The organism is Streptomyces sp. SID13726 (assembly GCF_010548375.1).
Classification (GTDB): Bacteria; Actinomycetota; Actinomycetes; order Streptomycetales; family Streptomycetaceae; genus Streptomyces.
The window spans coordinates 1-112603 of sequence record NZ_JAAGLY010000015.1 but is presented as its reverse complement, the minus strand read 5'-3'; the positions used below and the strand labels follow the sequence as shown (position 1 = coordinate 112603).

The 112603-nt window shown below is 71.8% G+C and carries 102 protein-coding genes, 3 pseudogenes and 1 riboswitch (1 of these 106 cut by a window edge); of the genes and pseudogenes, 57 read left to right on the top strand and 48 right to left on the bottom strand.

Annotated features, from left to right (window positions below; genetic code table 11):
- A protein-coding gene (locus G3I78_RS32015; RefSeq protein WP_164431006.1) for a peptidoglycan-binding domain-containing protein crosses the window boundary here: on the top strand, positions 1 to 27 show its end. 426 nt of this gene lie to the left of the window's left edge; only the last 27 of its 453 coding nucleotides appear in the window; its start codon lies off the left edge, out of view; the stop codon is at positions 25 to 27.
- Positions 28 to 112: 85 nt separating this feature from the next.
- Here G3I78_RS32015 and G3I78_RS52275 read toward each other — a convergent pair whose 3' ends face one another.
- A complete protein-coding gene (locus G3I78_RS52275) occupies positions 113 to 355 on the bottom strand; it encodes a DUF5133 domain-containing protein (RefSeq protein ID WP_164431004.1) in 243 nt (80 codons plus the stop codon).
- Between the two features lie 174 nt (positions 356 to 529).
- Here G3I78_RS52275 and G3I78_RS32005 point away from each other — a divergent pair, with 174 nt between their 5' ends.
- The gene (locus tag G3I78_RS32005; RefSeq protein WP_164431002.1) at positions 530 to 865 is read left to right on the top strand and encodes a hypothetical protein; all 336 of its coding nucleotides are present in this window, start codon (positions 530 to 532) and stop codon (positions 863 to 865) included.
- Between the two features lie 12 nt (positions 866 to 877).
- On the opposite strand, the gene G3I78_RS32000 is transcribed toward G3I78_RS32005, so the two are convergent.
- The 3 genes from G3I78_RS32000 to G3I78_RS31990 all read right to left on the bottom strand — a co-directional run bounded on the left by G3I78_RS32000 (position 878) and on the right by G3I78_RS31990 (position 4168).
- The gene (locus G3I78_RS32000) at positions 878 to 2644 is read right to left on the bottom strand and encodes an ABC transporter ATP-binding protein (protein WP_164431000.1); all 1767 of its coding nucleotides are present in this window, start codon (positions 2642 to 2644) and stop codon (positions 878 to 880) included.
- A gap of 381 nt (positions 2645 to 3025) precedes the next feature.
- Positions 3026 to 3568 carry a hypothetical protein gene (locus G3I78_RS31995; protein WP_164431242.1) on the bottom strand — a complete coding sequence of 181 codons (543 nt, stop codon included), beginning with the start codon at positions 3566 to 3568 and terminating at the stop codon, positions 3026 to 3028.
- A gap of 39 nt (positions 3569 to 3607) precedes the next feature.
- Positions 3608 to 4168, bottom strand: a complete 561-nt coding sequence (locus G3I78_RS31990) for an ATP-binding protein (protein WP_164430998.1) — start codon at positions 4166 to 4168, stop codon at positions 3608 to 3610.
- A 211-nt stretch (positions 4169 to 4379) separates the two neighbouring features.
- On the opposite strand from G3I78_RS31990, the gene G3I78_RS31985 reads away from it, so the two are divergent.
- Entirely contained in the window at positions 4380 to 4607 is a 228-nt protein-coding gene (locus tag G3I78_RS31985; RefSeq protein WP_343243900.1) for a DUF397 domain-containing protein, read from the top strand.
- 156 nt (positions 4608 to 4763) lie between these two features.
- Positions 4764 to 5681, top strand: a complete 918-nt coding sequence (locus G3I78_RS31980) for a helix-turn-helix transcriptional regulator (protein WP_164430996.1) — start codon at positions 4764 to 4766, stop codon at positions 5679 to 5681.
- A gap of 67 nt (positions 5682 to 5748) precedes the next feature.
- Here G3I78_RS31980 and G3I78_RS31975 read toward each other — a convergent pair whose 3' ends face one another.
- On the bottom strand, positions 5749 to 6567 hold the full coding sequence (locus tag G3I78_RS31975; RefSeq protein ID WP_164430994.1) for an SAM-dependent methyltransferase: 819 nt from the start codon (positions 6565 to 6567) through the stop codon (positions 5749 to 5751).
- A gap of 167 nt (positions 6568 to 6734) precedes the next feature.
- Complete coding sequence (locus tag G3I78_RS31970; protein ID WP_164430992.1) at positions 6735 to 7592, bottom strand: aldo/keto reductase; 858 nt, start codon at positions 7590 to 7592, stop codon at positions 6735 to 6737.
- A gap of 327 nt (positions 7593 to 7919) precedes the next feature.
- On the opposite strand from G3I78_RS31970, the gene G3I78_RS31965 reads away from it, so the two are divergent.
- Entirely contained in the window at positions 7920 to 8819 is a 900-nt protein-coding gene (locus tag G3I78_RS31965) for a Gfo/Idh/MocA family oxidoreductase (protein ID WP_164430990.1), read from the top strand.
- Between the two features lie 81 nt (positions 8820 to 8900).
- On the opposite strand, the gene G3I78_RS31960 is transcribed toward G3I78_RS31965, so the two are convergent.
- Together G3I78_RS31960 and G3I78_RS31955 are read right to left on the bottom strand one after the other, a co-directional pair.
- Positions 8901 to 9251, bottom strand: coding sequence for a hypothetical protein (locus G3I78_RS31960; RefSeq protein WP_164430988.1), 351 nt, complete (start codon positions 9249 to 9251; stop codon positions 8901 to 8903).
- 96 nt (positions 9252 to 9347) lie between these two features.
- Positions 9348 to 10241, bottom strand: a complete 894-nt coding sequence (locus G3I78_RS31955) for a GNAT family N-acetyltransferase (protein ID WP_164430986.1) — start codon at positions 10239 to 10241, stop codon at positions 9348 to 9350.
- 337 nt (positions 10242 to 10578) lie between these two features.
- Between G3I78_RS31955 and G3I78_RS31950 the strand changes: the two genes are divergently transcribed.
- A complete protein-coding gene (locus tag G3I78_RS31950) occupies positions 10579 to 11769 on the top strand; it encodes a glycoside hydrolase family 64 protein (protein WP_164430984.1) in 1191 nt (396 codons plus the stop codon).
- Positions 11770 to 11836: 67 nt separating this feature from the next.
- Positions 11837 to 12955 carry a PP2C family protein-serine/threonine phosphatase gene (locus G3I78_RS31945; protein WP_164431238.1) on the top strand — a complete coding sequence of 373 codons (1119 nt, stop codon included), beginning with the start codon at positions 11837 to 11839 and terminating at the stop codon, positions 12953 to 12955.
- Here G3I78_RS31945 and G3I78_RS31940 read toward each other — a convergent pair.
- Positions 12912 to 15161: an MMPL family transporter gene (locus G3I78_RS31940; protein WP_164430982.1), complete on the bottom strand. Its 2250-nt coding sequence runs from the start codon at positions 15159 to 15161 to the stop codon at positions 12912 to 12914. The genes G3I78_RS31945 and G3I78_RS31940 overlap by 44 nt on opposite strands.
- Positions 15162 to 15369: 208 nt before the next feature.
- Here G3I78_RS31940 and G3I78_RS31935 point away from each other — a divergent pair, with 208 nt between their 5' ends.
- Positions 15370 to 15576, top strand: a complete 207-nt coding sequence (locus G3I78_RS31935; protein WP_164430980.1) for a hypothetical protein — start codon at positions 15370 to 15372, stop codon at positions 15574 to 15576.
- A 72-nt stretch (positions 15577 to 15648) separates the two neighbouring features.
- On the opposite strand, the gene G3I78_RS31930 is transcribed toward G3I78_RS31935, so the two are convergent.
- The gene (locus G3I78_RS31930) at positions 15649 to 16788 is read right to left on the bottom strand and encodes a sulfite oxidase (protein WP_164430978.1); all 1140 of its coding nucleotides are present in this window, start codon (positions 16786 to 16788) and stop codon (positions 15649 to 15651) included.
- Between the two features lie 156 nt (positions 16789 to 16944).
- On the opposite strand from G3I78_RS31930, the gene sthA reads away from it, so the two are divergent.
- On the top strand, positions 16945 to 18348 hold the full coding sequence (gene sthA, locus G3I78_RS31925; RefSeq protein WP_164430976.1) for a Si-specific NAD(P)(+) transhydrogenase: 1404 nt from the start codon (positions 16945 to 16947) through the stop codon (positions 18346 to 18348).
- 495 nt (positions 18349 to 18843) lie between these two features.
- Here the strand turns inward: sthA and G3I78_RS31920 are convergent, their stop codons facing one another.
- Positions 18844 to 19533, bottom strand: coding sequence for a GAF and ANTAR domain-containing protein (locus G3I78_RS31920; RefSeq protein ID WP_239158171.1), 690 nt, complete (start codon positions 19531 to 19533; stop codon positions 18844 to 18846).
- 612 nt (positions 19534 to 20145) lie between these two features.
- Between G3I78_RS31920 and G3I78_RS31915 the strand changes: the two genes are divergently transcribed.
- Complete coding sequence (locus G3I78_RS31915; protein ID WP_164430974.1) at positions 20146 to 21618, top strand: APC family permease; 1473 nt, start codon at positions 20146 to 20148, stop codon at positions 21616 to 21618.
- A gap of 11 nt (positions 21619 to 21629) precedes the next feature.
- A complete protein-coding gene (locus G3I78_RS31910) occupies positions 21630 to 22589 on the top strand; it encodes a hypothetical protein (protein WP_164430972.1) in 960 nt (319 codons plus the stop codon).
- 316 nt (positions 22590 to 22905) lie between these two features.
- On the opposite strand, the gene prcB is transcribed toward G3I78_RS31910, so the two are convergent.
- The 6 genes and pseudogenes from prcB to G3I78_RS31880 all read right to left on the bottom strand — a co-directional run bounded on the left by prcB (position 22906) and on the right by G3I78_RS31880 (position 28583).
- A complete protein-coding gene (gene prcB / locus G3I78_RS31905; RefSeq protein WP_164430970.1) occupies positions 22906 to 23760 on the bottom strand; it encodes a proteasome subunit beta in 855 nt (284 codons plus the stop codon).
- Positions 23761 to 23833: 73 nt separating this feature from the next.
- The gene (locus G3I78_RS31900; RefSeq protein ID WP_164430959.1) at positions 23834 to 24775 is read right to left on the bottom strand and encodes a lysylphosphatidylglycerol synthase domain-containing protein; all 942 of its coding nucleotides are present in this window, start codon (positions 24773 to 24775) and stop codon (positions 23834 to 23836) included.
- The gene (locus G3I78_RS31895) at positions 24772 to 24936 is read right to left on the bottom strand and encodes a hypothetical protein (RefSeq protein ID WP_164430957.1); all 165 of its coding nucleotides are present in this window, start codon (positions 24934 to 24936) and stop codon (positions 24772 to 24774) included. The genes G3I78_RS31900 and G3I78_RS31895 overlap by 4 nt, the downstream gene beginning before the upstream one ends.
- Before the next feature lie 74 nt (positions 24937 to 25010).
- Positions 25011 to 27365, bottom strand: a pseudogene (locus G3I78_RS31890) (glycosyl hydrolase family 65 protein).
- Positions 27362 to 28099 carry a beta-phosphoglucomutase family hydrolase gene (locus G3I78_RS31885; RefSeq protein WP_164430955.1) on the bottom strand — a complete coding sequence of 246 codons (738 nt, stop codon included), beginning with the start codon at positions 28097 to 28099 and terminating at the stop codon, positions 27362 to 27364. The pseudogene G3I78_RS31890 and the gene G3I78_RS31885 overlap by 4 nt, the downstream one beginning before the upstream one ends.
- Before the next feature lie 43 nt (positions 28100 to 28142).
- Positions 28143 to 28583 (bottom strand): SgcJ/EcaC family oxidoreductase, encoded by a 441-nt coding sequence (locus tag G3I78_RS31880; protein WP_203615798.1) that lies wholly within the window; start codon positions 28581 to 28583, stop codon positions 28143 to 28145.
- Between the two features lie 47 nt (positions 28584 to 28630).
- Between G3I78_RS31880 and G3I78_RS31875 the strand changes: the two genes are divergently transcribed.
- Positions 28631 to 29260, top strand: a complete 630-nt coding sequence (locus G3I78_RS31875; RefSeq protein ID WP_164430946.1) for a nucleoside/nucleotide kinase family protein — start codon at positions 28631 to 28633, stop codon at positions 29258 to 29260.
- A 4-nt stretch (positions 29261 to 29264) separates the two neighbouring features.
- On the opposite strand, the gene G3I78_RS31870 is transcribed toward G3I78_RS31875, so the two are convergent.
- The 7 genes from G3I78_RS31870 to G3I78_RS31840 all read right to left on the bottom strand — a co-directional run bounded on the left by G3I78_RS31870 (position 29265) and on the right by G3I78_RS31840 (position 37905).
- On the bottom strand, positions 29265 to 31100 hold the full coding sequence (locus G3I78_RS31870) for a hypothetical protein (RefSeq protein WP_164431233.1): 1836 nt from the start codon (positions 31098 to 31100) through the stop codon (positions 29265 to 29267).
- A 47-nt stretch (positions 31101 to 31147) separates the two neighbouring features.
- Positions 31148 to 31507, bottom strand: a complete 360-nt coding sequence (locus tag G3I78_RS31865; RefSeq protein WP_164430944.1) for a hypothetical protein — start codon at positions 31505 to 31507, stop codon at positions 31148 to 31150.
- Positions 31504 to 33222, bottom strand: a complete 1719-nt coding sequence (locus G3I78_RS31860; RefSeq protein ID WP_164430942.1) for a hypothetical protein — start codon at positions 33220 to 33222, stop codon at positions 31504 to 31506. Before G3I78_RS31860 ends, G3I78_RS31865 begins: the two co-directional genes overlap by 4 nt.
- Positions 33223 to 33232: 10 nt before the next feature.
- Positions 33233 to 34135 (bottom strand): carbohydrate ABC transporter permease, encoded by a 903-nt coding sequence (locus tag G3I78_RS31855; protein WP_164430939.1) that lies wholly within the window; start codon positions 34133 to 34135, stop codon positions 33233 to 33235.
- On the bottom strand, positions 34132 to 35052 hold the full coding sequence (locus G3I78_RS31850) for a sugar ABC transporter permease (RefSeq protein ID WP_164430937.1): 921 nt from the start codon (positions 35050 to 35052) through the stop codon (positions 34132 to 34134). The genes G3I78_RS31855 and G3I78_RS31850 overlap by 4 nt, the downstream gene beginning before the upstream one ends.
- 123 nt (positions 35053 to 35175) lie before the next feature.
- Positions 35176 to 36498 carry an extracellular solute-binding protein gene (locus G3I78_RS31845; RefSeq protein ID WP_164430936.1) on the bottom strand — a complete coding sequence of 441 codons (1323 nt, stop codon included), beginning with the start codon at positions 36496 to 36498 and terminating at the stop codon, positions 35176 to 35178.
- Positions 36499 to 36774: 276 nt separating this feature from the next.
- Complete coding sequence (locus G3I78_RS31840; RefSeq protein ID WP_343243899.1) at positions 36775 to 37905, bottom strand: ROK family protein; 1131 nt, start codon at positions 37903 to 37905, stop codon at positions 36775 to 36777.
- 310 nt (positions 37906 to 38215) lie between these two features.
- Between G3I78_RS31840 and G3I78_RS31835 the strand changes: the two genes are divergently transcribed.
- The 3 genes from G3I78_RS31835 (at position 38216) to G3I78_RS31825 (ending at position 43004) form a co-directional block, all read left to right on the top strand.
- Complete coding sequence (locus tag G3I78_RS31835; RefSeq protein WP_164430932.1) at positions 38216 to 39130, top strand: BadF/BadG/BcrA/BcrD ATPase family protein; 915 nt, start codon at positions 38216 to 38218, stop codon at positions 39128 to 39130.
- 170 nt (positions 39131 to 39300) lie between these two features.
- Positions 39301 to 41232, top strand: a complete 1932-nt coding sequence (locus G3I78_RS31830; protein ID WP_164430930.1) for a phosphatase PAP2 family protein — start codon at positions 39301 to 39303, stop codon at positions 41230 to 41232.
- Positions 41233 to 41456: 224 nt separating this feature from the next.
- Entirely contained in the window at positions 41457 to 43004 is a 1548-nt protein-coding gene (locus G3I78_RS31825) for a phospholipid carrier-dependent glycosyltransferase (protein WP_239158181.1), read from the top strand.
- Here G3I78_RS31825 and G3I78_RS31820 read toward each other — a convergent pair.
- Entirely contained in the window at positions 42992 to 43435 is a 444-nt protein-coding gene (locus G3I78_RS31820; protein WP_164430928.1) for a DUF3662 domain-containing protein, read from the bottom strand. The two genes, G3I78_RS31825 and G3I78_RS31820, sit on opposite strands and share 13 nt — an antisense overlap.
- A gap of 236 nt (positions 43436 to 43671) precedes the next feature.
- On the opposite strand from G3I78_RS31820, the gene G3I78_RS31815 reads away from it, so the two are divergent.
- From G3I78_RS31815 to G3I78_RS31800, 4 genes are all read left to right on the top strand, one after another.
- Positions 43672 to 44595 (top strand): MurR/RpiR family transcriptional regulator, encoded by a 924-nt coding sequence (locus G3I78_RS31815; protein WP_164430926.1) that lies wholly within the window; start codon positions 43672 to 43674, stop codon positions 44593 to 44595.
- A 358-nt stretch (positions 44596 to 44953) separates the two neighbouring features.
- Positions 44954 to 45346: a hypothetical protein gene (locus G3I78_RS31810; protein ID WP_164430924.1), complete on the top strand. Its 393-nt coding sequence runs from the start codon at positions 44954 to 44956 to the stop codon at positions 45344 to 45346.
- Positions 45347 to 45394: 48 nt separating this feature from the next.
- Positions 45395 to 45961, top strand: a complete 567-nt coding sequence (locus tag G3I78_RS31805; protein WP_164430922.1) for an antibiotic biosynthesis monooxygenase — start codon at positions 45395 to 45397, stop codon at positions 45959 to 45961.
- Between the two features lie 176 nt (positions 45962 to 46137).
- Entirely contained in the window at positions 46138 to 48519 is a 2382-nt protein-coding gene (locus G3I78_RS31800; RefSeq protein WP_164431220.1) for a SpoIIE family protein phosphatase, read from the top strand.
- A gap of 67 nt (positions 48520 to 48586) precedes the next feature.
- Here G3I78_RS31800 and G3I78_RS31795 read toward each other — a convergent pair whose 3' ends face one another.
- Positions 48587 to 49075 carry a flavin reductase family protein gene (locus G3I78_RS31795; protein WP_164430920.1) on the bottom strand — a complete coding sequence of 163 codons (489 nt, stop codon included), beginning with the start codon at positions 49073 to 49075 and terminating at the stop codon, positions 48587 to 48589.
- A gap of 9 nt (positions 49076 to 49084) precedes the next feature.
- Complete coding sequence (locus G3I78_RS31790) at positions 49085 to 49747, bottom strand: peptidoglycan-binding protein (protein WP_164430918.1); 663 nt, start codon at positions 49745 to 49747, stop codon at positions 49085 to 49087.
- 205 nt (positions 49748 to 49952) lie between these two features.
- Between G3I78_RS31790 and G3I78_RS31785 the strand changes: the two genes are divergently transcribed.
- Together G3I78_RS31785 and G3I78_RS31780 are read left to right on the top strand one after the other, a co-directional pair.
- Positions 49953 to 50621, top strand: a complete 669-nt coding sequence (locus G3I78_RS31785) for a TetR family transcriptional regulator (protein ID WP_164431218.1) — start codon at positions 49953 to 49955, stop codon at positions 50619 to 50621.
- Positions 50622 to 50808: 187 nt separating this feature from the next.
- Positions 50809 to 51222: an OB-fold domain-containing protein gene (locus tag G3I78_RS31780; RefSeq protein WP_343243907.1), complete on the top strand. Its 414-nt coding sequence runs from the start codon at positions 50809 to 50811 to the stop codon at positions 51220 to 51222.
- Between the two features lie 55 nt (positions 51223 to 51277).
- On the opposite strand, the gene G3I78_RS31775 is transcribed toward G3I78_RS31780, so the two are convergent.
- Complete coding sequence (locus G3I78_RS31775; RefSeq protein WP_164430914.1) at positions 51278 to 52630, bottom strand: Gfo/Idh/MocA family oxidoreductase; 1353 nt, start codon at positions 52628 to 52630, stop codon at positions 51278 to 51280.
- Positions 52631 to 52816: 186 nt separating this feature from the next.
- Between G3I78_RS31775 and G3I78_RS31770 the strand changes: the two genes are divergently transcribed.
- The gene (locus G3I78_RS31770) at positions 52817 to 55594 is read left to right on the top strand and encodes a hypothetical protein (protein ID WP_164430912.1); all 2778 of its coding nucleotides are present in this window, start codon (positions 52817 to 52819) and stop codon (positions 55592 to 55594) included.
- A gap of 34 nt (positions 55595 to 55628) precedes the next feature.
- Here G3I78_RS31770 and G3I78_RS31765 read toward each other — a convergent pair whose 3' ends face one another.
- Positions 55629 to 56009, bottom strand: coding sequence for a PPOX class F420-dependent oxidoreductase (locus G3I78_RS31765; protein WP_164430910.1), 381 nt, complete (start codon positions 56007 to 56009; stop codon positions 55629 to 55631).
- Positions 56010 to 56189: 180 nt separating this feature from the next.
- Here G3I78_RS31765 and G3I78_RS31760 point away from each other — a divergent pair, with 180 nt between their 5' ends.
- Entirely contained in the window at positions 56190 to 57557 is a 1368-nt protein-coding gene (locus tag G3I78_RS31760) for a S1 family peptidase (RefSeq protein WP_164430908.1), read from the top strand.
- 24 nt (positions 57558 to 57581) lie between these two features.
- Here the strand turns inward: G3I78_RS31760 and G3I78_RS31755 are convergent, their stop codons facing one another.
- The 3 genes from G3I78_RS31755 to G3I78_RS31745 form a co-directional block, all read right to left on the bottom strand.
- Positions 57582 to 58403 carry an EamA family transporter gene (locus tag G3I78_RS31755; protein ID WP_164430906.1) on the bottom strand — a complete coding sequence of 274 codons (822 nt, stop codon included), beginning with the start codon at positions 58401 to 58403 and terminating at the stop codon, positions 57582 to 57584.
- Positions 58404 to 58458: 55 nt separating this feature from the next.
- On the bottom strand, positions 58459 to 58644 hold the full coding sequence (locus G3I78_RS31750; protein WP_125195550.1) for a hypothetical protein: 186 nt from the start codon (positions 58642 to 58644) through the stop codon (positions 58459 to 58461).
- Positions 58645 to 58744: 100 nt separating this feature from the next.
- Positions 58745 to 59905: an ROK family transcriptional regulator gene (locus tag G3I78_RS31745; RefSeq protein WP_164430904.1), complete on the bottom strand. Its 1161-nt coding sequence runs from the start codon at positions 59903 to 59905 to the stop codon at positions 58745 to 58747.
- Positions 59906 to 60072: 167 nt separating this feature from the next.
- On the opposite strand from G3I78_RS31745, the gene G3I78_RS31740 reads away from it, so the two are divergent.
- From G3I78_RS31740 to G3I78_RS31725, 4 genes are read left to right on the top strand one after another with little or no spacing between them, the layout of a single operon-like run.
- The gene (locus G3I78_RS31740) at positions 60073 to 61038 is read left to right on the top strand and encodes a sugar ABC transporter permease (protein WP_164430902.1); all 966 of its coding nucleotides are present in this window, start codon (positions 60073 to 60075) and stop codon (positions 61036 to 61038) included.
- 16 nt (positions 61039 to 61054) lie between these two features.
- Positions 61055 to 61972: a carbohydrate ABC transporter permease gene (locus G3I78_RS31735; RefSeq protein WP_164430900.1), complete on the top strand. Its 918-nt coding sequence runs from the start codon at positions 61055 to 61057 to the stop codon at positions 61970 to 61972.
- A gap of 10 nt (positions 61973 to 61982) precedes the next feature.
- A complete protein-coding gene (locus G3I78_RS31730; protein WP_164430898.1) occupies positions 61983 to 63323 on the top strand; it encodes an extracellular solute-binding protein in 1341 nt (446 codons plus the stop codon).
- A gap of 14 nt (positions 63324 to 63337) precedes the next feature.
- Positions 63338 to 64537, top strand: a complete 1200-nt coding sequence (locus tag G3I78_RS31725; RefSeq protein ID WP_164430896.1) for a Gfo/Idh/MocA family oxidoreductase — start codon at positions 63338 to 63340, stop codon at positions 64535 to 64537.
- A 28-nt stretch (positions 64538 to 64565) separates the two neighbouring features.
- Here G3I78_RS31725 and G3I78_RS31720 read toward each other — a convergent pair whose 3' ends face one another.
- The gene (locus G3I78_RS31720) at positions 64566 to 65264 is read right to left on the bottom strand and encodes a L,D-transpeptidase family protein (protein WP_164430894.1); all 699 of its coding nucleotides are present in this window, start codon (positions 65262 to 65264) and stop codon (positions 64566 to 64568) included.
- A gap of 196 nt (positions 65265 to 65460) precedes the next feature.
- On the opposite strand from G3I78_RS31720, the gene G3I78_RS31715 reads away from it, so the two are divergent.
- Positions 65461 to 66855, top strand: a complete 1395-nt coding sequence (locus G3I78_RS31715; RefSeq protein WP_164430892.1) for a pyridoxal-dependent decarboxylase — start codon at positions 65461 to 65463, stop codon at positions 66853 to 66855.
- A gap of 18 nt (positions 66856 to 66873) precedes the next feature.
- Here G3I78_RS31715 and add read toward each other — a convergent pair whose 3' ends face one another.
- Positions 66874 to 67860, bottom strand: coding sequence for an adenosine deaminase (add, locus tag G3I78_RS31710; protein WP_164430890.1), 987 nt, complete (start codon positions 67858 to 67860; stop codon positions 66874 to 66876).
- Between the two features lie 2 nt (positions 67861 to 67862).
- Positions 67863 to 68660: an SDR family NAD(P)-dependent oxidoreductase gene (locus tag G3I78_RS31705; protein WP_164430888.1), complete on the bottom strand. Its 798-nt coding sequence runs from the start codon at positions 68658 to 68660 to the stop codon at positions 67863 to 67865.
- Between the two features lie 49 nt (positions 68661 to 68709).
- On the opposite strand from G3I78_RS31705, the gene G3I78_RS31700 reads away from it, so the two are divergent.
- Positions 68710 to 69261: a hypothetical protein gene (locus G3I78_RS31700; protein ID WP_164430886.1), complete on the top strand. Its 552-nt coding sequence runs from the start codon at positions 68710 to 68712 to the stop codon at positions 69259 to 69261.
- On the opposite strand, the gene G3I78_RS31695 is transcribed toward G3I78_RS31700, so the two are convergent.
- The 4 genes from G3I78_RS31695 to G3I78_RS31680 form a co-directional block, all read right to left on the bottom strand.
- Positions 69252 to 70166, bottom strand: a complete 915-nt coding sequence (locus G3I78_RS31695) for an SDR family oxidoreductase (RefSeq protein ID WP_164430884.1) — start codon at positions 70164 to 70166, stop codon at positions 69252 to 69254. The genes G3I78_RS31700 and G3I78_RS31695 overlap by 10 nt on opposite strands.
- 80 nt (positions 70167 to 70246) lie before the next feature.
- Positions 70247 to 70621 (bottom strand): DUF4180 domain-containing protein, encoded by a 375-nt coding sequence (locus tag G3I78_RS31690; RefSeq protein ID WP_164430881.1) that lies wholly within the window; start codon positions 70619 to 70621, stop codon positions 70247 to 70249.
- Positions 70611 to 71240: an MBL fold metallo-hydrolase gene (locus G3I78_RS31685; protein WP_164430879.1), complete on the bottom strand. Its 630-nt coding sequence runs from the start codon at positions 71238 to 71240 to the stop codon at positions 70611 to 70613. The genes G3I78_RS31690 and G3I78_RS31685 overlap by 11 nt, the downstream gene beginning before the upstream one ends.
- The gene (locus tag G3I78_RS31680) at positions 71240 to 72325 is read right to left on the bottom strand and encodes an S-(hydroxymethyl)mycothiol dehydrogenase (RefSeq protein ID WP_164430877.1); all 1086 of its coding nucleotides are present in this window, start codon (positions 72323 to 72325) and stop codon (positions 71240 to 71242) included. Before G3I78_RS31680 ends, G3I78_RS31685 begins: the two co-directional genes overlap by 1 nt.
- Before the next feature lie 173 nt (positions 72326 to 72498).
- Here G3I78_RS31680 and G3I78_RS31675 point away from each other — a divergent pair.
- The 3 genes and pseudogenes from G3I78_RS31675 to G3I78_RS31670 all read left to right on the top strand — a co-directional run.
- Positions 72499 to 73848: pseudogene (locus G3I78_RS31675) on the top strand (MBL fold metallo-hydrolase); the annotation flags it as partial.
- The gene (locus G3I78_RS52270; RefSeq protein ID WP_239158180.1) at positions 73846 to 74277 is read left to right on the top strand and encodes a rhodanese-like domain-containing protein; all 432 of its coding nucleotides are present in this window, start codon (positions 73846 to 73848) and stop codon (positions 74275 to 74277) included. The pseudogene G3I78_RS31675 and the gene G3I78_RS52270, both read left to right, overlap by 3 nt.
- Complete coding sequence (locus G3I78_RS31670) at positions 74274 to 75023, top strand: sulfite exporter TauE/SafE family protein (protein ID WP_164430873.1); 750 nt, start codon at positions 74274 to 74276, stop codon at positions 75021 to 75023. The genes G3I78_RS52270 and G3I78_RS31670 overlap by 4 nt, the downstream gene beginning before the upstream one ends.
- A gap of 3 nt (positions 75024 to 75026) precedes the next feature.
- Here G3I78_RS31670 and G3I78_RS31665 read toward each other — a convergent pair whose 3' ends face one another.
- Complete coding sequence (locus tag G3I78_RS31665; RefSeq protein WP_164431215.1) at positions 75027 to 75311, bottom strand: metal-sensitive transcriptional regulator; 285 nt, start codon at positions 75309 to 75311, stop codon at positions 75027 to 75029.
- A gap of 90 nt (positions 75312 to 75401) precedes the next feature.
- On the opposite strand from G3I78_RS31665, the gene G3I78_RS31660 reads away from it, so the two are divergent.
- On the top strand, positions 75402 to 75965 hold the full coding sequence (locus tag G3I78_RS31660; protein WP_164430871.1) for a rhodanese-like domain-containing protein: 564 nt from the start codon (positions 75402 to 75404) through the stop codon (positions 75963 to 75965).
- 81 nt (positions 75966 to 76046) lie between these two features.
- Here the strand turns inward: G3I78_RS31660 and G3I78_RS31655 are convergent, their stop codons facing one another.
- Complete coding sequence (locus tag G3I78_RS31655; RefSeq protein WP_164430869.1) at positions 76047 to 76625, bottom strand: transketolase; 579 nt, start codon at positions 76623 to 76625, stop codon at positions 76047 to 76049.
- Between the two features lie 255 nt (positions 76626 to 76880).
- On the opposite strand from G3I78_RS31655, the gene G3I78_RS31650 reads away from it, so the two are divergent.
- From G3I78_RS31650 to G3I78_RS31635, 4 genes are read left to right on the top strand one after another with little or no spacing between them, the layout of a single operon-like run.
- The gene (locus G3I78_RS31650; protein WP_164430867.1) at positions 76881 to 77639 is read left to right on the top strand and encodes an isopentenyl transferase family protein; all 759 of its coding nucleotides are present in this window, start codon (positions 76881 to 76883) and stop codon (positions 77637 to 77639) included.
- The gene (locus G3I78_RS31645) at positions 77636 to 78982 is read left to right on the top strand and encodes an FAD-binding protein (RefSeq protein ID WP_164430865.1); all 1347 of its coding nucleotides are present in this window, start codon (positions 77636 to 77638) and stop codon (positions 78980 to 78982) included. The genes G3I78_RS31650 and G3I78_RS31645 overlap by 4 nt, the downstream gene beginning before the upstream one ends.
- Positions 78979 to 80484 carry a TIGR00730 family Rossman fold protein gene (locus G3I78_RS31640; protein WP_343243898.1) on the top strand — a complete coding sequence of 502 codons (1506 nt, stop codon included), beginning with the start codon at positions 78979 to 78981 and terminating at the stop codon, positions 80482 to 80484. Before G3I78_RS31645 ends, G3I78_RS31640 begins: the two co-directional genes overlap by 4 nt.
- Before the next feature lie 34 nt (positions 80485 to 80518).
- A complete protein-coding gene (locus G3I78_RS31635) occupies positions 80519 to 82273 on the top strand; it encodes an ABC transporter ATP-binding protein (RefSeq protein WP_164430861.1) in 1755 nt (584 codons plus the stop codon).
- A 3-nt stretch (positions 82274 to 82276) separates the two neighbouring features.
- On the opposite strand, the gene G3I78_RS31630 is transcribed toward G3I78_RS31635, so the two are convergent.
- On the bottom strand, positions 82277 to 83110 hold the full coding sequence (locus G3I78_RS31630) for a (2Fe-2S)-binding protein (RefSeq protein WP_164430859.1): 834 nt from the start codon (positions 83108 to 83110) through the stop codon (positions 82277 to 82279).
- Between the two features lie 188 nt (positions 83111 to 83298).
- Between G3I78_RS31630 and G3I78_RS31625 the strand changes: the two genes are divergently transcribed.
- From G3I78_RS31625 to G3I78_RS31585, 9 genes are all read left to right on the top strand, one after another.
- Entirely contained in the window at positions 83299 to 84291 is a 993-nt protein-coding gene (locus tag G3I78_RS31625; protein WP_164431213.1) for an iron chelate uptake ABC transporter family permease subunit, read from the top strand.
- Positions 84288 to 85286, top strand: coding sequence for an iron ABC transporter permease (locus tag G3I78_RS31620; RefSeq protein WP_164430857.1), 999 nt, complete (start codon positions 84288 to 84290; stop codon positions 85284 to 85286). The genes G3I78_RS31625 and G3I78_RS31620 overlap by 4 nt, the downstream gene beginning before the upstream one ends.
- Before the next feature lie 35 nt (positions 85287 to 85321).
- The gene (locus tag G3I78_RS31615; RefSeq protein ID WP_164430855.1) at positions 85322 to 86167 is read left to right on the top strand and encodes an ABC transporter ATP-binding protein; all 846 of its coding nucleotides are present in this window, start codon (positions 85322 to 85324) and stop codon (positions 86165 to 86167) included.
- 30 nt (positions 86168 to 86197) lie between these two features.
- Positions 86198 to 87217 carry an iron-siderophore ABC transporter substrate-binding protein gene (locus tag G3I78_RS31610; protein WP_164430853.1) on the top strand — a complete coding sequence of 340 codons (1020 nt, stop codon included), beginning with the start codon at positions 86198 to 86200 and terminating at the stop codon, positions 87215 to 87217.
- 83 nt (positions 87218 to 87300) lie between these two features.
- A complete protein-coding gene (locus G3I78_RS31605) occupies positions 87301 to 88488 on the top strand; it encodes an ATP-grasp domain-containing protein (protein WP_164430851.1) in 1188 nt (395 codons plus the stop codon).
- Positions 88489 to 88514: 26 nt separating this feature from the next.
- Positions 88515 to 90272, top strand: a complete 1758-nt coding sequence (locus G3I78_RS31600) for an IucA/IucC family protein (RefSeq protein WP_164431211.1) — start codon at positions 88515 to 88517, stop codon at positions 90270 to 90272.
- On the top strand, positions 90269 to 91471 hold the full coding sequence (locus G3I78_RS31595) for an MFS transporter (protein ID WP_164430849.1): 1203 nt from the start codon (positions 90269 to 90271) through the stop codon (positions 91469 to 91471). The genes G3I78_RS31600 and G3I78_RS31595 overlap by 4 nt, the downstream gene beginning before the upstream one ends.
- Positions 91471 to 93204, top strand: a complete 1734-nt coding sequence (locus G3I78_RS31590) for an IucA/IucC family protein (RefSeq protein WP_164430847.1) — start codon at positions 91471 to 91473, stop codon at positions 93202 to 93204. Before G3I78_RS31595 ends, G3I78_RS31590 begins: the two co-directional genes overlap by 1 nt.
- The gene (locus G3I78_RS31585) at positions 93201 to 94382 is read left to right on the top strand and encodes a type III PLP-dependent enzyme (protein ID WP_164430845.1); all 1182 of its coding nucleotides are present in this window, start codon (positions 93201 to 93203) and stop codon (positions 94380 to 94382) included. The genes G3I78_RS31590 and G3I78_RS31585 overlap by 4 nt, the downstream gene beginning before the upstream one ends.
- Before the next feature lie 62 nt (positions 94383 to 94444).
- Here the strand turns inward: G3I78_RS31585 and G3I78_RS31580 are convergent, their stop codons facing one another.
- On the bottom strand, positions 94445 to 94741 hold the full coding sequence (locus G3I78_RS31580; RefSeq protein ID WP_164430843.1) for a hypothetical protein: 297 nt from the start codon (positions 94739 to 94741) through the stop codon (positions 94445 to 94447).
- Between the two features lie 173 nt (positions 94742 to 94914).
- Between G3I78_RS31580 and G3I78_RS31575 the strand changes: the two genes are divergently transcribed.
- A complete protein-coding gene (locus G3I78_RS31575; RefSeq protein ID WP_164430841.1) occupies positions 94915 to 95280 on the top strand; it encodes a nuclear transport factor 2 family protein in 366 nt (121 codons plus the stop codon).
- Positions 95281 to 95298: 18 nt separating this feature from the next.
- Positions 95299 to 95381, top strand: a riboswitch (ZMP/ZTP riboswitch).
- 22 nt (positions 95382 to 95403) lie between these two features.
- Positions 95404 to 96246 (top strand): bifunctional 5,10-methylenetetrahydrofolate dehydrogenase/5,10-methenyltetrahydrofolate cyclohydrolase, encoded by an 843-nt coding sequence (locus tag G3I78_RS31570; RefSeq protein WP_164430839.1) that lies wholly within the window; start codon positions 95404 to 95406, stop codon positions 96244 to 96246.
- Position 96247: 1 nt separating this feature from the next.
- On the opposite strand, the gene G3I78_RS31565 is transcribed toward G3I78_RS31570, so the two are convergent.
- Positions 96248 to 98215 carry a ricin-type beta-trefoil lectin domain protein gene (locus G3I78_RS31565; protein WP_164430837.1) on the bottom strand — a complete coding sequence of 656 codons (1968 nt, stop codon included), beginning with the start codon at positions 98213 to 98215 and terminating at the stop codon, positions 96248 to 96250.
- A 207-nt stretch (positions 98216 to 98422) separates the two neighbouring features.
- Between G3I78_RS31565 and G3I78_RS31560 the strand changes: the two genes are divergently transcribed.
- The gene (locus G3I78_RS31560; protein ID WP_164431209.1) at positions 98423 to 99649 is read left to right on the top strand and encodes a glycosyltransferase; all 1227 of its coding nucleotides are present in this window, start codon (positions 98423 to 98425) and stop codon (positions 99647 to 99649) included.
- A 15-nt stretch (positions 99650 to 99664) separates the two neighbouring features.
- On the opposite strand, the gene G3I78_RS31555 is transcribed toward G3I78_RS31560, so the two are convergent.
- Entirely contained in the window at positions 99665 to 100327 is a 663-nt protein-coding gene (locus G3I78_RS31555) for a TetR/AcrR family transcriptional regulator (RefSeq protein ID WP_164430835.1), read from the bottom strand.
- Positions 100328 to 100534: 207 nt separating this feature from the next.
- Between G3I78_RS31555 and G3I78_RS31550 the strand changes: the two genes are divergently transcribed.
- Positions 100535 to 101779, top strand: a complete 1245-nt coding sequence (locus G3I78_RS31550; RefSeq protein WP_164430833.1) for a YncE family protein — start codon at positions 100535 to 100537, stop codon at positions 101777 to 101779.
- 86 nt (positions 101780 to 101865) lie between these two features.
- Here G3I78_RS31550 and G3I78_RS31545 read toward each other — a convergent pair whose 3' ends face one another.
- Positions 101866 to 102234 (bottom strand): hypothetical protein, encoded by a 369-nt coding sequence (locus G3I78_RS31545; protein ID WP_164430831.1) that lies wholly within the window; start codon positions 102232 to 102234, stop codon positions 101866 to 101868.
- A gap of 61 nt (positions 102235 to 102295) precedes the next feature.
- On the bottom strand, positions 102296 to 104155 hold the full coding sequence (locus tag G3I78_RS31540) for a cellulase family glycosylhydrolase (protein WP_164430829.1): 1860 nt from the start codon (positions 104153 to 104155) through the stop codon (positions 102296 to 102298).
- 270 nt (positions 104156 to 104425) lie between these two features.
- On the opposite strand from G3I78_RS31540, the gene G3I78_RS31535 reads away from it, so the two are divergent.
- Together G3I78_RS31535 and G3I78_RS31530 are read left to right on the top strand one after the other, a co-directional pair.
- Positions 104426 to 105130 (top strand): hypothetical protein, encoded by a 705-nt coding sequence (locus tag G3I78_RS31535; protein WP_164430827.1) that lies wholly within the window; start codon positions 104426 to 104428, stop codon positions 105128 to 105130.
- 416 nt (positions 105131 to 105546) lie between these two features.
- Entirely contained in the window at positions 105547 to 106191 is a 645-nt protein-coding gene (locus G3I78_RS31530; protein ID WP_164430825.1) for a hypothetical protein, read from the top strand.
- Between the two features lie 408 nt (positions 106192 to 106599).
- Here the strand turns inward: G3I78_RS31530 and G3I78_RS31525 are convergent, their stop codons facing one another.
- A complete protein-coding gene (locus G3I78_RS31525; RefSeq protein ID WP_164430823.1) occupies positions 106600 to 107313 on the bottom strand; it encodes a hypothetical protein in 714 nt (237 codons plus the stop codon).
- 254 nt (positions 107314 to 107567) lie between these two features.
- On the opposite strand from G3I78_RS31525, the gene G3I78_RS31520 reads away from it, so the two are divergent.
- The 5 genes and pseudogenes from G3I78_RS31520 to G3I78_RS31500 all read left to right on the top strand — a co-directional run.
- Entirely contained in the window at positions 107568 to 108047 is a 480-nt protein-coding gene (locus G3I78_RS31520) for a (2Fe-2S)-binding protein (RefSeq protein ID WP_164430821.1), read from the top strand.
- Entirely contained in the window at positions 108044 to 110389 is a 2346-nt protein-coding gene (locus G3I78_RS31515; protein WP_164430819.1) for a molybdopterin cofactor-binding domain-containing protein, read from the top strand. The genes G3I78_RS31520 and G3I78_RS31515 overlap by 4 nt, the downstream gene beginning before the upstream one ends.
- Entirely contained in the window at positions 110386 to 111240 is an 855-nt protein-coding gene (locus tag G3I78_RS31510; protein WP_164430810.1) for a xanthine dehydrogenase family protein subunit M, read from the top strand. The genes G3I78_RS31515 and G3I78_RS31510 overlap by 4 nt, the downstream gene beginning before the upstream one ends.
- Positions 111237 to 112130, top strand: coding sequence for a MoxR family ATPase (locus G3I78_RS31505; RefSeq protein WP_343243897.1), 894 nt, complete (start codon positions 111237 to 111239; stop codon positions 112128 to 112130). Before G3I78_RS31510 ends, G3I78_RS31505 begins: the two co-directional genes overlap by 4 nt.
- 5 nt (positions 112131 to 112135) lie before the next feature.
- Positions 112136 to 112603 (top strand): annotated as a pseudogene (locus G3I78_RS31500) (hypothetical protein); the annotation flags it as partial.

Below are 112603 nucleotides of genomic sequence, written 5' to 3'. Positions count from 1 at the left end.
TGGAATTACAACGCCACGGGCTGCTGATCCGAACGCACTGATCGCGTCGGGCCGGCCGGGCGGTGAACACACCGCCCGGCCGGCCCGCAACGCGAGCGGGACCGGGTGAGCGTCACACGGCCAGCGGCAGGCCGCTCTCCCCCTCGGGGTCCGTCTCCGCAGCGGCCGGCAGCAGGGCGTCCGCCCTGGCGACCGCTTCCCGTACGTCGGTGGTGCCCATCATCACGCACAGCGTGTAGCTCACGTCGGCCAGTTCACGAGCCGTCGTCGGCCGCTCCCTCGCGGCCTGCGCGATCCGCAGCGACGCGTACCGGGTCAGCAGCTTTCTGACGGCCTTCGGGTCCGGAACGAGCACGTAGCGCCCCTCTCTCGAATTTTTCGCTCCGTATGCCCCCTCAGGGGGGCACCAACCCCATTCACCGCCCCTCGCTACGCAATTGGCGCAATACCGTGCGAGCGGACCCGCTTCCCCGAGCCTCGCGAACCGTTGAACAAAGGGCATCGCTCGCACCACGAACGGTAAACGCCCATGAACCGCTCCGCCGGACTCCTCTGCGCCCTCTACCTCGCCACGAGCACCGGACTCGCCTGGACCGCGGTCCGCGAACTGCGGCACGGCCCCGTCTGGGCCGCGTGTCTGTTCGCCGCCGCGAGCCTGGTCCCGGTCATCGCCGTCGTACGCGAGAGCGTGCTCGGCGACCACCGGCGGGCCCTGGCCGAAAGGGAGCTGCGGGCGGCGGGTCCTGCCGACGACGTGGTCCGCGCAGAGCTCGACACCGCGTGCTGCGAACGCTGGTGGACGAGCTGCGGCACCGACCACGACTCGACGTGCCCCCGCCGGGTGCCCCGGAGCAGCGCGGCCTGAGGTGTCACAGGCTCAGGCGAGCTGTCCGGCGTGCAGGGCGGTGTAGGCGCCGCCGCGGCGCAGGAGTTCCTCGTGCGTGCCGGTCTCCAGGATCCGGCCCTCCCCCATCACCACGATCCGGTCCGCGCCCCGCACGGTCGACAGCCGGTGCGCCACCACGAACGTCGTGCGCCCGCGCAGCAGCCGGGCGAGCGCGTCCTGGACGAGCGCCTCGGAGCGGGTGTCGAGCGCCGAGGTCGCCTCGTCGAGGACCAGGACCCGCGGGTCGCGGATCAGGGCCCGCGCGATGGCCAGGCGCTGGCGCTGCCCGCCGGAGAGCCGGGCGCCGCGTTCGCCGACCAGGGTGTCCAGGCCCTTCGGGAGCCGGTCGACGAACTCCAGCGCGTTGGCGTCACGCAGCGCGGCCCGGACCGTCTCCTCGTCGGCGTCGTCCATGCCGTAGGCGACGTTGTCCCGGACCGTGCCGTCGAACAGGATGGACTCCTGCGGCACGACCGACACGAAGCGGCGGTAGGTGCGCAGGTCGAGGGAGTTCATGTCGGTCCCGTCCAGCAGCAGCCGGCCCGAGGTGGGCCGGATGAAGCCGATGACGAGGTTGAGGACGGTGGACTTGCCCGCGCCGGACGCGCCGACCAGGGCGACCGTCTCGCCGGGGGTGACGGACAGGGTGAAGTCGCGCACGGCGTCGCTGCCGCCGTCGTACACATGGCCCACACCGCGGAACTCGACCTCGCCGCGCACCGAGTCCACCGCGGACTTGCCCTCGTTGTCCTCCAGTTCGGGCTCCTGGAGCACCTCGCCGACCGAGCGCACGGACTCCAGGCCCTTGGTGATGATCGGGGCGAGGCCCGCCAGGGTGGTGGTGGAGTTGGTGAGGGTGGTCAGGAAGGCGCTGAGCATCACGACGTCACCGGCGGTCACACCCCAGACGCCGTAGTACGACACCAGCGCGGCGCCGGCGAGGACGAGCACGCCGACCACGTTGAGGACGACCCAGGCCAGCGAGCCGAAGCGGCCGTTGACGAGGTCCAGGCGCATCCCGGAGGTCAGCAGGCGGCGCAGGGTGCCGTCCATGCGGCGCAGCGCCTTGCCCTCCAGTCCGTGGGCGCGGGTGACCGGGATGAGGCGGGTCATCTCCGTGACCCGGGAGGACAGGGTCTCGACCTCGTGCCGGAAGTGTTCGTTGTGGGTGCGCAGCCGGGCCCTGAGGCGGGCCACCACCAGGGCGGCGGCGGGGACGACGACGAGGAAGACGGGCACGAACTCCGGTGTCCGTACGGCGATGATGACCAGTCCGCCGACCAGGACCGTGGTCGCGCCGAGGCCGGTCTCCGCGGTCTGCTGGACCATCTGCTCGACGGTCTCGACGTCCCGCACGACCTTGGCCTGGAGCACGCCCGCGCTGACGCGGGAGTGGTAGCCGATGGACAGCTGCTGCATGCGGGTGCACAGGGCGGAGCGCAGGGTGGTCCCCATGCGGCGCACGCTGCCGTACAGGAGACGGACGTAGAGGATGTGCAGGGGGTAGTTGATCAGGAGGATGAACAGGATGACGCCGACGCTGGTCCAGAGCCGGGAGATCGGCTGGTGCTGGACGACGGTGTCGATGATGGACGCGGTGATCAGGGGCAGCAGCCAGATCGGGCTGTGCTTGACGGTGAACACCGCGACGGCCAGGGCCAGTCGGCGGCGGTCGGCGCGGAACAGGTAGGCGAGTGTGCGTATCGGGTGTTCGCCCCGGTAGCGATGGTCCAGCGGTTGCGCCGGCGACGATGCCATCGTCGGTGGTCCTCCCCAGTAGCCGATGCGAGGGCAAGCGCTTCCTCCCCCTCGTCGACAAGGACTACACCAATCGGCGCGGATGCCTTGTACTCGTCCGGAGTGCGGGCCGTGCGTCTGCTTTCACTCGTCCGGGGTGCGGGCGAGCTGCGTGTGTCTGCCTTCACTCGTCCGGAGTGCGAGCGAGCTCTGTGCGGATGCCGTGCACCCGTCCGAAGCGCGGGCGAGGGCCGTGCGGACGTCGTGGACCCGTCCGGAGTTCGGGCGAACTCTGTACCGGATGCCGTGGACCCCTCCGAAGCGCCGGCGAACTCCGTGCCGACGCCGTGGACCCCTCCGAAGTGCGGGCGAGGGCCCCTGCGGATGCCGACCGGTCGCGGACTACTCGTCCAGGGCGCGGGCGAGTTCCGTCGTGGCGTCGGCGATCTCGCTGTCGTCGTCGGCCATCAGCCGGCTGAGGGCACCGCTCCTGGCACGGACGGCCTGGCGGGCCTGGCGCTCCCACACCACCGGGTTCTCACGGTGGTTGAGCAGCTTGGGGTAGATGGCCGCGGTGCTCTCCCACTGGCGGGCGCCGGCGATGCTCCTGAGCAGCTGGATGATCTCCGCCCGGCAGGTCACCTGGGGCAGCTGGGCCAGTTCCCAGAGGAAGGGGACCGTGGCGGCGGTGGCCTGTTCGACGACGAAGCCGTACTGGCAGATGCGTTTCCGCAGGTCCCCGAGGGCGGTGCTCGCGGTCTCGGCGTCTCCCCACGCCACGCTGTTGAGCAGCAGGGGGATGGCCGCCGCAGAGCCGGTGGAGTCCTGGATCTCGCTCCACGGCACCCGGCTCAGCGCCGCGAGGGGGGCGGTCCGCGCCGCTCCGGGCGGGGGCACGGGGCGACTGGTGCGCTCGTTGCTCGGCTGGTCCGGAGCGGTGCGCATGGCGTGAGGCCTTTCCGCGTCGGTCATGTCTCGGTCATGTCAGGGAGGAGGGGCGGTCGACAACTTGGCCCACACGGTCTTGCCGGCGGGGGGACGCAGGGTCCAGCCCCACTCCTCCGCGAGGGCGTCGACGATGTACAGCCCCCGGCCGTGCTCCGGCAGCGCGGAGACGTCGGCGGGGGTGTAGGCGGGCGGCGCGTCGGCGGGGTCGGAGACGCTGACCAGCAGATGCGCCGGGTCCAGGGCCAGGCCCAGCCACACCTCCGCCGCGCCGCCCGCTCCGGCCCGGGGCATCGCGTGGGCCACGGCGTTGGCGGCGAGCTCGGTGATCACGAGGGTCGCGTCGTCGCTGCGGTGGTCGAGGGACCAGCTGCACAGGGTGTCGCGGGCGAAGGCACGGGCCCGGGCGAACCCCTCTCCGCTGCAACTGACGAGCAGTGCGGCCGAGCCGCCGGGTCCGCTCGCCGGATGCTGCCGGCGCGGGCCGGAGGGACCGGACGGGACGGGGCGACGCGCGGCCTCACCGGCCGTGTCCGCACCACCCGCCCCGGGCACGGCCTGGCCCGGCAGTCGGAGCGCGTGGTTCGCAGGTGACGACACGGCATCTCCCTGATGCGACGTCAGGACGGGGGCGCAACCGAAGGGGTTGACGCCGGAGCTATTATCCACGCTGAAGGCGCCCGCGTGCAATTGCACGAGAAATTGCGCGTTCGGCGGGTGGGGCGGCAGGGGCCGTGGAGGCGTACGCCGTCCCTGCCCGGACGGCCGGGCACAGCGCCCGGCGGGGAACGTGAACAGCAAGGAGACTGCAGTGCCAGTGCAGAACGGAGTGCGGGCGAGTTCGCTCGACGCCCGCTGGGTCAAGAGCCGTCACAGCAACGCCGAGGGCAACTGCGTCGAAGTCGCCCCCCTGGTCGACGGGGACATCGCGATGCGCAACTCCCGTGACCCCGACGGCCCCGCGCTGGTCTACACACCCGCCGAGGTCGCCGCGTTCGTCGCCGGCGCGAAGGACGGGGAGTTCGACCACCTGCTGTGAGGCCGTGGCCCGAGACGAATTCCGGTGGGATCCGGGGACCTGTGGCGGTACGGGCCCAACTCCCGTGCCGACACAGGGTTGTACGGATAGATGCGGTGCGGCCACTCTGAGTGCGATAGTGTGAGTCGTCTCTGTGCCGGTTTACTGGGAGTCAGGATGTCTGCCGCGTCCCACCGCATCTCCCGTCTGGAACCGTATCTGGACCGGCCCGAACCGGCTCCCACGCTGTTGAAGATGCTGGTCGGGGTCCAGTTGGCGGGCTTCCGCGAGGATGCCAAGCTCGCCCAGGACCAGGCGGCGCGCGCCCTGGGGTTCAGCCCCGCGAAGCTGTCCCGCATCGAGTCCGGCAAGGGCCGCAGGCCCCCGTCGGAGAGCGATGTACGCGCTCTGCTGGAGTTGTACGGCACCGAGGGCTACGAGGCCTCGGTGCTGGTCAAGCTGTTGCAGCGGGCCGGTGAGCCCGGCTGGTGGCAGCGGTACGACAAGCGGCTGATGCCCGAGTGGTTCGACCGCCTCGTGGGGTTGCAGGAGGCGGCCGCCGCCATCCGTACCTTCGAGATCCAGTACGTCCCCGGTCTGCTCCAGACCCCGGACTACACCCGTGCGGTGGTGGAGCGCGGTCTGCCGACGGCCCCCGCGAGCGAGGTCGGGCGCCGGGTGGAACTGCGCACCCGGCGTGCGGAGTTGCTGCTGCGCGCGGACGCCCCGCAGCTGTGGGCGGTGATCGACGAGTCGGTGCTGCTGCGGGTCCTCGGCAGCCGCGAGGTCATGCGGGAGCAGCTCGCCCATCTCGTGGCGATGGCCCAGCGTCCCAATGTGACGGTGCAGGTCATCCCGCTGGACGTGACGAACGCGTCCGCGCCCGCCATCCCGATCACCTATCTGCGGTTCGGCGGGCTCGATCTGCCGGACGTGGTCTATCTGGAGCACATCAAGAGCGCCAACTTCCTGGAGGACCGGGACGAGACCGAGGAGTACCGGCTCGCCCTGGACCGGCTGGCCGACGACGCCCTCGAACCCCGGGCCTCGCTGCGGCTGTTGCGCGAGACCATGCAGCAGCGCTACGGCGGCTGACCGGCCGGGCATGACGGTGGCGGGACCCCTTCCGGGTCCCGCCACCGTCTTCTGTGTCCGGGTCAGGTCACGGCAGTCGGGCGACGCCGCCGAACTCGATCCACTCGTGGGTGAGCTGACGGGGTGCCACCTCGGAGTCCGGGCGCCAGGTGGAGACCTCCACGAGACCCGGTTCGAGGATCTCCAGGCCCTCGAACCACGCCTCGACGTCCTTCGGCTCCCGTACCCGGCCCCAGTGACCCTGGGTCGCCTTGTCCATGAAGTCGGTGACGAAGGCGCGGACCTCGGGGTCCTCGCTGACCAGCTGGCACATCACCATGAAGCTGCCGGGCGCCAGCTTCTCGCGGACCCGGGCGGCCAGGGCGGGCGGGCCGTCCGTCTCGCTGTCGGGGATGCAGTGCATGACCGAGTTGAACAGCACGGCGACGGGCTGGTCGAAGTCGATCAGCCGCCGCGTGTCCTCGTGGGCGAGGATCGCGTCGGTCTCCCGCATGTCCGCGTGGATGACTGCGGTGCGCTCGTCCTGCTCCAGCAGGGCGCGGCCGTGGACCAGGACCATGGGGTCGTTGTCGACGTACACCACGTGCGAGGTGGGGTCGATCGACTGGGCGACCTGGTGGACGTTGTCCTGGGTGGGCAGGCCTGAGCCGTGGTCCAGGAACTGCCGGATGCCGTGCTCCGCCGCGAGGGTCCTGACGACCCGCTGGAGGAACCGCCGGTTGTTCACGGCGAGCCGGCGGGTGCTGGGGACGACCTTGTCGAGTTCCTCGCAGGCCGCGCGGTCGGCCGCGTAGTTGTCCTTGCCGCCCAGGTAGTGGTCGTACATGCGCGCGGCCGTGGGTACGGAGGCGTCGATCGACGTGGACAGATTCTTACCGGTGCTCATCTTTCCCCCAGCTTGTGCCGCCAACTGGCCTGGCAGGGCAGGGAGTCCATCCTAGAGACACCACGATCTCCGGTGCCAGTCCGCACCCCGTCGGACCACGGACGGGCCGTGTGGCGGACAGGTCGGACGGCACCGGAGACCGAGGGCCAGGACCGGTGGAGTTGGGCTCAGGCGGCGTCCAACTCCGCGAGTTCGTCCGCGTCGAGCACCAGGTCGGTGGCGGCGAGCGAGTCGCGGATGGTCTCCGGGCGGCTCGCGCCGGGGATCGGGACGACGACCGGCGACTTGGCGAGCATCCAGGCCAGGCAGACGCGCTGCGGGCTCACCCCGTGCTTCTCGGCGATCCGCGCGAACGGGGCGTGCGCGGAGCCCAGTTCGCCCGCGCGGGAGATGCCGCCGAGGGGGCTCCAGGGCAGGAAGGCGATGCCGAGCTCGTCGCACAGGCGCAGTTCGGGCTCGCTGGAGCGGAAGGCCGGGGAGAACTGGTTCTGCACGGAGACCAGCCGGCCGCCGAGGATGTCGTTCGCGAGCCTGATCTGCTCGGGGTTCGCGTTGGAGATGCCCGCCCGGAGGATCTTGCCCTCGTCGAGGAGGTCCCGTACGGCGCCGACGGACTCCTCGTAGGGGACCTTCGGGTCGGGGCGGTGGAACTGGTAGAGCCCGATGGCCTCCACGCCCAGCCGGCTCAGGGAGGCCTCGCAGGCCTCCTTGAGGTGCCGGGGGCTGCCGTCGAGGGTCCAGCTGCCGTCGCCGGGGCGCAGATGGCCGCCCTTCGTGGCGACGAGGACGTCACCGCCCCGCTCGTGGGAGGCGAGGGCCTTGGCTATCAGGGTCTCGTTGTGACCGACCTCGTCGGCGTCGCGGTGGTAGGCGTCGGCGGTGTCGATGAGGGTGACGCCCGCGTCGAGCGCGGCGTGGACGGTGGCGAGGGAACGTGCCTCGTCCGGGCGTCCCTCGATGGACATGGGCATGGCGCCCAGACCGATCGCGCTGACTTCGACATCACCGATGCGGCGGGTGTGCATGGGAGGTGGACCTCTTTCGGCTGTCACGCGGAACCGACGGAGCGCGGTGCCGCCACGGAGGTGGGCGGCGGCGCCGGGCTCCCACCAGCCTGGCCGCCCGGTGCGCTCAAGGTCCAATAGAAGAATGAGAACGCATTCAGCGACGGGACCACTGAATCGCGGTCCTCGGTGGTCAGGGGCGGCCCGGCTGCCGAGACGGGGGTTGCGGGGAGCCGGTGCGGATGTGGCACGCTCACCTCGACCGGTCGGTGATCCGCTGAGGTGAGCCGAGGGAGCGATCCCCTGCCGGTCGTCCTGGGTTTCGGCAGTGAGGCGAGAGGCGACGGCATGCGTATCGGACTGCTCGGCACCGGTCCCTGGGCCAGGATGGCCCACGCCCCGGCGCTCGTCGCGCATCCGGAGCTGGAGTTCGCCGGAGTGTGGGGCCGCCGTCCCGACGCGGCCGAGGAGTTGGCCGACGAGCACGGCGTCCGGGCCTACGACGACGTCGACGCGCTGCTGGCCGACGTGGACGCCGTGGCGATCGCCCTGCCGCCGGCCGTGCAGGCCGACCTCGCTGCGCGGGCCGCACGGGCCGGACGCCATCTGCTCCTGGACAAGCCGCTCGCCCTCACCGTCGAGCAGGGCCGGGCGGTGGTGGAGGCCACCCGGGAGACCGGGGCGGCCTCGGTGGTGTTCTTCACCTCGCGCTTCCTGTCCGAGACAGAGGCGTGGATCGGTGAACAGGCGGGCGTGGAGGGCTGGTTCACGGCGCGGGCCGAGTGGCTGGGGTCGGTGTTCACCAGCGACAGCCCGTTCGCCGACTCGCCGTGGCGGCGCGAGAAGGGTGCCCTGTGGGACGTGGGCCCGCACGCGCTGTCGGTCCTGCTGCCGGTGCTGGGCGACGTCCGTGACGTGGCGGCGGCGGTGCGGGGTCCCGGCGACACCGTCCACCTGGTCCTCAGGCACACCGGCGGGGCGTCGAGCACCCTGACGCTGAGCCTCACCGCGCCGCCGGCGGCAGCGGGCGCCGGAGTCGAACTGCGGGGCGCGGGCGGGGTGACCCGGCTCCCCGAGTCGACCGAAGGCGTGGTGCCCGCCGTGCTCCGCGCCGCCGACGGACTGCTCGCCGCCGCCCGCACCGGACAGCCGCACCCGTGCGACGCCGCGTTCGCCCTGCGGGTCACCGAGATCCTGACGACGGCGGAGGCGCTGCTGGACGGCGGGAGCGCCGGGCCCACGGCGTAGGAAGGGGCACGACGGGCCTCACCGGAAGGGCCCGGAAGAGCCACGACGGGGAGCACCGAGCCCTCCGCGTGGCTCACCCGCTCACGCTCCCGCCCCGCCCTCGAACGGCTCGTCGTTCCACCGGAACCAGGCCCGGTCGCCCTCGATGTGCAGCAGGAACTCGGGGACCGGGCCGCCCGGCGCGACCAGGGTCACTCGCCGCTCGATCTCGTCGTAGGCGGCCTCCCACCTCCGCCAGCCCTCCTCGTCGTCCTGTGTCATGAGCGGTTCCATCAGGGCGAGTTCGCGCACGAACAGCTCGCGTACGCTTTCGTATCCCGGGCCCGCCGTGAAACGGCCCGACAGCCAGGGGAAGTCGGCGTCATCGATCAGGATCTCCCCGACCGGTCCGTCACCGCCGCGCACCTGCCACACCTCGCCCAAGAACCCCATGCCGCTCCCCGGTCCGCCGAAGATCCAACCCTCCGGCCAGCATGGCACCCGGCACTGACAACCGCCCTTGAGCGGCTGCCGGTGCCGGGCCGTGCCTCAGGTGCTCGCGGGCCGGAAGTGCAGGCGCTCACGGACGACGGGGTAGCCCGCCTTGGTGAAGTTCGCCGCCATGGGGAAGTTGCCCTGGTCCGTCGCGGCGGCGATGAAGTCGGCGCCCTGCTCGACCAGGAAGCGGGTGCACTCGGTGAGGAGGTCGTAGGCGTAGCCGTGTCCCCGGTGTTCCGGTACGACCCCGATGAAGCCGACGCAGGGGCCTGACGGGTTGTGTGCCGGGATGTGGATGCCGACCGGGTCGCCCTGCGGGGTGTGGGCGATCTGCCACCACTCGCGGGGCGAGGGGCACCAGTGGAAGAAGTCGAGCTCCGACTGGGCGGCCCGGTCGAGTCCGCCCTCCTCGATGTCCTTGAGGGTGTGCGCGTCGAGGGTGACGGAATGGATGCGGCGCAGCAGGTCGAAGAAGACGGCGTCGTCGTCCTCGGTCCGGAACTCCAGGCGTCCGGGCCGTTCGGGCAGTCCGTGCTCGGGCGTCCACCGGTACAGGTAGCGCTCGACGAACAGCTCGTAGCCGGCCTTCCGGGCGGCGGTGAAGCGGGCTTCCGCGGCGGCGCTCGACTCGGGCTCCGCGCGCCATCCGGCGGGCAGGCTCATCTCGATCTCGACCTGCCAGGGCGCAGTGCGCAGGAGTTCTGCGCCCGCCTCCTCCTCCCCGAGGAGCACGTCGAACCAGTTGATGTTCAGGGGCGCGGTGTCATCGGGGCCGCCCCACCAGGCGCCGCGGGCGACGACCTCGCCGTCGCGCAGGGCGACGCGCTTCCAGTCGGGGCGGTGGCGGGTGCGCCGGTGTCCCTCGGCGGTGCCGAGGGGGTCGGGAAAGACGTCGAAGAGAGTGGTGTCGCGCTCGTCGAGCGCGCGGATGACCAGATCGGTCATGGGTGGATTCCTCCGGGATGCGTACTGCGTGGAGCGCTCCCGGTCGGTCAGACGACGCACGCCGGGACAGCGAAGAGGGAGCGCTGGATGGTGGTGGACTGCACGGCACTCGCCTCCTTCCGCAGGTCTCGGGGCGTGACGGCAGACGTTACGGGATCCCGGCCGGGCGCGTCCATCGGTTTTCGACGCCGACCGCTCGGGGCCCCGCACCGCTTAAACGGCCCTTAAGGCGGCATTAAACGCCGTCCGCTCTGTATGCCGGGGCCCGCGCCGTCCGTAGCATCGGGCCCCGGCAACGAACTGAGAGCGCTCTCAACCAATCGAGGAGACCCCCCACATGACACCTCGTCATCAGCGCGGTCCCGGCCGCCGCACCGTCCTCTCCGCCCTCGGCGGTGCCATGGCCGCCGTACCCGCCGCGGCGGCGCTGGCCCCCCACGCCCTCGCCGACACCGCCCGTACCGCGGCGGCCGGTGCGCTGCCGCTGACCGTCGTCAACGACACCGGCGCCTTCGGCAACGCCGATGTGCACGTCTACATCGTGGGCAACCTGGACGGGCGGCAGGTCCGGGTCACCCCCGACGGCACGGTCGCGCCGGTCGCCCTCTCCGACAACGGCGCCGACGGCTACACCGACTACGCGATCGGCCTGGCCGGCAGCGGCGAGACCCGGCTGACGCTCCCCTATCTGTCCGGCCGGATCTATGTGTCCCTGGGCGCCAAGCTGAAGTTCAAGGTCGTCACGGACGGCAACGGCGCCCCGGCCCTCCAGTACCCGGCGGGCTGGGTGACCTCCGACCCCAACTACCCGGTGCTGCACGACTGCGCCGAGTTCACGCACAACGCGGCGGGCATGTTCTGCAACACGACCATGGTGGACATGTTCAGCGTGCCACTGAGCATCCGGCTGACCGGCGCCCGGGACCAGACGACGGGCACACTGCGTTCCTCCGGGCGGGCCGCCGCGTTCGCCGCCGTACGGCAGGTCGAGGAGTTCGCGCCGCTGGTCGTGGACGACACCCGGGTCATCGCGCCCGGACACGGCCTGGACTCCGGGCTGTTCGCGGCGGACTACCTCGCGCCGTACATCGACGAGGTGTGGAGCACCTACTCCGGCAAGGACCTGACGGTCACCACGAACGCGGGCACGTTCACCGGCCGGGTGCGCGGCGGGCGGTTCGTGTTCGACGGGCCCGCGCAGGTGTCGTTCGCCCGGCCGTCGACGCGGGACGTGCTCTTCTGCGACGGTGCCCTCGCCGCTCCCAACGACGGCACCACGGGGCCGGTCGCCGCCGTGCTCGGCGCCGGGTTCAACCGGTCGACGCTGGTGAGCACCGCCGCCCAGCCGACCACCGACCCCGCGTCCTTCTACCGGACCGCGCTCACCAACCACTACGCGAAGGCCATGCACGCGGCCACCGTGGACGGCAAGGCGTACGGCTTCGCCTTCGACGACGTGGCCGACTTCGCCTCGTACGTCCAGGACACGGCCCCCACGGCGATCCGGGTGACGCTGACGCCGTTCTAGCGGGGCGTCCCGGGCGGTTCGGGGTGCGGCGCCCGGTGGGTCGTAGCAGCGTAGTGGTGTGAGCGGAGTGCGCGGCCGGTCGTCGCGCCGCGACCGGGACCGGCGGACCTGGCTGCGGGGCGCGCCGCCGCCCGGCTGGGTGCGGGTGCTGCCCGCCGCGCTGCTGGCCGGGGTGTGCGTGGCGACGCTCACGAGCCCCGATCCGCTGGACATCGGGTTCCTGCTGGGCGCGATCCCGCCGCTGGCCGTGCTGTCGTACGGGCCGGCGGCCACCGCGGTGCTCGGCGGGCTGGTGCTGGTCGTGCTGAACGTTCCGGCGTTCCGGCTCAACGATCCGGGCACCACGGATGTGCTGACCGTGGGCTTCGTCGCCGCGCTCAGTGTGATCGTGTCGTTCGTCAGGAGCCGGCGCGACGCCCAGCTGGTGACCGAACGCGCGGTCGCGGAGGTCGCGCAGCGGGCCGTGGTGCCGCTGCTGCCGGAGCGGGTGGGCCCGGTGCGGTGCGCGGGGCTGTACCGGGCGGCGCAGCGGGGGACGCTGGTCGGCGGTGACTTCTTCGACGTGCGGGAGGGGCCCGGCGGGGTGCGGGCGGTGATGGGCGACGTGCAGGGGCACGGGCTGTCGGCCGTGGCCACCGTCGCCTCGCTGCTGGGGGCCTTCCGGGAGGCGGTGCTGGACCAGCCGGACCCCGAGTCGGTGGCCGCGCGCCTCGACCGCAGGCTGGTGGTCGACTCGGCGGACGTACGCCATTCGGAGCTGTTCGCCACGGCGGTGCTGCTGGAGTTCGGCGCCGACGCGGGGGCGGTGCGGATCGTGGCGTGCGGCCAGTCGGGGCCGGTGCTGCTGCGGGACGGGCGGGCCGTGGAGATCGACGTGCCCGTGGGCACCCCGCTCGGGCTGGGCCTGGCGGACGCGTCGCCGCCGGCCGGGATCACCGTGCCGCTGCTGCCGGGTGACCGGCTCTTCCTGGCCTCGGACGGTGTCTGGGAGGCACGGGACGCGAAAGGCGCCTTCTATCCGCTGCTGGAACGGCTCGTCGAGTTCTCGGCCGACGCTCCCGGGGCGCCCGGCCCCGTCTCCGTCCTCGCCGAGCGGGTCTGGTCGGACCTGGTGCGCCACGCCCCGGCGCTCCAGGACGACGTCACGATGCTCGTTCTCGCGCCGGACGCTCCCCGGCCGCACTGACCTCCGCCTGCGCCTCGTGGTCCCCCTCGGCGTCGATGTGCGGGAGGATCCGGTCCAGCCACCGGGGTGTCCACCAGGCGTGCCGGCCCAGCAGGGTCATGACGGCGGGGACCATCAGCAGCCGTACGACGGTGGCGTCGATCAGCACGCTCACCGCGAGGCCCAGTCCGAGCATCTTGACCACGATGTTGTCGCTCAGGATGAACGCGGCGAACACGCTCACCATGATCAGCGCCGCGCAGGTGATCACACGGGCGGTGATCTCCAGGGCGTGGGCGACGGAGGCCTTGGCGTCCCCGGTGCGCAGCCATGCCTCGTGGACCCGGGAGAGCAGGAAGATCTCGTAGTCCATGCTCAGTCCGAAGATGATCGCGAACATCATCATCGGCACATAGCTCTCGATGGGCACCTTGCCCGAGACGCCGAGCGCGGGTCCGCCCCAGCCCCACTGGAAGACGGCGACGACGACGCCGTAGGAGGCGGCGATGGACAGGACGTTGAGGACGGCCGCCTTGATCGCGACGAGCAGTCCGCGGAAGACGGCCAGGATGATCAGGAAGGCGAGGGCGACGACCACGCCGATGATGAGGGGCAGCCGGCTGGAGACGATGTCGCGGAAGTCGACCTGGGCGGCGGTCGTGCCGGTGACGTATCCCCGGGCGTCGGTGCCGGTGACCGCGGCGGGCAGGGTGGTGTCGACGAGCCGGTTGGTGAGGTCGGTGGTGGTGGCGCTCTGCGGGGACTGCTTCGAGTAGACGGTGGCGAGCAGGACGTCCCCGTCCTTGGTGGGCGTCAGCGGGGTGACCGCGGCGGCGCCGGACACCCCGTCGAGGGTCTTCTGCGCCTGGGTGGAGAGGGTGGAGCGCTGGGAGGAGGGTACGGAGGTCTGGTCGATGACGACGGTCAGGGGGCCGTTGGAGCCGGGCCCGAAGGCGTCGGTCATCAGGTCATAGGCGCGCCGGTCGGTGAAGGAGGTGGGGTCCGCGCCGTCGCCGATGTGGCCGAGCTGGAGGGAGAGGACGGGGATGGCGAGGATCACGACGGTCGTCACGCCCGCGGCGAGATAGCGCCACGGCCGCCGTTCGACCCGCTGGGCGTAGCGGTGCCAGGTGCCGTGCGGTGTCTCGCCCTCGGCGGCGTCGGTCTCGGCCACCGGGCGGCGCACCCGGTAGCGGTCGATGCGGGTGCCGATCAGGCCGAGCAGGGCCGGGACCAGGGTCAGCGCGCCGAGGACGGCGGAGACGACCGTGACGGCGGCGGCGAGTCCGAGTTTCCCGATGAACGACACCCCGGACGCGGACAGTCCGGCCAGGGCGATGATCACCGTGCAGCCGGAGACGAGCACGGCGCGTCCGCTGGTGGCGGTGGCCGCGCCCGCCGCGTGCACCGGGTCCTTGCCGTTCATGAGGCTCTGCCGGTGCCGGGTGATCAGGAAGAGCGCGTAGTCGATCCCGACGCCGAGTCCGATCATCGTGGCCAGGGTGGGCGAGACGGTCGCGAAGGTGAACGCGGCGGCCAGCAGGCCGAGACAGGCGAGCCCGCCGATCGCGCTGATCAGAGCGGTCACGAGGGGGATGCCGGCGGCGATCACGCTGCCGAAGCCGACCAGCAGGACGACGATCGCCACGGCGAAGCCGATCAGCTCGCTGACCTTGTCGTCGGCGGCGGGCCTGGCGAGTTCGCCGAGCGGCCCGCCGTACTCGACGTCGGCCCCGGCCGCCCGCAGCGGCTGTACGGCGTTGTCGACCCCGTGGAGGTAGCCGTCGCCGAGGGTCGAGGGCTGCACGTCGAAGCGGACCGTGATGTAGGCCGTCTTCCCGTCCGAGGACAGCGGGCCGACCTTGGAGGCGGGCGCGGTCAGCGGGTTCTGGACCGACAGCACGTGCGGCAGCTTCTGGAGGTCGGCGACCGTGGTGGAGAACTGCGAGCCGAGCGAGGTGAGCTGCTTGTCGCCGTCGTGCAGGACGATCTGGCTGCCGTAGCCGCCGGCCGCGGGGTCGTGCCGTTTCAGGACGTCGAGGCCCTTCTGCGACTGGACTCCGGGCAGGGAGAAGTTGTCGGAGTACTCACCGCCGAACGACCGGTTCAGGGTCTGGAGGGCGACCAGGGCCACGAGCCAGGCCACCATGACGATCACGAAGTGCCGGGCGCACCACTCCCCCAGCCTGCGCAGAACGCCCTTCGAACGCGGTGTGGTCTTGGCCATGGCGTCGTCTTCCCTGCCGACCCCGAGAGATCAATACCCCCATTACACGCCTGTCCGTTCGCCCGGGCATCCCGGGCGAAGGCCACCCCGGCGGGGTCCGTCGCGGGCGGTTCCGGATGCAGGGTCGGCCCGGGCGATGAATGGTGATAGCGGGACCCGTTGACTCCACCGGGGCCGCTCAGCGATCCGGATCCGAGGAGCAGAGATCATGCCGACGTCACAGCCCGACGCGTCCGGGCCGTCCGAGGACCGTGCGACCCCGGACGACCTGCTCCACACCCGTACCGGCACCGAGGTGTCGCCGGAGGACCTCGTCCTCGCCTCGGGCAAGGACATCACCCCGACCAATCTCGAATGGGCCCGCCGCAAACTGGCGGCCGAGGGACCTGCGGCACTGGAGAAGCTCCTGCCGTAGCGACGGCCGCCCGCGCGGGCTCTCGCGGTCCTACGGCGACGGCGGCGCCGTGGGACCGCGCCGGACCCGGCTTCAGCCGCCCGGCCTCCCGGACTCCTCGTCCAGGCACAGCACTTGGACCCGCTGCACGAGGTTGTTGACGAACCCGCCCCGGTTCCAGGGCTGTTCGAGGGGCTGGGTGTGGCCCTCGGCGTCGGTGGCGCGGGCGCTGAGGACGAACTCCCCCGGCCGCGCCGCCCAGTCGAGGCGCCAGCGCCGCCAGGCCCACCGGTGACCGGTGTCCGGTTCGAGTTCCGCCTCGTGCCAGGAGTGCCCCGCGTCCGTGCTCACCTCGGCCCTGGTCACCGGCGCGCGTCCGGACCAGGCGCGCCCTTCCAGGGTGACCGTGCCGGGCCGCACCACGCGGGTCCGGGACATGAAGTCCGGGAAGCCGGGCGGGACGAGCAGGGCGCGGGGTGCGATCCGGGTGACGGGTTCGCCCTCGTCGCCGGGCTCCTGCCGGATCCGGTAGGCGACGGTCTGCTGGAAGCCCGTGAAGGGCGTGTCGGTGACGGTGATCCGGCGCAGCCACTTCACATGGGCCATGCCGTACCAGCCGGGCACGACGAGCCGCAGCGGCAGGCCGTGCTGCGGGGGCAGCGGGGCGCCGTTCATCGTGTGCGCGACCATGACCTCGGGCTCGGTGCCCGTGGCCACCCGGACCGGGAGCGAGCGCTGGTAGTCCTGTTCGACACCGCGCTCCACCCCGTGGTCGGCGCCGGTGCACACCACGTCGACGGCGTCGTCCTCGACACCGGCCTCGGCGAGGAGCAGCCGCAGCGGTACGCCCGTCCACTCGGCGGTGCCGACGGCCTCGACCAGCCAGGGCTGGCTGACCGGGCGGGGGGTGAGCAGGGCCCGGCCGTTGCCCGCGCACTCCAGGGTGACCCGGGTGGTGACCTGCGGGAAGGCGCGCAGGTCGGACGGGGTCAGGGTGAGCGGGCGGTGGACGCGGCCGTCGAGGGTGAGCTGCCAGGGGGTGCCCTCGGGGACGTACGGGATGTCGTAGTGGGTGAGGACGTAGTGCAGGCCCGGCGGGCTGAGGTCGTGGCGCATCGCTTCGAGGGGCAGGCCGTGGTTGCGGGTGGCGAGCGCCAGTTCGTCCCGGCCGATGCCCTCGTCCTGGGCGGCCAGCCGGGCCGGGGTGCTCGCGTCGGCGAGTCGGTGACCCATGGCCGTATTGTCCCGCCGTCCGCCTCGCCTGTCGCGGTCCGCGGAACTCCCCGGCGGCCCCGGGACTGCGTGCGCGCGCACCGGGTCGTGCCACGGGCCGGTCCGTTTACTGCTCACCCTTTCGAAAGGGGCCCCGCGGCTGACAGACTTCCGAGGGTGCCCGACTTCGACATGCTCGTCATCGGATCCGGTCCGGGTGGCCAGAAGGCCGCCATCGCCGCGGCCAAGCTGGGCCGCCGGGTCGCCGTCGTCGACCTCCCCGACATGGTCGGCGGGGTCTCCATCCACACCGGCACCATCCCCTCCAAGACCCTGCGCGAGGCGGTGCTGTATCTGACCGGCCTCACCCAGCGCGACCTGTACGGACAGAGCTACCGGCTCAAGGAGGACATCACCGTCTCCGATCTGACCGCGCGCACCCAGCACGTGGTCAGCCGTGAGGTCGACGTGATCCGCAGTCAGCTCTCCCGCAACCACGTCTCCCTCTTCGCCGGCACCGGTCGTTTCGTCGACGACCACACGATCGCGCTGCGCGAGGTGACCGGCGACGAACGCACGCTCAGCGCCGAGCACATCGTGATCGCCACCGGCACCCGGCCGGCGCGGCCGGACAGCGTCGAGTTCGACGGCCGGACGATCATGGACTCGGACAACGTCCTCGATCTGCAACGGGTTCCGCGTTCCATGGTGATCGTCGGGGCCGGTGTGATCGGCATGGAGTACGCGTCGATGTTCGCCGCGCTCGGCAGCAAGGTCACGGTGGTCGAGAAGCGCGCCGGGATGCTCGACATGTGCGACGTCGAGGTGATCGAGTCGCTCAAGTACCACCTGCGGGATCTCGCGGTGACGTTCCGGTTCGGGGAGACCGTGGCCGCGGTGGAGCGCCATCCCCGGGGCACGCTGACCCTGCTGGAGAGCGGCAAGAAGATCCCGGCGGACGCGGTGATGTACTCGGCGGGCCGGCAGGGGCTCACCGACGACCTCGACCTCGACAAGGCGGGTCTGTCGGCGGACCGGCGGGGCCGGATCTCGGTCGACGAGCACTACCGCACCGAGGTGCCGCACATCTACGCGGTCGGCGACGTGATCGGTTTCCCGGCGCTGGCGGCGACCTCGATGGAGCAGGGCCGGGCGGCGGCCTACCACGCCTTCGGGGAGCCGGTCGGGCAGATGCACCACCTCCAGCCGATCGGTATCTACACCATCCCGGAGATCAGCTTCGTGGGCCGTACGGAGGATCAGCTCACCGAGGACCGGGTGCCGTTCGAGGTGGGTATCTCCCGCTACCGGGAGCTGGCCCGCGGGCAGATCATCGGCGACTCGCACGGCATGCTGAAGCTGCTGGTCTCCGCCGAGGACCGCACCCTGCTCGGTGTGCACTGCTTCGGTTCAGGAGCCACCGAGCTGATCCACATCGGGCAGTCCGTGATGGGCTGCGGCGGCACCGTCGACTATCTGGTGGACGCGGTGTTCAACTATCCGACGCTCGCGGAGTCCTACAAGGTCGCGGCGCTGGACGCCACGAACAAGCTCCGCCAGATCGACCGGATCGGGGACTGAGTCAGCGGTTTCGGGCAGCAGGGTCGGGGGCGGCGTCCCACGTGGCCACCGCCCCCGGCCCGCTCCGGCGTCGCCGTGTCCCGCGGAACCAGGTCGCAAGGACGAGTGGGCAGGCGAGGTGGCGGTGCGGGGTGAGGGATGTGGTGAGAGTCGGCAGCAGGGCGAACACCGCGCGTGGGGTCCGGTGTGCGGTCGTACCGGTGCTTGGCCTGCCCGGGCGGTGGCGAGGGGCCGGGGCGGCATCGGCGTACTCCTGAGAGAACGGTGCCGGCCTCGGTCTCGCGCCGGAGCGGGGGCGGCCACCTCGGCCGAACGGCGGGGCGGCCGTTCTGCCGTCGTCGGGCCGGGCCCGTCGGCGTCCCGGTCCGCCGGGCAGGAGTAGGGCGGTCACGAGGGGGGACTTGATGGGCAGCCGGGTGCGGCGGCGTACCCATGGGAGCCGGTCCGGCGAGGCTTCTCCGGTTGAGCCATCGAGCCGGGGAGGCCGCGCGGCGCTCAGTCGAGGCCGCCCTTCTCGCAGACCTGGCGGGCGACCTCGCGGAGTTTGACGTTGTTCTCCTGCGAGTAGCGCCGCAGCACGTCGAAGGCCTGGTCCTCGGTGAGGTGGTGGCTGCCCATGAGGATGCCCATCGCCTCGCCGATCGCATGGCGGGTGGACACGGCCTGTTCCATCTGGGCGTGGGTGCGGGCGGCGGACAGGGCGACGGCCGCGTGGGAGGCGAGCAGCCAGCCGGCCAGCTCACTGGCCTCGGTGAAGGCGCCCGGCTCGCGGGAGTAGAGGTTCAGCGCGCCGAGGTCGTCGTCCTCGGTGAACAGCAGGAAGCCCATCATGCTGCCCACGCCGAGCTTGTGGGCCTGTGGCGCGAACACGGGCCAGCGCCTGCTCTCGGCGGTGAGGTCGGCGATACGGTAGACCCGCTCGCCCCGCGAGGTGCGGGCGGCGTCGAAGCAGGGTCCCTGCTCCAGCCGCGCCTGGAGCCGGTCGCTGTCCACGACCAGCTGGTGGGTGGCGGCCAGGGTCTCCACCCTGCGCTCGTGCAGCACCAGGATTCCGGCGGCCGTGCAGCCCTCCACCAGTTCGGTGGCCGAGGCGCCGATCCGGTCGAGCGTGCTGCCCACCGAGTCCTGCGCCAGAAGATCCCGGGCCATCGCCGCCATCTGCTGGGCGAAACGACTCCAGTCCAAGACGTCCTCCACAAGCTCCGACAGGAGAACTCCTACCCGGCCTGGCGCGGACTTCACAACGGGATCAGCAAAAGGGGCGTCCGGGGCAGGGACCGAGACCCGCCGATCGCTCCGGATGCCCGCGCGGGACGCGCCGACCACCGGCCCGGCGGCGGCGCCCCCACCTCCGCTCAGTCCTCGTCGCCGGCCGGCACCGGTGGTTCGGGGACCTCCCGGGCGAGGCGTCCGTCGAGGATGCCGCCGTAGGTCCGGTCGGTGCCCATGGGGTGCCACCCTCGCGCGTCGGGTGCGGTGCGGTGTCCTGATCCGCGTTTCCCGGGACGCGCTCCCCGACCTCAAAAGACCGTGCGGGCACGGCAGTCGGCGGTTCGGAAGGTTACCCCCCAGTTAATCTTGAAGGGTCAAGGAATAGGGCTATCATCACTCGCACACACGGAGTGACCGGTCGTCCACGCAGCGGCCGTACGGTCCCCCGCACCCCTTGGATCCTTCCTTCGCCGCCCCTGCCCGAGGCCATCCCTCTCCGGTCCGGGGCGGAGCCACCCCTCACTCTTTTTGCGCCGTACGGGCCCGTCCGTCCGTGCGTCGTGTCCTACGGAAAGCAGCGCAACCATGAGCATCAACAGGGGCAGAGGGCTCCAGGCCAATGCCCTCGGTACGTTCGACACCGTGGTGATGGCCGTCGCCGGCAGCGCGCCGGCGTACTCGATCGCCGCGACCACCGCGGTTCTGGTCGGTGCGGTGGGTCTGGCCAGTCCGGCGGCTCTGCTGTACTGCGCGATACCCATGCTGGGCATCGCGCTCGCGTTCAGCTACCTGAGCCGGATCGACGTGAACGCGGGGGCGAGTTACTCCTGGGTGGGACGAACTCTCCATCCCTTTCTGGGCTTTGTCAGCGGCTGGGCGCTGGTCATCTCGGCGACCATCTTCATGGTCGCCGGGTCGCTGCCCGCCGGTTCGATGACGCTCGCCCTCTTCGACGAGGGCCTCGCGGACAACACCGCCCTGTCGACCGTCGTCGGCGCGGCCTGGTTCGTGCTGATGCTGCTGGTGGTGCTCGGCGGCGCCCGGCTCACGGTACGGGCCCAGTTGATCATGTCCGGTGTGGAGCTGGCGATACTGGCGCTCTTCGCGGTGCTCGCCTTCTTCCACACCGGCAACGCCCGCTCGTTCGAGTGGTCCTGGCTCGGTTTCGGTCATTTCGACGGCATGGCGGGCTTCGCCTCGGGCGCGCTGATCGCCGCGTTCTACTACTGGGGCTGGGACGTCACCAGCAACCTCAGCGAGGAGACCCGCAACAGCCGCCGTACGACGGGCCTCGCGGGCCTCATCGGGGTCGGCATCGTCTTCCTGCTCTTCGAGGTCTTCACCATCGCGGTGAACGTCATCCTCACCTCGAAGCAGATCGAGGACAACGACGCCAACGTCCTTGCCGTGCTGGGCGAGGAGATCTGGCCGGGCTGGGGCGGCAAGCTGCTGATCGTCGCCGTGATGCTGTCGACCATCGCCACGCTGGAGACCACGCTGATCCAGGTCACCCGCTCGCTGTTCGCGATGGGCCGGGACCGTACGATGCCGGCCGCGCTGGGCAAGGTGCACCGGCGCTGGAACACCCCGTGGGTGGCGATCGTGGTGGTCGGTGCGGTGGCGCTGATGATGTTCATCGCCTCCAACTCCTTGGGCTCGGTGGGCGACATCCTCTCCGACGCGATCTCGGCGATCGGCCTCCAGATCGCCGTCTACTACGGCCTCACCGGCCTCGCGGTGGTCGTCGCCTACCGCAAGATGCTGCTGAAGTCCCCGACCGACTTCCTGCTCGGCGGGCTGTGGCCGCTGCTGGGCGCCCTGTTCATGTTCTGGGTCTTCGTCGAGTCGCTGGGCGAGCTGAGCACCGCGGCGATCACGATCGGGGTCGGCGGGCTCGCCGTGGGCCTGATCCCGATGCTCTGGTACTGGAAGCGGGGCAGCGACTACTACCGGCCCGCGCGGCTTGACGCGAGCCGTACCGTCGAGGCGGACTACGTTCCCGACGGCCAGGAGGCCGGGCCCTCGCTCGTCCACGAGGGTCTCCCCACCGACTTCTGAGGGGCTGTGCGATGGCGAGAGACCGTTTCGCCCCCGAGTTCGACCCCGACCACGGAGACGTCCCCCTCACCACCGCCCGGCAGGACATCGTCATCGGCCGCTGGCAGGGCCTGCGCGAACTGCTGCGGGCCACCGGCCCCGACTGGCTCGCACGCGGTCACCGGGTACGGACGCTCGCCCAGGCCTGCGCGGGCAGTTCGACGGTGGAGTCGTGGCTGGCGGCCGAACCGCACAGCGGTGACGCGCTGGTGCTGCGGGCGGCCACGGAGACGGCCAGGGCGTTCAACCTGGCCATCTCCGCGGGCCGGGGCGTGCCGATCGACCAGCGCCGCATCGACGCCGCGGTGATGGCCTGTCTCCAGGCGGCGGACGCGTTCATGGACGACCCGACGCCGTGGATCTCCCTGATCTCGGTGGCCCGGCTGTACCCGGCCGGGGTGCGGCGGCAGGAACTGGGCCGCTGGTGGGACGAGTTGCACGGCCGGGACCCGTACAGCGTCGAGGGGCACCTCCAGGTGCTGCACTACTACTCGGCCCGCTGGCACGGTTCCAACGGCCTGATGTACGACTTCGCCCGCGACGCGGCCGGGGTGGCGCCGCCGGGCTCCGCGCTGCCGGTGCTGGTGCAGTACGCGCGGGTCGAGGAGTTCCGGGCCGCGTCGGACGCGGCCGAGGACCGGGCGGCGTCCGTGGCGCTCGGGCAGCACTGGAAGCACGACGGGGCCGTGAGCGACGTACGGCGCACCTGGCAGCGCTGGATCATGGGCCGGACCGAGCACACGGTCGTCCCCGGTGAGCTGCGTGACCTCAACTACCTGACGCACGCGGCCTGTCACGCGGGCCTGCCGGAGGTGGGCGTACCGCTGCTGCGGATGCTGGACCGCCAGGGCACCCGGGCCCCGTGGTCGTACACCGGGGATCCGGAGCATCAGTTCACCAAGTGGCGCAAGGAGTTCAGGGTGCGGGCCTGAGAAGTGGCGGGCCGCGGGGGACGGACGCCGGCGTGGGCGGACGTCGTCGATGGCGAGCGCCGGTGGTGCCGTCCGCCCTGCTCCGCTCCTGCCGCGTCACGGAGCCACGGACGCGGTGCCGGGCCGAGCCCCTCGCGGGGGCGGTGTGGCGGGGAGGAGGGGCGGAACGGAGTCAGGGACGGCCGGCGTCGTGCGGAGATCCCCCGTCCTGGAGTACCGCCGCGATCAGCAGCCTTGTGCCCTCGCCCGGTACCTGCAAGCCGTGTGCGGGAAAAGGCGGGGGCAGGTCTTTCCCACGACTGGGGAAAGTTCCCTGTCAGGGCGTCGCGTTCGGCCCGTCCGGCCGGCTGTGGCGCTGCTCGACCATCTCCCGGCTGAGTTCCTCGGTCTCCGGTCCCGACAGCCGCTCGAAGCCGTCCTCGGTGATGACGGAGACGATGGGGAAGATCCGGCGGCCGATGTCGGGCCCACCGGTCGCGGAGTCGTCGTCGGCCGCGTCGTAGAGCGCCTGGAGGGCGGCAAGGGCGGCGTCGCGGCGGTCCATGCCCCGGTGGAACAGCTTCTTCAGGGCGCCTCTCGCGTACGGCGATCCCGAGCCCTCGGCGTGGAAGTCGGTCTTCTCGTAGAGCCCGCCGGCGACGTCGAAGCTGAAGATGCGGCCCCGCGCTCCCTCGGGGGCCGAGGGGTCGTAGCCCGTGAGGAGGGGGACGACGGCGAGGCCCTGCATGGCCTGGCCGAGGTTCTGCCGGATCATGCCGGCCAGGCGGCGCGCCTTGCCGTCGAGGGTCATGGCGACGCCTTCGATCTTCTCGAAGTGCGTCAGTTCGACCTGGTAGAGCTTGACCATGTCCAGGGCGAGTCCGACGGTGCCGGCGAAGGCGACCGCCGTGTGGTCGTCGGCGGGGTGCACCTTCTCCAGGTCGCGTTGGGCGATGAGGTTGCCCATGGTGGCCCTGCGGTCGCCGGCGATGAGGACGCCGTCGCGGAAGGTGAGCGCCAGCACGGTGGTGCCGTGCGGCACCTGGTCCGGTGCGGCGCGCACCCCGTCGGGCAGGACACGGCGGGTGCTGAGCAGTTCGGGACGGTGGGCCGCCAGGAACTCGGTGAAGGACGAGGAGCCCGGAGTGAAGAACTCCTCCCCCAGCCGTCCGCCGTTCTCGTTCCCCGTCATGGCTCTCCCCTCGCCGTCGACCCGACATCCCGAGTCCTACCAGAAGCACGGGGTGCAGAAACGCCGGTCGTGCTCACAACGCCTTGCGGCGGACGAGGAGCGCGAGGACCAGCAGACCGGGGAGCAGCGGCAGCCACACCGTCAGCAGCCGGTAGCCGAGCACCGCGGAGGCGGCCGCCACTCCGGGCGCTCCCCCGGCGGTGAGGGCGAAGGCGAGCGCCGCGTCGAGGGAGCCGAGGCCGCCCGGGGTGGGCAGCAGGGCCGCCGCGCTGCTCGCCGCGAGGTAGAGCAGGGCCACCAGGGGCGGGGCCAGCGGCAGCGACACGGCCCGGGTGACGGCGATCAGGACGAGGGCGTGCAGCACCGCGAAGCCCACCGAGCCGCCCCACAGGGCCGCCGCCCGGCGCGGTCGCGCGTGCACGGCCCTGATGTCGGCCAGCACCAGGGCCAGGGCCGCGCGGCACCGCGGCCACAGCACGGCGGTCAGGAGCACGGCCAGGACAGCCGCCGCGGCGGCCAGGGCCAGCCATCCGGCGGTCGGCCGCGGGAGCCCGAGGACACCGGGACAGACCGTCGCGAGTACGGCGATGAGGGCGGCCCGCACCAGACCGCCCGCGGTGGCCTTCACGCCGAGCGCGGTCGCCGAGCGTCCGGCCGACAGCCCGCAGCGCATCAGGAAGCGGAGGTTGACGGCACCCGTGCCGAGCCCGGCGGGCAACAGCTGGTTCGCGGCCGAGGCGGCGAACTGCGCGGCCACCAGCCGCCTCGACGGCAGCGGCCGTAGCACCGCGCCCTGCTGGGCGAGCGCCGAGAACCCCCAGGTCGCGGCGGCGGCAGCGGCGGCCACGAGGAGCCAGCCCTGGTCGGCGACGGCGAGCCGCAGGGCTCCCGTCTCCAGCAGGGGCCAGTGCCGCCGGGCCAGACAGCCGGCCGCCACGAGCGCGCCCAGCGCGAGGGCGAGCTGCCAGCAGGCGCGTCGGCGGGCCGGGGCGACGGTGATCCGTTCGGACGTCATACGGCCCCGCCCGCGCACGGCACCGGGAGCCCGCTCCCGCTCGCGGCCCCCGCGACCGGTGCCGCCGACGGCGTACGTCCGCGCGCACCACCGAGCAGGGCGCCGTCGCCGTGGGCCATCGTCCACCCCTCACCCGCGCGGGCCGCGCGGACACCGTCCAAGCCAGGGAAACATGAACAAAGTAACGCGGACCGGTCAGGGGTGCGGGGTGGAGTTGGGCCGAGCGGAGTGGGGGTCAGCGGGCGTTGGGGCGGCGGTGCGGGGGCTGGCTCGGGGCCGGGCGGCTCGTCGGCGGCGGTACGGCGCGCACCACGGAGCCGTCGCCGTTCACCGTGACCGGGCTGTCGAAGTGGCGGATCGTCAGCGGGTCGCCGGCGACCAGGGTGTACGTCGCCTTGTCCGGGCCGATCTCCACCCGCAGACACCGGCCCAGGAGCTGGAGGTTGAAGGCGAGGCGGCTGAACCGCTCCGGCAGCCGGGGTGCGAAGCGCAGGGAGTCGCCGTCGCGGCGCAGTCCGCCGAAACCGGCGACGAGGGCGGTCCAGGTGCCGGCGAGGGAGGCGATGTGGAGTCCGTCGCGGGTGTTGTCCTCCAGGTCGGCGAGGTCCATCAGCGCGGCCTCGACCGTGTAGTCGTAGGCGAGCGACGGGTGTCCGGCGCGGGCGGCGACGACCGCCTGGACGCAGGCCGACAGGGAGGAGTCCCGTACGGTCAGTGGCTCGTAGTAGGCGAAGTTGCGGGCGATCTGCTCCTCGTCGTGGAACTCCTCGAACCAGCCGCTGCACAGGTACATCGCCAGCACCAGGTCGGCCTGTTTGATCACCTGCTTGCGGTAGAGGTCGAAGTAGGGGAAGTGCAGCATCAGCGGGTACTGGTCGGCGCGGGTGCCGTCGAAGTCCCAGTGCTGGTAGCGGGTGAAGCCCGCGTGCTGCTCGTGCACGCCGAGGTCGGTGTTGTAGGGGATGTGCACGGCCTCGGCGGCGTCCCGCCAGGCGGCGCTCTCCTCGTCGTCGACGCCGAGCGCGGCGGCCTGTTCGGGGTGGCGGGCGCAGGCGTCGGCGGCGGCGAGGAGGTTCGCGCGGGCCATGAGGTTGGTGTACGTGTTGTCGTCGGCGACCGCGCTGTACTCGTCGGGTCCGGTGACGCCGTCGATGTGGAAGACGCCGTGGTGGTCGTGGTGGCCGAGCGAGCGCCACAGGCGGGCCGTCTCCACGAGGAGTTCGACGCCGGTGTCGCGTTCGAAGTCCGTGTCGCCGGTGGCCGCCGTGTAGCGGACCACGGCGTCGGCGATGGCCGCGTTGACGTGGAAGGCGGCGGTGCCGGCGGGCCAGTAGGCGGAGCCTTCGGAGCCCTCGATGGTCCGCCAGGGGAACGCGGCGCCGTTCAGGCCGAGCTGGGCGGCGCGTTCGCGGGCGGCGGTCAGTGTGGACTGGCGCCAGCGCAGGGCCTCGGCGACGGCGGTGGGCTCGGTGTAGGTGAGCAGGGGCAGCACGAAGGTCTCGGTGTCCCAGAAGGCGTGTCCGTCGTAGCCGGAGCCGGTCAGGCCCTTGGCGGGGATGGCCCGTTGCTCCGCGCGGGCGCCCGCCTGAAGGACGTGGAAGAGGGCGAAGCGGACGGCCTGCTGGATCTCCTCGTCGCCGTCGACCTCGACGTCGGCGCGGGCCCAGAAGTCGTCGAGATAGCCGCGCTGTTCGTCCAGGAGGCCGTCCCAGCCGCTGTGGGCGGCGGCCGCGAGGGCCGCGTCGACCTGGTCGCTCATCGCGGGCCGGGAGCGGACGCCGGACCAGCCGTGGGAGACCAGCTTCGCCACCCGCAGCCGCTGTCCGGGCTCCAGGACGGAGGTGACGGTCAGCCGGGCGAGGTCGACCATCTCCTCGCTGCTCGTGGTGGTGCGCTCGGGTCCCTCGATCACATGGTCGGCGGCCACGGCGACCCTGAGGCCGCTCTGCCTGGTGCGGTGCACGAGCCGCAGCCGGGTGCCGTCGGCGAAGCCCTCCTCGTGCTCCAGGGGTGACTTGAGGGCCTTGGCTGCGCGCGGGTCGCCGTTGGGGGCGGGCAGGCTCTCGTTGGTGACGAGCTCGGACTGGATGACCACGCGGGTCCGGCTGTCGACGGGCTCCACCTCGTAGGCCACGGCGGCGACGGCCCGCTAGGTGAGCGAGACCAGCCGGGTCGAACGCACCCTGATCCGCGATCCCGCGGGCGAGATCCACTCGCAGGTCCGCTCCAGGACGCCCCGGCGCAGGTCGAGGATGCGTTCGTGGCCGACGAGACGGCCGTAGCGCAGGTCGAAGGGCTCGTCGTCGACCAGCAGCCGGACGATCTTGCCGTTGGTGACGTCGATGACGGTCTGGCCGGACTCCGGATAGCCGTAGCCCGCCTCGGCGTACGGCAGCGGGTGCAGTTCGTGGACGCCGTTGAGGTAGGAGCCGGGCAGGCCGTGCGGCTCGCCCTCGTCGAGGTTGCCGCGCCAGCCGACATGGCCGTTGGAGAGGGCGAACACGGACTCGCTCTGGGCCAGGACGTCGAGGTTGAGGGAGGTCTCGCGGACCGCCCAGGGCTCGACGGTGTAGGAGCGCTGGGTGATCACGCGGGTCCTCCGAGTTCGGCGAGGCCTTTCACGACGATGTCCGCGCCGTGCTCGTACAGGGCGTCGGCCTGTCCGACGCGGTCGAGGCCCACGACGTATCCGAAGCCGCCCGCGCGGCCGGCGTCCATGCCGGCGAGGGCGTCCTCGAAGACGGCGGAGCGGGGTGCGTCCAGGCCCAGGTCGTGGGCGGCGGCGAGGAAGGTGTCGGGGTGCGGCTTGCCCGGCAGGTGCCGTTCGGCGGCGACCACTCCGTCCACGCGTACGTCGAAGAGGTCCTCGGCGTCGATGGCGCGCAGCACGTCACGGCAGTTGGCGCTGGAGGAGACGATCGCGGTGCGCAGGCCCCGGGCGCGGGCGGCGCGGATGTAGGCCAGCGTGTCGTCGTAGGGCTCGACGCCGTCGGTGCGGATCTTCTCCAGGACGAGGGCGTTCTTGCGGTTGCCGAGGCCGTGGACGGTCTCGGCGCCCGGTGGGTCGTCGGCGTCTCCCTCGGGCAGGTCGATGCCGCGGGAGGCGAGGAAGGCGCGGACGCCGTCGGCGCGTGGCAGGCCGTCGACGTACTCGTCGTAGTCGTGGTCAGTGAAGGGCCGGAAGCGTTCGCCCTCCCGCTCGCGCAGGAAGGCGTCGAACATCTCCTTCCAGGCCGCCGCGTGCACGACGGCCGTCCTGGTGACGACCCCGTCGAGGTCGAAGAGGCAGGCCTTGATGTCTTCGGGCAGACCGAGCTCCGTCATACAGGACACGGTTCCCAGCCTTTCGCGTCGTCAACGGGTGGATTCAGTCGTGCGGGAACGAGTGGTGCTCGTGCGCCACCAGCCAGTGGCCGCGCTCCTTGCGCAGACCGAAGGTGAGTCTGAGCCGGAAGTCGGGGTGGGCGGCGAGCTCCTCCGGGGTGGCGCAGCGCAGCAGGGCGTGGGCGTAGGCGACGTCGGTGCCGGCGGTGATGTGGAGGGTCTCGATGTCGAAGCAGGCGCCCTGGGCCTGCCAGGCGAAGAAGGGCGGCCAGGCCGCGCGGTAGGCGGCGAGGCCCCGGATGCCGTGGTGGGGCGGCGGCACGTCGAACATCACGATGTCCTGGGCGTGGCCGGCGATCACACCGGCGAGGTCACCGCGGTGGACGGCGGCGGCCCACGCCGTGATGAGGGCGCGGATCTGCGCCTCGTCGGACGCGTCGGAGTCGTGGGACACGGCGTGCCCTCCTTTCTCCCCCTTCCGCATCCAGGGTGCCTGGCCGACCTGAAGTCCACGAATGACACACTCGGCGTGTGCCGCTGACCTTCGACGACCTCGTGACCCGCGCGCGCTCGCTCGCCGCGCCCGACGGGCGGGCCGTGCTCGGTCTCGCCGGCTCCCCCGGGGCGGGCAAGACGACCCTCGCGGAGCGGCTGGTACGGGCGCTGAACGGCCCGGGCGAACCCTGGGTGGCGCACGTCCCCATGGACGGCTTCCACCTGGCCGACGTGGAGCTGGACCGGCTCGGTCTGCGCGACCGCAAGGGGGCGCCGGAGACCTTCGACGCGGCCGGGTACGCGGCGCTGCTGAAGCGGCTGCGCGAGGAGACGGACGACGTCGTGTACGCGCCGGGCTTCGAACGGGTCCTGGAACAGCCCGTCGCCGGGGCGGTCCCGGTGCTCCCGACCGCCCGTCTCGTCGTCACCGAGGGGAACTACCTGCTGCTGTGGCCCCGGGTCCGGTCGCAGCTGGACGAGGTGTGGTTCTGCGCGCCGGACGAGGACGAACGGCTGCGTCGGCTGATCGCCCGGCACGAGGAGTTCGGCAAGTCCCACGAGGACGCCGTGGCCTGGGTGCTGCGCTCGGACCAGGCCAACGCGGAGCTGGTCGCGGCGACCCGGGACCGGGCGGATCTCGTGGTGCCGGCGACCGTCCTCGTGTGAACCCTCAGCAGGCCGACAGCGTCAGTTCCGGCTCGCCGTGCGCGTCGCCCGCCGGGTCGCCGAGCCTCGCCGTGAACGCCTCGGTGCGGACCGTCAGTCCGGCGCCGTCGCGTACGAAGGACGCCGTGAGAGGGGCTCCGCCGGGGCCGTAGCGGACGGCGAAGGCGTGCAGGTCGTCCGGGGCGTCCGGGGCGGGGTCCGCCTCCAGGGCCGTGGAACCGACCAGGTGGCGCCAGCCCTCGTCGGGGTTGCCGTAGCCGCGCGGGTCGGCGGCCAGCGCGAAGGCGGCCAGCTCCTGGGTGGTCTCCGAACGGGCGTCGAAGTGGTCGGCGCCCGTCGCCTCGGGGTGCGTGAGCCGCAGGGCGCCCACGGAGGTCACCTCGCCCTCGGCCGTGCGGCGCACCCGGTCGCCGTCGTCCTCGGCGTACGGCAGCCCGGCCAGCAGGTAGGGCGTGCCGGGGAGGCGTTCCACGCTCACGGTGGTCCACAGGGTCGTGCCGTCGGTGACGTACAGGAACTGGAGGTGGCGCAGGACGTGGTCGCGGCCGACGACCGGCTTGGTGACGAGCTTGGCGGTGAGGCCGTCGGCGCGTACGTCCCGGACCCGGACCTCGCCCATGGGGCGGCACAGCAGGAAGCCGTCGACGACGGGGCCGAAGCCGTGCTGGCGGTTGACGGCGGCGGGCAGGTAGTAGGTGCCGCCCGCCTCGACGACCGCCGGGGTCAGCCGGGAGTCGAAGGCCACCGAGACCGTGCCCGCGCGCAGTTGGTGGCGTGCGGTGGCCGCGGACGGCTCCCGGTGCCAGGGCGTGGTGTCCTGGATCTGCCAGACCAGCATCCAGGCGAAGTGGCCGTCCACTCCCCCGTCCGCCTTGACCGCGTGCCGGCCCCAGTTGGTGTCGCCCCGGTAGCGGCCGAGGTCGGCGCCGATCCGGGCGCCGAAGTAGCGCAGTCCGAGGACCGACTCGAAGGCGGAGTGCTGCTCGCTGTAGCGGGGGCCGCCGTTGTCGAAGCCGCCGTTGGTGAGGCGGGCGTCGATGTAGCGGGCCAGGGTGTCGCCGTCCTCGGCGAAGATCTCCGCGCCGCTGATCCGGTGCGCCTGGGCGAGGAAGGACAGGGAGATCGGGCCGTAGTTGTTGTCGTAGGCGCCGCCGTGCTCGGGCGGCAGGGCCGCGCCGCGGTCGGTGACCCGGTGGGCACGGATCTTCTCTTTGTACAGCTGGATCGCCCGCGCGCGGACCGGTTCCGCCTCCGGGCCCGGCAGATGGGCAGCCAGCATCAGTCCGCCGACCACGCAGCCGATGGCCTGGTTGCCGGCCTCCTGCGGGTTGAAGAAGGTCGCCTCGGTCAGCCAGCGCCAGTATCCGCGGGCCACGTCGAGGAGTTCGGCGCGCTGCCCGTCCTCGACCAGACCGTCCGCGGTGTCGAGGATGTTCACCGCCTGGAGCAGCGCCCACACCGTGCTCGGCCAGTCCCCGATGGGGTGCGCGCCCGCCGCCAGGGTGTAACGGGCGTACGGCAGACCGGAGTCGCGCGCCGTGAGGTTCGGGTAGCCCGGGTTGTCGTCGGTGTACACCCGCTCGCGCAGATGGAAGGCGAGGCTGCGGGCGACGGCCTCGGGCAGCCGCGGGTCCTTGCTCCGCTGCCAGGCGAAGGCCAGCAGGGAGGTGATGCCGAGGGAGGTGTCGCCGATGTCGTCGACACAGTCGGGGTGTTCGAGGCTCCCCTCGGGCGTCAGCCGGGCGAGGGCCTGCTCGGTGACGTCGGCGAGGACGGCGTCGTAGGCCTCCGGAGTGTCGGGCAGGTCGTGCAGCGGGCGGAGCTGGCGCGGGAGATGCACGGGGTCGGGCGTGTGGTGCACGGACGGGGTGGGGTGGTGCACGGGGATCAACCCTTCATGCCTGGGGTGGCCATGGCGTGGTTCTTCGGGGTCACTCGACGGGCGCGGGCGCGGGGTGGGTCGAGGTCGCGCGGCTGGTGGGGGCCGGTGGGCACGCGGTGCGTCGGGGTCGCGGGCTGGTGGGCACGCGGCGCGCCGAGGTCGTAGGGCTGGTGCCAGCCGTGGGCACACGGCGCGCCGAGGCCGCACAGCTGGTGCAGGCCGGAGGGCACGCGGTGCGTCGAGGCCGCGGGCTGGTGGGCACACGGCGCGTCGAGGTCGTAGGGCTGGTGCCAGCCGAGGGCACACGGCGCGCCGAGGCCGCGCGGCTGGTGCGGGCCGGAGGGCCCACGGCGTGTCGGGGTCACGTCGCTGCCGCGGTCCGTCGGGCTCGCAGGGCGACGGTCAGGGTCTGCGGGCCCTGGCCGGCGAGGTAGACGCGGTTGCCGGTGGTCGCGTCGGTGCCGCCCGCCACGGTGTAGTCCTGGCCCGGGTCGTACCGCAGTACGTCGCTACGGTCCGGCCCGGCGAGGGGTTCGCCCGCCTCCACGACGGCCTCGACCCGGATCTCGTCGTCGCCGACGCGGTAGGTCACCGGCCCGGCCGTCAGGCACCAGCGTCCGTCGCCGAGCGGTTCGGCGCCCTGTGTCACCCCGCCCGGTCTGAAGGTGAGTTCGAGCGCCCAGGGCACGCGTGGTCCACTGATGTCGATGCGCAGGTCGGCGCCGTCGTCCCGGAGGTCCACCTCGACGTGGGTGGTGTGCGAGACCTCGTCGCGCGGGCGTTCCGCGAAGGCCATCGCGGCCGAGAAGCGGCCCTCGTCCGCGAGCCGGTAGGCGCCGTCGCCGCGTCGGCGGTCCGGCGGGAGCGGCTGGTAGTAGGCGGCCGTGAGGGTTTCGGTGAGCCGGTAGCGGCTGTCGGCGAGCCGGTGGGTCTCGGCGGCACGGAAGGGGCCCAGGTCGAAGAAGTCCCGGGAGAGGCGGACCGCGTCGAGGACGGCGTCGCCCGCGAACAGGCGCAGGAAAGTGGGGTTGCAGGCGAGACCCGAGCGGATGCGCCGGTGTTCGGGCACGTCGGAGCCGCCGTACACGACCGTGTGCGTGGTGGCCGAGGCCCGCGAGGCGAGGCGCGCGGTGCCGAAGTACCGGTCCCGGGGCAGTGTCTCCTCGTCCGGTGCGGGCAGTTCGCGGCACAGGTCCGGGGTGAGGAGGGTCTCGGCGAGCAGGTCGGCGTCGTCGATGCCACCGGCTGCCGCGAGCCGGGCGGCGCGGCTGAGGTCGCCCCGGCCGGTGCGGATCGCGAGCAGCCGGTAGTGCGGCAGGTAGGGCGCCAGCGGGAACGGGTGCCGCTGGTCCTGGCGTCGTGAGTGGACGGTTTCCACCGTGCCGTCCGGCCTGATCAGGTCCAGGGTGGCGGTGAGGTTGCGTTCGACGGCGTCCCGCAGGTCGGGGCGGCCGAGCACATCGGCCAGCAGGAGCAGCGAGGGGTTGGACACGTGGGACGCGTAGACGGCGCTGCGCTCCGAGTACAGGCCCTCCGCGTCGATGTCGACGCCCTCGGAGAGCCACTCCTCGACGCGGTCGAGCAGTCGGCCGTCGGGGAAGGAGCGGTGCAGGCGGGCCAGGGCCGCGGACAGCTCCCAGCGGTGGTTCGGGGTGTGGATCCCACCGGTCAGGAGAGCGCCGGAGGCGGCGCCCGCGATCTCCGCGAGCGCCGCCGTGACGTCCCGCAGTTCCGGTCCCGCGCCCGCCGCGAGGACGTGCGCGTCGCACACGTCGTTGACGGTGAACCCGGAGTCCGGCGGCGACTGGACGTTGTCGCCGCCGGCGAAGAGCCCGGTGGAGGTCTGCGCGGCCCGCAGGGCACGGACGTGACTCGTCGCGGCGGCGACGGCCCGTTCACTGCCGTGCAGGACCGAGTCCGGGGACCGGTACGCGGCGACCAGTGTCTTCACCCGCCGTGCCAGAACGCGGTGGGTCACACCGGCGGGGTCCGTGTCCGGGCCGTCCGCCAGCGGGACGGCCGTCCGGTCGGCGGCACGGGCCACCGACCGGACGAACTCGTGGTCGAGCGGGGTGGACAAGGTCGGTCCCTCAGTCCTTCAGTCCGGCGTTGATGTCGGCGTTCATGACGTAACGCTGGAACACCAGGAAGACGGCGATCAGCGGGATCATGGAGATGACCGAACCGCCCAGCAGCACCGACCAGTTGATGTTCTGCGCGCCGACCAGGCTCTGGATGCCGATCTGCACGGTGAACTTGTTGGGGTCGTTGAGCATCAGCAGCGGCCAGATGTAGTCGTTCCAGCGCCACTGGAACGACAGGATGGCGAGGGTCAGCATGATGGGCCGGGAGATCGGCACCATGATCCGCAGGAAGATCGACAGTTCGCGGGCGCCGTCGATGCGTGCGGCCTCGATGAGTTCGTCGGGGACCGTCAGGAAGAACTGGCGGAACATGAAGCATCCGGTCGCGGTGAGCACGGCCGGGAGGATGATGCCGGCGAAGGAGTTGTAGAGGCCGAGGTTGCGGACCACCAGGAACTCCGGGGCCAGCATGACCTCGGACGGCAGCATCGTGGTGGCCAGGATGCACATGAAGAACACCTTGAGCCACTTGTTGTCGTACTTGGCCAGCGCGTACCCGGTGCAGCAGCTGACGCCCACCGTGAGGAACGTCGTGATCACGCACACGATGGCCGTGTTGATGAAGTACTGGGCGAAGTTGGCGCTGTCCCAGGCCGCCTTGTAACCCGAGAGGGTGGGGTTGTGCGGGAGCAGCGTCAGCGGAACGGAGAACAGGTCTCCGGCCGGTTTGAAGGAGCTGAGGATGAACCACAGCACCGGCAGCCCGTAGAGGAAGGCCAGGATCCACAGCAGGGTCGTGGCGGGCACCGCCCGCCGGAGCCCGCCGCTGCCCGCGCTGCCGGACCGCTTCCTGGAAGGGACCCGGCCGGAACCGGCGGCGGCCTTGGGCGGCGTGTCAGTGGTTGTCATCGGTTCTCCACCCGCCGGTTGACGATCAGCTGGATGACCGCGACGGCCATCAGGATGAGCATGAGCACGAAGGACGCGGCGCTCGCGTAGCCGATCTGGCCCCGGTTGAAGCCGGTCTGGTAGATGTACTGGACGAGCAGGTTGTTCGACGTCCCCGGTCCACCGTTGTTGAGGGAGACGAAGAGCGGGTACTCCTTCATCGAGTTGATCGTGTTGAGCAGGATGACGATGAAGGACGTGGGCGCGATGCTCGGCAGGGTGATGCTGATGAACTGCCGCCAGGGGCCCGCCCCGTCGAGCGAGGCCGCCTCGTAGTACGAGGTGGGGACGTTCTTGATGGCCGCGATGAACAGCAGCATCGAGAAGGCCGTGCCGCCCCAGGCACCCGCCATCACCACGACGCCCAGCGACAGGTCGGCGTCCGACTGCCACGCGATCGCGTGTCCGCCGAGCTTCTCGATGATGTAGTTGATCAGTCCGAAGTTCTCACCGAACAGCCACCGCCACAGGACGCCCACGACGATGGGCGAGATGAGCCACGGGATGAAGAAGAGGACCCGCGCGATCGACTTGCCCTTGGCCTGGTCGCTCACCAGCAGGTTGGCGATGAGCAGCGAGAGCACGAAGTTCAGCGGGACGACGAGCACGGTGTAGAGCAGGGTCCGGATCAGCGCGTCGTAGAAGGTCGAGTCGCCGATCAGGTTGTTGTAGTTGTCCAGTCCGACGAACTGGAACGCCCCCACTCCCGTGTAGTTCGTGAAGGAGTAGACGAGCCCGATCACCGCCGGCCAGACGAAGAACAGCGAGAAGAGCACGACATTGGCCGCGATGAGGACGAGCGGCGCAAGGGTGTACTTACTGCGTCTCCTGGGCGAGCTCGGCGGGCTCGCGGTCACGTCCGAGGCGCGTTTTGTCATCTTCCTGTCTCCGTGCTGGTGGATTGGATGGCCGTGGGCTCCGGTCATGAGCCCGGCCTCACGCGGGCGTCCGGGGCCGGGCGGCGGTGTCCGCGCACCGCCGCCCGGCCGGTGGGCCTACGATCAGCCGCCGACCTGCTGGTTGTAGCCGGCGACGATGTTCTCCAGGGCCTTGTCGGCCGACTGCTGGCCGTTGATCGCCTTGCCGAGCTCCGTCTTGGTCGGGTCCTCGGTGAGGCTCTTGCCCTTCAGCACCCAGTTGGTCTGCGCGCTGTTGAAGTAGCCGGAGATCGGGGCGTAGAGCGGGATCTCCTCGTTGTAGAGCTTGAACGCCGCCTGCGCCGCCTCGGACTTGAAGGGGTACGTCGGGTTCAGACCGCTCTCGACCGGCAGGAAGCCGGAGGCCTCGCACAGCGCCTGGTAGTGGGCCGGCTCGTACAGCCAGGACAGGAACTTCGTCGCCGCCTTGGAGGCGTCGGCGTTGTTGTTGAAGCCGACCGTCATGCCGCCGCTGTTGACGTCACTGGCCTGCACCGGCTGGGCCGGGGTCGGGACGCTCGCCCACTCGAACTTCTTGATGCTGTCCGCGAAGGCGGGCACCTGCCACACGCCGGACCAGTAGGCGACGACGTCACCGCTCTGGAACATGGCGGACGGGTCGGCGCCGCTGGTCCACACCGACTTCGGCATGGTCTTGTCGTCGTTCCAGCCGACGAAGGTGTTCACGGCCTTCTTGGTCGCCGCGTCCACCGAGAACTTGCCGGAGGAGTCCGCGTGGACGTACTTGCCGCCCATCTCGTAGACCATGGCGCGCAGCCGGGACGGCGACTGGTCGAAGGTCAGGGAGTACTTGGCGCCGGTCTTCTCGCGCACCTTGTTCGCGGCCGCGATGAAGTCGGTCCAGGTCCAGGTCTTCGACGGCTCGGTCGGGAAGGACACGCCCGCCTTCTCGAACAGCGACTTGTTGATGAACAGGCCGGACGCGGTGACGTCCGAGGGGATGGACAGCACCTTCCCGGACGAGTCCTTCGCGAGGAAGTTGGCGTTGATCTTGTTGGTCTTGTTGTTGGCGATGGAGCTGAGGTCGACCAGCTTGTTCGACCAGATCGGGTCCAGCGCCGGCACGGCCGCCACGTCGGGCAGGGAGTTGGCCTGCGCGGCGTTGTGCAGCTTCGTGGTGTAGCCGTCGTAGGGAATGTTGACGAGCTTGACGGCGACGCCGGTTTCCTTCTTGTACTGCGCGACCATCTTCTTCCAGCCCGCGTCCTGCCCCGGAACCGTGGAGATCCAGAACGTCAGGGACTTGGAGGTCCCTCCCGAGCCGGACCCCGACCCGCAGGCGGAGAGCAGCAGGGCACCCGCCGAGGCGGCGGCAGCGAGGGAAACCAGGCGGCGCATGCCGCCGCGGCCGAGACGGCGATTGCGCCGCACACCCACAGTGGTCATCTTCGATCCCTTTTTTCGTCGTAGGAGACGGAGCACGGCGCCGACCGAGCGGCACGGGTGCATTTTGCAGGAAGGTTTGCTTTCCGAGGGCGCGGCCTCGCCCGGCCGCGTCATCCTGACGGGAGAGGGTCCCCGGCCGCTGTGGCCGTCACCGCACGGGCACGCCCTCGTGCGGTTGCCGTACGTCGAGTACGGGCGGGACGCTCGCCCCAAGTCGACGTCCCGGCCGACTTAGAAAGCGCTTGTCCGGACATTGGCAGACCGAGTCCGAAACCGTCAATCCTTCGTCCGCGCCGCCTCGGTCACGGTTTGGACTCCTCTGGCGACCGCGAGCCGGGCCGCGCCCACCACGGTGCCTAGATCACCGACCTGGCTGCTGACCACCTCGGTGGGCCAGCTCAGCCGCTCCAGCTCGGCCCGCACACCCGCCAGGAGCTGCGGAAACGCGCCGGTGCTGCCGCCCAGGACGAGCAGTCCCGGGTCCAGTACGGCGGTCACGGCGGCGGCCAGCCGGCCCACGTCGACGGCGTGTCGGTCGACGATCGCGCGGGCCACGGCGCTGCCCTCACCGGCCAGAGAAAACAGCCGTTCGGCCGTACGCGGGCACGAAACGTCGGATTCCGGCCATGCTTCGGCGGCCCGGCGCAGCAGCGAGCGGGCACCCATGTACTCCTCCAGGGCCTCGTGGCGGGGCTCCAGGTCGTCGTCCCAGGGGTAGGGCAGCCGGGCCAGCTCTCCCGCGGCGCCGTTGGCACCGGCGAGCACCTGGCCCCCTACGACGATGCCGAGACCGATACCGACGCCGATCCGCAGATAGCCGAAGGTGTGCCGGTCCCGGGCCGCACCCTCGTGCAGCTCGGCGAGGGCGGCGCAGTTGACGTTGTTCTCCAGGTGGACGGGGACCCCGGGCGGCAGCGCCACGGCCACCGCGTCGAAGACGGGCCCGGCCTTGGCGGTCGCCGGGCGCACGGTGCCCTCCTCGGCCCGCGCGGTGACGTCACCGACGGCCACCACGATGGTGCGCAGCGGGGCGTCGGCGGGCAGCGCGGACAGGGCGTCCCGCACCACGTCGGCGGCTTCCTCCCGGGGTCCGGTGGCCTCGGCGAGCAGGCTGCCGTCGAGGGCGCAGCCGCGCACCCGGGTGACGGCCGGGCCGAGGTCCACGGCGAGCACGGCGCCCGCGGCCGGGCCCAGACGGTAGACGGCGGCGTTGCGGCCGGTCCCGCTGGAGGCGGTGCCGGAGTGGGCGGCCAGATGGACGCCCTCCAGCTCGGCGACGGCGGAGGACACCGTCGGCTTGGACAGCCGCGCGAGGCTCGCGAGCTGCGGCCGGGTCGCGGTTCCGGCCTGAGCCAGCACCGCGAACACCGAGCTCGCGCTCTCGGTCAGACGGGGGGTTCTTACCACGTCGTGTTCCACACTTCCCCCAGGTCACAGGTTGTTCTCCGGGGCCGAGCGGCTCGGCGGGAGACAGCGATGGGTTTACTCGGGCGTCGTGCGTTCCCGGGCCGGAGCGGATGCCCGGGAAGCCGAGTGCGTGACGCCTATTGACACGCACTGTACTTCGTTAGTTAACTTCCTAACGAACGTCACGGTACTCGCCTGCCGTGTTCCGTCAGAGGCCCGTCCCGGGGCTTCCCTAGTTCTTCAACTGCCATGCCTCCAGGCACGGTTCGCCCACCGTCGCAGCACCTCGCGCAACGACGAAAGAGGATCCGTGCAGGACCCTGTAACCGCCGTTGCCGGCCCTGTGGTGGTCGGCATCGATGTCGGCGGCACCAAGACCCATCTCCGCGCACTCGCGGGCGGCGCTCTCGTGGCCGACCACGTCCGCTCCAGCAGCGGCTGGCGGCCGCACGACCCCGTGGCCGCCGCCGGCTGGCTCGCCGCGCTGGCCGCCGAGGCGCTGCCGGCGGGCACCCGCCCGTCCGCGCTCGCCGTCGGCGGGCACGCCTGTGAGACCCCGCGCCAGTGCGAGCAGATCCGCACCGCCCTCCAACTGCACTTCGACGCGCCCGCGCTGGTCGTGGGCGACGCCGAACTGCTCGTGCCCGCGGCGGGCCTGGACAAGGGGGTCGGCCTCGTCGCCGGCACCGGTTCCGTCGCCGTGGGCCGCTTCGCCGACGGCACCCCCGTGCAGGTCGGCGGCTGGGGTGCGCTGCTCGGTGACGAGGGCGGCGCCGCCGGGCTCGTACGGGAGGCCGTACGTGCCGTGTGGGCGGCTCATGACCGCGGTGAGGAGCCCGACGCGCTGGCGCTCGGGCTGCGGGCCGCGTTCGACGTCCCCGACGTGCCCGCGCTCGGCGGCGCCCTGGAAGGCGTCACGCGGTTCTCGGCGGACTGGGGCCGGTGCGCGCCGGCCGTGTTCGAGGCCGCCGCGGCCGGTTCGTCGCTCGCGCGCGAGGTGATCGAGGAGGCGGGCCGCGCACTGGCCGCGCTCGTCGAACGGCTCGCCGCCCGCGGGGTGGTGGTCGACGACGTGGTGGTCGCGGGCAGTACCGTCCTCGCCCAGCCCCCGCTGTACGACGCGTTCGTCTCGGCCCTCGCGGCCGGGGTGCCCGCTGCCCGGCCCACTCCCCTGCGCGCTCCGCCGGTCGAGGGGGCCGTGGCGATGGCCCGTTCACTTCTGTGACATGTTCCGGTCGCCGAGTCTCCTCCACTTCGACATGACTCGCCCGTAGATCTTCGCTCGTACGACTTCAGAAAGCGCATTCGAGGCTCAGGTCGTCCGGCGCATCATGAGTCGCACCCGCACCACCACCCCCCGGCCGCACGGCCGAAGAACTCAAGAGAGGCCCACCCATGCCGTCATCCGCCGGGCAGCGCTCCCCCGCGCCGGTCGCCGAACGTGCCGTGAACCGCCGAGGGTTCCTCAAGACCTCCCTGGGCGCCACCGCAGGTGTCGTGGCCGCGCCCACCCTCGTCAGCTGGCTGGCCGCCGCCGACGCGAAGGCCGCCACCGCCGCTGCCGCGTTCGTGGACGACTACAAGACCAACGTCCTCACGAACCTGACGCCCGAGACCAACGCCGTGGTGCGGGTCCTCAGCGGCTTCTCCAAGGTGTGGAAGACCGGCGACGCCTGGAACACCGGCACGCCGCTGCGCCCCGAGGTGCTGCGCGCCAACATGCGCTACTGCGCCCGTATCACCAAGGCGCGCACCGAGGCGCAGGCGAAGGAGGCCTTCCTCTACGACCGCCAGCACCAGAGCTACGCCATGATCGGCGCCCTGGGCCCGCTGGCCGGCCTCTACCGCTCCGGCGCCAAGGCGGTCACCTCGATCACCAGCGCGCCCGACACCACCCCCGCCACCACGATCAGCGACGTCGTGCCGGCCGACGCCCCGGCGGGCTCGGCGATCGGCGCGGGCTCGTACGACTCCGCGCTCGGCCAGGTGGCCAAGCTGGTCGACACCGTGCGCGGCCCGTACGCCTCGGGCAACCCCGGCAAGTACGCCTTCCAGTACCCGCGTCCGTGGCGCATGAACGAGAAGAGCCAGGTCGTCGACACGGGCGTCAAGGACGCGCTCGGCTTCCCGGTCTACGACTCGGAGGTGGTCGTCGCCACCCAGCTGCTGCGTCAGCGCAGCACCTCGCCGGTGGACGACGGCGGCTTCCCGAGCGGTCACACCAACGCCTTCCACCTGGCGGGCCTGGCGTTCGCGTACGCGGTGCCCGAGCGCTTCCAGGAGCTGGTGACCCGGGCGTTCGAGCTCAGCCACACCCGGATCATGTCGGGCATGCACTCCACGGTCGACGTGATCGGCGGCCGCATCATGGCCACCGCGCTGGCCGCCGCCACCCTGGCCGACTCGGCGAACGCCGACCTCAAGGCCGCGGCGCGGGCGCAGGCGCTCGCGTACTTCACCGAGCGGACCGGCACCACGGCCGACACCCTCTTCGGGTACGTCCACTCGGACGCCGGCGACCGGTACGGGGACCGGGACGCCAACGCCCGCTCCGTCAAGCCCCGGCTGACGTACGTGCTGACCCGGGACGGCGGCAACAAGCCGTTCACCGTGCCCAAGGGCGCGGAGGTGCTGCTGGAGACCCGGCTGCCGTACCTGGACGCGGCCCAGCGCCGTGAGGTGCTGCGCACCACGGGCCTGCCCTCGGGCTATGTCCTGCTCGACGGCTTCGAGCAGTGGGGCCGCCTGGACCTGTTCACGGCGGCGGACGGCTACGGCTCCTTCGACTGCGACATCACCGTCACGCTCGACGCGAAGTCCGGCGGCTTCCACGCGGCCGACAGCTGGCGCAACGACATCGGCGGCCGGGGCGGTCTGACCAAGCGGGGCAGCGGCGCGCTCACCCTGACGGGCCACAACGACTACACCGGCGGGACCGTCCTCAAGGAGGGCACGCTGGTCGCCGGTTCGGCCCACGCGCTCGGCCACGGCGACGTGCGGGTGCAAAGCGGAAAGCTGCGCCTGGACCACAAGTCCCTCCAGGTCCACGGGACGTACACGCAGGACTCCGGGAAGCTGGAGCTGACCCTGCGCTCCGGTCAGGAGCCGGTCCTGGAGGTGACGCGGCGCGCGGTGCTCGGCAAGGGCAGCGTGCTGTCGCTGAAGCTGGACGAGAAGAAGCCCCCGAAGGCCGGGCACACGGTCCGGGTGCTCGGCGCTCCGGTGCTGCGTGGCCAGTTCGACCGTATCGAGCTGAACTCCGACAAGCTGCGGGCCGTACCCGTCTACACGGCGGAAGGTCTGTCGGTACGACTCCTGAAGCGGTGACACCCGCGGGGCGGGAGCTGATGCGAGAGTGGCCCTCATGAGGCACCTCCGGATCGCTCCCGCCGCCGCCCCGTCGGTGTCACGGCGGGGCTGAGATGACGAGCGAGCAGCAGTTGGTCCTGGACCCGGCCCCCGAGTCCGGGACCCGCGACGACGAGGAGCGACGGCCACGCCCCGCCCGGCGGTGGCTGGTGCCGCTCCTCGTCGTCGTTCTGCTGGCGCAGATGGCCGCCGTCATGGTGACGACCGCCGTCCGGCAGACCCCGACGATCGACGAGCCGGTCTACGTGGCCACGGCCGCCGAGTACCTGCACGGCCAGGGCATCCGCTACAACCCCGAACACCCGCCGCTGGGCAAGCTGGTGATCGCGGCCGGGGTGGCGCTCGCCGACCCGCACGTGGACACCGCGTTCGACGGGCCCCAGATCGACCTCGGCCCGCATCTGCTGTACGAGTCGGGCAACGACCCCTGGCGGCTGATGCTGTGGGCCCGGCTCCCGGTGATCCTGCTGACGCTGCTGTTCGGCCTGGTGGTGTTCGCCTTCGCCCGGGAACTCGCCGGAAGGGCGGCGGGCCTCGCGGCGCTGGCCCTGTACGCCTTCTCCCCCGACGTCGTCGCCCACGGTTCGCTGGCCACGCTCGACGTGCCGACGGCGGGCTTCCTGCTCACCTCGGTCTGGCTGCTGTGGCGGGCCAGGACCCGGCCGCGCCTTTACGTCCCGCTCGCCGGACTCGCCCTCGGCGCGGCCCTGGCCACGAAGATGAGCGCGCTCCCTGCGGTGCCGGTGTTCCTCGGGCTGACCGCCCTCTCGGTGTGGACGGCGTGCCGGGGCGCCGAGACCCGCCGCAGGCTGCTCCAAGTGCTGGCCGGGACGGCCGTGGTGGCGGTGGCCGCGGTCGCCGTCGTATGGGCGTCGTATCTCGTGGTCGACCCACGGCTGCGGTGGACGTCCCAGGACCCGGTGCCCGCGGTGCACGGGCTGCGCGGGACGCTCACCGGCCTGCTGCCGTTCCCGTCGGCCTACACGGACGGGATGCGCATCCAGTTCCACTTCGAGAACCACCCGTGGGAGGGGTTCCTCTTCGGGCGGGTGTACACCGGGCACCTCTGGTACTACCTGCCGGCCGCGATCCTGGTGAAGACCCCGCTGGGCCTGCTGGCGCTGTGGGCCGCGGGTGCCGTGGTCATGGTGGCGGTACGGCGGCTGCGGCCCGCCGCGCCCTATCTGCTGGTGCCCGCCGCGGTGCTGCTCGTCTCCGCCATGACAGGGGTACGGGACTTCGGTACCCGGTACACGCTCTTCCTGCCCATGTTCCTGACGGTGGCGGCCGGTTGTGTCCTGGCGGTACGGCGGCGGTGGGCGGTGGTCGCGACCGGGGCGCTGGTGCTGTTCGTGGCGGTCAGTTCGGTGCGGACCTTTCCCTATTATCTGCCGTACTCCAACGAGGCGTTCGGAGGTCCCGCCCGGACCCATCTGCGGCTGCACGACTCCAACGTCGACTGGGGCCAGGACCTCGGCAGGCTCGCCGACCGGCTGCGGGAGCGCTATCCGGACGAGCGGGTCTGGCTCGTCTACAAGGGCAGCGGAGTGCCGTCGTACTACGGCATCGAGGCGTCGGATCCGCGCCGGGTCCCGGTGGACGAGGTCCGCGGGCTGCTGGTCGTGTCGGACTCCTCGGTTGCCAAGGCGAAGGGGCGGCTGGCCGAGTTGATCGACGGCAGTCGGCCCGTCGACGAGGTCGGTCACTCGATCACGATCTATCGGCGGTGACCACCGTGCGGTGCGGCGGGCGCGGGTGCCCGGCGGAGCGCGTGCCGGAAGCCCTCGGCGCTCACGTGCGGCATGGCCCGGCTCGTCACCCGGTAGCGGCCGTTGGGGACTTGACGGGACCTGGTGATGTGCACGGTGAGCGGGCCCGCCCATTCGTAGCCCCGGCGCTCGCCGTGCCGGGCCAGGGTGTCGGTCAGCTCCTGGCCCACGTCGCCGACGCGGCGCGCGAGTTCGTCGTACGCGAAGCCGGCGAGCTGGACGTCGTACGCGTTCGGGACGACCACCCGCTGTTCGCTGCACACGACCACGTTGCTGTCGCACTCGTTTCGCAGCGCTTCGAGGAGTTCGACGGGCTCACGGTCGAGGAGCTTCGCCCAGAGGGCCTCCCAGCCGTGTTCCATGGCCTGTTCCAGTGTGGTCAGCGCGCCCATCGCCGGTCACCTGCCGGGGGTTCCGGTGTCGCCGGGGGTGTGCGGGCGGTGCTGTTCGGGGGCGGTCATGCCGGACTGCTCCTCGGGTCGGCGACAGGGCTTGCGCGGGGACGGGTTCCCGTTCGGCGGGCGGGTATCCGTGTCCTCGGGCGGTTGCCGGAAGCCCGCCTACAAGCGCTGGTCACCGGGTGTGTGAGCTATGTTGACTCACCGTGGGAGACAAAGGAGGCGCCTCGGTGCCATCGCCGCAGCAGGCACGCGCACAGGCATCCGCGATCACCTCGGGCAAGACCGCACCGGAGTCGGAGGCCGCCCCGGCCTCCCAGCTCAGGACGCTCTTCGACAGGCCCCGGCTCTCCCCGGGGCAGCGGCGCATCGCGCAGTATCTGATCGAGCACATCACCGAGGCGGCGTTCCTCTCCATCACCGATCTCGCCGAGCGCGTGGGCGTGAGCCAGCCCTCGGTGACCCGGTTCGCCGCGGCGGTGGGTTTCAGCGGCTACCCGGCGCTGCGGGAGAAGCTCCAGTCGATCGCGCTGGGCACCCTGGCCGGCGGGCCGGTCGCGGACGAGGAGTCGCGCGGCAACGAACTCCAGGCCGCGGTCGACACCGAGATCGAGAACCTGGAGAACCTGCGGCGCGACTTCGCCGACCCCGACCAGGTGATCGCACTCGGCCGCAAGCTGTCCGCGTCGACCCCGCTGACCATCCTCGGCCTGCGCATCTCGGCGTCGCTCGCGGAGTACTTCGCCTACGCGGCCCGGCGCATCCACCCCGACGTACGGCTGGTGACGCGCGGCGGGAGCGTCGCCTACGACGCCCTCCTCCAGTCGCGCGAGGCGGGCGGCACCTGGCTGCTCGCCTTCTCGATGCCGCGGCACGCGCAGGAGACTCTGACCGCCCTGCGGGTGGCCCGCAGCGCCGGTCTGAAGGTGGCCCTGGTCACCGATCTGGCGCTCGGTCCGGTGGCCGACGAGGCGGACGTCGTCTTCAGCACCGGCACCGGCTCCCGTCTGGTGTTCGACTCCTACGCGGCGCCCGGGGTGATCGCCGCCGCGCTGCTCCAGGCCATGACAGACGCCGATCCCGAGCGCACCCAGGCACGGCTCGAGGACTACGAGCACATCTCCGACCAGCACCAGTTCTTCCTCAGAGACTGACCCCACCCCCGGTCATTTCGGATTTCAACGGGACATCCATGCCTAAATCACGCATGAATGTTTTCATACGCCTTGCAAAGCGGACGGCATATATAAATACTGCTCACGGATCACATCCGCCCGAGAAAGCCGACGGTCCACCCATGCGCACCCCGCACCAACCGCCGCGCGGGCGCCGCCCTGACCTCCAGGGCTCCTGTACGAACACCGTGAGCCGTCGTCTCCTACCCGCGTCGGCGCCCGCGGTGTTCGGTGGGGCATCGCCTGCACGCGAGCCCGTGGCGGCCCCGGTCATCCCCTAGACCGGGGCCGCCCCCACCAGTCGGACCACCCTCACGACGCCGCACACCCGGAAGCGATGACGATGACCCTGACGACGACGCGGACCACCACCCGTACCGGCCCGGACTGGCCCTGCCAGGTCAAGTCCCCCGGCAGCTACGACTGGGAGCGCTCGGCGGCCAAGTGGCTGCGCGAACTGGTGCCTGCGCGGTACGCCAGCTATCCGGCGCTGATCCGCCACCCCGTCCTGCTCGCCCGGCACGCGCAGATCCAGGTCCAGCACGAGATCCGGGTCGCGCGCACCGCCCTGCAGACCGCGCGGGCCGACCTGCCGGCGCTCGGGCTGCCGGAGTCGGTCATCGAGCACACGATCAAGCTGTACGCGGCCGAGGTCCTCCAGCTCCAGCACATCGCCCGCAGCGTCCGCGCGGTCAGCCAGGCCCTGGTCGACCACTACCACGGGCGCTGACCGTCCCGTCGGGCATGACCCACGCCGTGCGTGGGACCCGTGGTGAACATGAGCACCACCGACGTACGGCGCGGCGATCCGGTCACCACTGTCCTCACGTGGGAGGTGCGTCCCGGCCGGGAGCGGGAGTTCGAGCGCTGGACACACGGCATCGCCCGCTGCGCGAGAGGCTTCCCCGGCAACGAGGGCGTCTCCTGGCTGCGCCCCGAGGACGGTCACCGCTTCCACGCGGTGCTGCGCTGGTCCGACGCGCACCGGCTCACCGCCTGGCTGGAGTCCGACGAGCGGGCGTCGTGGCACGCGCGGATCGGGGACATCGCCACCGAGATCGACGGTGAGCGCCAGTCGACGACCGGGATGGAGACCTGGTTCAGCCTGCCCGGCACCACGGTCCGGCCCCCGGTGCGCTGGAAGATGGTCCTCACCACGTTCCTCGGCGCCTTCCCCTGCGTACTGCTGATCCAGTGGCTGGTGACGCCCCGTACGGCGGCCTGGCCGCTGCCGCTGCGGGCCGCCGTGTTCCCGGTGGTGCTGCTGCCGGTGCTGACGTATCTGGTGATGCCACTGCTGAGCCGGCTGTTGCGGAGATGGCTGTATCCGCCGCCCGGCCGATGACGCAGGGTGAGACCCGGGGCATGGCCCGGAGCCTGGCCCGGAGTCGTCGACCGGGCGCTTCACCGGTGTGTGCGATGTGTGTGCACAAGAGCGCGATCGGGGCGTGTCGTATGTGCGATGCTCATCGCGTGACGAGTGAGCCCGCCGGCACTTCTCACGCCGGCACCGCGCCCGACATGGCAGCACTGGCCAAGGTCGTGGCCCGGCAACGTGCCGAGATGGACCGGCTGCGGGACCAGGCCGCCACCTCGGCGGTGCTGGAGCGGGCCAAGGGCGCGCTCATGGCCCTGACCGGATGCGGCCCGGACGCGGCCGGTGAGGATCTCCTGCAACGTGCCAAGGCCGGTCACCGTACGTTGCTGGAGGAGTGCTGGATCACCCTCGGCGCGCTGGTGCCGCCGCTGCCCGGGGCCACGCCGGGACTTCACACCGCCGCTCCCCTGTCCGCGGTCCCCGGACCGGCGGGACCCACGTCGCAGCGCCCGCACACCGGTGCCCCCGCGGGCCGGAGTCCCACCGAGGCGGACGACGGCTTCACCGCGCTCGGCCGGCTCGGCAAGGCCCTCGTGCATGTCGCCACGCCTCACGACCTGGCCCGTTGTCTTCTGGACGAACTCGCGGCGGACGTCGAGGCCGACGCCCTGATGCTGTTCCGTTCCCTGCCCGCGGGCGGGCTCGAACTGATCGGTCACGCGGGCATCGACGACACCCTGGCCGCCCAGTGGGCCCAGGTGCCGCCGCTCAGTGGCATCACCGCGCTCGCCGCGCTGCGCGCCCGGGAGGCCCGCTGGCTGGAGGACTTCGCGGCGGACCACGAGGAGTACCTGCTCATCGGGGAGCCGCCGCAGCGCTGGCTGTCCCGTGCCTGGCTGCCGGTGCCGACCGGGGACGGGGCCGACGTCTGCATCGGGGTGCTGCGCGCACGGAGCGGACCGTTCGCTCCGGCGCACCGGCAGCTGCTGCGGGCCGTCGCCCGGCTGTGTGCCGGCTGGCTGCGCTCCTTCGGCACCCGTCCCGAGCAGCACGCCGGTGCCGCGGCCGCCGCCACCCAGCCGGTGTTCGACTCGCTGCCGGGTTCGGCCATACTGCTCGCGCCGCTGCGCGGTGCCTCGGGAGAGGTCGAGGACTACCGCATCGACGCCGCCACCGCGGGGGCGGTCGACGTCGTGGGCCGCACCGGCCGCCAGCTGCTCGGGCGGCGGATCCTGGAGTGCTTCCCGAGCATGGCGGAGGAGGCGGTGTGGCACGGCTGCCTGCGGGCGCTGACCACCGGAGAGCCGTACGAGGGTGAGCCGTTCGCCTACCAGGAGGTGGTGGACGGCACCGCCGAACTCTCCCTGTACGCCGTGCACGCGGCCCGGTTGGGCGGCGCCCTGGTCGTCACCTGGGTGCGGCACGACTCCTCGGACCGCCAGGAGCAGCGGCTCGCGGAGGTGCAGCGGCTGGGGAACCTCGGCTGGATGAACTGGAACCTCGCCACCGACGAGGCGAGTTGGTCCTCCCAGGCCTTCGTCGTACTGGGCCGGGACCCCGCGCTCGGACCGGTCCGGCTGGCCGCTCTGCCGGGGCTCGCGCAGCCCGAGGACGCCCCGGTGCTGGGGCTCGCGGTGCGGGAACTGGTGCGCGCGGGGCGGCAGTTCGACGTGCCGTTCCGGGTCCGGGCCGGGGGCGAGGTCCGTCATCTGCGGATGGTCGCCGAGGTCGTGGCGGACACCGAGGGCAGGCCGGTCGAGGCGCACGGCTTCGTCCAGGACCTCACCGCGCAGCGCAGCGCCGAACTGGCGCTCGTCGAGAGCGAGCAGGCGATCCTGACCCAGCACGGCGTGCTGCGCGCCGAGCGGACCCTGGCCGCCCGGCTCCAGCACGCGCTGCTGCCGCTGCCGACCCGGCCGGTACGGCTGGCGGGGCTGCGAGTCGAAGTGGCCTATCTGCCCGCCCAGTCCGGGATCCACGTCGGGGGCGACTGGTTCAGCGCCATCGAACTGCCCGACGGGGAAGCCCTGTTCGTGGTGGGCGACGTCGCCGGGCACGGTATCGACGCGGTGGCCACGATGGCCCAACTGCGCTTCACCGCCAAGGGCATGGTCATCACCGGCCAGTCGCTGACCGGCGCGCTCGCCCGTCTCAACACGCTGCTGCTGCACTCGCGCGACTCCCACGGCACCGCGACCATGGTCCTGGCCCGCTACGAACCCGGCGAGCACTGCCTGGTCTGGGCGCAGGCCGGGCATCCGCCGCCGCTGCTGGTGCGCGGCGGGGAGGTGCGCTACCTCACCCGCCCGGGCGGCATGCTCCTCGGGGCCTGCACCGACCCGGACTTCGAGGAGGCGCGCTGCGTCCTGGAACCGGGCGACCGGCTCCTCCTCTACACCGACGGCCTGGTCGAGCGGCCCTCCGAGGGCATCGACCAGGGCCTGGAGCGGTTCGCCGAGGCGGTCGCGGCCCATCACGGCGACGAACCCGGCTCCCTGGTGCCACTGTTGACGTCGGTGCTGGAGAGCGAGCGGCGCGACGACGTGTGTGTGGTGGACATCCGGGTGCCGACGGGGCCGGAGTGAACCGCCGAAGCCAGCCCGGTAATTGAGGTCACAGCCGCCAGGACACTCTTGGCAGTCGCGGTCGCGCTCAATCCACCGGGTGGCCCGGCGAGATGGAGGTCGCCCCCGACAGCCGCAGCAGCGGCCCGTCGGCATCCTCGCGCTCGCCCCACGCCAGCGGCTCCAGGACGAAGCCGACGTGGTCACCGCCGTCGGTGCGCGACAGGACCGTACCGACGAACCAGGCCGCCGCCTCCTCCAGTACGACCGCCCCGCCGGCCTCTGTCCGCCAGGGGACCCGGGCGAACTTGTCCGTCCGGTCCCCGGTCTCGCCGCCGAACAGCTCGGCGAGAGCGTGCTGTTCGCGGGTGAGCAGATGCACGGCGAGCCGGTCTGCGGTGCGGGCCACCCGGTAGGTCCGGTTGGCCTTCGACAGCCACACCGCGTACCGCACGGGCCGGATGGAGCACTGGGAGGCGAATCCGACCAGACAGCCCGCCCGGTCGCCGTCCGCGGTGGCGGTCACCACGCACATGTCGGGGTCGAGCCGATCGATGAAGGCGTCCATGCCCGCCATCCTCTTCGATCAGCCGCCGCCCGTACGGGACTCCAGGTCGCGTCGTGTGTCGTCGCCGTACACACCGTCCTCGTCGCCGCGGATGCCGTACCAGAGCTGGAAGCGGGCCACCGCAGCGGTGAGGGCGGCGTCGTAGTCGCCGGAGGTGGAGCCGTGGGTGTAGACGTCCGGGATGCGCAGCAGCCGTTCCTGGAGGTCGGTCACCTCGGGGCCGCTGTCCCCCTCGCGCAGGGTGCCGGCCCCGTCGGGATCGGCCGCGCCCGGGGCACTCGGGGTCGCGGTGGGGGTCGGTTCGGCGGGCGCGCTCGCGCTGGGCTGGACGGTCTGCGGGGCGGCGTCCCCGCGACCCGGGAGCAGGAGCGCGCAGCCGAAGCCGATGAGGGCCGCGGCGGTCACGCCGGCGGCGATGGTGGTGCGGCGCAGTCCCGGCACCCGGCCGCGGGACGTGTCGCGCGGGCCCTCGTGGTCCCTGACGGGTGGCAGCTCCTGGGTCTCGGCCTCGGTCACGCCGGCCGGGCCGGGAAGTGCGACGGACTCGAAGCCGCCGAAGGTCTTGGGCGGCAGGTCCTTGAGCAATTCCGCGAGGGCGTCGGTGCGGCGGGGCCGCAGCACACGGACGGGTTCGAGGACCCGCCCGTCCGGCGACTGCCCTCGCTCGGGCGGTGTCGGCATTCCGCTCTCCTTCCGTCCCGTGTACACGGGTGTCCGCCGTTCCCCGGGGAGTGATACGGGGCGGCGGCGCCCGGAGTTCAGCGGGGCGGGCCCGTGCCGCGCGAAGGAAGGGTGACAGCACTCAGTTCCCCGAGTTGGCTGCACTGAGTGCCAGAGGGGCGCGTCAGGTGCTACGTTCCCGACCATGAGCTCCACGAAGCCGCCCATGCGGGACGCGCTGGTCGCCGCGGCGTTCCAGCTCTTCCTGGAGCGGGGTTACGAGCAGACCACCGTCGACGACATCGTGACGCTCGCCGGAGTCGGACGGCGTTCCTTCTTCCGGTACTTCCCCTCCAAGGAGGACGTGGTCTTCCCCGACCACGAGCGCTGCCTGGCCGACATGACGGCCTTCCTGGCGGAGAGCGAGGCCGGGTGCGAGCCGTTGCCCCGGGTCTGCGAGGCGGCTCGGCTCGTGCTGCGGATGTACACCGACAACCCGACCTTCTCCGTGCAGCGCTACCGGCTCACCAAGCAGGTGCCCGGCCTGCGCGCCTACGAACTGTCCGTGGTGTGGCGCTACGAGCGGGCCTTCGCCGAGTACCTGCGCGACAGCCTCGCCGGCCGGCACGACGGGACGCTCCAGGCCGACGTGATCGCCGCCGCCGTGGTCGCCGCCCACAACAACGCCCTGCGCTCCTGGCTGCGCACGGGCGGCCAGGGGGACGCGGTCGAAGGGCTCGACCACGCGCTGGGCTATGTGCAGTCCGCCTTCGGTACGACTCCGGCGCCGGCCCTCGACGACCGGTCCGAGGACGTGGTCGTGCTCGTCTCCCGGCGGGGCGCACCGCTGTGGCGGGTCGTGCAGGAGATCGAGTCGACGCTCGGGCGGGAGTGACCCACCCCTGTTCCGGCGCTTCCGAGCACCGACCCCCTCATCCGGAAGATAGGGGTACGCAGTGCCTTTACGCCTGACACTGAGTGCCATACGCTGGGCGCGTGCACGGTGGCACAGCGAACCGGGCATGTCCGTGCACGGTGACCGCGCACGGGGGATTCCGGCCGAGCGCAGGGAGTTGACCAGCGTGTACCACCACTCAGGCACCATGGCTCGTCAGTCAGTCGGCTCCTCGACGGGTCTTCTGGAGCCCGCCGCCCCGGCGACCGACGCGATCCTCTTCCAGCGCTGCGCCTGGTGCGCGACGGCGATGTACCACCGGCTGCTGTGCCCGGTCTGCCAGGGCAGCGAACTGCGCACCGAGCGCAGCGAGGGCGTGGGCACGGTCCGCCACTCCACGGTGGTGCACCGCAACACCCCCGCCGCGCGCAATGTGTCGCTGGTCGAACTGGCCGAGGGCTTCGTGGTCCGGGGCCGGGTCACGGGCCCGGCCGCCGCGATCCACAGCGGTGACCGGGTGCGCATGTCGACGGCCAAGGACCCGGTGCGCGGCGAGCCGGTCTTCCAGCTCGTCGACGAGCCCTACCGCGCCTGGAGCTGACGGGCCGCCGGTCAGCGGTCCGTCAACTCCGGCCTGATCAGCGGGACTTCGGGTCTCACCACGCGCCCGGTATCAACTCCCGCACCCGCACCGGCTGCCCCGTCCCGAAGCACCGGTTGGCCGCAAGGCCCACGCCCAGCGCCAGCGCGCCGTCCCGTTCGGTGGCCGTCGGATGCGTGGCGGCGCCGGTGTCCTCGTGCGCGGTTCCAGCCCCGGAACCCACGGGTCCGAAGAGCGCGTCGAGCATGCGTGGGTCTCCCCCGCCGTGGGCCTCGTGTGCGGTGACGAGCGGTACGTCGACCGGGGGCTGCCAGAGCGGCCGCAGGGTCAGGCGCGCTCCGCCCGCGTGATCGGCGGCGGTGTCCCCGTGCAGTGCCCCGCTCGCCGAGGTGATCCGGGTCAGGGGCGCCTGCCAGCGGCTCTCCTCCACCTCCAGTTCCAGCCGGCCCGCGCTGCCGTTGAACATGACCCGGTAGCCCTCCCACGGGGAGTACGCGGTGAGGTGGTACGTCATGGTCGCGCCCCGGGTGTGGCGGACCAGGAGCGCCATGTCGTCCTCGATGGTGACGGGCCCGTCGAAGACGTTGCGGTCGCGGACGTATCCGTCGTCCCGCTCGGCGTCCAGGTACAGGGCGCGCAGGGTGTCGTCGGCCGTGAGGTCGAGGGCGTAGGGGTCGTCGTCGGCCGGACTCTCCCCGTGCGCCCGGGTGTAGTCGCGGCGCAGGCCGTGGCGTTCGCCCGCCTCACGGCCGTAGAAGCCGAGCCGCCCGTAGCCGAAGACGTCCTGCGGCTCGTCGGCGAGCCACCAGTTGACCAGGTCGAAGTGGTGGCTCGACTTGTGGACCATGAGGCCGCCGCTCAGATGCTTCTCGCGGTGCCAGCGGCGGAAGTAGTCGGCGCCGTGCCGGGTGTCGAGGAGCCACTCGAAGTGGACGGAGAGGATCTCGCCGATCGCCCCGTCGGCGAGCAGGGCGCGGACCTTCTCGTGGACGGGGTTGAAGCGGTAGTTGAAGGCGACGGTGAGGGAGTTGCCGGTCTCCCGCACGGTGTCCAGGATGCGGGCGCAGCGCTCCGCGTCGACGGTCATCGGCTTCTCGGTGACGACCCGGCAGCCCGCCTTCAGGGCCGGGACGATGTAGCGGTCGTGTTCGGCGTCGACGGTGGTGACGACGACCTCGTCGATGCCCTCCTTGCCGAGCAGGTCGGCGAAGCGGTCGGGTTCCCAGCGGTCGGCGGCGGGTTCGCCCGCCTCGGTCAGCAGGCGGTTGTGGAAGGCCATGCGGGTGGGGCTGGGGTCGCACAGCGCGGCGACCCGGTGGCCGGGGCGGGCGGCGAGGGCCCGGGTGAACAGCTGGGCTCGGTGACCGGTGCCGACGACTGCTGCGCGGAGGTGGGGAGTTCGACTCATGGCAAGCGCCTCCCCCGTCCCGTTCTTCCCTAGTCCCCGCATCCCGTCTGGCTTGATCACGACGCTCGACCGTGCTCGATTCGCCCGCACAGACAACCCACAGACAGTGCTCCCCCGTCCTCCGTGACGCGAGAGGCGCCCGGTACCGAAGGGACGCCTGCGCTCAGGGTGTTGAGGAGAGAACCATTGACCGGAGCCCGGCGAATATGTGTGACCGCCGTGGCGGTACTGGCGGCCCTGGCGGGTTCGCCCGGACTGGCACAGGCCCAACAGCCGCAGGACTCGGGGCTGTTGAGCGCGAGACAGGACGACGGCCTGCCGCACGGCTGGCGGATTGACGGGAAGGGCACGGGGCGTGAGCTGGTCTGGCGTGCGCCCGAGCGCGTGCCCATGGGGGACGCGCGCGTGGAGTTCCGGTCGGGGAACCGGCTGCTCGGCGCGCCGCGGGCGGCGAAGGACGGGCGGACCTTCCGGCTCGCCCTCGACGAGGCTCGGCCCGCGCGGCTGAAGGACCTCCAAGTGACGGCGGCCGGGCGGCGGTTGGACGCGGCGGCCGAGGACGGCGGGAAGCCGGCCGGGCGCGCGGCGCGTCTCCCCGCGCAGGCTCCGGCGAACGCTGTCGACCCGGGCAGGCCGGGCTCGTACCGCACGGTCACCGGGGAGTACGACCTCGCCCCGGTGCGGCTGCCCGGGTACGCCACCCCGATCGAGATGCGCGCCCAAGTGGTCGCGCCGAAGGGCGCCACGGGCAGCCGGCCGCTCGCGCTGTTCCTGCACGGCCGCCACGCCACCTGCTACAAGCCGGGCAGCGAGGACGACGTGACCGGTGACTGGCCCTGCGCGGACGGCTACAAGCCGATCCCGAGCGACAAGGGCTATCTGGCCGACCAGCGGCTGCTCGCCTCCCAGGGCTATGTGACGGTCTCGATCTCGGCCAACGGCATCAACGCCCAGGACGGCGGCACCGAGGACGCCGGGGCGCAGGCGCGTTCCTCGCTGGTACGGCAGCACCTGGCCCGGTGGGCCGAGTGGACCGCCCACCGGTCCTCCGCCCCGGCCGTCGTGCGCGAGGCGGCGAAGGCGGACCTGTCCCGGGTCCTGCTCGTCGGGCACTCGCGCGGCGGTGAGGGCGTCAACCGGGCGGCCATGGACAGCCTCTACCCGCCGCCGGCCGCCCAGGACGGCTACCGGGGCCCGGTGCGCTGGAAGGTGCGCGGGACCGTGCTCATCGGACCGACGATCTTCGGCCAGAATCCGGTCGCCGACGTGCCCTCGGTGACGCTGCTGCCGGGATGCGACGGCGATGTGTCGGACCTCCAGGGCGAGGACTTCGTCGACGGGACGCGCGGGATCAGCCGGGGTGCCGCGCTGCACAGCGCGGTCTACATGGTGGGCGCCAACCACAACTTCTTCAACAGCGAGTGGACCCCGGGCGAGGCCGAGGCACCGGCCTCGGACGACTTCGGGTCCGACCCGGAGCAGCCGGACCCGGTGTGCTCGCCGGGTGCCGCGACCCGGCTGACCGCCGCCCAGCAGCACCGGGCGGGCTCCACGTACATCGCCGCCGCGGCCCGGCTCTTCGTCGCCGGGGACGGCCGGGTGCGTCCGCTGCTCGACGGGTCCGGGAAGCGGGCCCCGTCCGCCGACCCGGCCCGGGTGCTGACCCACGCGGTCGGCGGCCGCCGCAGCGGCGGTTTCCTGCCCGACGGCGGGGTGAAGGTGAGCGGGGCCCGGCTGTGCTCCGCGATCGACCCCGATCCGGCGGTGGCCTGCCTCGATCCGGAGGCCCCCGGGAGCTCCCCGCACTTCGCGTGGTGGGAGACGGAGAAGGAGACCGGCCGCGGCGCGGTGGCCCTGAAGTGGTCGGCGCCGGGCACGGCCGCGCGGGTCACTCCGGCCGAGCCGCTGTCCCTGCGCGGCTCCCAGCAGCTCTCGCTGCGGGTCTTCGTACCGCCGAACACGACCGGCACAAAGCTCGACGTGGCCGTCACCGACTCCTCGAACCGCCGGGTCACGCTGGGTCAGGTGCGGGTGGACGGGCTGCCGGGCTCCGCGAACACCTCCTCGTACTGGGCGCGCGAGGTGCGCGTGCCGCTGGCCGCGGCCGGACGGGCCGGGCTCGACCTCGGGCACGTCAAGTCCCTTGAGCTGACGCCTCGTTCGGCGTCGGGGCAGGCCTGGCTGATGGATGCCTGGGGCTGGGCTCCGGGTACCCCGGCGGTCCGGGCGGCGGCGCTGCCGCGGGTCGACGTGGGCCGCGTCAGCGTGCAGGAGGGCGACTCCGGCACCCGTACCTACCGCGTCCCGGTCGAGATCTCCGGGCACGGCAGCGGCCAGGTCCGGGTGTACGTCCTCGACCCGGGCACCGGGCGGACCGAGAACCGGCTGGTCACCGTGCGGCCAGGCAGCCACGCGATCGACGTGCCGGTCGAGGTGAAGGGCGACACGGCCTACGGCGAGGACGTGCGGCACGACATCGCCGTCAAGGCCGTCCGCAACGCCGTCGTCGGCAACCACCGGGGCGGGGTCACCGCGCTGAACGACGACCCGGCGCCGGTGGTCACCCTGACGCCGGTCGCGGACCGGGTGGCCGAGGGCGAGGCGCTGACCTGGCGGCTGTCCCTGGACAAGCCCTCGACCGTGGACTTCTGGCAGCCGCTGCGGGTGCTCCCGGTCACCGAGGGCGCCGAGCTGTCCACCAAGGACGTGGACCCGCGGTGGCTGGCGGAGTGGGCCGGTGACGTGCCCGACCCCGAGCGGCCGCTGTCCGCGGCGAACCTGTGGGTGTGGCTGGTCATCCCGGCCGGGAGCACCGGCGCCGACTTCTCGGTGCCGACCGTCCACGACCAGGTGGCCGAGCCGGTCGAGTCGATGCGCCTGGCGCTCACCGACAACGACGCCGAGCCGCTGCCCGACCGGCCGGTGCTGACCGGAACGGTGCTCGACGGGGCCGAGGCGCCCTGACCTGTGCGGGGCCCGGGATTCCGGGCCCCGCCTCTCACAGCGTCACGCGGATCCCGACCGTGCCGTCCAGCCCCCGGCGCAGCCTGCTGCCCAGCAGGGTGAGGCGCCCGAAGACGCCGTACTTGCGGGCCAGGAGTTTCCGGTAGCGGGCGGTGGTCGGGGCGTCGCAGATCTCGGCGGTGGCCGGGACCTGGTCGCCGGTCGGGTTGCCGCGTACGTCGCAGGGGCCGACGAGGACGTCCGAGCGGGCTCGGATGCGCTTGACCTTCCAGGCGTCGGCGGCCGACCAGACGCCCAGCGCGTCTCCGTCGCGGATCACCCACACAGGGGTGGCGACCGTGGTGCCGTTCTTCCGGTAGCTGGTGAGCAGCAGGTACTTGCCCGAGCCGAGCCGCTCCAGCGGCGTGTCGTCCATGCCGGGAAGTGTAGGCGGCCGGTGCCCGGGGCGGCCCGGCGCTCCTCGCCGGACCCTCCTGACACCCGATCACCGGCTGTCGTGAACGCGCCCGGCCCGGGCCACGTATGCAAGGAGGGCGCTCAACGACCGGAGGGCCCCGCGGTGTTGACACCGCTTGTTCTGGTTCGGGAGCCATGCATGAGGCACGCACGACGACGGGTCGTCCGGCGGGTGACACGGCTGGCGGCAGTCGGCGGACTCCTCCTGGGAGGCGCGATGGTCACACGGGCCGTCGCGAGCGAGCCTCCCGCCACCACCGTACCGCGCACCTACGCGCAGGAGGCAGGGCAGACAGGGGCCGATCTCGTGTCCGAACTCGGCTCCTCCCGTACGGCCGGGACCTGGATCGGTGCCGACGGCAAGCCCGTCGTCGCGGTCACCGACGAGAGGACGGCCGCCGAGGTGCGCCGGGGCGGGGCGAAGGCGAAGCTCGTCGAGCACAGCATGGACGACCTCAAGTCGGCGGCGAAGACGCTGCGTTCGGCCCCCCGCGTCGCCGGGACGGCCTGGTCCATGGACTACCGGACCAACCAGGTGGTGGTGCAGGGCGACAGCACCGTCTCCGCGTCCGACTGGTCGCGGATGACACGGGTCGCGGACGGCATCGGCGGGTTCGTGAAGACGGAGCGTACCGAGGGCACGTTCACGCCGCGGCTGAACGGGGCGCAGCCGATCCTGTCGACCGGCGGACGCTGTTCGGCGGGCTTCAACGTGACCAACGGCCAGAGCGACTTCATCCTGACGGCCGGTCACTGCGGCCCGACCGGTTCGATCTGGTTCGCGGACACGGGCGGCACCAACCAGCTGGGCAAGACGGTCACGCAGAGCTTCCCCGGCAACGACTTCTCGCTGGTGCAGTACGCGAGCGGCAAGGCGGGGGACGGCGCCGGGGTCGTGTTCATCGGCAACGGCAAGGGTGTGCAGATCACCGGGGCGGGTGATCCGTCCATCGGCCAGCGGGTGTTCCGCAGCGGCAGCACGAGCGGCCTGCGCGACGGTCAGGTGACGTCGGTCAACGCCACGGTGAACTACCCGGAGGGCACGGTCACCGGGCTCATCGAGACGAACGTGTGCGCCGAGCCCGGGGACAGCGGCGGCCCGATGTTCTCCGAGGGGATCGCGCTCGGCATCACCTCGGGCGGCAGCGGCGACTGCACGCAGGGCGGGACGACGTTCTTCGAGCCGGTGACGAAGGCGATGAAGGAACTCAACGTGCAGCTGATCGTGTCGAACCCGGCGGGTGCGGCCGGGTCGCCCTCGTCGGCGCCGTCGGCCTCCGGCAACCAGGGTTCGATCGCTCCCGGCTCCGCCTCCCCCGGTTCGTCGGCGGCGGTCGACGGAGCGCAGGGCACCCCGCTGCTGAGCCGCCTCACGGACACCCGGAACATCGGTCCCGGTCTGCTGGTCGTCGGGGGAAGCCTGATCGCGCTGGTGGCGACACGGTACATCCGCTCGGAGCAGGACCGCAGGGCGTATCAGCGCTACTACTCGGCGACTTGGGGCTGAGGGCTCACCCCGGCCCCGGCCCGATCAGCCGAGGCTGAGCAGCAGGGTCGCGACGGCCGCCCCCGCGAGACCCGCCAACTGCCTCCGGCCGAGCCGCTCGTGCAGCAGGGCGAGTCCCAGGATCACGGGCAGGGCCGGGTACAGGGAGGCGAGGACGACGGCGACGGCCAGCAACTGCCGCTGGGCGGCGAGCAGATACAGGACGAGCCCGAGGGCGGCACCCGCTCCGACGAGGACCGCCTGGGCGGACCGCACGGGCGGCAGGCGCAGCCGCCGGGGATGCCGGGCGGCTGCGGGCAGCAGGACCAGTACGGCGGCCACCCGGCCGGCGGCGACCGGCCAGAGTCCGCTCGACGCACCGGCCTGGGCGAGGGCGATGTACTGGAGGGCGACTCCGGCGCTGGCCAGCAGTCCGTCGGGGACTCCCCCGCTGCTGTCGGTGCCGCCGCCCGCGACCATCCACAGCGCGGGCACCGCGAGCACGATCCCCAGCCAGGCCACGACGGTCGGCCGGTCTCCGAGCAGCACTCCGCACACCACGGAGAGCCCGACCCCGGTGACGGCGCTGACGGGCACGACCACGCTCATCGCGCCGTGGCTGAGGCCTCGGTTGAGGAAGTGCATGGCGGCGCCGCTTCCGACTCCGGAGAGCGCGCCCCACAGCAGGTCGACGGGGTGCACGGCGTCGGCGGGCAGGAGCAGAGCGGCCGTGGCGGCGAGCAGCAGGCCGCCCAGTTGGCCGAGGAAGGTTACGGCGGCGAAGTGCACGCGGCGGGACAGCAGGCCGCCGGTGAAGTCGACGATGCCGTAGCAGACCGCCGAGGCCAGTGCGAGAAGAGGGCCCATCCCGTCCGGGGTGCCCAGGGACGGGGCGATGATGCCCCGAGGTGGTGCTCGGGGCTCAGGCCGCCCGGACCGGCTGCGGAGCGGCGGCGGCCCACTCCAGGACGAGACGCTGGTACTCCTCGCGCTGCTCGCCGCTCAGTGTCCCGCCCGCCCGGCGCCACAGGGCCCGGATCTCCTCGTTGACCTCGTCGGCCGATCGATCGGTCACGGGTTCAACAGTGGTGGACATGATGTGAAGCATACGGCTCCGGACGTGAAGGCACCGTGAGTAATCACGGCAGAAAAGGGCATATCGGACCGTGTTACTGATCACGTCCATCTGTCAAGGACCGTGGCCCCGTTCACACCTCGGCCACACCCAGGACCAGCACCTGGATCGCCAACACCGCTGCCCCGCGGGCCCAGTCGTGGAAGTCGGACACCCGGGTCTCCAGGTCGATCGGGGCGGCGAGGGGGTGCCGGTGGGCGCGGACGGTGTCCTCGACGGTCCTGGCGGCCACGTCCATCAGTCCGACGCCCTCACCGGCCAGCAGCATCTTCTGCGGCATGGCGAAGTTGGCGATCTGGGCGACCAGCACACCGAGTGCGCGTCCGGCCTCGTCGACGACCCGGGCGGGCATGGGCTCGCCGGCGGCGGCGAGGGCGAGGATCTCCTCGTAGGTGTGGTCGCGGCCGGTGGCGGCCCGTACCTGGTAGCGGATGTTGGGGATGGTGAGCAGGGAGACGGCGCTGCCGCGGGTGCCGTCGGGGGTGAGCGGGCCGTTGGGGTCGATGATCCAGTGCCGCCCGAAGCCCCGGTCCTCCTCGGCGTACGGGACGCGTCGGCCGTTCAGGACGAGGCCGTAGCCGATGCCGGCGCCGATGGTGAGGACGACGAAGCGGTCGAGGCCGCGTCCGGCGCCGAACCAGGTCTCGGCCTCGACGAGGGCGGCGACGTCGTTCTCGACGACCACCGGCAACCCCGTGCGTTCCTCGACGAGTTCGCCCAGGGGCACGTCCCGCCAGCGCAGGAACGGCGACTCCCCGACCACGGCCCGCTCCTGGATGAAGCCGCCGACACCGATGCCGATACCGGCGAGCCGCGGGTGGTCGCGGGCCAGCTCGCCCGTCATCTCCGCGAGCAGGTCGGCGACCTGGGCCGGGTCGTGGCTGACCAAGGGTCGGTCGTGGCGGGCGACGATCTCGCTCCTGAGGGTGGTGACGACGCCGTAGACCATGTCCTCGGTGATCTTGAAACCGACGAAGGACCGGGACTCGGCGACGACGTCGAGGGGCTGCGAGGGACGGCCCTGGCGGACCTCGGCCGGGGCGCCCGCCTCGGGGACCTCGATCAGCAGGCCCGACTCGATGAGCGGTTTGGTCAGCCGGGTGAGGCTGCCGGCGGAGAGGTCGAGCCGGTGGGCGAGTTCGGTGCGCGACAGCGGGCCGTGGACGAGCACCTCGATCGCCACCGAGCGTTCACCGGTGCTCAGGGGTAGCCAGCTGGCGGCAACTGCGGTCATGAAGGTCAGACTCCCACATGATTTCTTTCACCGTAAAAGCAACGTCACCACGATATGGCCGTCGAGGCGGCCTGGAAAAGATGTTTGCGCACCCCTTGACGCATGGATTCTTCCGCCACAAAAGTAAGTGGCCGAGGATGAGCCGCAGCGGACGAGGGAGTCTCCCGATGACCATCGCCTCCAGCAGCCCCCCGTCGCGTCTGCCCCTGGGCGGCGCCGAGGGGGCCCGGACCGAACAGCGGGCGCGACGGGCCAGGACCCGCGAGGGGCGGGGCGACGGACGGCTCGCCGCGGTGTTCATCGCCCCGGCGATGCTGGGCTTCCTGGTCTTCCTGCTGTGGCCGACGCTGCGGGGGATCTATCTCAGCTTCACGCGCTTCAACCTGCTCACCCCCGCCGAGTGGGTCGGCCTGGACAACTACGACCGGATGGTCCACGACCCGATCTTCTGGGACTCGCTGAAGGTGACCGTCGAGTACGTGGTCATCAACATCGGGATCCAGACGGTCTCGGCGCTCGCCATCGCCGTCCTGCTCCAGCGGCTGACCCAGTCGGCGACGCTGCGCGGGATCGTGCTGACGCCGTATCTGATGTCGAACGTGGTCGCGGGCCTGGTGTGGCTGTGGATGCTGGACAACCAGCTCGGCATCGGCAACGAGATCATCTCGGCGCTCGGCTTCGACCGCATCCCCTTCCTCGCGGACGAGACCTGGGCGATCCCGACGATCGCCCTGATCAACGTGTGGCGGCACGTCGGCTACACCGCGCTGCTGCTGTTCGCGGGTCTCCAGGCGATCCCGAACGACATGTACGAGGCCGCGAAGGTGGACGGCGCGAGCGAGTGGCGGATGTTCTGGCGGATCACGATGCCGCTGCTCAGGCCGGTCCTGGCAGTCGTGCTGATCATGACGGTGATCGGTTCGTTCCAGGTGTTCGACACGGTCGCCGTGACGACCGCGGGCGGTCCGGCGAACGCGACCAACGTGCTCCAGTTCTACATCTACGGCGCCGCCTTCGGCCGTTTCCAGTTCGGCTACGCCTCCGCGATGTCGGTGGCCCTGCTCGTGGTGCTGAGCGCGATCACCGTCCTCCAGTACCGGATCACCCGCGCCGGTCAGAGCGACCTGGGCTGAGGGAGAGGAGACCGACATGGCTGCCGTGACCACGACCACTCGTATACGGCCCCAGGGGCGCCGTTTCACCCCTGGCAAGGTCGCCGCCTGGGCGGTGATGACCGCGATCGTGCTCGTCACCCTGCTGCCGTTCTACTGGATCCTGCGCACCGCGCTGTCCACCAACTCCGGCCTCGCCGCCCACCCCGGCGACCCGCTGCCGGTCGACCTCACCACCGGGGGCTTCGAGTGGGCGCTCGGGCTCCAGTCGACCAAGGAGGCGATCGCGCAGGGCGGCGCGGGCGGCGGGCTGAAGTTCTGGCGGTATCTGCTGAACTCGGTGGTCGTCTCGACGCTGATCACCGTCTGCCAGATCTTCTTCTCCGCGATGGCGGCCTACGCCTTCGCCCGGCTGCGCTGGCGGGGCCGGGACAAGGTGTTCGGGCTGTTCCTCGCCGGACTGATGGTCCCGGCGATCTTCACCCTGCTGCCGAACTTCGTGCTCATCAAGCAACTCGGCCTGGTGGACAACCTGTTGGGCATCGCGCTGCCGACGATGTTCATGACGCCGTTCGCGGTGTTCTTCCTGCGCCAGTTCTTCATGAACGTCCCGAGCGAGGTCGAGGAGGCCGCCCTGCTGGACGGCGCCGGGAAGGTGCGGATCTTCTTCCGGGTGCTGCTGCCGATGGCGTCCACGCCGGTCATGACGCTCGCGGTGCTGACGTACATCACGGCCTGGAACGACTACTTCTGGCCGCTGATGGTCTCCTACAGCGACAGCTCCCGCGTCCTGACCGTGGCCCTCGCGATCTTCCGGGCGCAGACCCCGCAGACCGGCACCGACTGGTCGGGCCTGATGGCGGCCACGCTCATCGCCGCCCTGCCGATGCTCGTGCTGTTCGGGTTCTTCGCCCGCCGCATCGTCGGCTCCATCAGCTTCACCGGGATCAAGTGAGGGATTCGTGATGCGACTTCGTACGCTGACCGCCCTGGCCGGCGCACTGGCCCTGACTCTGACGGGGTGCGCGGGCAGCGGCTCCGCCGGATCCTCCTCGGGCACGGTGTCGTACTGGCTGTGGGACTCCAACCAGCTGCCCGCCTACCAGGCGTGCGCCACGGACTTCGAGAAGCGGAACCCCGGACTGCGCGTGAAGATCACCCAGTTGGGCTGGGACGACTACTGGACCAAGCTCACCGCGAGCTTCATCGCCGGGACCGAGCCGGACGTGTTCACCGACCACATCCAGAAGTTCGGGCAGTTCGCCGACCTGAAGGTGCTGGAGCCGCTGGACGATCTGGACATCGACCCGGCGGCCTACCAGAAGGGGCTCGCCGACAACTGGATCGGCCAGGACGGCCATCGCTACGGCGCCCCCAAGGACTGGGACACCGTCGCCCTCTTCTACAACCAGAAGGCGGCGACGGACGCGGGCCTCTCCGCGGCTCAACTGAGCGACCTTTCCTGGAACCCGAAGGACGGCGGCAGCTTCGAGAAGGCCATCGCGCACCTCACCGTCGACAGGAACGGCAAGCGGGGCGACGAACCCGGCTTCGACAAGAACCACGTCAAGGTCTACGGCCTCGCCAGCAACGGCGGCGGGGACGGCGACGGGCAGACCCAGTGGAGCAGCTTCGCCGCCTCCGCGGGCTGGACCTACACCGACAAGAAGCGGTGGGGCACGAAGTACCGGTACGACAGCGCGACCTTCAAGTCGGTCATCGACTGGTGGTTCGGGCTGGCGAAGAAGGGCTACATGGCCCCCTTCACCTCCTACAACTCCCAGTCCAGCCCCGGCAACGCCCAGGTCGCCGCGGGCAAGGCGGCCGCCACCCTCGACGGGGCCTGGATGATCTCGACGTACGCCGGGTTCAAGGGCATGAAGATCGCCACCGCCCTGACCCCCGAGGGCCCCACCGGCAAGCGCGCCACGATGATGAACGGCCTCGCCGACTCCGTCACCAAGAACGCCCGCAACAAGGCAGGGGCGTTGAAGTGGGTGAAGTACCTGTCGTCCGACGAGTGCCAGCGGACGGTGGGGAGTTACGGCATCGTCTTCCCGGCCACGCCCGACGGCACCGCGGCCGCCGTGGCCGCGTACAGGAAGAAGGGCATCGACGTCACGGCCTTCACCGAGCCGGTCGCCGACACCAGGGACTTCACGACCTTCTCCTATCCGATCACCAACTACGCGGCCGACGTGTACGCGCTGATGCATCCGGAAATGCAGGACATCTACGGCAACGGCAAGTCCGTTGACGGCCTCGACCGCACCACCGACCAGATCAACCTGATTCTCGACCAGTGAAGGGCACGCACTTCATGACGTTCTCCCTCGGCATCGTCGGCGCCGGCCAGTTCTCCGGCCAGTTCGCCACGCTGTTCCAGGCCCACCCCGGTGTCGGCGACGTCTACGTCACCGATCTGCTCCCCGAACGGGCCGAGCGGCTCGCCGAAGCACAGGGGCTCGCCGGCACCTTCCCCACCTACGAGGCCATGCTGGAGTCGAAGGAGGTCGACGCGGTCGCGATCTTCACCCAGCGCTGGACGCACGGCCCCCTGGTGCTCCAGGGGCTCAACGCCGGCAAGCACGTGTACTCCGCGGTGCCCATGGCGATCACCACGGAGGAGATAGCGGCCGTCATCGACGCGGTCCGGGCGACCGGGCTGACGTACATGATGGGTGAGACCAGCCAGTACAACCCGGCGACCGTGCACGCCCGCAACCAGATCGCCGAGGGCGCCTTCGGGCGGCTCTTCTACGCCGAGGGCGACTACGTCCACGACATGGACCTCGGGTTCTACGAGGCGTACCAGTACAGCGGGGGCGAGAGCTGGAAGGAGACCGCCAGCTATCCCCCGCTGCTCTACCCGACGCACTCGGTGGGCGGGGTGCTCGGCGCCTGGCAGACGCACGCGGTGAGCGTGTCGGCGATCGGTGTCGTCGACGACCGCGGGGACGGGGTGTTCGACAAGGAGGTCAGCCAGTTCGGCAACGACTTCTCCAACGCGACCGCGCTGTTCGAGGTGGCGGGCGGCGGGTCGTTCCGCACCAACGAGTTCCGGCGGGTCGGCTACCCGTCCCACATCCGGGAGTCGCGGTTCCGGTTCTTCGGGACCGAGGCGAGCATGGAGCAGCTCGCCACGGTCGCGCTGTGGCAGGACAAGAAGGGGGTGAAGGACATCAGCGAACTCCTTGAACCCAAGCCCACCATGTCTCCCGACGATCCGTCGCTCCAGCACATCGCGCCGGAGCTGCGGGCCGCCTTCACCTCCGGCTCGGCGCCGGTGCACGACCGGGCACGGCTGCCGCAGTCCTTCGACAACCTGCACAACGGCCACGAGGGCAGCCACCACTTCCTGGTGGACGACTTCGTGACCGCCGTCAACACCCGGTCGCTGCCCTCGGTCAACGCCTGGGTGGCGGCCCGCTACACCCTGCCGGGCGTCGTCGCGCACGACTCGGCACGGCAGGGCGGGGTCAGGCTGGAGATCCCGGACTTCGGGGACGCGCCTCAGTAACCCGTGCTCAGGGCCGGGTACCTGTCGCTCAGGTGCCCGGCTTGCGGCCGTACACGAAGACGTCGTCGCCCGTCTTCAGCAGCGACCAGTACTTCTTGGCGTCCTTCGGGGTCATGTTGGTGCAGCCGTGGGAGCCCGGCGGGTTCCACATGCTGAGGTTCACCGAGTGGAAGGCCTGGCCGCCGTCGAAGAACTGGCTGTACGGCATCGGCACGTTGTAGATCGACGAGACGTGGTTCTTGTCGCGCCAGTAGATCTTCTTCAGGCCGGTGCGGGTCTCGTAGCCGTCGCGACCGGTGCGGACCGGGACGGGGCCGTAGACGAGCCTGCTGCCGTCCTGGATCCAGCTCAGCTGGAGGGTGAGGTTGACGCAGGCGATACGGCCCTTGTTGGTCGGGCACTTGCCGTCCCGGTTGGGGTTGTGGCCGACGGCCTTCTGCTTGTTCATCAGGTCCATCACGCCCCAGGTGACGGATCCGGCGTAGCCGATGTTCGGTGTGATGCCGTGCTTGGTCTGGAAGGCCTTGATCGCCTTGCAGTCGGCGGTGGACTGCCGTCCGTCGACCGGGCGGCCGAGGAACTTCTCCACCTTCTTCTGGTACGGCCCCGCCTGCGTGGTGCAGCTCCCCGCCGCCTGCGCGGGCGCGGCGCCCAGCGCGATGGTCAGTGGTGCGACGAGTCCGGTGATGCCCAGCGCGACGGCGCCCCGTCTGCGTATGTCCCCCATGGCCTGTCTCCTCAGTACGGTGTGATCTCTGCCAGGTAGACCGGTGTTCGGGTGTGTTCGTTGTACTGCGGAACGGGCTGCGACGAAACGGTGACAATGTTCGGGTGCGGTGAGGGTCGTCCTGCGGGTGCGGCGCCGTTGTGGCTGGTCGCACAGTTCTCCGCGCCCCTGGGTGGGTCAGGCTTACTCTGCCCGCATGCACCCTGCGCTCGCCGAGGATCTGGCCCGGCTTCCCGAGCTCCTCCAGTCCGCTCGTGATCTCGCCTCCCGGGAACTCGCCGGGCTGACCGAGCGGCCTGTCGTACGGCTGGACAGAGCACCCGGTCCCCCTTCCCTGCCGGATCAGGGCGCCGGGACCCAGGCTGCGCTGGACCGGTTCGCCGAGCGGTGGGCGTCCGGGTTCTCCGGGTCCGCCGGGCCGCGCTATCTCGGGTTCGTCACCGGGGGTGCCACGCCCGCTTCCGTGGCCGGGGACTGGCTGACCAGCGCCTACGACCAGAACGGCTCCGGGGCCGTCGGTTCCTGGGCGGACGCGCTGGAGCGGGAGACCCTGGGGTGGCTGCGGGAGCTGTTCGGGCTGAGCGCCGCGCACAGCGGGGCCTTCGTCACCGGGGCGACCGTGTCGAACACCGTGGGGCTGGCGGTGGCCCGTGAGTGGCTGGGCGAGCGGCTCGGTGTGTCCGTCGCCGAGGAGGGGGCGGGCGCGCTCGGGGCGGTCGACGTGCTCTCCGGCAGCCCGCACTCCAGTGTCGCCAAGGCGCTGTCGGTGCTGGGCATCGGCCGGAACCGGCTGCGCCGGGTGCCGGTGCTCGGGGGCGGCCGGGAGGCCGTGGACGTGGGCGCGCTCGATGCCACGCTGGCGGAGCTGGGCGGGCGGCCGACGATCGTGGTGGCGAACGCCGGCACGGTGAACACGGTCGACTTCGACGATCTTCGGGCCATCGCCGCACTCAAGGAGCGCCACGACTTCTGGCTGCACGTCGACGCCGCGTTCGGCGCCTTCGCCGCGCTCTCCCCCGCCCACGCCCACCTCGTCGCCGGGCTCGACGCGGCCGACTCGGTCTGCGTCGACCTCCACAAGTGGCTGAACGTGCCCTATGACGCGGCCGTCCAGTTCACCCGCCGCCGGGACCTCCAGGTCGCCGTCTTCCACAACGCCTCGCCATACCTGGGCCTGCCCACCGGGGACCCCGACTTCCTCCACCTCACCCCGGAGAACTCCCGCCGCCTGCGCGCCCTTCCGGCCTGGTTCTCCCTCGTCGCCTACGGCCGTGAGGGGCACCGCGAGATCGTGGAACGCAATGTCGCCCTCGCCCGAGAGCTGGGTGACCGCATCGAGGACACCGAGGGCCTGCGGCTGTCGGCACCGGTCCGCCTCAACGTCGTCTGCTTCACCCTGGACCGGGACCCGGCCCAGGACCGGGTCGACGCGCTGGCCCGTGCGGTCGCCGAGTCCGGCGAGACCTTCCTGACGCCGACCGTGTTCGGCGGGGTGCCTGCGCTGCGGGCGGGGTTCAGCAACTGGCGTACGACCCGGGCCGACGTGGAGCGGGTGGCCGACGCCATTGCTTCGGCCGCTTCGGCCGTTTGAGCGCGGGCGGTCCCGCGTCTAAGGAGTGTCCAGCCATGCGTCGATGCGCGTGATCGCGTGTTCCACGGTGTCGCGCGGGGCGCCGGAGGCTTCGAGCGAGGTTCGGGCCACGGCGGCGAGCTGGTGGTCGGTGAGGGCGAGCGCCGTGCGGGCCGTTTCGTACTCCTGAAGCAGACCCGGACCGAACAGAAGCGGGTCGTCGGCGTTGAGGGTGCACCGCACGCCCTGGCGCAGCAGCAGCGGGAGAGGGTGTTCGGACAGCGAGGCGACGACCCCGAGGGCGACGTTGGAGGTGGGGCAGACGTCGAGGACTGTCCCTTCCGCGGCCAGGCGGGCGAGGAGAACGGGGTCCTCGACGGCCCGGACGCCGTGAGCGATCCGTCGGGCGCCGAGTACGTCGAGGGCGGCGCGCACACCGGCCGGACCGGCGAACTCCCCCGCGTGCGGGGCGAGGATGAGCCCGGCCTCGCGAGCGACGGCGAACGCCTCGGCGAACGGCTCAGGGGCATCGCGGGCCTCGTCTCCGGCCAGACCGAAGCCGACCACCCCACCACCGGCTCGCCTTGCCGCGAGACGGGCGGCCTCGACCGCCTCCGACGGGTCCGCGTTGCGCCGGGCGAACACCAGGACGCCGAAGCCGACGCCCAGCCGGGCGCCCGTGCGGCGGCCCTCGTCCATCACCTCGTCCAGCAGGTCGAGCGCGGCGTCCGGATCGTCCTCGTAGGTCAGCGGGTTCAGGTGCGGTTCCACCCATACCGCTCCGTCCGCGGCGGCGTCCTCGACCACTTCGCGCACCAGCCGCAGAAGGTTCCTGCGCGGGCCCTCGCGCACCACTCGGGCGGCGGCCCCGTAGAGGGCGCCGAAGTCCTGGAACGAGGCGAAGCCGGTGGAATCCGGCGGGTGTTCGCCGCGTTCGGCCGCCAACTCCGCGAGCGTGGCGGGACGCATCGCGCCTTCGAGATGCAGATGGAGATGTGCCTTCGGCAGCCGGTCCAGCGTTCGCACCTTCAGGCTCCCCGCTCCGGATGGACCGTCGCATGGAACCCGGTGTTGACCGCGGTGAGTCCGCCGTCGACGACCAGGGTGGTGCCGGTGATCCACGCGGCGTCACGGGAGGCGAGGAAGGCGACCGCGGCGGCGATGTCGTCGGGCTCGCCGACTCTGCCGAGCGGGTACAGGCGTCGCATCGCGGCGAGTTCGTCCTCGCGTCCCTCCCAGGCGGAGGTGCGGACGGTGCCCGGCACGACCTGGTTGACGCGGACCCCGCGGGCGGCGGCGTGGCCGGCGAGGGTGCGGGTCAGGGAGGCGAGGCCCGCCTTGGCGGCGCTGTAGGCGTGGTTGCCAAAGTCCTGGAGGCCGTTGACGGAACCGATGTTGACGATGGCACCGCGTCCGGAGGCGACCAGATGCGGGAGGGCGGCGCGCGAGCAGCGGTAGGGGCCGCCCAGGGTGATGTCGAGGTCCCGGGCCCACTCGTCGTCGGAGTCGTCCTCGAAGAGCGGGGTCTCGGGGGTGCACCGGGCGGCGCAGTTGACCAGGACGTCGAGCGAGCCGAAGGTGTCGACGGCGTGGGCGACGACCGACTCGACGGCCGGGCGGTCGGCCACGTCGCACTCCGACGCCCGCGCGGTCAGGCCCTGTTCGCGAAGACGCGCGGCCGTCCTCTCCACGACCGCCCCGTCCCGGTCGGTGAGCAGGACCGCCGCGCCCTCCTCGGCCAGCCTGCGGGCCGTCGCCGCGCCGATGCCGCGGGCAGCGCCCGTGACGAGAACTCCGTGCCCCTCGAAGCGCTGTGTGTGCGTCATGGGTCGAAGGTAGTCCCCCGGTGATCAACCGGGCGGATACCGTTCGTCCATGTCAGCGTTCCTGCAGCAACTCCCCGCGCTCATAGGCGTCGTCATCGGCGCGCTCGGTTCCTATCTGGCGGTCGTGCGGGGCGACCGGGCCAGGTTCCAGCGGGAGCAGGCGGCCCGCTGGGACGAACGCAAGCTGGCGGTGTACGCCGACTACGCGCGGACGCTGAAGAAGTCCGTCACCCTCGCCTACCGGACCGCCTCGCACTTCGGCATCGACCGCCACCCGCACCCGCTGACGCCCGAGGAGGCCCTGCCGCTGCTCACCGAGGCCACGATCGCCAGGGACCCGGCCGGGGAGGCGCTGATCCTGCTGGGCAGCCCCGAGGTGGTGGAGCGGGCCCGGACCTGGGTCGTGGTCCTGCTGGAGATGGAGGCTTTCCTGCGCGCGGGGACCCGGGACCAGGCAGCCTGGCAGGCGCTGGTGGACCGGCAGCGCGGTGGGCGCGAGGGGTACTACGCCGCCGTACGCGAGGATCTCGCGCTGCCTCCCGGGCACTCGGCGCGCTGGCCGCTCGCGCCCGCCGCGCAGAACCCTCCGGGTCAGCGGTAGCCCGTCACGTCGGCCGGTTTGCCCGCGTCCTGGACCTCGACCAGATAGCGCCAGGCGTCCGGGCGGCTGCCGTCGAGGTCAGTGAAGCCGTACGTCCGGGCGAGCGAGCCCCCGTCGAGGGACTGCCCGTTCCAACGGGCCACCTCGGGGTCGGAGGCGAGGGCGGCCACCGCGCGGCCCACATAGCGCGGGGTCTCCGAGATGGCGAAGTGGGGGACGCGGTCGAGGGCGTCGCGCCAGTTCTCCTCCCGCACCTCGTAGTGCTCGAGCATCATCTCGGAGCGCAGCCAGCCCGGGGTGAGCGCGACGGCGGTGGCGCCGCGCGGGCCGAGTTCGTGGCCGAGGGCGAAGGCCATGCGGATGACGGAGGTCTTGGCGAGGTCGTAGAAGAAGGAGACGCGGTAGTTCTCGCGGTTGTAGGCGTCGGTGCCGTCGGTCATCTCGACGACCAGTCCGCCCGGTGTGCGCAGCAGCAGCGGCAGGGCGTGGTGGCTGGTGATCGCGTGGGTCTCGACGGCGAGCCTGAGCAGCCTGAGGCCGTCGTCCAGGTCGTGCTCCCACACGGGGCTGCCCCACGCGAAGAGCTTCTCGCCGCCCCAGATGTCGTTGACCAGGATGTCGAGGCGGTCCTGCTCCTCGGCGACGCGGTCGACGAGGGCGCGGACCTGTCCGGGGTCCAGGTGGTCGGTGGGTACGGCGATGCCGTGGCCGCCGGCCGCGGTGACGAGGTCGGCGGTGTCCTCCAGGGTCTCGGGGCGGTCGTACTCGGAGCGGCTCGCGCGGGTGCTGCGTCCGGTGACGTAGACGGTGGCGCCCGCCGCGCCCAGTTCGACGGCGATGCCGCGTCCGGCCCCCCGTGTGGCTCCGGCGACCAGTGCGACCTTGCCGTGCAGCGGCTGTGACATGTCCGACCTCCCGTTGTGCCCGATGACGCTTCGAGCATGGCCGGGAAGCCGGACAACCTCTGTCGTGATTTAGGGGCGGGTCACCCGGTCGCGCGCAGTTTCTCGTCCAGGGTGTCCAGATCCGGCAGGAACCAGATGTGGCCGCCCTGGTTCGTCTCGTGGACGAAGTCCCTGAGGGCGGTGCTGTCGTCGAGGTGGCGGGTGACGTCACCGACGACGGCCAGTCGTACCCGGTAGGTCACGAACTTCTGCATCACCGCGCCCGCGAGGCCCGACCGCAGCCGGAAGAACTCCTCGGCGACCCGTGTCACGGGTACGGCGACCACCTGGGCGTCGCGGCCCATGGCGTCGCCGATCAGGTCGAGGGCGGCCCGCTCGCCGTCCAGCGGGGGGCCGTCCGGGGCGCAGTGCAGGACGTTCACGCCGTTCAGGTGCACGACGTCGTCAGTGGCCACGGTCGATCCACTCCTGGAGGTGCGGGGCCTCGGCGCCGATGGTGGTGGGGTCGCCGTGGCCGGTGAGGACCTTCGTCCCGGGCGGCAGGGCGAGCAGCCGGTCGCGGATCGAGTCGATGATCGTCGGGAAGTGGGAGAAGGAGCGGCCGGTGGCGCCCGGGCCGCCCTGGAAGAGGGTGTCCCCGGTGAAGACGGCCCCGAGGCCGGGGTCGTGAAGGCAGACCGCGCCCGGTGCGTGGCCGGGGGTGTGCAGCACCGTGAGGTCGGCACCCGCGGCCTCGATGACCTGCCCGTCGCGCAGGTGGGCGTCGGGGTCCCGGTCGGGGTGGGTCTGCTTCCAGAGGGGCAGGTCGTCGGGGTGCAGCCAGATCGTGGCGCCGGTGCGGTCCGCGAGGGCGGGTGCGGCGTCGATGTGGTCGTTGTGGGCGTGGGTGCAGACGATCGCGGTCAGCCTGCGGTCGCCGACGGCCTGGAGGATGGCGTCGGCGTCGTGGGCGGCGTCGATGACGATCACCTCGTGGTCGTTGCCGACGATCCAGACGTTGTTGTCGACGTCCCAGGTGCCGCCGTCGAGACTGAACTGCCCTGAGGTGACGAGGCGTTCGATGCGCGGAGCCATCAGAGCACCACCACCGAGCGCAGGACGTCGCCGTGGTGCATGCGCTCGAACGCCTTCTCCACCTCGTCGAGTCGGATGGTCTCGGTCACGAACGCCTCAAGATCCAGGCGGCCTTGCAGATGCAGGTCGATCAGCATGGGGAAGTCGCGGGAGGGCAGACAGTCGCCGTACCAGGACGACTTGAGCGAGCCACCGCGGCCGAAGACGTCGAGGAGCGGCAGCTCCAGCTTCATCTCCGGGGTGGGCACGCCGACCAGGACGACGGTCCCGGCGAGGTCGCGGGCGTAGAAGGCCTGCTTGTACGTCTCGGGGCGGCCGACCGCCTCGATGACGACGTCGGCGCCGAAGCCGCCGGTGAGGTCGCGGATGGCCTCGACCGGGTCGTTCTCGCGGGAGTTGACGGTGTGGGTCGCGCCCATGGTGCGGGCCTTCTCCAGCTTGCGGTCGTCGATGTCCACGGCGATGATCTTCGCCGCGCCCGCGAGGTTCGACCCGGCGATGGCGGCGTCGCCGACTCCGCCGCAGCCGATCACGGCGACGGTGTCGCCCCGGCCTACCTGCCCGGTGTTGATCGCGGCACCGATGCCGGCCATCACGCCGCAGCCCAGCAGGCCCGCGACCGCGGCCGAGACCGACGGGTCGACCTTGGTGCACTGTCCGGCGGCGACGAGAGTCTTCTCGGCGAACGCGCCGATCCCCAGGGCCGGGGACAGCTCCCTGCCGTCGGTGAGCGTCATCTTCTGCTTCGCGTTGTGGGTGTTGAAGCAGTACCAGGGCCGCCCACGCAGACAGGCACGGCAATTGCCGCACACGGCACGCCAGTTGAGGATCACGAAGTCGCCGGGCGCGACGTCGGTCACCCCCGCGCCGACCGACTCCACGACACCGGCGGCCTCGTGGCCGAGCAGGAAGGGGAAGTCGTCGTTGATCCCGCCCTGCTTGTAGTGCAGGTCGGTGTGGCAGACCCCGCAGGCCTGCACCTGCACGACGGCCTCTCCGGGTCCCGGATCCGGCACCACGACCGTCTCCACCCGCACCGGCTCGTCCTTGCCGGGTGCGATCACCCCGCGTACCTCCTGCGCCATGGCCTGACCCCTTCTGTCGCCCGGTGCACGTCCCTCCGACCCTACGTGTGACTGATCAGTAACGGCATGGATTCCGCCACCGAAAAATACCCCCGGGGGTACCTCTGCTACGGTGGAACACATACCCCCGGGGGTAAATTTCCCCGAGTTTCCACGAGGAGAGGAGTGCTGTCGTGTACTTCGTCGACACCATCGAGGTGCCGGGCCTGGGCAACCGCGGCTACCTGGCGGGCGGTGCCCGCAGCGCCGTGGTGGTGGATCCGCCGCGGGACATCGACCAGGTGATCGCGGCGGCGGCCCGGCGCGGGGTGCGGATCACGCACGTCGCCGAGACGCACGTCCACAACGACTACGTGACCGGTGGCCTGGAGCTGGCCCGGCTCACGGGGGCCGCCTACCTGGTGCCGGCCGGGGCGCGGGTCGCCTTCGCGCGGACGCCGGTCGCCGACGGGGACCTGGCGGAGATCGGGGACGGGCTGGTGCTGCGGGCCCTCGCCACTCCCGGTCACACCCCGCACCACACCTCGTACGTCCTGGAGGAGTCCGGGAGCGCGGTGGCGGTCTTCACCGGCGGCTCCCTGCTGATCGGCACCGTGGGACGGCCCGATCTCGTGGAGCCGGGGCTGACCGGGCGGCTGGCGCGGGCGCAGTACGCCTCGGCGCACCGGCTGGCCGCGGAGCTGCCGGACGAGACGGCCGTACTGCCGACGCACGGGTTCGGGAGTTTCTGTTCCGCCGCGCGGGCCGGGGGCGGGGAGTCGACGACGATCGGGCGGGAGCGTGGCTCGAACGAGGCGCTGGTCAAGGATGTCGACGCGTTCGTCGCCGATCTGCTCGCCGGGCTCGACGACGTGCCCGCCTACTACGCGCACATGGGTCCCGCGAACGCGCAGGGTCCCGGCCCGGTGGACCTCACCCCGCCCCGGCCGGCGGACGCCGAGGAGATCGCCGCGCGGCTGGCGGCCGGTGAGTGGGTGGTGGACCTGCGGGACCGGCGGGCCTTCGCCGCCGGGCATGTGGCGGGGGCGCTCAACTTCGAGGCGGAGGGGCAGCTCGCCACCTACCTGGCCTGGCTGGTGCCGTGGGGCAAGCCGGTCACCCTGCTGGCGGCGACGTCCGCCCAACTCGCCGACGCCCAGCGGGAACTGGTCCGCGTCGGCATCGACCGGCCCGCCGCGGCGGCGACCGGGTCACCGGCCGACTGGCTGCGGGACGGCGAGTCACCGCGCGCTTTCCCCCGCGGCACTTTCGCAGAGCTGGCGGCTGCAGACCCGGACAGGGTCGTGGTGCTGGACGTGCGGCGGGACTCGGAGCGGTCGGACGGTCACATCAGGGGTTCGCTGCACATTCCCCTGCACCGGCTGCGCGACCGGCTGCCGGAGATACCGGACGGCGTGGTGTGGGTGCACTGCGCGGGCGGGATGCGGGCCGGCATCGGCGCCTCGATCCTCGACGCGGCCGGGCGTCAAGTGGTCGCCGTGGACGACGGGTTCGCCTCGGCCGCCGAGGCCGGGCTCCCCATGGCGAGGATCACCGCGGCGCAGGCCCACGAACGGACGGGCACGGAGGGGACGGCCGTACTCCTGGACGTCCGTGAGCGGGAGGAGTGGGCCGCGGGGCATGCGCCGGGGGCCGTGCACGCTCCGCTGTCCGCGCTGCTGGCGGGCGGCCGGTTGCCCGAGGCCGCCGCGAACCGCCCGGTGGTCACCGTCTGCCGGTCCGGCAAGCGGTCCCGCGCGGCGGTCGCACTGCTGGAGGCGCGGGGCGTGGACGCGGTCGACGTACTGGGCGGAATGGCGGCGTGGGTGGCGGCGGGGCTGCCGGTGACGGGCGGATCGCCGGCCGCCGGACGTGTCGGCCGGGACCCGGAGCAAGGCGATCCGCGCCACGCCGACGCGCACCGCACACCGGCCGGAGCGCCCTCGGGCGACTCCGCCGCCCCGGTCAGGTGACCCCGCTCGTCCTCGCCCTGTTCGCCGGCGGTCTCACCGGACTGGCGCTCGGCGCGCTCGGAGGCGGCGGGAGCATGCTGGCCGTGCCCGCGCTCATCTATCTGCTCGGCTTCAGTCCGGCCGCGGCCACCACCGCGGGACTGGTCGTCGTCACGCTGACCTCGGTGACCGCGCTGGTCACGCACGCGCGCGAGGGCGCGGTGCGGTGGCGCGAGGGTGCCCTGTTCGCGGCGGCGGGACTCGTGCCCGCGGCGGTCGGCGGGGCGGTGTCAGGGCACCTGTCCTCCGGTGTGCTGACGGGTGCGTTCGCCGTGGTCGCCGCCCTCGCCGCGGTGCGGATGCTCCGGCCTTCGGCATCGGTACGACCGGACGGTGTGCCGGTGCGCGCCGGCCGGGTCGCCAGGACCGGGGCGGGGCTCGGCGCGGTGACCGGGGTGCTGGGCGTGGGCGGCGGCTTTCTCGCCGTACCGGCACTGGTGAACGTCGTCGGTCTGCGGATGCGGGCCGCGGTGGGGACCAGCCTCCTGGTCATCACCGTCAACTCGCTGGCCGCGCTGGCGGCGCGCACCGGTACGACCGTCGACGTCGACTGGGGTGCCGTCGCCCCGTTCGCCGCGGCCGCGGTGCTCGGCGCCTGGGACGGCAGGCGGCTCGCCGCCCGGCTGTCGGCGAGCGCGCTTCAGCGGACGTTCGCCGTGGCCCTGCTGGCGGTGGCCCTGTTCATGCTGGTGGACGCCGTCGTCTGAGGGTCAGGCCAGTGACAGGAACAGCTTCTCCAGGCGGGCCTTCATCTGTTCGGTGGTCTCGCCGTCGCCGTTCTTCCCGGGGTCGGTCAGGCACTGCTGGAGCCCCGTGGCGATGATCGCGAAGCCGGCCCGGTCGAGGGCGCGGGAGGCCGCGGCGAGCTGGGTGACCACGTCCTCGCAGTCCCGGCCCTCCTCGATCATCTTGATCACCCCGGAGATCTGCCCCTGCGCCCGGCGCAGCCGGTTCAGCACGGACTTGAGCTCATCACCCTCGAACTGAAGTTCCACCATCACTCCTCTGCATACCCTTGGGGGTATTTTACCTCCTTCGGGTCATCTCCTCGCCTCACCTTCCTCTCCGAAAGGACCACGTCCGACATGACCCCTTCCGCTCTCGACTCTGCCCAGGCCGACGCCCGTCTGGACCGGCTGACCGTCGTCGACGTCCGGACCCCGGGCGAGTACGCCTCCGGTCATCTGCCCGGGGCCCTCAACATCCCGCTGGACCAGATCGGGCGGGCGCTGCCCGCGCTCCGGGAGGCACCAGGCGACCTGCTCGTCGTCTGCGCCTCCGGCGCGCGGTCACGCGGCGCGTGCGAGCTGCTCGCCGAGCACGGCATACGGGCACTCACCCTGACCGGCGGCACCCGGGGCTGGGCCGAGGCCGGTCACCGGCTCGACCGGCCGGCCTCCGGTACGCGGACCGTCTGGTCCATGGAGCGGCAGGTCCGCTTCACGGCGGGCGCCGTCGTCCTGGCCGGTCTGGGGCTCGGACTGCTACATCCGGCCTGGCAGTTGCTCGCCGCGGGCATCGCGGGCGGACTGGTCCTCTCCGCGGTCACCGACACCTGCGGGATGGCCGCCCTGCTGGCAAAGCTGCCGCACAACCGCCCCCGACCGGCCGACCTGGACGCGACCCTGGCGGCGCTCGCCGGGCGCTGACCTTCCACGGCGCTCGCCGGGCACGACCGTCCACGGCCTGTCGGCTGACCTTCCACGGCCTGCCGCCTGATCGTCTCCGGCCTACCGCAGGAACTCCCGGACCGCCCGCTCCAGGCCCTCCTCCTCGAAGCAGTTCCGGCCGTCGAGGGTCAGCAGCCGGTGCGGGACGTGGACGAGGGTGGCGGCGACATGGCAGGCCGTGGTCCCGGTGGGGCCGGGTTCGGCGAGCACCACGTCCGCGTGGTCGGCGGCGAGCACCGCCGTCCGCAGGCCGATCTCGTCGAAGGGCCGCAGGGTGCGGGCGTAGAGCACAGCCAGGTCCAGGTCCGCCGTGGCGCGGAGCACCGGGTCGAGGGTGGCGCCCACGGCGAGCACCACCCCGGCCCGCCCGTCCCTGACCCGTGCGAATCCCTCGGCAGCGGCCCGCGGTTCGGCGTTGGCCTCGGCGGTCACATGGACGTAGGCGCGCTCGCCCCGGTGCCCGGCGTCCAGGATCGTCTGCCGCACCTCGTCGGGATGGCCGGGCACATGCAGCGTCCACCGCGGATCCGCGGCGAACCTGCTCAGCTCCTCCAGGGCGCCGTAGCCGACGACGACTCCGCCGTCGGACGGGGTCCGGGGCAGGGTTTCGGCTACGGCGAGGAGCATGTCGGACTGCATGGGTCGGCCTCCTGCGGGCGAGTTCCCGGGGCACGTCAAGAATTCGGGAAGAAGCCTCTTGACGTGTATTCATATTCCCCGGGATTCCCTGCTTTTCGGCGTCCGAAAGCAGCGAAGGAGAACCTTTGATAACCCCACAGGAAAGTGGCCCTCTCTTTGCCGTGCCGAGGCTTTCTCCTGGTTTCCGATCAAGATCACCGAGCGTAGGTTGGCGCTGGGATTTCCTCGGTACGCACAGTGGAAGGGAACGTGGCCATGCCGGAGCAGGAGACACATCCGACCGTCCGTCTCATCGTGGGACCGACCGGTGTCGGCAAGAGCGCGGCGGCCACCGCGCTGGCCCGCGCAACCGGGGCACCGATCGTGGTGGCCGACCGGTTACAGTGCTTCACCGACCTGCTCACGACCAGCGCCCGGGCGGGGGCCGACGTGCCGGGCGTGCAGCGGTACTGGCTCGGCGACCGAACCTTCGCGGACGGCGACCTGTCGGCGGTCGAGGCCACCGACTCCCTTGTCCGGCTGGTGGACCGGCTCAGTGAGCGGCATCCGTCGGTGATCGTCGAGGGCGGTTCGGTGTCCCTGCTGCGGGAGCTGTCGGCCCGCCGCCGTGAGCTGCCCTGGCGTGCGACGGTCCGGGTCCTCCCGGTGCCCGACCGTGCCTCCTACGTCGAGGCCCTGACCCGCCGGGCGTTCACGATGCTCGCGCCGGCCGCGCCCGACCGCAGCCTCCTGGAGGAGCTGGCGGCGCTCTGGCGCGACCCCGGGCAGCGGTGGCTGGCCGCGTCCGTCAACGGCTTCGAGGCGGTGCTCGAATGCTGCGCCAAGTACGGGATCGGTGTGGAAACGATCTCCGACGGGCAGCTGTCCGAAAGCGTGCTGTCCCGAATGGCGGCGCTCATCGCGGAACGGCACGCGGAACACGGACTTCTCCAGCACCGCGTGTTCGGCGAAATTTTCGAGGGCTGGGAAATGCGGTCGGAAACCGGCCACGGTGTCGTGGAGCGTGCGGCGTGAAAGGGATATCCGGGCTCGTCTCGCTGCCCGGGGCGAGCGCCGGGCAGCTGGCGGGCGCGACGGACGACTTCGGCCACATCGTCGGCTCCCGGCCCCTGGGGGTACTGACCGCCCGGTCCGCCGACACGGTCCGGGAACTCGTCGCGTTCGCCGGTCCGCGCGGACTGCCGGTCACGGCGCGCGGCGGCGGTCACGCGCTGTACGGACAGGGGCAGGCGCACGGCGGGTACGTCGTCGACATGGGCCCGCTCGACGAGGTGCGCTGTGCTCCGGCCGACCGCACGCTGAGCGCCGGAGCGGGCGCGCCCTGGAGCGCGGTGGTGCGCGCCGCGCTGGCCGAGGGACTCACGCCGCCGGTGCTCCCCGACCATCTCGGCACCAGCGTCGGCGGGGTGCTCAGCACCGGCGGCTTCGGCGCCACCAGCCACCGCCACGGACTGGTCGCGGACTGGGTGCGGGACCTGGACGTCGTCACGGGCAACGGCGAACTGCTGACCTGTTCCCGCGAACAGCGCCCCGATCTCTTCGACGCGGTGTCGGCCGGTCTCGCCCAGTGCGCGCTGATCGTCCGGGCCACCCTGCGGCTGCTGCCCGCGCCCGCGCGCGTCCGGCGGTTCCGTCTCCACCTCGGCGAGCCCCAGCGCTATCTCACCGATCAGCGCCGGCTCTGCCGTGACGGCCGGTTCAGCCATGTGTGCGGTCAGGCGCGTCCGGCGGTCGGCGGCGCGTGGACGTACATGATCGAGGCCGTCGCCCCGCACACCGACGAACTCCCGGGCGACGACGACCTGTTGATCGGGGACCTCGGCCACGACCGCGACACCGTGGAGATCGAGGACCTGCCGTACGAGGAGTTCCTGCACCGCCCGCGGCGCGACGAACGGCTCCTGCGCGCCACCGGCGAGTGGCAACGCCCGCACCCGTGGCTGTCGTTGCTGCTCCCCGAGGACAGCGCCGCCGCCTTCGTCCCGGAGGTGCTGGCCGACCCGGCCCAGCGCGCTCTGCGGACCTGCGGCGCGGTGCAGCTGCGCCCCCTGACCGGCCGCGCGCTGGGGGCCCGGCTGCTGCGCAGGCCACCGGACGAACGCCTGTGCCTGCTCACCCTGATGCGGACGGCCCCGCCCACCGACCCGGTCGCCGTACGGGAGTTGGTGGCCGCCAACCGCGCGGTGTACGAGCGGGCGCGGTTCGTGGGCGGTGTGCTCCACCCGGTGAGCGCCCTGCCCATGGCTCCGGAGGACTGGCGCGCCCACTTCGGCCCGCTCTGGCCCGACCTAGTCCGCGCCAAGGGCCGCCACGACCCGCATCGCATCCTGACCCGGGGGTACGGACTGTGGGCGTGAGCGCCGTCACCGTCTTCTGCGGCGCCTCCCCCGGCCGCACCGCCGGGCATCGGCGGATCGCCGGGGAACTGGGCCGGGCCCTCGCCGGGGCGGGGCTGCGCCTGGTCTACGGCGGCGCCCGCACCGGCCTGATGGGGGCGCTCGCGGACGCTGCCCTGGCCGCGGGCGGGGAGGTGACCGGGGTCGTGCCGCGCGCGATGCTGCCGTACGAGATCACGCACACCGGGCTGACCCGGCTGGAGCTCGTCGGGGACCTGCACGAGCGCAAGGCGCGGATGGGCGAGGCGGGGGACGCCTTCGTGGCCCTGCCGGGCGGGCTCGGCACCGTCGAGGAGCTCATGGAGGTGCTGTCCTGGGCCCAGTTGCGCCTCCACCGCAAGCCGTGTCTGCTCCTGGATCCGTCCGGTTTCTACGAGCCGTTGCTCGCCTTCCTGGAGCAGGCGCGCGAGGAGGGATTTCTGCACTCCGGGGATCTGGAGCGGATCATCGTGTGCCGGTCGGTGCCGGAGGTGCTGGACCGTCTGGCCGGTCCGGCGCGGGAGGAGCACCCGGTGGTGCTGCCGCGGGCCAGGACCGCGTTCCTGTTCTCGGCGGTCGGCTCGCAGCAGCCGGGCATGGGCCGTGAACTCCACGCCGCCCAGCCGGTGTTCGCCGCCGCCATCGACGAGGTCTGTGCCCTGCTGGACCCGTATCTCCAACGCCCGCTGCGGGAGGTGATGTTCGCCCCGGCGGGCACGTCCGACTCCGCGCTGCTGGACCGGGCCGCGTACAGTGCCCCGGCGATCTTCGCCGTCCAGGTGGCCCAGTACCGGCTGCTGGAGAGCCAGGGCGTGCTGCCGGACGTGCTGTTCGGGTACTCGGTCGGGCATCTGGCCGCCGCCCACGCGGCCGGGGTGTTCTCGCTGCCGGACGTCTGCCGTGCGACGGGAACGCTGTCGCGGCTGATGACCGGGCTGCCGGAGGGCGGACGGATGGCGGCCGTCGAGGCTTCCCCGCAGGAGCTGCGGCCGAGGCGGGGCGTGGTGGTGGCCGCGGTCAACGGGCCGCGGTCCGTGGTGGTGTCGGGCGACGGCGAGACGGTCCTGGAGATCTGCGCCGAGTGGGCGGCGCGCGGACGGCGGACCCATGTGCTGCGCGCGGACGTGGCCCCGCACTCCCCGCACTTCGACCCGCTGCTGGCGGAGTACCACGACACCCTGCGCACCCTGGACCTGCGGGCCCCGCGGCTGCCGCTGCTCTCCGACGTCACCGCGGCGCCGGTCACCGCCGAGCAGGCCACCTCGCCCGGCTTCTGGGTGCGTACCGTGCGCGATCCCGTGCGCTTCACCGACGTGGTCGACCGGCTGCACGGCGACGGCGTGACGTCGTACGTGGAACTGGGGCCCCGCGAGGTGCTGGCCGGGATGCTCGCCGACTGTCTGCCGCCGGACGGCGCCCGGCCGCTCGTGGTCAGCGTCGCCGGGAACTGGCGGGCACCGCGGGAGAGCGCCGACGTAGCCTGAAGGCTCCGCACGCCGACCGGCCCCGAGGAGCACCGTGAGCACCACCGAGCCGGAGACCGCCCCGCCCACCTGGCGGTTGCTCCTCGGATATGTGAGACCGCACCGCTGGACCCTGCTCGGCGGTGCCGTGCTCTCGCTGCTGACGGGGGCCACCGGGCTGCTGCTGCCGCTGGTGGCCCGTGAGTTGATCGACGACCTGTCCCACGACCGCACGATCACCGGCGCGTTGCTCGTCATGTCGGCGCTCGTGATCGCCAACGCGGCCGTGGGCGGGCTGGGTTCCTACGTGCTGCGGCGCACCGCGGAGTCGGTGGTGCTCGGGGCTCGGCGCGCGCTGTCGTCGTATCTGCTGCGGCTGCGCATCACGGCCGTGGACCGCACCGAGCCGGGTGACCTGATGGCCCGGATCACCTCGGACACCACACTGCTGCGCGAGGTGACCACCGACTCGCTCGTGGGCCTCGGCACGGGTGGGCTCACGCTGGTCGCGACCGTCGTGATGATGGGCTTCGTCGATCCGGTGCTGCTGGGCGTCACGCTGGCCGTGATCCTCGCCGCGGGCACGGTCCTCGGGGTGATCGTGCCCCGTATCAACCGGGCGAGCCGGCAGGCGCAGGACGCGGTCGGCGTGATGGGCGCCTCCCTGGAGCGCATCCTCGGCGCGCTGCGCACGGTGAAGGCGTCCGGTGCCGAGCACCGGGAGGAGGCGACGCTGCACGCGGCCGCCGAGGAGTCCTGGCGGCAGAGCGTGCGGGCCGCCAAGTGGTCGGCCGCCGCGGGCAATACGGCCGGACTGGCGATGCAGATCGCGTTCATCACGGTGCTCGCGGTGGGCGGCGCACGGGTCGCGACCGGGGCGATCGACGTCGGCACACTGGTGGCGTTCCTGCTCTACGTCTTCTACCTCATGTCCCCGATCCAGCAGGTCGTCGGCGCGATCACGCAGTACCAGACGGGCGCGGCGGCGCTCGCCCGCATCCAGGAGGCGCTGCGGCTGCCCGCCGAACCGGCAGCGCGTCCGGCGCCGTTGCCCGCCGACGGGGCGGAGCCCGCCGCCGTCGCCTTCTCGGACGTCCGGTTCCGGTACGCCGACGATCTGCCGTACGTCCATCACGGAGTGACCTTCGACGTGCCCGCGCGGGGGATGACGGCGTTCGTCGGGCCGTCCGGGGCGGGCAAGACGACGGTGTTCTCGTTGATCGAGCGGTTCTACGACCCCGAGTCCGGCGTGGTGACCCTGGACGGGCTGGACCTCGGCGACTGGGAGCTGCCCCGGCTCCGGTCCGCCATCGGGTACGTGGAGCAGGACGCGCCGGTGCTGTCGGGGTCGCTGCGGTCGAACCTGCTGCTCGGGAACCCCGAGGCGGACGACGACGCCGTCACCCGGGTGCTGAAGACGACCCGGCTCGACGGGCTGGTGGCCAAGCTGCCCGGTGGGCTGGACACGCTGGTCGGGCATCGCGGGACCAAGCTGTCGGGCGGGGAGCGGCAGCGGGTGGCCATCGCTCGGGCCCTGCTGCGGCGGCCCCGGCTGTTGCTGCTGGACGAGGCCACGTCCCAGCTGGACGCGGTGAACGAGGCGGCGTTGCGGGACACGGTGGCGGACGTGGCCCGGACGACCACGGTGCTGGTGGTGGCGCACCGGCTGTCCACGGTGACGATGGCCGACCGGATCGTGGTGATGGACGCGGGGCGGGTGCGGGCGGTGGGGACGCATCAGGAGCTGGTCGCCGGGGATCCGCTGTACGCGGAGCTGGCGGCTACGCAGTTCCTCGCGACGGCCGGCTGAGCCTCACCCTGCCAGTCGCTTGAGGCGTTCCGCGTCCGCTGTCCGCGGGCACGTCACGCACGCCTCGGCGGGGCGGATCGCGTAGAACATGCAGCAGCCCGTCCGCGTACGGGTGGTGTGCCGACTGCCGTCCTCCGCCACCAGCCGGCGGAAGTCCGCCCCGTCCGGATACGGCGGTACGGCTGCCGGCAGCACCTCGGTGGCGGCCCGGACGGCCGCCGCCTCCTGGCCGAGCATCCGGCCCAAGTACCAGATCCCGGAGACCAGATCGTCGCCGACCATGCCCCACAGAGCGCGCGAGCGGCGGCGGGCCACCGGGGCGATCGCGGCCAGCAGGGGGCGCATGTGGTCGGCGACCGACATGCGCAACCGGGCGTGCAGCTGGTCCTGCTGAGGGAGCGTCAGGACACCCGGGTACAGGGCCAGTCGGTCGTCGGTGAGGCAGGCGAGTTCGGTGCCGGGTGTGATGGCGTACGTGCCCGAGGCGAGGTCGATCCGAAGGTCCTCGGGGCGGATGCGGGGCACCCTCCGGTCGAGGTACCAGGCGCCGCCCATGAGGACGCCGACGGTCCAGGCGTAGTCGTGCAGGGCCCGGGACGCGGCGACGTCCGGGCGGACCCGCACTCCGTAGCGATCGTGAATTCTTTCCGACTCGGCGGCGACGAACGCGTGCAGCGCGTCCGCGTCAGCCGTCAGCCGGGCGGCCGTCATGCCCGGGCCCGGCGTCTCCTCGACGCGGACCGTGAGGGCCTCGCAGGTGTCGCCGAGCCGACGGTAGACATCGCCGAGGGCGCGCGAGACCGCGCTGTCCGGCGACGTCTTCAGGGCCAGGGACATCGGCGCTCCCGCACAGAGATTTCAAAGACAACGGACAAGGCAAGGCTTACCTTACCTCCACGTCGAAGCCTGGGCGATCAAGGTATTCCCATGTCAAAGCCTTCACATAGGAAGTTGATATCTAAAGCAAGGCTAACCTAAGCTCACGGCTCGTGACTGCGACCCAACGGGGCGCGCCTGCCACAGGTGTGTCCTTCCGTGCCTCCCGGCACATACCCCTGTTCGTCCTCGGCCTCGGCGCCCTGACGCTCTGCGCCGCGCTGAGCCTCGCGCTCGGCGCGCGCTCGGTGCCCCTGTCGACGGTGGCCGACGCGCTGTTCGGCGACGCCCACGGGCGGGACGCGCTGGTGGTGACCGGGCTGCGCCTGCCCCGCACGGTCATCGGACTCGCGGTCGGAGCGGCGCTCGGGGTCGCCGGCGCCGTTGCGCAGGCAATCACCCGCAACCCGCTCGCCTCGCCGACCACCCTCGGCATCAACGCGGGCGCCGGTTTCGCGGTGGTCGTCGCGATCTTCGCGCTGAAGCTCGAAAGCCCCGTCGAGTACGTGTGGTTCGCGTTCGCCGGTGCCGCGGTAGCCGCCCTCTTCGCACAGGCCCTCGCGCGCCGGGCCGGGGACATCGATCCCGTACGGCTCGCGCTCGGCGGCACCGTCCTCCAACTCGTCCTGCTGTCCTGGACGTCCGCCGTGATGCTGCTGAACCAGCGCACCCTCGACGAGGCCCGCTTCTGGCTCGCCGGCTCGCTGGCCGGCCGCGACCTGGACGTCCTGTGGCCCGTACTGCCCACCATCGTGCTGGGCCTGCTGGTCTCCCTGGCCCTCTCCCCCGCCCTCAACGCCCTCGCCCTGGGCGACGATTCGGCCGCGTCGCTGGGCGTACCGGTGGCCCGCATCCGGCTCGCGGGCGGTATCGCGGTGGTCCTGCTCGCCGGGTCCGCGGTCGCGGTGGCCGGTCCGGTCGCCTTCGTCGGGCTCGCCGCGCCGCATCTCGTACGGCCGTTGCTGGGCGGCGACCACCGGCTGTTGATCCCCGGCTGTCTGATCGCGGGCCCGCTGCTGCTGCTCTCGGCGGATGTGATCGGGCGGCTGGTGATCCGCCCCTCGGAACTGGAGGTCGGCATCGTGACCGCCTTCCTGGGCGCGCCCCTGCTGGCGCTGCTGGCCCGGAAGGTGGCCCGATGAGCAAGCGGTCCCTGATGTACGCGGGGGTCGGTCTCGTCACCCTGTTCGTGCTCCTCACCGTCTCCCTGACCACCGGCGAGATGAGCATCCCGGCGCCCACCGCGCTGCGGGCGCTGGTCGGTCTCGGGGACCCCGGAAACGTGCTCGTGGTACAGGAGTTCCGGGCGCCCAGGTCGGTGGCGGCGATCGTCGCCGGGGCCGGACTGGGCGCGGCGGGCTGTGTCCTTCAGCGGCTGTTCCGCAATCCGCTGGCGTCCCCCGACGTCATGGGCGTGACCGGCGGCGCCTCCCTGGGCGCGGTCTCCCTGCTCGCCGCCGGTGCCTCGCAGACCCTGATCCCGCTCGGCGCGCTGGCCGGCGGACTGCTCGCCGCCCTGCTCCTCGGGGTGTTCGCCTGGCGCTCCGGGCTCGCCGTCACCCGGCTGGTGCTGACCGGTCTCGCCGTGCAGGCGGGTCTGGCCGCCGCCGTGAATCTGATGATCGTGCGCTTCCCCGCCGAACTCGCGGGCTCCGCGCTCCAGTGGACCACCGGTTCGGTGTACGGCCGAACCTGGACGCAGGTCTGGGGCGCGGGCGGCGCCATGGTGGTCGCCTTGGCCGTCGCCCTCGTCCTGCACCGCAGGCTCGCGGTGCTCGACCTCGGGGACGACTCGGCGGGCGCCCTCGGTCTCAACACCTCGGCCGCCCGGCTCCAACTGCTGTTCATCGCGGTCGCTCTGGCGTCCCTGGCGGCCGCGCTCGCCGGCCCGGTGACGTTCGTGGCGCTCGCCGTCCCGCACATCGTGCGGTTCCTGACCGGACCGCCGACCGCCGTCTCACTGGCCCTCGCCTCCCTCACCGGGGCGGTGCTGCTGCTCGCCTCCGACCTGGTGGTCCAGCATCTGCTGCCGGTGGAGGGGCTGCCGGTCGGCGCGGTCACCGCGACGCTGGGCGCGCCCTGGCTGCTGGTGCTGATGTTCCGCCAGAGCTCGCCCGTCCGCGGGAGCCACGCATGACGATCACACGGAAGCCGGAGTCGCGGGAGTCACGCATGACCACCACACAGAAGCCGGAGCCGCGGGTGTCCACGTCCAACCAGCTGTCCACCCGCTCCCTCGATCTGCGCTACGGCGACCGGCTCGTCGTCGGCGGGCTCGATCTGACCCTGCCCGGTGGCGCGGTCACCGCGATCGTCGGCCCCAACGCCTGTGGGAAGTCGACCCTGTTGCGCGGTCTGAGCCGGCTGCTCGCACCGGCCGCGGGACAGGTCACGCTCGACGGCGCCGACGTCCACCGGATGTCCGCCCGGTCGCTGGCCCTCAGGATGGGGCTGCTGCCGCAGCAGCCGGTCACACCCGAGGCGATCACCGTGGAGGCGCTGGTGCGGCTCGGCCGGTATCCGCACCAGCGGCTGCTGAGCCCGTGGTCGGCGGCCGACCAGAAGGCCGTCGAGGAGGCCCTGGAGCGGACCGGCACGACCGCGCTGCGCGACCAGCCGGTCGACCGGCTCTCCGGCGGCCAGCGCCAACGCGCCTGGATCGCGCTGGCGTTGGCGCAGGACACCGAACTGCTGCTCCTCGACGAGCCCACGACCTTCCTCGATCTGCGCCACCAGCTCGACGTGCTCGACCTGGTGGCCGCCCTGCACGCCGAGGCGGGCCGCACCGTGGTGATGGTGCTGCACGACCTCGGACAGGCCGCCCGGTACGCGGACCACATGGTGGTCCTCAAGGACGGCCGGCTGGCCGCCGCCGGCACCCCGGCCGACATCCTCGACGCGGACCTCGTCAGGTCCGTCTTCGACGTCGAGTGCCGGGTGATTCCCGACCCGGAGACCGGCACCCCGCTGGTCGTCCCGAAGAGCAGCGCGGTGCGGCGCCCGGCCGCGTCCGCCTGACCCCTCCCTACCGAGAAAGACCGACCCCCCATGTTCAAGCGCTCTCCCCTGCGCGGATTCCGGCGGCTGCTGGCCGTGCTGCTCGCCGTCGTCCTGGGTACGGCCGTGCTGGCCGCCTGCGGCAGCGAGGACTCCTCCGACAGCTCGACGCCGGCGAAGGCCGCCGACGCGTCCGCCGGCTTCCCCCGCACGCTCAAGACCGTGATGGGCGACGTGAAGATCCCGTCCAAGCCGAAGCGGGTCGTCGTGCTCGACACCGGCGAGCTGGACGACGTCACCCTGCTCGGCATCGACCCGGTCGGCGCGGTCGCCCCGCACTTCAAGACCGAGGGCGGCTTCCCGACGTACCTGAAGGGCGAGCTGGGCGGCACCGCCGACGTCGGCCCGCTCCTGGAGCCCAACCTGGAGAAGATCGCCTCGCTGAGGCCCGACCTGATCCTGTCGTCGAAGGTCCGCCACGAGGCCGTCTACGACAAGCTCAGCGCCATCGCCCCGACCGTGTTCACCGAGACGACCGGCGGTGTCTGGAAGCAGAACCTGAAGGTGCACGCCGAGGCGCTCGGGCTGGAGAAGGAGGCCGCGGCCAAGCTCAAGGAGTACGAGACGCAGGCCAAGGCGCTCGGTGAGGCCATCAGGAAGAAGGACGGCGGCACCATGCCGACCGCGTCCGTGGTCCGCTTCATCGCCGGTCCGACCCGTCTCTACCAGACGAACTCCTACAGCGGTGTGGTCCTGAACGACATCGGCTTCAAGCGGCCCGCGTCGCAGGTGTCGAACGACCCCGCGGTCACGATGAAGGACGTCAGCCCCGAGCAGATCGACCAGGCCGACGCCGATCTGATCTTCGTCACCACCGCCGACACGCCGGACAAGACCCAGGAGAAGCAGGTGACCTCCAACCCGGTGTGGAAGTCCCTCCCTGCCGTCAAGGACGGCAAGGTCCACACGGTCCCGGACGAGACCTGGATGTCCGGCATCGGGGTCCAGGCCGCCGAGCAGATGCTCGCGGACGTGGCCAAGGCCACCGGTGTGCCGCTCCCGAAGAAGTAACTCCCGCTGAACCGGGGCGGGCCCCGACCACGAGCGCGGACCGCCCCAACCCCCCACCCGCTAGCGGAAGTTGCCCCTCTGTCATGCGCCTGTACCTGCTCGCCCTGAATCCGACCGACTCCGTCACCGAGGGCTTCCTGCCCGCCGCCGCCCGGCTGGGCCTGGACGTGACCGTCCTGACCGACCAGCCCGAGGCGCACCGCCACGCGTATCCGGAGACCGAGATCCTGGAGTGCGACGTCCGTGACTTCCGGGCCGTGATCACCCGGATCTCCACCCACCGGCGTCCCGATGCCGTCTTCACCAACAGCGACCACCTCCAGACCCAGGCCGCCCTGGCCGCCGCCTACTTCGGCCTGCCCGGCAAGGACTGGCGGGCCACCCTGCGCGCCAAGGACAAGGCGGAGATGCGGCGGCATCTCGCTGCCGCAGGGGTGGACACCGTGTGGTCGGCGGAGATCACCGAGGCCGATATCACCGGGCCCGTGGCGATCGACGCGCCCTACCCCTGCGTGCTCAAGCCCCGCGAGGGCGTGGCCAGCGAGGACGTCGTGCTCGTCGACGGCCCGGAGGACCTCGTCACCCACGCCAAGGAGATCCTCGACCGGCGCCCCGGGACGGTGCTGGTCGTCGAGGAGTACCTCCCCGGCGAGCTGTACACCCTGGAGACGCTCGGCGACGGCCGGGTCCGCCATGTCCTAGGCGGCTTCCACACCGAGTTGTCACCGCCGCCGTACTTCATCGAGGAGCGGCTCGTCTTCGTGCCCGCGCACCCGGAGCCGGTGGTGGCTCAGGTGCTCGCACAGCTCGACGCGCTGGGCGTGGGGTTCGGGGCCTGTCACACCGAGTTCGTGGTGCACGAGGGGCGGGCCCGGATCATCGAGGTCAACTACCGTGCCATCGGGGACCAGTGCGATCTGCTGCTGGCCCGGCTGCTGGACGTCCCGCTCTTCGAGCACGTCCTGCGCACCCACCTGGGCGAGCCGCTCCCGGCCGACCTGGGCGTCCGTCACGACGGGGCCGCACGGCTGGAGTACCCGTGCGCCGACCGCGCCGGCACCCTCACCGAGGCGCCCGAGGCGGCTGAACTCACCGTGGAGGGCGTGCATCTGACGTACCGTCCGCTGCGGCGGACCGGCGAGCGGCACGACCTGTACCGCACCAACCGGGACTACCTGGGCGTCCTGCGGGCCACCGGCACCGACCAGCCCACGGTGGACCGGGTCGTGGCGGACTTCCTGGCCGCGCAGCGCTGGGAGATCCAGCCGTGACCCGGTCCACGATGACCGCACCCGCCATGACCGCACCCGCCTCGACATCACCCACCGCGACGGACACCTGCGAGGCCGAACTGCTCACCCGGGTGCTGAGCGCCCTGCTCCGCGAGGACGTGGTGGGCCTGCGCACCCGCGGCACGATGCTGCGCCGCGAGGACGGCGAGTGGCTGCGGCTGGCGGCCCCGCACCTGCCGGAATCCGTCGACACCGAGCCCGGCGCACTCCTGCTGCCCCTCGTCGAGGACGGCTTCCAGTGCGAGTGGGCCGCCCGGCTGCCCCTCCTCGTGCGCGAGCCGGACGGCACCGTGCTGGACTCCTGCGAGAGCGTGCTCGGCGCGCTGCGAGCCTTCGCCGAGCCCGCGGACCGGGCCGGGTTCGAGGCGTTCGCCGAGGAGTGCCGGCAGACGCTGGAGACCATGCGGCTGCACGCCGAGACCCGGACGGAGATCGCCGACCACCTCACCGCGCTGCACGGCACCGACCCGGCCCGCTGGACGGGTCTGACCGGCGGGCTGGCGTACGACACGCTCGCCGCCCGGATCGACCACCCCGTGTACCCCACGGCACGCGGGCGCTCCGGGCTCTCGCGGGATCAACTGCGCGCCTACGCCCCGGAGTTCCATCCCCGTTTCGCCCTGCGCTGGCTGGCGGTGCCCCGCGAGGCGGTCACGCTGGCCGGTGCCCTCCCGGAGTTCTGGCCGACACCGGCGGAGCTCGGGCTGCCCGAGGTGGCGGACACCCATGTGGCCCTGCCCGTCCACCCGTTGACCGTCGGCGCCCCGCTGGAGGCGGCCCTGCGCGAGACCGGTCTGGCGGATCGGGCACTGCTCGCCGAGCGGCCGTACCTGGAGGTCGTGCCGACGCTGTCGATGCGTACCGTGGCGACGGTCGCGGATCCGACCGTGCACCTCAAACTCCCGCTGGCCACCGCCACATTGGGGCTGCGCAACAAACGCTCCATCAAGCCCGGCACCCTCGTCGACGGCGCGGCGGGGCAGCGGCTGCTGGACGCGGCCGCGGCTCGTGAGCACCGGTTCCGGGCGATGGTCCTGCACGCCGACGAGACCACGTACGCGCACGCGGGGCACGAACTGCTCGCCGTCCTGTGCCGCCGCTACCCGGCCGGTCTCGACGGGGCGGTGGTCGTCCCGCTGGCCGCACTGCTCGCCCCCGCGCCCGACGGACGGCTGGTCCTCGACCACCTCGCGGACCGCTTCTTCGAGGGCGATCCGCTCGCCCTCCTGGACGCCTTCCTCACCCTGCTCCTCGACTGGCAGACCACCCTGTTCGGCCAGGGCATCGCCCTGGAATCGCACCAGCAGAACGTCTCGCTGGTGCTGCGGCCCCGCAGCGTGCGCCTGCTGTTCAAGGACAACGACGGGCCGCGCGTCAACACCGAGCGGCTCGGCCAGATTCTGCCCGGCCCCTGGGGCTTCGACGACACCCGCACCTTCACCACGCAGGACGGCCCGGTCGCGGACCTGTTCGCCACCATCACCGTCCATCTGTGCGCGGGCGCCTACGCGTTCGGCCTCCCCGAACACCGCACGGCGCTGCTCTCCCTCGTGCGCGACCGGCTGACGGAGGCCGTGGCCCGGCTGGGCGGGGACGCGGCCGACGTCCTGCGGGCCCGCGTCCTGGAGGCCCCGCGGCTGCCGGTGAAGGCGATGGTCTCGGCCGGGACGCTGCTGTCCAAGGAGCGTTCGGGCGCCGCCGACATCAACAAGCACTACACGACCGGCCCCAACTACCTGCTGCGCGACGGGAGTACGGCATGAGCGGCGCCACCCTGCGTCTTCCACGACCGGCGTTCGGCCGCAGCCAGGTGCACGCGGTGGCCGGCTGCTACTTCGTCGCCTCCTTCGCCGCGCTCGGGCTGCCGCCGTATCTCACCCAGATCCTCCCGGAGCTGGGCGACCGGCAGGCCCGCTGGGCGGGTGTCCTGTATGTCGTCCCGACGGTGTTCGGCGCGCTGTTCGCCCCGCTGTGGGGGCGGCTCGCCGACCGCTTCGGCCGCAAACGGCTGCTGCTGCGCGCCCAGTTGGGCCTGACCCTGTCGTTCCTGCTGGCGGGCTGGTCGGACTCGCTGCTCACCTTCACCCTGGCGCTGATCCTCCAGGGCATCCTGGGCGGCACCTTCGCCGCGTCGAACGGCTATCTGGGCGCGGCCCTCGAAGGCCCGGCGCTGTCGAGAGCGCTCACCCTGATGCAGGGCAGTGCCCGGGCCGCGCTGGTGTTCGCGCCGATCGTGGTGGGCTCGCTGTCCGGCTGGCTGTCACCGCACCGCCAGTACGCGCTGCTCGCCGTACTGCCGCTGACGGCAGCGCTGTTGCTGGCGGCCCTGCCCGAACCGGCCGCCGACCAGGAGCAGTCGGTGAGCCGTCCGGACCCGGTGCTGGACGTGACCGCCCCGCCGGTGTCGCTGAAGTCCCTGTACACCCTGGAGTTCGCGTTCGTGTTCTCCACGGTCGTCTCCTTCCCGTATCTGATCGCCTTCGTCGACGAGCGGCTGCCCGGGACGTCCCCGCTGCTGTCCGGCACCCTCTTCGCCCTGCCCCACCTGGTCTATCTGGTGTCGGCGCTCGCCGTGCACTCCGCCTTCCGCGACCGGCCGCGCACCGGGATCGCCCTCGGCTTCGCCTGTATCGCGCTCGGTCTCGCCGGACACGGGGTGGCCGGTTCGCTGGCCGCGCTGATCGGCGTACGGCTGCTGCTCGGTGTGGGCCTCACGCTCGGCCTGGTCTGCCTCCAGGTGCTGGCCGCCGAGTGCGTGAAAGGCCGGGCGCCGGGCGGGCTGTTCGGATCGCTGGAGTTCTTCTCCAAGGCCGGCGCGGTCGCGGCCGGCGTCGCCGCGGCCGTGGGCAGCGCCCGCTTCGGCCCGGCCGCACCCGTGCTGACGGGGGCCGCCGCCGCGACCGTCACCGCCCTCGCGACCCTGCTTCCCCCACTGAACCACCGCATCCGCTGGAGCCGTTGATGCCCTCGCTGACCCGCCCCGGGACTCCGCCCGGGGACACCCCCCTCTCGCCGCACCCGTCGGCACCCGCCCTGCCCTCCCCCGACGACGCGGTGGCCCACACGCTCCTGAACTGTCTGCTGCGCGAGGTGTCGGGACCCGAGCGCCAGACCGTCGTCGCCGACGGCCATCTGCTGCTACGGCTCCCCCGCCGCGGTGTCCTGCTGCGCGTCGCCCTGCGCCGCACCTCCCTCCTCGGCGCCCACCGCTTCACCGGCCCGGTCGCCGAACAGCGGGACGGCGGCTGGCCCGAGGTCGACTGGCGGCGGCTGGCCGCGTACACGCACGACGAGCTGTCCCTGCGCACCGGGGTGCGCAACGAGGAGTTCCTGGAGCAGATCGCCTCCAGCCACGAGGCGATCTCCACCGCCCTGGCCACCAGGCCGGACAGCGCCCAGGACGCCTACGTGGCCTCGGAGCAGTCGCTGCTCCTCGGCCACCGTTTCCACCCCACGCCCAAGGCCCGCACCGGCGACCCGCGTTCCTGGGCGGCGTACGCGCCGGAGGCCGGGGCGTCCTTCCCGCTGCGCCACCTCGCCGTCCGAGCGCACCTGATCGCCGAGGAGTCCGCCGCCGACTGGGCCACCGCCGCCCTGGACGGCCGGCGCGCGGACGTCCCGGACGGCTACCGCCTGCTGCCCGCCCACCCCTGGCAGTACGAGTCCCTGCGCGACCACCCGGCGCTGCGCGCGGCCCTCGACAGCGGTGACGTCATCGACCTGGGCCCGGGCGGGCGCCCCTTCGCGGCGACGGCGTCGGTGCGCACCCTGTACGACGGCGAGACCTTTCTCAAGTTCAGCCTGAACGTGCGGATCACCAACTGCCTGCGCAAGAACAGCAGTTACGAACTCTCCGGGGCGGTCGCCCTCACTCGCGCCCTCGCTCCGGCGCTCGCCGACCTCGCCGAGCGCTTCCCGGGCAGCGCGGTGCTCCGCGAGCCCGCCTACCGCACCCTCGCCCTGCCGGGTCCGGACGGCACCCCGGACCGCGCCCTGTTCGAGGGCTTCGGTGTCATCGTCCGCGAGGGCCTGCCCCGCAGGCTCGCTCCGGCGGCGACTCCCCTGCTGGCGGCCGCCGTCGCCGACGAATACCCGTCCAGCGCGGCCCACATCTCCCACCTGCTCGGGGACGGTGACCCCCTCGCCTGGTGGTCGGCCTATCTCGACCTGCTCGTGCCGCCGGTCCTGGCCGCCTACTTCGACCACGGACTCGTCCTCGAACCGCATCTCCAGAACGTCCTGGTGTGCGTGGACGCCGACGGCATGCCCGCCCAGGTCCTCTTCCGCGACCTGGAGGGCACCAAGCTGCTCCCGGAGCACCACGCGGACACCCTCGCCGCGCTGCCGTCCGAGGTCGCGGGCCCGATGACGTACGACGCCCAGCGCGGCTGGGACCGGGTCGTGTACTGCCTGCTGGTCAACCACGTGGCCGAGCTGCTGGCCGCCCTCGCCGACCTGCACCCGCACGCGGAGGCCGCCCTGTGGGCCCGGGTCCGGGACACCCTCCGGTCGTACGCCGACCGGCACGGCTGTCCGCCCCGGCTGGCCGCCCTGCTCGCCGGGGTGCCGCTGCCCGCCAAGGCCAACCTCCTCACCCGCTGGGAACGCAAGGCCGACCGCGACGCCGGTTACGTCCGGCTCCCCTCGCCGCTGGCCGAGGACATCCTGCGCGACACGACCGGGAGCGACCGATGACCGTCCTCGATGCCCACGTCCGCTCCCTCACTTCCGACCAACTGCCCGCCTACGTCTATGACTTGGCGGCGCTGCGGGCCCACGCGGCCACCGTCCGGGACGTGTTGCCCGAGCGGGTCGAGGTGTACTACGCGGCCAAGGCCAACCCGGAGCCGGAGATCCTGGCCGCGCTCGGTCCGTACGTGGACGGCTACGAGGTCTCCTCGGGCGGTGAACTCGCCCATGTGGCCAAGGCGGTGCCGGGGCGCCCGCTCGCCTTCGGCGGTCCGGGCAAGACGCCGGACGAGGTGGCGGCGGCACTGGAGCTGGGGGTCGAGCGCTTCCACGTCGAGAGCGGGTACGAGCTGCGCATGCTGGCCGAGTCGGCCCGGCGATACGCGCCCGGGCGGCGGGTGGCGGTGCTGCCGCGCGTCAACCTCCCGGTGCCGGACGGGTCGTTGGCGGGAAGCTCGCTCGCGATGGGCGGCCGTCCGACGCCCTTCGGGATGGAGCCCGAGCAGGCGCGCGAGGTCGCCGTGGCCCTCGCAGAAGGCGCCTATCCGCAGCTCGAACTCCGGGGCGTGCACGCCCACTTGGCCAGCGGACTGGAGGCCGCGGAACAGGTGAGGGTCGCCGAGACCGTCGTCTCCTGGGCCACGGGACTGGGGGTTCCGCTCGCCGAGGTGAACGTCGGTGGCGGGATGACCGTCGACTACGCCGACCCTCAGCGCCGGTTCGACTGGGCGGCGTACGGCGAGGGACTGGCCCGGCTGACCGAGGCACATCCCGGGCTGACGCTGCGGATCGAGCCGGGGCGGGCGCTGACGGCGTACTGCGGCTGGTACGCGACCGAGGTGCTGGACGTGAAGCGCAGTCACGGTGAGGAGTTCGCGGTGGTCAGGGGCGGCACCCACCATCTGCGGACCCCGGCGACGAAGGGCCACGACCAGCCCTGTTCGGTGCTGGCCGTGGAGTCCTGGCCGCATCCCTGGCCGCGCCCCGAGGCCGGCGGTGAGCGGGTCACGCTCGCCGGGCAGCTCTGCACCCCCAAGGACGTACTGGCCCGCCGGGTGCCCGCGCCCGGGCTGCGGGCCGGGGACCGGGTGGTGTTCTCGCTGGCCGGGGCCTACGCGTGGAACATCTCGCACCATGACTTCCTGATGCATCCGAGGCCCGGGTTCCACTTCCTGGACGCCTGATCCGGCATACGTCGAGGGCCGCCCGGTGCTCCGGGCGGCCCTCGGTGTGCGTACGGGTGCTGTCAGGTCTCGATCGCGGGCACCAGGCCGGTGACGGGGGCCGCGAGGTCGGTGACCTGGTGCAGCTCGTTGAGCTTGTACAGGTCGTTCGCCTTGTTGAGCTGCTGGGAGACCTTCGGCATCTCGGCCCGGTGCTCGGCGGGGATCTCGCTGACCGCGAGCGAGTCGAGCACGGCCATCGGGCTGAGCGGGGCCGTGTCCGGGGCGGCCGCGTCGGCCGCGTTCGCGAGGGGGGCGGCGAGGCCGGTGACGCCGACGGCGAGACCGACGGCGGCGACGATACGTCGAGTTGAGATCATGTTTTCAGCAACGCGGACGGGCCCTTCGCGGACACGGGCGCCCGGCGGGGCTCACCCGTCAGGCGGATCGCCGGGACTGCGCTTGCCGTGGCCGCCGGGGCGGAGGAGTCTCGTAGGAAGAGGCCCTACGCGGCCCGCTCCTCGTCGGGCCGCGGCCCTCGAAGGAGGTCACCATGGGCACCGCGGCAAGCTCCGGCTTCTCCAGCGAGTCTCTGCGCCGGGGCATCGAAGGAAACTCTGCGGCGAATCTTCTGTCGCTCTACGCGGACGACGCCGAGATACGCGTCGTGGACCGCAACACCCAGCCCAGCCACCCCAAGGTGCTGCACGGCAGGGACGAGATCAGCGCGATGCTGGACGACGTGTACAGCCGCGACATGACGCACAAGATGGAGCAGTGCGTCGTGGACGGCGACCGTGTGGCGTTCAGCGAGTCCTGTCTGTATTCCGACGGGGTCCGCGTCCTGTCCGAGTCGATGCTGACGCTGCGGGACGGCAAGATCACCGAACAGACCATGATCCAGGCCTGGGACGAGTAGAAAGGTCGGCTAGTGTGATGTGCGGACCGTGACTGGCGCTGAGGTGGAGCACCACCGTGGAGCGGTCCGCACACTCGATGCCGTGCGCCTGGGCGATTCCTTCGATCGGCTCAGGAGTGGATCATGTCCCAGGCACGGCTCATGGATGGCACCGCGCTCGCCCGGCGCATCGTCGAGGAGACCGCGAAGCGCGCGGCCGACCTCACCGGGCGCACGGGCACGGCCCCTTGTCTCGCCACGGTCCTGGTCGGTGCGGACCCGGCGTCGGTGACGTACGTCCGGATGAAGCGCAACCGCTGCCGCAAGGCGGGTATCGAGTCGCGGCACGTGGAGCTGCCCGCGGCCACCACGACCGAGGAACTGGTCGCCGCCCTGCGGGAGTTGTCGGCCGACCCCGGTGTGCACGGCATCCTCCTCCAGCATCCGATGGGCGCGCACATCGACGAGCGGGCCGCGTTCGAGGCTATCGCCCCGGAGAAGGACGTCGACGGCGTCACCTTCGCCTCCTTCGCGACGATGAGCTTCGGCCTGCCGGGGTTCGTGTCGTGCACGCCCGGCGGGATCATGCGGCTGCTCGACGAGTACGGCGTCGATCCGGCCGGCAAGCGGGCCGTGGTCGTGGGCCGCAGCGCGATCCTCGGCAAGCCGGCCGGAATGCTGCTGCTGGCGCGCGACGCCACGGTGACCTACTGCCACTCCCGTACGGCGGACCTGTCGGCGGCCGTACGGGAGGCGGACATCGTGGTCGCCGCGGTCGGGCGGCCCCGGCTGATCCGGGGCCAGGACCTCAAGCCCGGCGCGGTCGTGATCGACGCCGGGTACAACGAGGGCAACGTCGGGGACGTCGACTTCGACTCCGCGGTGGAGCGGGCCTCGCTGATCACGCCGGTGCCGGGCGGCGTGGGTCCGATGACCATCGCCACGCTGCTGGAGCAGACGGTGACGGCCGCCGCCCGGCAGGGCTAGTTCAGCTCAGCGTCCACTTCTGGTTGCTCTGGCCGTTGCACGTCCACAGCACCATCTGGGTGCCGTTGGCCGTGCCCGCGCCGTTGGCGTCCAGGCAGAGACCGGCGTTGACGTTGGTGATCGTGCCGTCGCCATTGACGTTCCACTTCTGGTTGTTCTGGCCGTTGCAGTCCCAGATGACGACCTTGGTGCCGTTGGTGGTGCCGAGGTTGTAGGCGTCCAGGCACTTGTCGCCGTACACCACGAGTTCCTTGCGGGAGGTGTACTGCCACTGCTGGTTCTGGCCGCCGTTGCAGTCCCAGAGTTCGGCCTGGGTGCCGTTGGTGATGGTGTTGTTGTAGAGGTCGAGGCAGCGGCCCGAGCCGGTTCCGACGGCCAGGGTGCTGTTGGCGCCGGGCAGCGGGCGGACCGTGATGTCGGCCAGGGTGGGGGCGTCGGTGAAGGCCAGGGTGTTCGCGGAGCCCTTCGACAGGCCGACCTGGACGGAGACGGTGCCCTGGGAGGAGCCGGTGGGCGGGAAGGAGACGGCCGTCGCGCCCTGGCCGTTGACCTTCAGCGTTCCGGTGACCGCGGCGGAGGTGTTGTTGGTGTAGGCGACGTCGACCGTCTTGATGCCGGTGCTCCCGGCGGTCACGCCGGAGAAGCTCGACGTGCCCGTGTAGGTACTGCTCGCGGCCTCGGTGCCACCGGTGACCGTGAGCATCACCGAGCCGCCCGCGGGGACGCTGGTGGTGTAACTCGTCCCGTAGGAGCCGACGTTCGAACGGCTCCACAGGTCACGGACGGTCGCGTTCGCGTTGGTCAGGCCGAGGTCGGACCAGCGGACGGTGATGTTCTGGGCGGCGGAGGTCCGGTTGAGGAGGACGGCGGCCCGGTTCCCGCTGCCGGACAGGACCTTGCCGTAGACCTGGAGCCCGGTGGTGTCCTCGGCGACCTTCACGCCCTGGAGGCCGCGCGGGTCCTGGTCGACGGCGATGACCTCGGGGTTCTTGAGGATGTTCGCCGTCTCCGCGGTCATGGTCGCCAGGTTGTTCCCGGCCAGCAGCGGTGCGCCGGAGATGGCCCACAGGTTCATGTGGGTGCGGTTCTGCGCGGCCGTGAAGCCGGTCATGCCGACCATCAGCATGTCCGGGTCGTTGTAGTAGCCCGTGTGCTGGGCGAGCGGGTGCAGGCCCTGGTCGAAGTTGGAGAGCATGTTCGCCTGCGACGGGTTGTTGCCCCAGTAGACGATGTCGGTGCTGGTCCGGTACATCGGCGCGAGTCCGGGCGCCCAGTTCCAGGTGTTCTGGTAGCCCCAGTTGCAGATCGACAGGGTCAGCGGACGTCCGGTGGCGGCCGTCGCCTTGGCCACCGCGCCGCTGATCGCCTTGTACGCCGTCGGCGCGTCGAGCTTCTCCGCATCACCGCCGCACCAGTCGACCTTCACGAAGTCGAAGCCCCACTTGGAGAACTGGAGCATGTCCTGGTCGTAGTGGCCCTCGCTGCCGGAGCCGGGGGCGGCGGGGCGGCCGGTCGGGTAGTAGTAGCCGCAGCCGTCCTTGCCCGCGTCGGTGTAGATACCGGCCTTGAGGCCCTTGCTGTGGATGTAGTCGGCGATGGCCTTCATACCGCCGGGCCACTCGGACTCGTCCACGGTGATGTTCCCGGCGCTGTCCCGGGTGCCCTGCCACCAGCCCTCGTCGATGTTGATGTACTGGTAGCCGGCCGCCGGGAGCCCCGCCGCCACGAACGCGTCGACCTGCTGCTTGATGACGTCGTAGTCGATGACGGCGGCGAAGCTGTTCCAGGACGCCCAGCCCATGGGCGCGGTGGGCACCGGTATCTGGCGGCCGGTCGCGGCCTGCGCCGGGCTCGGCGCGGCGAAGAGCAGCGCGGCGGTGGCGGTCAGGGCGAGCACCAGCGCACGGACGGCGGCGGCTCTGAGACGCTGGACGAGACCCCTGCGGGACATGCGTGGCGGCGGGTTCATGCGGTTCCTTCCAGTGGTGGGGAACACCAGAATGTGGTCGATATTTCGAACATGGACCGGTGATTCGAACATCGTGCGCGCTGAAGTTAGAGCCACGGGAGGGTGAAGTCAACGGATGTGACACGGGTGAACTGGCCGGAGTACACGGGTCGTTCGCGCCGGACGGCAATTCCCGGCGCCATACTGTGCGTCGTGCGGGTAGCGATCATGACAGCGGGTTCCCGGGGCGACGTCGCCCCCTTCACCGGCCTGGGGCACGGCCTGGCGCGGGCCGGGCACGAGGTCACCCTGGTCACCCACAGCCGTTTCGAACCGCTGGCGGCGCGGGCCGGTCTCGCCTTCCACGCCCTGCCGGTCGACCCCCGCGCCGAGCTGGAGTCCGCGCGCGGCCGGGCGCTGCACCGCAGCACGACGGGCGTGGGCAAGCTGGCGCGGGTGGTCGCGATGGCCCGGGCGCTGGCCGGGGAGATGGCCGACGACCTGGTGACCGCCGCCCGGACGAGCGACGCGCTGCTCCTGTCCGGCTCGGTGGCCCCGCTCGGCCACGCCATCGCCGAGGGCCTGCGCCTGCCCGCCCTGGGCCTGAACCTCCAACCCCTCGCGGCCACCCGGGAGTTCGCGCCACCCATGCTGGGCGTCGGCTCCTGGGGCGCGCTCGGCAACCGGGTCGCCGGGCTGGGCCTGAACCTGGCCGTGGAACAGGTCTTCTCCGCCGCCCTGCCACCGGTGCGTGCCCGGCTGGGTCTGCCCCCGCTGGGCACGGCCGCGGCACTGCGCGCCCGCGAACGCCAGGGCTGGCACGTCCTGCACGGCTTCAGCCCACGGGTGGTGGCCCGCCCCCGCGACTGGCGGCCCGGCCTCGACGTGGCCGGCTACTGGTGGCCGCACGACGGAGACGACCGGCTTCCCGACGAGCTGCGGGAGTTCCTGGACTCCGGCCCACCCCCGGTCTTCGTGGGCCTGGGCAGCGCCACCGTGCCCGACCCCGCGCGGGTCAGCGCCGAGATCGTGCGGGCGCTGCGCCGGGCCGGACTGCGCGGGGTGATCCAGCGCGGCTGGGCCGACCTGACCGCGACGGGCGACGACATGCTGACCATCGGCGAGGTGGCGCACTCCGCCCTCTTCCCGCACATGGCGGCGGTGGTCCACCACGCGGGCGCGGGCACGACGGCGGCGGGGTTGCGGGCGGGGGTCCCGGCGGTGCCGGTGCCGATCCAGTTCGACGAGAGTTTCTGGGCGGCGCGGCTGGTGACGCTGGGGGCCCCCCGTGCGCTCCCGCTGCGCCGCCTGACCGCCGACTCTCTGGGGACGGCACTGATCCGGGCGACACGTGACGGCGCATACGGGGAGCGGGCCAGGACCCTGGGTCACGCCATCCGCGAAGAGGACGGCGTGACCCCCGTACTGAAGGCGGTCAGCGGGCTCGGAGAGTGAGCGAGGGCGGCGTACTCACCCTCGGACCGCCCCCCGTCCCGGCGGCCGCAGAATCCCCAGCAGCTGCCGCACCAGTTCCTCCACGACCTCTTCCAGCGTCGCGTCCACCCACCCCGCGTTCCAGTCGTGCAGCAACCCGTTCACGCTCCCGATGAACCCCGTCGCCGCGAGCCGGAAGTCACGCGGCGACGCCTCTCCCCGCCGCACCGCCCGCTCCGCCTCCGCGCACACCAGCTCCACCCAGTGCGCCCGCCGGGCGAGCCGCTGCTCCTCCATCCGCGCACTCACCCCGATGATCTCCACGAACGTGATCCGCACCCGCCGGGGATCCGATGTCACGTTCGCCGCGTACGCCCGGAAGATCGCCGCCACCCGCTCGGCCAGCGGCAGCTGGTCCGCGTCGGCCACCGCGGCCAGCACGGCGGCCGTCGCCCAGTCGTTGACCTCCAGGTGCAGCGCGGCCAGGACGTCCTCGAGGGTGCGGAACTCCTCGTAGAACTGGCGGGTGGACAGGCCCGCGGCCTCGCTGAGCGCCGCGACGGTGGTGGCGCGGTAGCCGGGCACGTCCCCGAAGAGCTGGAGTGCCGCGTCCAGGAAACGCCGGCGGCGCTCGGCCTGCCGCTCCGCGGCGGTCTTGCCGCCGTAGCGACCGGTCGGGGCCTTGAGTCTGCCCGTCACCGCATCTCCCGTCCCGGCCGGAACGTCCGGCCTTCCGTATCACGGTCAAGTTTGTCGTGTACGCAGTCTTGTGGAGAAGGGCACCCCTTCCTTACTTTGCAGTAAGTTCACTCTGAATGCACACATCTTCAGATTTGCCACCTCGACATGCCTACGCCACCGTCTTGGCATGCCCACGCCATAGTCAGCCCAGAGGGAGAATCCGCCATGTCCCGTCCCAGACCCAGACACCTCTGCACCCTTGCCGCCGCCGTCGTCCTGGCCGTCTCCGCTCCCGCGACCGCCGCCTCCGCCGCGGACGCCGCCGCCCTGCGCGAGGTGCTGTTCGTGGGCAACAACTGGGACGGGACGGCGGACGTCATCAAGTCCTCCGGCGACCTGGCGAAGATCGGCCGGATCAACGTCATCCCGGACAAGGACGCCCGGATGGCGGAGATCAACGCCGACCCGATCAAGTGGATCTACTTCATGGCGATCCGCAACAGCGTCGGCGAGGGCCACGACCAGTTCGTCGACGACATGTACTCCACTCCGGACGGCAAGTCGGTGGTGGTCTCGCGGCCGAGCTTCGTGGACGTCGTCTCCATCGACCTCGCCACCGGGAGCATCAACTGGCGCTTCCCGGTGTCGGGTTACCGGGCGGACCACATGGCGGTCTCCCCCGACGGCACCCGGGTCGCGGTGTCGGCGTCGACCGCGAACACCGTGCACGTGCTGAACATCAACACCGGCAAGCAGCTCGGTTCGTTCGCCACCGGCGACAAACCGCACGAGAACATCTTCACCAAGGACGGCAAGTACATCTACAACATGGCGATCGGTGACGTGAACACCGACACCGACGCGCCCTGGCTGGACTGGACGAAGGGCGACCGGCACATCACGGTCGTGGACGCCACGACGTACAAGCAGGTCAAGATCATCGACATGCGGGACAAGCTGGACGCGATCGGTCTCACGGACTACTCCGACGCGGTCCGGCCCGCGGTGTTCTCTCCCGACGAGTCCAAGCTGTACTTCCAGGTGTCGTTCTTCAACGGCTTCTTCGAGTACGACGTCGCGACCGACAGGATCACCCGGACGAAGACCCTGCCGAAGAACCCGGCGACCAGCGACGACCGCACCACCATGGTCAACGACTCGCGCCACCACGGCATTTCGATGAGCCCCGACGGCAGCAAGCTGTGCGTCGCCGGGACGATGGACGACTACGCGACCGTCGTCAACCGCACCACCCTCCAGGAGGGTCCGCTCGTCCCCGCCTCGAAGCCCTACTGGGCCACGGTCAGCGGCGACGGCAAGAGCTGTGTGGTCTCGGAGAGCGGCGCGGACCAGGTCACGGCGATCGACTTCGCGACCGGCCAGAAGACGGTGTCCGTGGCGGTGGGCGACCATCCGCAGCGGGTGCGGCTCGGCCACGTGGCCGCGGACTGGACGAGCCCGGCATCCTGACGCCCCGCCCCTCCGGACCGCCCCGCCCCTCGGGACCGCTCCCCGCCCGGTCGTGACGCTTCACGCGGCGACCGGGCGCGGCACGTTCACTCCTCGCCGAGCGGCTGGAGGACGTCCCTGAGTTCGCCGCTGTCGAGCAGGCCGATGAGCACCCGGGTCATGCTGTCGATGCCCGGATCGCGGACGATCAAGCCGTCCGAGCACCAGAAGTAGCGGCCGCCCTGTGCCTCGTCCGTCCGCGCCCACCGCTCCATGAGGCGCTCGACCTCGGCGAGGGTGAACACGGTCGCACTCCAGCGGGACCCGTCCTCCGTCAGCCGTACGAACACATCCACGTTGCAGACGGTGTCCAGGTCCTCGCCCGGCTCGGGCAGGAACGACACCTCGAACCTGTCGGTCCGGACGCGGTACCAGGGTTCGTCCCAACTTCGCTCGATGGCCTCGGCGTCGGTCATCCGGTTGAGTGTGCCGAGCCGGCTCGGCACACTCAACCGGGTTTCTCCGGCGGCCCGGGGGTCAGCCGATCTTCGAGGCCGCCCAGGACGCCAGCTCGGACCTGGCCGCACTGAGCACGGACGCCGACGGCGAGGTCGCCCCGTTGGTCACCAGCGCGTAGTGCAGGACGCCGGAGTCCGAGTCGGTGAGGAGCAGCCGCCGGCTGCCCGTGCCGCCCGGTTCGAGGGCCGCACCGACGGGGGTGGACGAGGTGTACGCGGGCGGGCCGTAGACCGTGCCCAGGTCGGAGACGACCGTGGTGGTCGCGGTCGGGAACGAGGCGGGCAGGTGCAGTTCGGTGGGCGTGGAACCGCTGCCCGACCGCCACACCAGCACCGCGTACTGACCGGACCCGACCAGCGAGGACACGTTCGGCAGACTGCTCGGCACCGGGTTCCAGGTCAGCGTGGTGGAGCCGTCCCGTGAGCGGTCCTCGTAGGTGAAGGCGACCGTCGAACCGGAGGTGGCGCTCGGGTAGATACGGTCCAGGAGCCGGGCGTCCTGGCGGAGCACCGCCGTGCCGGAGTCGTCGAGCCGTACGGCCGACAGGTCCTCGTCGTTCCAGGCGTCACCCGAGGTCATGACCTTGTCGGGGTTGTCGTTCATCAGCTCGTTGTGACGGCCGTTGTAGATGTCCCACTGCCACTGGCTGCCGGACAGGACGGGCCCCGAAGTGGCGGGCGTGGACCACCAGTTGGCGCCCTTCACCCGGGAGTCGAGGGCCTGGTACATCGCCTTGAGGACGGTCGGCGCCTTGCCTGCGGTGCTGCCGTTCAGCGGGTGCCCGAACTCGCTGACGATCCCCGTGGTCCCGAGCGCCGAGGCCCGGTCGCGGACGGTACCGAAGTCGGTGACGTACTGGCCGTCCGAGGCGTTGCCCCACATCAGGATGCCGGAGATGGCCTTCTGGTCGTAGAAGTGGGTGTTGAAGACGTACCGGGAGCCGATCGTGCCCGCGTCGAGGAGGCCGCCCTCCTCCTTGCTGACGTTGCCGTTCCAGAAGAGGTTCGGCTCGACCATCGCGGGCTTGTCCGTCCAGCCCGCCGCGTCCATCCGGGCGCGGAACTTCACGTAGAACGGCCACATCACGTCACGTTCCCAGGTGCGGCTGTTCTGGCCGGAGTCGTAGGTGCCGGCGTACGGCTCGTTGTAGGGGTCGAAGCCGACCACGCCGGCGAACTCCTCGGTGGAGAGATTCGCCTTGATGTACGTCATGGTCTTCTGGGCGGTGGCCAGGAAGTAGTCCTGGAGGCCGTAGTTGTTGTGCCAGAAGTCGTACTGCCCGGCCTTCACCGCGCCGTTCTGCGTGATGTTCTGCCCCCACATGAAGCAGATCCCGCAGGACTCGGCCGGATAGTTGCCGAGCGCGACGGCCCAGGCGGGGGCGCCGTCGCCGGTGTACCAGCTGCCGGAGTTGAACAGCCAGCGCGAGTACAGGTCCTGGTGGAAGTCGGGGTAGACCCGGATGCCCGCGTCGAGGAACGCCCGCATCTGCGCGGTGGCGTTGGCCAGATACGTGGTGTCGACCTGGCCCTTCACGGGTTCCGCGTAGGCCCAGGAGAGCAGGAAGCGCACGGAGTTGCCGCCGCCCAGGGCTCTGAGCGCGGTCGCCGACTTCTTGGCGTCGGCGACCGAGGCGAAGGGCAGGCCGTCGTTCTCGGCGAGCTTGGTCTCGCCGGAGACGTTGTAGCCGCGCAGCACGACCTCGCGGCCGTTCGCGTCGACGAAGCGGCCGTTCGCCACGGTGAGGGCGGTGCCGTCGAAGGACAGGGAGTCGGCGATGGTGGCGGCGGAGGCGGACGGAGTGCCCGCGACCGTCAGGAATCCGCAGAGGACAACCAGAACAACGAGCAACCGCGCACGTATATTCGGCATGTCCATAACAGTCCGACTCATCCGGCACACCGTCAACACTTATGACTGATGAGTAAGTTTCAGCTTTTTCGGGTAGGGGTCGCCCGATACGGGAGCGGGCCGCGGGTGATCGCCGCGCGGCAGGGCCCCGAGGGTGTGGGCCGGGGCCGCGGCCTCGTGCCCGGCACGCGCCGTCCGTATCGGACTACGTGGTTACACCGATGCCGCTGATGCCGCCATGTCTCACACTGGCACCCGTCCTATGTTCTCTGGGCCGGTAGCAAGCACGGAAACAACATGCACTGCATCTCCGATGCGAGTGAAGGGAAAAGCGAGGCAAACGTGTCGGACACTTTTCTGGTGGCTGCCCGTATCCCCATGACACGGGAGAGTTTCGAGGCATGGCTGAGCACGCCGGCATCGGACTTGAGCAGGATCACCAACCCGGCCGACATGTTCGACGGCTGGTTCTGGAACGGTGGAAACGCGGACCGGAAATGGGATTCCGTGGACGCGGGGATCACGCCCCGGGAGTTCTTCTCCGAGGGGATCGAGGATGCCTGTTCAGGTAAATCCAGTGACGGCTGCATAGTGCTGCATCGAGACGGAGCGCTGGAGGCCTATCTGTTCCACTTCGGCTATGAGGAGTGGAGCGTCCACACCGCCTTGCTCATGTTCGCCGCTGCCGGGGAGTTCAAGTCCGAGGACACCGAGGACACGGTGTTGTTCTGGGCGGAGACCGGCGGCAACCTCCCGGAGGCCGACGACGACGGGTGGCTCGCCGTGCTGTCGGTCGGCAGGAGCGAGGCACGGTTCGTCGCCGAGCGGGATCTGACGGACACGGTGGCGGGCCTGCGGCCGGTCGAGAGCCGCTTCTTCGACATGGTCGAGCGGCTGGGTGAGGAAGAGGAATCCTGGGACCCGGATTCAGGGCGCGACTTCCACACGGAAACGCCCCGTGACCCGGCCTTTGTGGATCCCGCGGTGCTGGAGGGGGCGTAGGGGAATCGTCGGCGATGCGGCGAGACGGTCAGCCGCAGAGGTACGGCGGAGCCCACGGAGCAGCAACACAGCCGTCCCTGCGTCGCGATCGTGTCCGGCGGGGGTGTCGTCGGCAGCGACCTCGGCCATCGCCCGGTCGGAGTCGCGTATGCCCTTCAGTTGCCGTGCCGTGCTGGTCCGCATCCGCTGCCAGGACCGCTTCGGCAGTCGGCTGACGGCCTGGGTCACGTTCGAATCCGCCCAGGTCCGCAGGCGTGGCGTGCTGGTCGAGCGCGCCGAGGCGTCCCGAGGCACCCCCGGGCGACGTGGTCACCCCCGCCCGCGACGGCCCCGAACCCCTGGTCGCACGAGTGACATCACATTGCGCGATCCGACGAGATTGACAACAGCCTGCCGTCGGCGGAGAAACTGACCGGATGATTGTCGTGCAGCGAGCCGTCACCCACTGGACCAAGCAGTCCAGGGGCGGCGACGAGGCGGCCCGCCGAAACGCGGTGCCCGAGGTGTTCCCGGTGCCTGCGCCCGGTCCGGCCGGTGTGCTCGTCCACGAGGTCGACGCCCACGAGCGCGACGGTTTCACGGTCTCTCACACCATCCGCACCTTGGACCGACTGGCCGACCTCGACACCTCCCGGGCCGAGAAGCCCGGCGAGGGGCCGGTCGACTCGGGGCCCGACATCAGCGAGGAGCTTCACTGGGGCGTCGCCGGCGTGACCGGGAGAACACGTGAGGCCATCGCGGTCTGTGATGCCGTCACCCCAGTCACCCGCGGGGTGTTCCTGACGGAAGCAGAAGAGCGACTGCGCGTGGTGGTCTCGCCCCCGGCCGCGCGGTCGCCTGCATACGGGCCCCGTCAACTGTTCACACTCGAACCCGGGCAACTCGGACGCTGGCGGTTCAACGGCCGCTTCACCCCGAGCGGCTGCAGTTGCCACTCCCACCAGTGGTGGTACGAGAAGTGGGTCGTCAACGTCGCCTATCTCAGCGGGACACCGGCACCCAACCTGTTCACCCGGCGCGAGCCGACCTACGCCGTCGACAACCTGGTCCGGCTCTTCTGAGCCTTGCCTGTCAGCTCACCGTGCCACGACGGATGGTCCGCGGCCCCTCACCGGCTGACTGCCTCGTCGAGACGGAACGGCGTGCCGGGGCGCGCGGGCACCCATCCCTGGCTCAGAGCGCTGCGGACCCGGGTCCGGACCACCGCCGGCACGATCGGGGACATCGAGTGCGACGGCCCCACAACAAGAACAGAGCCCTGGGGATCGACACGCTGCACCACGAACGCGGCCCCCAGCCCACCTCCGCAGTACACACACTGCGAATCCCTGCGCACCTGCCACCGGTAATCAGCACCGTCCACCGTGATCAGCCGTGAGTGCCGCCGGCTGAGGGCCATAACCAACCTCCCTGTCACAACGAGGCGAACGTCGCCTGATCCGGCACTGGTTGCCGTCGCCGTGCGCGATCTAAAGCTCCCACCACCAGGTTTCGAGGTCGTCCCGGTCGGCGAACTGCACGGGAACCGCGTAGGGCGACCGTTGGGCGACAGGCAGGGCGTCGGTACGGCGAACGACGGCGCGCAGGTCTTGCACGGCGGGCATGTCGGCGAGTTCGGAGACGTCGAAGGGGCATCCTGCGGGGCCGCCGAGAAGGGTCTCGCAGCCGAGTCCGTACCAGGTGCCGATGAGTTCGCGGTCCTGCTCCTTCTCAGCGGCGACGGCGATTTCACGGACGACCTCGATCAGCTGAGGACGGCGGGGCTCGACGGCGTCGGGGCCCTGGAGTGTGCCCACGGTTGCCATGCGCCGCCAGAGTTCGGTGCCGACATCGCAGTAGAGAAACGGCGGTTCGACGTATCCGTCTTCGAGCCAGGATTCGTAGCCCTTGAAGTCGGGCGCGTCTTCGTCAAAGGCGCGCAGCCCGGTGAACTCCGTCAGCGCGTCGAAGTATGCGGACCGCTCGGCGTAGTCGGGGTGCAGCGAGACCGGGAAGCGGTACGTGTACCCGCGACGCAGCAGGATGTCCATCACGCGGAAGTGCGTGAACGAGCAGTCGAATCCGCTCTGGAAGTGGTACAGCGCCGCGTACCAGCCCCGGACGCACGGGTCGCCCGCTTCGGCATGGCTGTCCAGGAGGCGAATCGAGTCCGCGATCAGATCCTCGATCTGATGATCCGACATCCGGTTCTTCCTCCTTGCGACCTGACGATTCGCGCCGAGACTACCGCCGGGACGACCAGGACAGCGCCCCGGGCATGGACGCGGTGCGCATCACGGCTCCTCGATCGTGCGACGGCAAAGGCACCGGAAGCGCAGCAGGTGCGAGCCGAAGGCGATAACGGATTAACGCTCAACCAGTCGCGTCCCGACCCTCGCCCGCTTCCCGGAGCGGTCCTAGAGTGACGCACATCACGTCCGTGGTCCTGGGAGGGCACATGACCCGTATCTCGGTGAAGGTGGACGGCACGGTGTATCAGGACGAGGTCGAACCTCGTCTTCTGCTGATCCACTACCTGCGTGACCGGCTCGGCCTGACCGGCACCCCGATCGGCTGCGACACCTCCAACTGCGGGGCCTGCACGGTCGATCTGGACGGGGTGAGCGTCAAGAGCTGCTCGGTGCTCGCCGTGCAGGCGGACGGCGGTGCGGTGACCACCGTCGAGGGGCTGGCCCGGAACGGGGAGTGGACCGGCCTCCAGCGCGCCTTCCACGAACGGCACGCGCTCCAGTGCGGCTACTGCACCCCCGGCATGCTGATGGCGGCGCGCGATCTGCTGCGCGAGAACCCGCAGCCGACCCCGGACGAGGTCCGGCACGCCCTGGAGGGCAACCTGTGCCGCTGCACGGGCTACCAGAACATCGTGCGGGCCGTGCTGGCCGCCGCCGGGACCGCCGAGCAGGGGGTGCCGACATGACCGAGGTCGGCACCGCCCGGCTCCGCAAGGAGGACGCCCGGCTGATCACCGGGCAGACCCGCTGGACCGACAACATCGACGCCACCGGACTGCTCCACCTGGCCGTCCTGCGCAGCCCCATGGCACACGCGCGCGTGGACCGCGTCGACGTCTCCCCCGCGCTCGAACGACCTGGTGTGGTCGCCGCGTTCAGCGGCGCCGACCTCGCCGAGGGCATGGGGTCGCTGCCCTGCGCCTGGCCGGTGACCGAGGACATCGTGCTGCCGGACCATCCGCCGATCGCGGTCGACGAGGTGCGCCACGCCGGTGACCCGGTGGCGGTCGTGGTGGCCCGCGACCGGTACGCGGCCGCCGACGCCCTGGAGGCGATCGAGGTCGACTACACCCCTCTGCCGCCGGTCCTCGACCTGGAGGAGGCCTTGGCCGAGGGCTCCCCGCTCGTCCACTCCGACAAGGGCACCAACCGCTGCTACGACTGGCCGCTGCGCACCGGCGAGGACTTCGAGGCGGTACGGCGGCGCGCCGAGGTCACGCTGAAGCGCCGTTACCACCAGCAGCGGCTCATCCCCAACGCGATGGAGCCCCGCGCGGTCGTCGTCACCCCGATCGCCGCCGCCGACGAGTACACGCTGTACTCCTCCACCCAGATCCCGCACATCCTGCGGATCATGCTCGCCGTCGTCACCGGCATCCCCGAGCACAAGCTGCGGGTGGTCGCCCCCGACGTCGGCGGCGGCTTCGGCTCCAAGCTCCAGGTGTACGGCGAGGAAGCCATCGCCCTCGCGGTCGCGCGCCGGATCGGGCGCCCGGTGAAGTGGACCGAGTCCCGCTCCGAGGGCTACCTCGCGACCCACCACGGCCGGGGCATGATCCAGGACATCGAGATCGCCGCGAACCGCGACGGGCGACTGCTGGGCCTCAAGGTCGACCTGCTCGTCGACATGGGCGCCTACCTGATGCTGGTCACGCCGGGCATCCCGATCCTGGGCGCGTTCATGTACCCGGGCATCTACAAGATGGATGCGTACGAGCTCGACGTCACCGGTGTCTTCACGACCAGGACGCCGACGGACGCCTATCGCGGTGCCGGGCGCCCGGAGGCGACGTACGCCATCGAACGGATCATGGACGAGCTGGCGGCCGAACTCAGCCTGGACCCCGTGGAGTTGCGGCGCCGGAACTGGATCGGGCACGAGGAGTTCCCGTACACCACGATCGCCGGGCTGACCTACGACACCGGCAACTACGAGGCCGCGACCGAGAAGGCGCTCGCGCTGTTCGACTACGACAAGCTGCGCGCCGAGCAGGCGGACCGCAATCGCCGGGGTGACAGCGTGCGGCTGGGCATCGGGGTGTCGACGTACACCGAGATGTGCGGGCTGGCGCCGAGCCGGGTGCTGCGGGACCTGAGGTACGCGGCGGGCGGCTGGGAGGCGGCGAGCGTGCGGATGCTGCCGACCGGCAAGGTCGAGGTGGTCACCGGGACCAGTCCGCACGGACAGGGCCATGTGACCAGCTGGAGCCAGATCGCCGCCGACGTCCTCGGGGTGCCCTTCGACGACGTCCAGGTCGTGCACGGGGACACCAAGGCGGCCCCACAGGGCATGGACACCTACGGCTCGCGGTCGCTGGTGGTCGGCGGGACGGCCGTGCACCACGCGGCCACGAAGGTGGTGGACAAGGCCAGGAAGGTCGCCGCGCATCTGCTGGAGGCGAGCGAGCGGGACCTGGAGTTCACGGACGGCGTGTTCTCCGTGAAGGGGTCGCCGGACGCGCACAAGACGATCCAGGAGATCGCCTTCGAGACGTTCACCTCGCACGACCTGCCCGACGGCCTGGAGCCCTCCATCAACGCCGGGCACCTGCTCGACCCGGACAACTTCTCCTACCCGCACGGCACCCACCTGTGCGCGGTCGAGGTCGACACCGAGACCGGGCAGACCCGGATCAGGTCGTACGTCGGCGTGGACGACGTCGGCCGGGTCGTCAACCCGATGATCGTCGAGGGGCAGGTGCACGGCGGGCTCGCCCAGGGCATCGCGCAGGCCCTGTTCGAGGAGGCGGTCTACGACGCCGAGGGCAACCTGGTCTCCGGCACGATGGCCGACTACCTGGTGCCGTCGGCGGCGGACCTGCCCGAGTTCGTGACGGACCGGACGGAGACTCCGGCGACCTCGAACCCCCTGGGCGTCAAGGGAGTCGGCGAGGCGGGGACCATCGCGGCCACGCCTGCCGTCGTGGGCGCGGTCGTGGACGCACTGCGTCCGCTGGGCGTGCGCGACATCCGGATGCCCTGTACGCCCGAGCGGGTCTGGCAGGCCCTGAAGGAGGCCTCGGCATGATTCCCCCGACCTTCGACTACGCCCGTCCCAGCAGTGTCGAGGAGGCGGTGCGGGCGCTCGCCGAGACGGGCGAGGACGCCAAGGTGCTGGCCGGCGGGCAGAGTCTGCTGCCGCTGCTGAGGCTCCGGCTGGCCTTTCCCGAACTGGTCGTGGACGTCGGCCGCGTCCCCGGGCTGAGCGGGGTCCGCGAGGAGGGCGGGCATCTCGTCGTCGGCGCGCTGACCACCCACCACGAGGTGATCCGCGACCCGCTCGTCCGCCGGTACGCGGGACTGCTGGCGGCCGCCACGGCACGGGTCGGCGATCCCGCCGTACGGCACCGGGGCACCCTCGGCGGTTCGCTCGCGCACGCCGACCCGGCCGGTGACCTGCCCGCCGTCGCCCTCGCCCTGGACGCGGAACTGGTCGCCGTGGGTCCGCGCGGCCGGCGTACGGTCCCCGCGCGGGACTTCTTCGTCGACTACCTCCAGACCGCGCTGGAGCCCGACGAGCTCCTGGTGGAGATCCGGATCCCGAAGACCGACGGCTGGGGCTTCCACTACGAGAAGTTCCACCGGGTGGCGCAGTCCTGGGCGATCGTCGGCGTGGCCGCGCTGGTGCGCCGCGACGACGGGCACATCGCCGAGGCCCGGATCGGGCTGACCAACATGGGCTCCACTCCCCTGCGCGCCACGGCGACCGAGCAGGCTCTGACCGGCGGCGGGGACGCGCAGGCCGTGGCGCGGGCCGCGGAGTCGGCGGCCGAGGGGACCCGGCCCGCGCAGGACCTGTCGGGGTCGCCCGAGTACCGGGCGCATCTCGCGCGGGTGCTGACCAGGCGGGCGGTGCTGGCCGCCGCGGGAATGGGGTGAGCCGCATCCCCGACGTCAAGGAACCGGGCGACGTACGGGCCCGTCTGGAGGAGACGGGGTATCTCGTCGACGAAGGGCTGGCCGTCGCCTGCTTCCTGGCGCTCAGGCTGCACCGGCCGCTGTTCTGCGAGGGCGACGCGGGCGTCGGCAAGACCGCGCTGGCCGCCGCCCTGGCCGAGGCGCTCGGCGCCCCGCTGATCCGGCTCCAGTGCCACGAGGGCATCGACGCCTCGCAGGCCCTGTACGACTGGGACTTCCCCCGCCAGCTGCTGCGTCTGCGGGCGGCCGAGGCGGCCGGTGCCGTGGACGCCGACCGCCTGGAGGGCGAGCTGTACGACCGCCGGTTCCTGATCGCCCGGCCGCTGCTGCGGGCCCTGGAGACCTGTCCCTCGGTGCTGCTGATCGACGAGATCGACCGGGCCGACGACGAGTTCGAGGCGTTCCTGCTGGAGCTGCTGTCGGAGTTCTCGGTGACGATCCCGGAGCTGGGGACGTTGCGGGCCGAGGTGCCTCCGGTGGTCGTGCTGACCTCCAACCGGACGCGTGAGGTGCACGACGCCTTGAAGCGGCGGTGCCTGTACCACTGGTTCGACCACCCCGGCTTCGCCCGTGAACTCGCCATCGTGCGGCGGCGGTTGCCCGGTGTCTCGGAGCGGCTGGCCGAGCAGGTGACCACGCTGGCGCAGGCGCTGCGCTCGGCGGATCTGCTCAAGCCGCCCGGTGTGGCCGAGACCATCGACTGGGCGGAGGCTCTGGACGCGCTGGGCGCGAGCGAGGTGGACGCGGAACTGGCGGTGGCGACGCTGGGCTCGGTGCTGAAGTACCGGGAGGACGCGGAGCGGGCCCGGGGGCTGGACCTCGCGGCGGTGCTGGCCGGCCGGAAGGCGTGACGAGGATGGCCAGGTCCGAGCGCGAGCCGCGGGGTCCGGGGGCCGACGGCCGGTGGTCCGGCGCCGACGCCGTCCTCCTCGGCTTCGCCCGCGCGCTGCGGTCGGCCGGTGTGGACGCCGGTGCCGAGCGGGTGCACGCCTTCCTGGGCGCCGTCGCAGAGCTGGGGCCGGGTGTGCGGACGGACGTGTACTGGGCCGGGCGCTCGACGCTGTGCGGCGACCGGGACGACCTGGACCGCTACGACCGGGTGTTCGCCGCGTACTTCGGCTCGGGCGGACCCGCCGCGCGCACGGTCGCCGCTCCCGCGCCGCGCCACCGGCTCGTCGTACGCGACGGCCCCTCGCTTCGTACGACTGCCGCAGGCAGCGCCGACCAGCCGGGACCGCCCGCCGCCGCCCTGGCGAGTTCCGGCGAGGTTCTGCGCCACCGCGACCTCGCCGACGTGTCCGCCGCCGACCGCGTCCGGCTGCAC

Excerpts from the sequence above, each read along its gene's own strand:
- G3I78_RS32005 (WP_164431002.1), top strand. The coding sequence starts at position 530 with ATGAACCGCTCCGCCGGACTCCTCTGCGCCCTCTACCTCGCCACGAGC.
- G3I78_RS32000 (WP_164431000.1), bottom strand. The coding sequence starts at position 2,644 with ATGGCATCGTCGCCGGCGCAACCGCTGGACCATCGCTACCGGGGCGAA.
- G3I78_RS31995 (WP_164431242.1), bottom strand. The coding sequence starts at position 3,568 with ATGCGCACCGCTCCGGACCAGCCGAGCAACGAGCGCACCAGTCGCCCC.
- G3I78_RS31980 (WP_164430996.1), top strand. The coding sequence starts at position 4,764 with ATGTCTGCCGCGTCCCACCGCATCTCCCGTCTGGAACCGTATCTGGAC.
- G3I78_RS31975 (WP_164430994.1), bottom strand. The coding sequence starts at position 6,567 with ATGAGCACCGGTAAGAATCTGTCCACGTCGATCGACGCCTCCGTACCC.
- G3I78_RS31970 (WP_164430992.1), bottom strand. The coding sequence starts at position 7,592 with ATGCACACCCGCCGCATCGGTGATGTCGAAGTCAGCGCGATCGGTCTG.
- G3I78_RS31965 (WP_164430990.1), top strand. The coding sequence starts at position 7,920 with ATGCGTATCGGACTGCTCGGCACCGGTCCCTGGGCCAGGATGGCCCAC.
- G3I78_RS31960 (WP_164430988.1), bottom strand. The coding sequence starts at position 9,251 with ATGGGGTTCTTGGGCGAGGTGTGGCAGGTGCGCGGCGGTGACGGACCG.
- G3I78_RS31955 (WP_164430986.1), bottom strand. The coding sequence starts at position 10,241 with ATGACCGATCTGGTCATCCGCGCGCTCGACGAGCGCGACACCACTCTC.
- G3I78_RS31950 (WP_164430984.1), top strand. The coding sequence starts at position 10,579 with ATGACACCTCGTCATCAGCGCGGTCCCGGCCGCCGCACCGTCCTCTCC.
- G3I78_RS31940 (WP_164430982.1), bottom strand. The coding sequence starts at position 15,161 with ATGGCCAAGACCACACCGCGTTCGAAGGGCGTTCTGCGCAGGCTGGGG.
- G3I78_RS31935 (WP_164430980.1), top strand. The coding sequence starts at position 15,370 with ATGCCGACGTCACAGCCCGACGCGTCCGGGCCGTCCGAGGACCGTGCG.
- G3I78_RS31930 (WP_164430978.1), bottom strand. The coding sequence starts at position 16,788 with ATGGGTCACCGACTCGCCGACGCGAGCACCCCGGCCCGGCTGGCCGCC.
- G3I78_RS31915 (WP_164430974.1), top strand. The coding sequence starts at position 20,146 with ATGAGCATCAACAGGGGCAGAGGGCTCCAGGCCAATGCCCTCGGTACG.
- G3I78_RS31910 (WP_164430972.1), top strand. The coding sequence starts at position 21,630 with ATGGCGAGAGACCGTTTCGCCCCCGAGTTCGACCCCGACCACGGAGAC.
- prcB (WP_164430970.1), bottom strand. The coding sequence starts at position 23,760 with ATGACGGGGAACGAGAACGGCGGACGGCTGGGGGAGGAGTTCTTCACT.
- G3I78_RS31900 (WP_164430959.1), bottom strand. The coding sequence starts at position 24,775 with ATGACGTCCGAACGGATCACCGTCGCCCCGGCCCGCCGACGCGCCTGC.
- G3I78_RS31885 (WP_164430955.1), bottom strand. The coding sequence starts at position 28,099 with ATGACGGAGCTCGGTCTGCCCGAAGACATCAAGGCCTGCCTCTTCGAC.
- G3I78_RS31880 (WP_203615798.1), bottom strand. The coding sequence starts at position 28,583 with ATGCGGAAGGGGGAGAAAGGAGGGCACGCCGTGTCCCACGACTCCGAC.
- G3I78_RS31855 (WP_164430939.1), bottom strand. The coding sequence starts at position 34,135 with ATGACAACCACTGACACGCCGCCCAAGGCCGCCGCCGGTTCCGGCCGG.
- G3I78_RS31850 (WP_164430937.1), bottom strand. The coding sequence starts at position 35,052 with ATGACAAAACGCGCCTCGGACGTGACCGCGAGCCCGCCGAGCTCGCCC.
- G3I78_RS31845 (WP_164430936.1), bottom strand. The coding sequence starts at position 36,498 with ATGACCACTGTGGGTGTGCGGCGCAATCGCCGTCTCGGCCGCGGCGGC.
- G3I78_RS31830 (WP_164430930.1), top strand. The coding sequence starts at position 39,301 with ATGCCGTCATCCGCCGGGCAGCGCTCCCCCGCGCCGGTCGCCGAACGT.
- G3I78_RS31825 (WP_239158181.1), top strand. The coding sequence starts at position 41,457 with ATGGCCGCCGTCATGGTGACGACCGCCGTCCGGCAGACCCCGACGATC.
- G3I78_RS31820 (WP_164430928.1), bottom strand. The coding sequence starts at position 43,435 with ATGGGCGCGCTGACCACACTGGAACAGGCCATGGAACACGGCTGGGAG.
- G3I78_RS31810 (WP_164430924.1), top strand. The coding sequence starts at position 44,954 with ATGACGATGACCCTGACGACGACGCGGACCACCACCCGTACCGGCCCG.
- G3I78_RS31805 (WP_164430922.1), top strand. The coding sequence starts at position 45,395 with ATGAGCACCACCGACGTACGGCGCGGCGATCCGGTCACCACTGTCCTC.
- G3I78_RS31800 (WP_164431220.1), top strand. The coding sequence starts at position 46,138 with ATGGCAGCACTGGCCAAGGTCGTGGCCCGGCAACGTGCCGAGATGGAC.
- G3I78_RS31795 (WP_164430920.1), bottom strand. The coding sequence starts at position 49,075 with ATGGCGGGCATGGACGCCTTCATCGATCGGCTCGACCCCGACATGTGC.
- G3I78_RS31790 (WP_164430918.1), bottom strand. The coding sequence starts at position 49,747 with ATGCCGACACCGCCCGAGCGAGGGCAGTCGCCGGACGGGCGGGTCCTC.
- G3I78_RS31785 (WP_164431218.1), top strand. The coding sequence starts at position 49,953 with ATGCGGGACGCGCTGGTCGCCGCGGCGTTCCAGCTCTTCCTGGAGCGG.
- G3I78_RS31775 (WP_164430914.1), bottom strand. The coding sequence starts at position 52,630 with ATGAGTCGAACTCCCCACCTCCGCGCAGCAGTCGTCGGCACCGGTCAC.
- G3I78_RS31765 (WP_164430910.1), bottom strand. The coding sequence starts at position 56,009 with ATGGACGACACGCCGCTGGAGCGGCTCGGCTCGGGCAAGTACCTGCTG.
- G3I78_RS31760 (WP_164430908.1), top strand. The coding sequence starts at position 56,190 with ATGAGGCACGCACGACGACGGGTCGTCCGGCGGGTGACACGGCTGGCG.
- G3I78_RS31755 (WP_164430906.1), bottom strand. The coding sequence starts at position 58,403 with ATGGGCCCTCTTCTCGCACTGGCCTCGGCGGTCTGCTACGGCATCGTC.
- G3I78_RS31750 (WP_125195550.1), bottom strand. The coding sequence starts at position 58,644 with ATGCTTCACATCATGTCCACCACTGTTGAACCCGTGACCGATCGATCG.
- G3I78_RS31745 (WP_164430904.1), bottom strand. The coding sequence starts at position 59,905 with ATGACCGCAGTTGCCGCCAGCTGGCTACCCCTGAGCACCGGTGAACGC.
- G3I78_RS31740 (WP_164430902.1), top strand. The coding sequence starts at position 60,073 with ATGACCATCGCCTCCAGCAGCCCCCCGTCGCGTCTGCCCCTGGGCGGC.
- G3I78_RS31735 (WP_164430900.1), top strand. The coding sequence starts at position 61,055 with ATGGCTGCCGTGACCACGACCACTCGTATACGGCCCCAGGGGCGCCGT.
- G3I78_RS31730 (WP_164430898.1), top strand. The coding sequence starts at position 61,983 with ATGCGACTTCGTACGCTGACCGCCCTGGCCGGCGCACTGGCCCTGACT.
- G3I78_RS31725 (WP_164430896.1), top strand. The coding sequence starts at position 63,338 with ATGACGTTCTCCCTCGGCATCGTCGGCGCCGGCCAGTTCTCCGGCCAG.
- G3I78_RS31720 (WP_164430894.1), bottom strand. The coding sequence starts at position 65,264 with ATGGGGGACATACGCAGACGGGGCGCCGTCGCGCTGGGCATCACCGGA.
- G3I78_RS31715 (WP_164430892.1), top strand. The coding sequence starts at position 65,461 with ATGCACCCTGCGCTCGCCGAGGATCTGGCCCGGCTTCCCGAGCTCCTC.
- G3I78_RS31705 (WP_164430888.1), bottom strand. The coding sequence starts at position 68,660 with ATGACGCACACACAGCGCTTCGAGGGGCACGGAGTTCTCGTCACGGGC.
- G3I78_RS31700 (WP_164430886.1), top strand. The coding sequence starts at position 68,710 with ATGTCAGCGTTCCTGCAGCAACTCCCCGCGCTCATAGGCGTCGTCATC.
- G3I78_RS31695 (WP_164430884.1), bottom strand. The coding sequence starts at position 70,166 with ATGTCACAGCCGCTGCACGGCAAGGTCGCACTGGTCGCCGGAGCCACA.
- G3I78_RS31685 (WP_164430879.1), bottom strand. The coding sequence starts at position 71,240 with ATGGCTCCGCGCATCGAACGCCTCGTCACCTCAGGGCAGTTCAGTCTC.
- G3I78_RS31680 (WP_164430877.1), bottom strand. The coding sequence starts at position 72,325 with ATGGCGCAGGAGGTACGCGGGGTGATCGCACCCGGCAAGGACGAGCCG.
- G3I78_RS52270 (WP_239158180.1), top strand. The coding sequence starts at position 73,846 with ATGGCGAGGATCACCGCGGCGCAGGCCCACGAACGGACGGGCACGGAG.
- G3I78_RS31660 (WP_164430871.1), top strand. The coding sequence starts at position 75,402 with ATGACCCCTTCCGCTCTCGACTCTGCCCAGGCCGACGCCCGTCTGGAC.
- G3I78_RS31655 (WP_164430869.1), bottom strand. The coding sequence starts at position 76,625 with ATGCAGTCCGACATGCTCCTCGCCGTAGCCGAAACCCTGCCCCGGACC.
- G3I78_RS31650 (WP_164430867.1), top strand. The coding sequence starts at position 76,881 with ATGCCGGAGCAGGAGACACATCCGACCGTCCGTCTCATCGTGGGACCG.
- G3I78_RS31630 (WP_164430859.1), bottom strand. The coding sequence starts at position 83,110 with ATGTCCCTGGCCCTGAAGACGTCGCCGGACAGCGCGGTCTCGCGCGCC.
- G3I78_RS31620 (WP_164430857.1), top strand. The coding sequence starts at position 84,288 with ATGAGCAAGCGGTCCCTGATGTACGCGGGGGTCGGTCTCGTCACCCTG.
- G3I78_RS31615 (WP_164430855.1), top strand. The coding sequence starts at position 85,322 with ATGACCACCACACAGAAGCCGGAGCCGCGGGTGTCCACGTCCAACCAG.
- G3I78_RS31610 (WP_164430853.1), top strand. The coding sequence starts at position 86,198 with ATGTTCAAGCGCTCTCCCCTGCGCGGATTCCGGCGGCTGCTGGCCGTG.
- G3I78_RS31605 (WP_164430851.1), top strand. The coding sequence starts at position 87,301 with ATGCGCCTGTACCTGCTCGCCCTGAATCCGACCGACTCCGTCACCGAG.
- G3I78_RS31600 (WP_164431211.1), top strand. The coding sequence starts at position 88,515 with ATGACCGCACCCGCCTCGACATCACCCACCGCGACGGACACCTGCGAG.
- G3I78_RS31595 (WP_164430849.1), top strand. The coding sequence starts at position 90,269 with ATGAGCGGCGCCACCCTGCGTCTTCCACGACCGGCGTTCGGCCGCAGC.
- G3I78_RS31590 (WP_164430847.1), top strand. The coding sequence starts at position 91,471 with ATGCCCTCGCTGACCCGCCCCGGGACTCCGCCCGGGGACACCCCCCTC.
- G3I78_RS31585 (WP_164430845.1), top strand. The coding sequence starts at position 93,201 with ATGACCGTCCTCGATGCCCACGTCCGCTCCCTCACTTCCGACCAACTG.
- G3I78_RS31580 (WP_164430843.1), bottom strand. The coding sequence starts at position 94,741 with ATGATCTCAACTCGACGTATCGTCGCCGCCGTCGGTCTCGCCGTCGGC.
- G3I78_RS31575 (WP_164430841.1), top strand. The coding sequence starts at position 94,915 with ATGGGCACCGCGGCAAGCTCCGGCTTCTCCAGCGAGTCTCTGCGCCGG.
- G3I78_RS31570 (WP_164430839.1), top strand. The coding sequence starts at position 95,404 with ATGTCCCAGGCACGGCTCATGGATGGCACCGCGCTCGCCCGGCGCATC.
- G3I78_RS31565 (WP_164430837.1), bottom strand. The coding sequence starts at position 98,215 with ATGAACCCGCCGCCACGCATGTCCCGCAGGGGTCTCGTCCAGCGTCTC.
- G3I78_RS31560 (WP_164431209.1), top strand. The coding sequence starts at position 98,423 with ATGACAGCGGGTTCCCGGGGCGACGTCGCCCCCTTCACCGGCCTGGGG.
- G3I78_RS31550 (WP_164430833.1), top strand. The coding sequence starts at position 100,535 with ATGTCCCGTCCCAGACCCAGACACCTCTGCACCCTTGCCGCCGCCGTC.
- G3I78_RS31545 (WP_164430831.1), bottom strand. The coding sequence starts at position 102,234 with ATGACCGACGCCGAGGCCATCGAGCGAAGTTGGGACGAACCCTGGTAC.
- G3I78_RS31540 (WP_164430829.1), bottom strand. The coding sequence starts at position 104,155 with ATGGACATGCCGAATATACGTGCGCGGTTGCTCGTTGTTCTGGTTGTC.
- G3I78_RS31535 (WP_164430827.1), top strand. The coding sequence starts at position 104,426 with ATGCACTGCATCTCCGATGCGAGTGAAGGGAAAAGCGAGGCAAACGTG.
- G3I78_RS31530 (WP_164430825.1), top strand. The coding sequence starts at position 105,547 with ATGATTGTCGTGCAGCGAGCCGTCACCCACTGGACCAAGCAGTCCAGG.
- G3I78_RS31525 (WP_164430823.1), bottom strand. The coding sequence starts at position 107,313 with ATGTCGGATCATCAGATCGAGGATCTGATCGCGGACTCGATTCGCCTC.
- G3I78_RS31520 (WP_164430821.1), top strand. The coding sequence starts at position 107,568 with ATGACCCGTATCTCGGTGAAGGTGGACGGCACGGTGTATCAGGACGAG.
- G3I78_RS31515 (WP_164430819.1), top strand. The coding sequence starts at position 108,044 with ATGACCGAGGTCGGCACCGCCCGGCTCCGCAAGGAGGACGCCCGGCTG.
- G3I78_RS31510 (WP_164430810.1), top strand. The coding sequence starts at position 110,386 with ATGATTCCCCCGACCTTCGACTACGCCCGTCCCAGCAGTGTCGAGGAG.